Source organism: Lentzea chajnantorensis, from assembly GCF_054300775.1.
The window spans coordinates 5,429,457-5,544,799 of record NZ_JBSDZT010000002.1; the positions used below are offsets into that span (position 1 = coordinate 5,429,457).

The 115,343-nt window shown below is 71.7% G+C and carries 71 protein-coding genes and 5 pseudogenes (2 of these 76 cut by a window edge); 31 read left to right on the plus strand and 45 right to left on the minus strand.

The window, feature by feature from the left end; all coding sequences use genetic code 11:
• A pseudogene (locus tag ACVDFE_RS26930) lies at positions 1 to 3,307 on the minus strand (SDR family NAD(P)-dependent oxidoreductase); its annotated part reaches 1,829 nt to the left of the window's first position; the annotation flags it as partial.
• A 383-nt stretch (positions 3,308 to 3,690) separates the two neighbouring features.
• On the opposite strand from ACVDFE_RS26930, the pseudogene ACVDFE_RS26935 reads away from it, so the two are divergent.
• The 3 pseudogenes from ACVDFE_RS26935 to ACVDFE_RS26945 all read left to right on the plus strand — a co-directional run.
• Positions 3,691 to 6,240, plus strand: a pseudogene (locus tag ACVDFE_RS26935) (type I polyketide synthase); the annotation flags it as partial.
• 192 nt (positions 6,241 to 6,432) lie between these two features.
• Positions 6,433 to 9,283, plus strand: a pseudogene (locus tag ACVDFE_RS26940) (type I polyketide synthase); the annotation flags it as partial.
• A gap of 672 nt (positions 9,284 to 9,955) precedes the next feature.
• A pseudogene (locus ACVDFE_RS26945) lies at positions 9,956 to 11,242 on the plus strand (beta-ketoacyl reductase); the annotation flags it as partial.
• Positions 11,243 to 11,404: 162 nt separating this feature from the next.
• Here ACVDFE_RS26945 and ACVDFE_RS26950 read toward each other — a convergent pair.
• On the minus strand, positions 11,405 to 13,735 hold the full coding sequence (locus ACVDFE_RS26950) for an ATP-binding protein (protein ID WP_458432328.1): 2,331 nt from the start codon (positions 13,733 to 13,735) through the stop codon (positions 11,405 to 11,407).
• A 718-nt stretch (positions 13,736 to 14,453) separates the two neighbouring features.
• Here ACVDFE_RS26950 and ACVDFE_RS26955 point away from each other — a divergent pair.
• Positions 14,454 to 17,522: a BTAD domain-containing putative transcriptional regulator gene (locus tag ACVDFE_RS26955; protein ID WP_458432329.1), complete on the plus strand. Its 3,069-nt coding sequence runs from the start codon at positions 14,454 to 14,456 to the stop codon at positions 17,520 to 17,522.
• Here the strand turns inward: ACVDFE_RS26955 and ACVDFE_RS26960 are convergent.
• Complete coding sequence (locus ACVDFE_RS26960) at positions 17,483 to 19,255, minus strand: condensation domain-containing protein (protein WP_458432330.1); 1,773 nt, start codon at positions 19,253 to 19,255, stop codon at positions 17,483 to 17,485. The genes ACVDFE_RS26955 and ACVDFE_RS26960 overlap by 40 nt on opposite strands.
• A 222-nt stretch (positions 19,256 to 19,477) precedes the next feature.
• Here ACVDFE_RS26960 and ACVDFE_RS26965 point away from each other — a divergent pair, with 222 nt between their 5' ends.
• The 14 genes from ACVDFE_RS26965 to ACVDFE_RS27030 all read left to right on the plus strand — a co-directional run bounded on the left by ACVDFE_RS26965 (position 19,478) and on the right by ACVDFE_RS27030 (position 35,202).
• Positions 19,478 to 20,752: an MFS transporter gene (locus ACVDFE_RS26965; protein ID WP_360383501.1), complete on the plus strand. Its 1,275-nt coding sequence runs from the start codon at positions 19,478 to 19,480 to the stop codon at positions 20,750 to 20,752.
• Positions 20,753 to 20,897: 145 nt separating this feature from the next.
• Positions 20,898 to 21,617 (plus strand): O-methyltransferase, encoded by a 720-nt coding sequence (locus ACVDFE_RS26970; protein WP_458432331.1) that lies wholly within the window; start codon positions 20,898 to 20,900, stop codon positions 21,615 to 21,617.
• A 66-nt stretch (positions 21,618 to 21,683) separates the two neighbouring features.
• Positions 21,684 to 22,373 carry an O-methyltransferase gene (locus ACVDFE_RS26975; RefSeq protein WP_458432332.1) on the plus strand — a complete coding sequence of 230 codons (690 nt, stop codon included), beginning with the start codon at positions 21,684 to 21,686 and terminating at the stop codon, positions 22,371 to 22,373.
• Positions 22,370 to 23,413 (plus strand): hypothetical protein, encoded by a 1,044-nt coding sequence (locus ACVDFE_RS26980; protein ID WP_458432333.1) that lies wholly within the window; start codon positions 22,370 to 22,372, stop codon positions 23,411 to 23,413. Before ACVDFE_RS26975 ends, ACVDFE_RS26980 begins: the two co-directional genes overlap by 4 nt.
• 29 nt (positions 23,414 to 23,442) lie before the next feature.
• The gene (locus ACVDFE_RS26985) at positions 23,443 to 23,664 is read left to right on the plus strand and encodes a phosphopantetheine-binding protein (RefSeq protein WP_360383513.1); all 222 of its coding nucleotides are present in this window, start codon (positions 23,443 to 23,445) and stop codon (positions 23,662 to 23,664) included.
• Positions 23,665 to 23,680: 16 nt separating this feature from the next.
• Entirely contained in the window at positions 23,681 to 26,779 is a 3,099-nt protein-coding gene (locus ACVDFE_RS26990; protein ID WP_458432334.1) for an AMP-binding protein, read from the plus strand.
• A gap of 88 nt (positions 26,780 to 26,867) precedes the next feature.
• Positions 26,868 to 27,119, plus strand: a complete 252-nt coding sequence (locus ACVDFE_RS26995) for an acyl carrier protein (RefSeq protein WP_360383519.1) — start codon at positions 26,868 to 26,870, stop codon at positions 27,117 to 27,119.
• Between the two features lies 1 nt (position 27,120).
• Positions 27,121 to 28,359, plus strand: a complete 1,239-nt coding sequence (locus ACVDFE_RS27000) for a hypothetical protein (protein ID WP_458432335.1) — start codon at positions 27,121 to 27,123, stop codon at positions 28,357 to 28,359.
• The gene (locus ACVDFE_RS27005) at positions 28,277 to 29,206 is read left to right on the plus strand and encodes a TauD/TfdA family dioxygenase (protein WP_458432336.1); all 930 of its coding nucleotides are present in this window, start codon (positions 28,277 to 28,279) and stop codon (positions 29,204 to 29,206) included. Before ACVDFE_RS27000 ends, ACVDFE_RS27005 begins: the two co-directional genes overlap by 83 nt.
• A complete protein-coding gene (locus ACVDFE_RS27010) occupies positions 29,203 to 30,666 on the plus strand; it encodes an AMP-binding protein (RefSeq protein WP_458432337.1) in 1,464 nt (487 codons plus the stop codon). The genes ACVDFE_RS27005 and ACVDFE_RS27010 overlap by 4 nt, the downstream gene beginning before the upstream one ends.
• A gap of 8 nt (positions 30,667 to 30,674) precedes the next feature.
• A complete protein-coding gene (locus ACVDFE_RS27015) occupies positions 30,675 to 31,586 on the plus strand; it encodes a TauD/TfdA family dioxygenase (protein WP_360383531.1) in 912 nt (303 codons plus the stop codon).
• A gap of 84 nt (positions 31,587 to 31,670) precedes the next feature.
• On the plus strand, positions 31,671 to 33,434 hold the full coding sequence (locus ACVDFE_RS27020; RefSeq protein WP_458432338.1) for a carbamoyltransferase family protein: 1,764 nt from the start codon (positions 31,671 to 31,673) through the stop codon (positions 33,432 to 33,434).
• Positions 33,435 to 33,496: 62 nt separating this feature from the next.
• On the plus strand, positions 33,497 to 33,739 hold the full coding sequence (locus ACVDFE_RS27025; protein ID WP_360383537.1) for a phosphopantetheine-binding protein: 243 nt from the start codon (positions 33,497 to 33,499) through the stop codon (positions 33,737 to 33,739).
• Positions 33,736 to 35,202: a condensation domain-containing protein gene (locus ACVDFE_RS27030; RefSeq protein WP_458432339.1), complete on the plus strand. Its 1,467-nt coding sequence runs from the start codon at positions 33,736 to 33,738 to the stop codon at positions 35,200 to 35,202. Before ACVDFE_RS27025 ends, ACVDFE_RS27030 begins: the two co-directional genes overlap by 4 nt.
• 1 nt (position 35,203) lies before the next feature.
• Here the strand turns inward: ACVDFE_RS27030 and ACVDFE_RS27035 are convergent, their stop codons facing one another.
• Together ACVDFE_RS27035 and ACVDFE_RS27040 are read right to left on the minus strand one after the other, a co-directional pair.
• The gene (locus ACVDFE_RS27035) at positions 35,204 to 35,914 is read right to left on the minus strand and encodes an LmbU family transcriptional regulator (protein ID WP_458432340.1); all 711 of its coding nucleotides are present in this window, start codon (positions 35,912 to 35,914) and stop codon (positions 35,204 to 35,206) included.
• Positions 35,911 to 36,246, minus strand: a complete 336-nt coding sequence (locus ACVDFE_RS27040) for a hydroxyisourate hydrolase (RefSeq protein ID WP_360383546.1) — start codon at positions 36,244 to 36,246, stop codon at positions 35,911 to 35,913. The genes ACVDFE_RS27035 and ACVDFE_RS27040 overlap by 4 nt, the downstream gene beginning before the upstream one ends.
• Before the next feature lie 452 nt (positions 36,247 to 36,698).
• On the opposite strand from ACVDFE_RS27040, the gene ACVDFE_RS27045 reads away from it, so the two are divergent.
• A complete protein-coding gene (locus ACVDFE_RS27045; RefSeq protein ID WP_458432341.1) occupies positions 36,699 to 38,279 on the plus strand; it encodes an HAL/PAL/TAL family ammonia-lyase in 1,581 nt (526 codons plus the stop codon).
• 76 nt (positions 38,280 to 38,355) lie between these two features.
• On the opposite strand, the gene ACVDFE_RS27050 is transcribed toward ACVDFE_RS27045, so the two are convergent.
• The 11 genes and pseudogenes from ACVDFE_RS27050 to ACVDFE_RS27100 all read right to left on the minus strand — a co-directional run bounded on the left by ACVDFE_RS27050 (position 38,356) and on the right by ACVDFE_RS27100 (position 50,261).
• Positions 38,356 to 39,060 carry a cold shock domain-containing protein gene (locus ACVDFE_RS27050; RefSeq protein ID WP_458434401.1) on the minus strand — a complete coding sequence of 235 codons (705 nt, stop codon included), beginning with the start codon at positions 39,058 to 39,060 and terminating at the stop codon, positions 38,356 to 38,358.
• Positions 39,061 to 39,090: 30 nt separating this feature from the next.
• Positions 39,091 to 39,294: pseudogene (locus tag ACVDFE_RS27055) on the minus strand (cold-shock protein); the annotation flags it as partial.
• Between the two features lie 94 nt (positions 39,295 to 39,388).
• Positions 39,389 to 41,611: an MMPL family transporter gene (locus tag ACVDFE_RS27060; protein ID WP_458432342.1), complete on the minus strand. Its 2,223-nt coding sequence runs from the start codon at positions 41,609 to 41,611 to the stop codon at positions 39,389 to 39,391.
• Positions 41,612 to 41,789: 178 nt separating this feature from the next.
• Entirely contained in the window at positions 41,790 to 44,060 is a 2,271-nt protein-coding gene (locus tag ACVDFE_RS27065) for a methyltransferase (RefSeq protein WP_458432343.1), read from the minus strand.
• Positions 44,057 to 44,530, minus strand: coding sequence for a hypothetical protein (locus tag ACVDFE_RS27070; protein ID WP_458432344.1), 474 nt, complete (start codon positions 44,528 to 44,530; stop codon positions 44,057 to 44,059). The genes ACVDFE_RS27065 and ACVDFE_RS27070 overlap by 4 nt, the downstream gene beginning before the upstream one ends.
• A 477-nt stretch (positions 44,531 to 45,007) precedes the next feature.
• Positions 45,008 to 45,229 carry a hypothetical protein gene (locus ACVDFE_RS27075; RefSeq protein ID WP_360383559.1) on the minus strand — a complete coding sequence of 74 codons (222 nt, stop codon included), beginning with the start codon at positions 45,227 to 45,229 and terminating at the stop codon, positions 45,008 to 45,010.
• 222 nt (positions 45,230 to 45,451) lie between these two features.
• The gene (locus ACVDFE_RS27080) at positions 45,452 to 46,333 is read right to left on the minus strand and encodes a TauD/TfdA family dioxygenase (protein WP_458432345.1); all 882 of its coding nucleotides are present in this window, start codon (positions 46,331 to 46,333) and stop codon (positions 45,452 to 45,454) included.
• 7 nt (positions 46,334 to 46,340) lie between these two features.
• On the minus strand, positions 46,341 to 47,603 hold the full coding sequence (locus ACVDFE_RS27085; protein ID WP_458432346.1) for an ATP-binding protein: 1,263 nt from the start codon (positions 47,601 to 47,603) through the stop codon (positions 46,341 to 46,343).
• A complete protein-coding gene (aepY, locus tag ACVDFE_RS27090) occupies positions 47,600 to 48,718 on the minus strand; it encodes a phosphonopyruvate decarboxylase (protein WP_458432347.1) in 1,119 nt (372 codons plus the stop codon). The genes ACVDFE_RS27085 and aepY overlap by 4 nt, the downstream gene beginning before the upstream one ends.
• Positions 48,715 to 49,569, minus strand: a complete 855-nt coding sequence (locus ACVDFE_RS27095) for an isocitrate lyase/phosphoenolpyruvate mutase family protein (protein ID WP_360383570.1) — start codon at positions 49,567 to 49,569, stop codon at positions 48,715 to 48,717. Before ACVDFE_RS27095 ends, aepY begins: the two co-directional genes overlap by 4 nt.
• Positions 49,566 to 50,261: a class I SAM-dependent methyltransferase gene (locus ACVDFE_RS27100; RefSeq protein WP_458432348.1), complete on the minus strand. Its 696-nt coding sequence runs from the start codon at positions 50,259 to 50,261 to the stop codon at positions 49,566 to 49,568. Before ACVDFE_RS27100 ends, ACVDFE_RS27095 begins: the two co-directional genes overlap by 4 nt.
• Positions 50,262 to 50,597: 336 nt before the next feature.
• On the opposite strand from ACVDFE_RS27100, the gene ACVDFE_RS27105 reads away from it, so the two are divergent.
• Positions 50,598 to 51,347, plus strand: a complete 750-nt coding sequence (locus tag ACVDFE_RS27105; protein ID WP_360383575.1) for a dTMP kinase — start codon at positions 50,598 to 50,600, stop codon at positions 51,345 to 51,347.
• Positions 51,348 to 51,384: 37 nt separating this feature from the next.
• Here the strand turns inward: ACVDFE_RS27105 and ACVDFE_RS27110 are convergent, their stop codons facing one another.
• The 8 genes from ACVDFE_RS27110 to ACVDFE_RS27145 form a co-directional block, all read right to left on the minus strand.
• Positions 51,385 to 54,027: a DEAD/DEAH box helicase gene (locus ACVDFE_RS27110; protein ID WP_458432349.1), complete on the minus strand. Its 2,643-nt coding sequence runs from the start codon at positions 54,025 to 54,027 to the stop codon at positions 51,385 to 51,387.
• Positions 54,028 to 54,106: 79 nt separating this feature from the next.
• Positions 54,107 to 57,502 carry a helicase-related protein gene (locus ACVDFE_RS27115; RefSeq protein WP_458432350.1) on the minus strand — a complete coding sequence of 1,132 codons (3,396 nt, stop codon included), beginning with the start codon at positions 57,500 to 57,502 and terminating at the stop codon, positions 54,107 to 54,109.
• Positions 57,503 to 57,648: 146 nt separating this feature from the next.
• The gene (locus ACVDFE_RS27120; protein ID WP_458432351.1) at positions 57,649 to 58,860 is read right to left on the minus strand and encodes a sensor histidine kinase; all 1,212 of its coding nucleotides are present in this window, start codon (positions 58,858 to 58,860) and stop codon (positions 57,649 to 57,651) included.
• A complete protein-coding gene (locus tag ACVDFE_RS27125; protein ID WP_458432352.1) occupies positions 58,850 to 60,346 on the minus strand; it encodes a glycosyltransferase family 2 protein in 1,497 nt (498 codons plus the stop codon). Before ACVDFE_RS27125 ends, ACVDFE_RS27120 begins: the two co-directional genes overlap by 11 nt.
• The gene (locus ACVDFE_RS27130) at positions 60,343 to 61,431 is read right to left on the minus strand and encodes a HEAT repeat domain-containing protein (RefSeq protein WP_360383590.1); all 1,089 of its coding nucleotides are present in this window, start codon (positions 61,429 to 61,431) and stop codon (positions 60,343 to 60,345) included. Before ACVDFE_RS27130 ends, ACVDFE_RS27125 begins: the two co-directional genes overlap by 4 nt.
• Positions 61,428 to 61,802, minus strand: coding sequence for a response regulator transcription factor (locus ACVDFE_RS27135; protein ID WP_360383593.1), 375 nt, complete (start codon positions 61,800 to 61,802; stop codon positions 61,428 to 61,430). The genes ACVDFE_RS27130 and ACVDFE_RS27135 overlap by 4 nt, the downstream gene beginning before the upstream one ends.
• 195 nt (positions 61,803 to 61,997) lie before the next feature.
• Positions 61,998 to 62,366, minus strand: a complete 369-nt coding sequence (locus ACVDFE_RS27140) for a MaoC/PaaZ C-terminal domain-containing protein (protein ID WP_458432353.1) — start codon at positions 62,364 to 62,366, stop codon at positions 61,998 to 62,000.
• Between the two features lie 34 nt (positions 62,367 to 62,400).
• Positions 62,401 to 63,414 carry a beta-ketoacyl-ACP synthase III gene (locus ACVDFE_RS27145; RefSeq protein WP_360383599.1) on the minus strand — a complete coding sequence of 338 codons (1,014 nt, stop codon included), beginning with the start codon at positions 63,412 to 63,414 and terminating at the stop codon, positions 62,401 to 62,403.
• Positions 63,415 to 63,757: 343 nt separating this feature from the next.
• Between ACVDFE_RS27145 and ACVDFE_RS27150 the strand changes: the two genes are divergently transcribed.
• The 5 genes from ACVDFE_RS27150 (at position 63,758) to ACVDFE_RS27170 (ending at position 71,913) form a co-directional block, all read left to right on the plus strand.
• Positions 63,758 to 63,985: an acyl carrier protein gene (locus tag ACVDFE_RS27150; RefSeq protein WP_458434402.1), complete on the plus strand. Its 228-nt coding sequence runs from the start codon at positions 63,758 to 63,760 to the stop codon at positions 63,983 to 63,985.
• Entirely contained in the window at positions 63,982 to 65,202 is a 1,221-nt protein-coding gene (locus tag ACVDFE_RS27155; protein ID WP_458432354.1) for a beta-ketoacyl-[acyl-carrier-protein] synthase family protein, read from the plus strand. Before ACVDFE_RS27150 ends, ACVDFE_RS27155 begins: the two co-directional genes overlap by 4 nt.
• Before the next feature lie 29 nt (positions 65,203 to 65,231).
• The gene (locus ACVDFE_RS27160) at positions 65,232 to 67,073 is read left to right on the plus strand and encodes an acyl-CoA dehydrogenase family protein (protein WP_458432355.1); all 1,842 of its coding nucleotides are present in this window, start codon (positions 65,232 to 65,234) and stop codon (positions 67,071 to 67,073) included.
• A gap of 27 nt (positions 67,074 to 67,100) precedes the next feature.
• Complete coding sequence (locus ACVDFE_RS27165; protein ID WP_458432356.1) at positions 67,101 to 68,567, plus strand: acyl-CoA carboxylase subunit beta; 1,467 nt, start codon at positions 67,101 to 67,103, stop codon at positions 68,565 to 68,567.
• A 451-nt stretch (positions 68,568 to 69,018) separates the two neighbouring features.
• Positions 69,019 to 71,913 carry an ATP-binding protein gene (locus ACVDFE_RS27170; RefSeq protein ID WP_458432357.1) on the plus strand — a complete coding sequence of 965 codons (2,895 nt, stop codon included), beginning with the start codon at positions 69,019 to 69,021 and terminating at the stop codon, positions 71,911 to 71,913.
• A 22-nt stretch (positions 71,914 to 71,935) separates the two neighbouring features.
• Here ACVDFE_RS27170 and ACVDFE_RS27175 read toward each other — a convergent pair whose 3' ends face one another.
• Both ACVDFE_RS27175 and ACVDFE_RS27180 read right to left on the minus strand, forming a co-directional pair.
• Entirely contained in the window at positions 71,936 to 72,757 is an 822-nt protein-coding gene (locus tag ACVDFE_RS27175; protein WP_360383612.1) for a hypothetical protein, read from the minus strand.
• A gap of 249 nt (positions 72,758 to 73,006) precedes the next feature.
• The gene (locus ACVDFE_RS27180) at positions 73,007 to 73,576 is read right to left on the minus strand and encodes a hypothetical protein (RefSeq protein ID WP_458432358.1); all 570 of its coding nucleotides are present in this window, start codon (positions 73,574 to 73,576) and stop codon (positions 73,007 to 73,009) included.
• A gap of 122 nt (positions 73,577 to 73,698) precedes the next feature.
• Between ACVDFE_RS27180 and ACVDFE_RS27185 the strand changes: the two genes are divergently transcribed.
• Positions 73,699 to 74,253, plus strand: a complete 555-nt coding sequence (locus tag ACVDFE_RS27185) for a fumarylacetoacetate hydrolase family protein (RefSeq protein ID WP_458432359.1) — start codon at positions 73,699 to 73,701, stop codon at positions 74,251 to 74,253.
• Here the strand turns inward: ACVDFE_RS27185 and ACVDFE_RS27190 are convergent.
• Positions 74,180 to 75,415, minus strand: coding sequence for an MFS transporter (locus ACVDFE_RS27190; RefSeq protein ID WP_458434403.1), 1,236 nt, complete (start codon positions 75,413 to 75,415; stop codon positions 74,180 to 74,182). The genes ACVDFE_RS27185 and ACVDFE_RS27190 overlap by 74 nt on opposite strands.
• Positions 75,416 to 75,480: 65 nt before the next feature.
• Here ACVDFE_RS27190 and ACVDFE_RS27195 point away from each other — a divergent pair, with 65 nt between their 5' ends.
• Positions 75,481 to 76,527 (plus strand): ArsR/SmtB family transcription factor, encoded by a 1,047-nt coding sequence (locus ACVDFE_RS27195; RefSeq protein ID WP_458432360.1) that lies wholly within the window; start codon positions 75,481 to 75,483, stop codon positions 76,525 to 76,527.
• Here the strand turns inward: ACVDFE_RS27195 and ACVDFE_RS27200 are convergent.
• The 12 genes from ACVDFE_RS27200 to ACVDFE_RS27255 all read right to left on the minus strand — a co-directional run bounded on the left by ACVDFE_RS27200 (position 76,524) and on the right by ACVDFE_RS27255 (position 98,578).
• Entirely contained in the window at positions 76,524 to 80,441 is a 3,918-nt protein-coding gene (locus ACVDFE_RS27200) for an amino acid adenylation domain-containing protein (protein WP_458432361.1), read from the minus strand. The two genes, ACVDFE_RS27195 and ACVDFE_RS27200, sit on opposite strands and share 4 nt — an antisense overlap.
• Positions 80,442 to 80,556: 115 nt before the next feature.
• Positions 80,557 to 85,740, minus strand: coding sequence for an amino acid adenylation domain-containing protein (locus tag ACVDFE_RS27205; protein ID WP_458432362.1), 5,184 nt, complete (start codon positions 85,738 to 85,740; stop codon positions 80,557 to 80,559).
• The gene (locus ACVDFE_RS27210) at positions 85,727 to 87,766 is read right to left on the minus strand and encodes a condensation domain-containing protein (protein WP_458432363.1); all 2,040 of its coding nucleotides are present in this window, start codon (positions 87,764 to 87,766) and stop codon (positions 85,727 to 85,729) included. Before ACVDFE_RS27210 ends, ACVDFE_RS27205 begins: the two co-directional genes overlap by 14 nt.
• Before the next feature lie 116 nt (positions 87,767 to 87,882).
• Complete coding sequence (locus ACVDFE_RS27215; RefSeq protein WP_360383630.1) at positions 87,883 to 88,587, minus strand: thioesterase II family protein; 705 nt, start codon at positions 88,585 to 88,587, stop codon at positions 87,883 to 87,885.
• Entirely contained in the window at positions 88,587 to 91,991 is a 3,405-nt protein-coding gene (locus tag ACVDFE_RS27220) for a non-ribosomal peptide synthetase (protein WP_458432364.1), read from the minus strand. Before ACVDFE_RS27220 ends, ACVDFE_RS27215 begins: the two co-directional genes overlap by 1 nt.
• Before the next feature lie 62 nt (positions 91,992 to 92,053).
• Positions 92,054 to 93,076, minus strand: a complete 1,023-nt coding sequence (locus ACVDFE_RS27225) for a BtrH N-terminal domain-containing protein (protein WP_458432365.1) — start codon at positions 93,074 to 93,076, stop codon at positions 92,054 to 92,056.
• Positions 93,073 to 93,618, minus strand: a complete 546-nt coding sequence (locus ACVDFE_RS27230) for a hypothetical protein (RefSeq protein ID WP_458432366.1) — start codon at positions 93,616 to 93,618, stop codon at positions 93,073 to 93,075. The genes ACVDFE_RS27225 and ACVDFE_RS27230 overlap by 4 nt, the downstream gene beginning before the upstream one ends.
• Positions 93,615 to 93,899 carry a hypothetical protein gene (locus tag ACVDFE_RS27235; RefSeq protein WP_360383638.1) on the minus strand — a complete coding sequence of 95 codons (285 nt, stop codon included), beginning with the start codon at positions 93,897 to 93,899 and terminating at the stop codon, positions 93,615 to 93,617. The genes ACVDFE_RS27230 and ACVDFE_RS27235 overlap by 4 nt, the downstream gene beginning before the upstream one ends.
• On the minus strand, positions 93,896 to 94,624 hold the full coding sequence (locus tag ACVDFE_RS27240; RefSeq protein ID WP_458432367.1) for a 2OG-Fe dioxygenase family protein: 729 nt from the start codon (positions 94,622 to 94,624) through the stop codon (positions 93,896 to 93,898). The genes ACVDFE_RS27235 and ACVDFE_RS27240 overlap by 4 nt, the downstream gene beginning before the upstream one ends.
• 95 nt (positions 94,625 to 94,719) lie before the next feature.
• Entirely contained in the window at positions 94,720 to 95,463 is a 744-nt protein-coding gene (locus ACVDFE_RS27245) for a thioesterase II family protein (protein WP_360383643.1), read from the minus strand.
• Positions 95,464 to 95,526: 63 nt separating this feature from the next.
• Positions 95,527 to 95,952 carry a VOC family protein gene (locus ACVDFE_RS27250; RefSeq protein WP_360383646.1) on the minus strand — a complete coding sequence of 142 codons (426 nt, stop codon included), beginning with the start codon at positions 95,950 to 95,952 and terminating at the stop codon, positions 95,527 to 95,529.
• A 55-nt stretch (positions 95,953 to 96,007) separates the two neighbouring features.
• Complete coding sequence (locus ACVDFE_RS27255; protein ID WP_458432368.1) at positions 96,008 to 98,578, minus strand: penicillin acylase family protein; 2,571 nt, start codon at positions 98,576 to 98,578, stop codon at positions 96,008 to 96,010.
• Between the two features lie 88 nt (positions 98,579 to 98,666).
• Here ACVDFE_RS27255 and ACVDFE_RS27260 point away from each other — a divergent pair, with 88 nt between their 5' ends.
• Entirely contained in the window at positions 98,667 to 99,899 is a 1,233-nt protein-coding gene (locus ACVDFE_RS27260; RefSeq protein ID WP_360383650.1) for an MFS transporter, read from the plus strand.
• A gap of 42 nt (positions 99,900 to 99,941) precedes the next feature.
• Here ACVDFE_RS27260 and ACVDFE_RS27265 read toward each other — a convergent pair whose 3' ends face one another.
• The 6 genes from ACVDFE_RS27265 to ACVDFE_RS27290 are packed head-to-tail and all read right to left on the minus strand — an operon-like array spanning position 99,942 to position 110,150.
• Entirely contained in the window at positions 99,942 to 101,276 is a 1,335-nt protein-coding gene (locus tag ACVDFE_RS27265; RefSeq protein WP_458432369.1) for a M20/M25/M40 family metallo-hydrolase, read from the minus strand.
• Positions 101,277 to 101,296: 20 nt separating this feature from the next.
• Positions 101,297 to 103,099: an adenylyl-sulfate kinase gene (gene cysC / locus ACVDFE_RS27270; protein WP_458432370.1), complete on the minus strand. Its 1,803-nt coding sequence runs from the start codon at positions 103,097 to 103,099 to the stop codon at positions 101,297 to 101,299.
• The gene (cysD, locus tag ACVDFE_RS27275; protein ID WP_360383657.1) at positions 103,099 to 104,007 is read right to left on the minus strand and encodes a sulfate adenylyltransferase subunit CysD; all 909 of its coding nucleotides are present in this window, start codon (positions 104,005 to 104,007) and stop codon (positions 103,099 to 103,101) included. Before cysD ends, cysC begins: the two co-directional genes overlap by 1 nt.
• Positions 104,007 to 104,213, minus strand: coding sequence for an MbtH family protein (locus tag ACVDFE_RS27280; protein WP_360383660.1), 207 nt, complete (start codon positions 104,211 to 104,213; stop codon positions 104,007 to 104,009). The genes cysD and ACVDFE_RS27280 overlap by 1 nt, the downstream gene beginning before the upstream one ends.
• Positions 104,206 to 109,287, minus strand: coding sequence for a MupA/Atu3671 family FMN-dependent luciferase-like monooxygenase (locus ACVDFE_RS27285; RefSeq protein WP_458434404.1), 5,082 nt, complete (start codon positions 109,285 to 109,287; stop codon positions 104,206 to 104,208). The genes ACVDFE_RS27280 and ACVDFE_RS27285 overlap by 8 nt, the downstream gene beginning before the upstream one ends.
• The gene (locus tag ACVDFE_RS27290) at positions 109,284 to 110,150 is read right to left on the minus strand and encodes a GNAT family N-acetyltransferase (protein ID WP_458432371.1); all 867 of its coding nucleotides are present in this window, start codon (positions 110,148 to 110,150) and stop codon (positions 109,284 to 109,286) included. The genes ACVDFE_RS27285 and ACVDFE_RS27290 overlap by 4 nt, the downstream gene beginning before the upstream one ends.
• A gap of 144 nt (positions 110,151 to 110,294) precedes the next feature.
• Here ACVDFE_RS27290 and ACVDFE_RS27295 point away from each other — a divergent pair, with 144 nt between their 5' ends.
• The 3 genes in view from ACVDFE_RS27295 to ACVDFE_RS27305 are tightly spaced (each overlapping or abutting the next) and all read left to right on the plus strand, a layout consistent with a single transcriptional unit that may run on beyond the window.
• Positions 110,295 to 113,573, plus strand: coding sequence for a non-ribosomal peptide synthetase (locus ACVDFE_RS27295; protein WP_458432372.1), 3,279 nt, complete (start codon positions 110,295 to 110,297; stop codon positions 113,571 to 113,573).
• Complete coding sequence (locus tag ACVDFE_RS27300) at positions 113,570 to 114,682, plus strand: acyl-CoA dehydrogenase family protein (RefSeq protein ID WP_458432373.1); 1,113 nt, start codon at positions 113,570 to 113,572, stop codon at positions 114,680 to 114,682. The genes ACVDFE_RS27295 and ACVDFE_RS27300 overlap by 4 nt, the downstream gene beginning before the upstream one ends.
• Positions 114,682 to 115,343, plus strand: partial view of an acyl-CoA dehydrogenase family protein gene (locus tag ACVDFE_RS27305; protein WP_458432374.1) — the 5' portion only. 274 nt of this gene lie beyond the right edge of the window; the window shows 662 of its 936 coding nt (coding positions 1-662); it begins with the start codon at positions 114,682 to 114,684; its stop codon lies off the right edge, out of view. The genes ACVDFE_RS27300 and ACVDFE_RS27305 overlap by 1 nt, the downstream gene beginning before the upstream one ends.

Below are 115,343 nucleotides of genomic sequence, written 5' to 3' on the forward strand. Positions count from 1 at the left end.
CGCTGCCCGGCTCCGAGCCGACGGCGGCGAGCTGCAGCGTGGCGTCGAGCAACGCCGGGTGGATCCCGTAGGTGCTCAGGTCCGCGCCTTCGTGCAGGGAGACCTCGGCGTACCGGACGCCGTCGCCCTGCCAGCCGGCCCGGATGCCGGTGAAGTAGGGCCCGTAGCCGAGTCCGGCGTCGGCGAGCCGCTCGTAGAAACCCTCGATCGGGATGACCTCGGCGTCAGCCGGCGGCCACTGGACCTCGAACGGCCTCGGGGTCGCGGCGTCGGCCGCGAGCGCGCCGGTGGCGTGGTGGATCCACTCGCCGTGCGCCTCATCGGTGAACCGGGAGTGCACGGTGAAGGCGCGCAGACCGGCCTCGTCGGCGGCCTCGACCACCAGTCGCAGCTGGCGGACGCGGCCCGGCTCGCCCGAGACGAACACGTGGTGGTTGATCTCGTCGATGCGGTTGCAGCCGAGCTGACGGCCGGCCCACAGGGTCATGTCGACGAACGTGGTGCCGGGCAGGATCGGCTTGCCGTGCACGCAGTGGTCCGGCAGCCAGCTGGGGATGTCGACGGCCAGCACACCGGTGAACACGGTCGTGCCGTCCGGCAGCTCGACGATGCTGCGCACCAGCGGGTGGTCGGACGCGTCCTGACCGAAGGTGGCGGCGGCACCGAGGGGCGCCTGCGCGGCAGGCCAGAAGCGCTGGTGCCGGAAGGGGTAGACCGGCAAGCCCTGCGGCACGGTCGAACGCGCCGGGAAGAACCGGTCCCAGGCCACGTCGTGCCCGTGCCCGTGGATCCGGGCCAGCGCCTCGATCACGCCGACGTCCTCGGTGCGCGCCCGCATGCCGGTGGCGATGACCGTGCCACCCGTGGCTCGGGCGGCGAGCGGCATCAGCACCGCGGTCGGCCCGACCTCCACGAAGGTGGTGACGCCGTTGGCGGCGAGCCAGCGAACACCGTCGTCGAACCGCACTGCACCGCGGGCGTGCCGGACCCAGTAGCGCGGGTCCGCCAGTTCTTCGGCGGTGACGGGACGGCCGGTGACGTTGGAGACGAACGGAATGACCGGAGCGGAGTGCTCGATGGTGCGCACGGCGTCCGCGAACTCGTCGAGCACGGGGTCCATCAGCGGCGAGTGGAAGGCGTGGCTGACCTTCAACCGGGTCGTCCGGCGGCCGTCGGCGCGGTACCTCTCCTCCAGGCGAGCGACCGCGTCCTCGGCGCCGGCGAGCACGATCGCGCGCTCACCGTTGACCGCGGCGATCGAGACCTGGTCCTCCAGACCGGTCAGGTCGATCTCGTCCTCGGCGGCCTGCACGGCGAGCATCGCACCGCCGGCGGGCAGGGACTGCATGAGCCGCGCACGAGCGGAGACGAGCCTGCAGGCGTCGGTCAGCGACAGCACGCCCGACACGTGGGCGGCCGTGATCTCGCCGATCGAGTGGCCCATGACGTGGTCGGGGACCACGCCGAGGTCCTCGAACAGCCGGTGCAGAGCCGTCTCGAACGCGAACAGCGCGGGCTGGGTGAAGCCCGTCTGGTTCAGCAGGTCGGCGTCGTCGCCGAACATCACGGCCTTGACGTCGACGTCGAGCAGCGCGCAGACCTCGTCGAGCGCCTTGGCGAAGACGGGGAAGGTGTCGTAGAGGCCGGCGCCCATGCCCAGGCGCTGGGAACCTTGTCCGGAGAACAGGAACGCCAGCTTCCCGTCACGGCCGGACGGCACGAGGCGGGTCAGGTTGTCCACGGCCTCCTCCGCGGTGGCGGCCGCGAAGCCGGCTCGGCGGGCGAAGTGCGTGCGCGTGGTGGCCAGCGCGGCGGCGACGTCGGCGAGCCCGGCTTCAGGATGGCCGGTCAGGAACGCGCGGAGCTGGTCGGCCTGCGCCTGCACCGCGTCGTCGGTCTTGGCCGACAGGACGAACGGCACGGCGGGAAGTGTCGTCTCCGCGGTGGGCCGGGTCTGCTCGGGTGCCTCTTCGAGGATCAGGTGGGCGTTGGTGCCGCTGATGCCGAACGACGAGACAGCGGCACGACGCGGCCGTTCGAGCTTCGGCCACGCCACGTTGCCGGTGAGCAGCGACATCCCGGACCAGTCGACGTCCGGCGTCGGCCGGTCGACGTGCAGCGTGCGGGGAAGCTCGCTGTTGCGCAGCGCCTGCACCATCTTGATGACACCACCGACGCCCGCGGCTGCCTGGGAGTGGCCGATGTTGGACTTGAGCGAACCCAGCCACAACGGCTGCTCGCGGCGCTTGCCGTAGGTGGCCGCCAGTGCGCGTGCCTCGATGGGGTCACCGAGCGTCGTGCCGGTGCCGTGTGCCTCCACGACGTCCACGTCCGCCGTGGTCAGCCTGGCGTTCGCGCACGCCTGGCGGATGACCGCCTCCTGGGCGGGACCGCTGGGCGCGGTGAGACCGTTGCTGGCGCCGTCGGAGTTGATCGCGGAACCGCGGATGACCGCGTGCACGAAGTGGCCGTTGGCGATGGCGTCGCTGAGCCGTTCCAGCACGACGACGCCGGCGCCCTCGCTCCACCCGGTGCCATCGGCCCCCGCGGCGAAGGACTTGCAGCGGCCGTCGGCGGCGAGGCCGCGCTGCCTGCTGAACTCGACGAAGGTGCCCGGCGTGGAGATCACCGTGGCACCGCCCGCCAGCGCGAGTCCGCACTCACCCGAGCGCAGGGAGTTCGTGGCCTCGTGGATGGCGACGAGGGACGAGGAGCAGGCGGTGTCGATGGTCATGGCCGGGCCGCGCAGGCCGAGCGTGTAGGAGATGCGACCGGACGCGACACTGCCGGCGTTGCCGGTGAGCAGGTACCCCTCGGTCTCCTGCACACCGCGGAGCAGGGACTCGTAGTCGTTGTGGACCGCGCCCACGAACACACCGGTCTCGCTGCCCCGCAGCTTCTGGGGGACGAGCCCCGCGCGTTCGAGCGCCTCCCAGGCGACCTCGACCAGCAGCCTCTGCTGGGGGTCCATCCCGAGGGCCTCGCGGGGGCTGATGCCGAAGAAGTCGGCGTCGAAGCCGGCCGCGTCGGCCAGGAAGCCGCCGCGGCGGGTGCTGGTCGTGCCGGGCGTCTCGCCGTCGGGGTCGTAGCCGACGTCCCACCCGCGGTCGGCGGGGAACTCGCTGATCGCGTCACGGCCCTCGCGCACGAGCTCCCACAACGCCTCCGGCGTGGTGACGTCACCGGGGTAGCGGCAGGCCATGCCGATGATCGCGATCGGCTCGTGGTTGCGGTTCTCGGCGGCCTTGAGCTGCTCGCGCGCCTGCTGGAGGTTCGTGGTCGCCCGCTTGAGGTAGTCGCGGAGCTTGTTCTCGTCGGTAATCGGATATCACCCTTCTTCTGCTCGAACTGCGCTTCGTGAAACCCGAACGGGTCCGAGAGGACGAGGTCCGCGGTCCCGACGTCACTGCGAATCTGCGAGCCGGGGCGCGTTCACTCGACTCGAGCGGCGGCGCGTTTCGCAGCGACTGCAGGGTGTGCCTCACCGAAGTTAGAGGCCGAGCGGACTCCACCCGAGGGCGCGTTCCGTTTTCCGGTACGCCTGCGATGAGACGCCCGACACAGTGGAATCCCTGCTCAGCGACCCGTCGACGAGGAGTTCCGAAAACCGGAACAGTCATTCGCATTGGTGGCCCGCGGTGGTCTTTCATCGATTCACACCGCTGCCGATCGATCCACGGGGGTCAATTGATGAACGCCGGTCAGCTCCACCCGCGCGACGCCATCGCCGTTGTGGGAATGGCGTGCCGAGCACCCGGCGCTCGTGATCTCCAGGATTTCTGGCGACTGCTCCATTCCGGTGAGAGCGCCATCTCCGCCGTGCCGTCCGACCGCTGGGACGCCACGACCGCACCGCAGGACGCGCGGTTCGGCGGTTTCGTGGACGACGTCGCGGGTTTCGACGCCGAGTTCTTCGGGATCTCTCCGCGCGAGGCCGCCGCGATGGACCCCCAGCAGCGCCTCGTCCTCGAACTGTCCTGGACGGCGCTGGAGGACGCGGGCATCGTGCCCGCGACGCTGAGCGGCAGGAACGTCGGTGTGTTCGTCGGCGCGCTGCGCGACGACTACGCGATCCTGAGCCACGCGGACGAGGACACCATCTCCGGCACCACCATGACCGGGACCCAGCGGGCCGTCATCGCCAACCGCGTCTCCTACGCCCTGGGCCTGCGCGGTCCGAGCATGACCGTCGACACCGCCCAGTCGTCCTCCCTGGTCGCGACGCACCTGGCCGCGACCAGCGTGCGCTCCGGCGAGTCCGAGCTGGCGATCGTCGCCGGTGTGAACCTGAACCTGCTGCGCGCCGGTGCCGTCACCGCGTCGCGCTTCGGCGGGCTGTCCGACGACGGCCGGTGCTTCACCTTCGACGAGCGGGCCAACGGCTTCGTCCGCGGGGAGGGTGCCGGGGTGGTCGTGCTCAAGCCGCTGGAGCGTGCGCTCGCGGACGGCGACCCGGTGCACTGCGTGCTCCTGGGTGGTGCGGTCAACAACGACGGGTCCACCGACGGCCTCACCGTGCCGAGTGCCGAGGCTCAAGCCGAGGTCGTGCGAGCCGCCTGCGCCGACGCCGGCGTGGCGCCCGGCGACCTCCAGTACGTCGAGCTGCACGGTTCCGGCACTCCGGTCGGTGACCCGCTGGAGGCGGCGGCGCTGGGCGCGGTCCGCGCGGGAGCCGAGCCCCTGCCCGTCGGTTCGGTCAAGACCAACATCGGTCACCTCGAAGGCGCCGGAGGGATCCTCGGTCTCATCAAGACCGCCCTGAGCGTGGAACACGGCGTGATCCCGCGCAGCCTGAACCACGACCGGCCCAACCCGGACATCCCGCTCACCGAACTGGGCCTGCGGGTGGTCACCTCCACCGAACCCTGGCCGGAGAGCGACACCCGCCTGGCCGGCGTCAGCTCGTTCGGCATGGGCGGGACGAACTGCCACGTCGTGCTCGCCTCAGCGCCTGCGGCCGTTTCGCCGCAGCCCTCCGCCGAGCAGGTCAGCGCCGAGCAGGTCAGCGCCGTGCCGGTCAGCGCCGAGCAGCCCTCCGCCGAGCAGGTCGGCGCCGTGCCGGTTCTGCTGTCGGGCCGCACCGAGCAGGCTCTGCACGCCCAGGCCGCCCAGCTCGCCGCCCACCTCGACGCCGCGCCGGACGTCGACCTCGTCGGCCTCGCCCACGCGACCGTCACCACCCGGACGCCCTTCCGGCACCGCGCCGTCACGGTCGCCGCCACCCGCGAGGACCTGCTGCGGTCGCTGCACGCGGTCGCGGACGGACTGCCCGACGGGCGCACCGTCCAGGGCCAGGCCCGCACACCCGGCAAGACCGTCTTCGTCTTCCCCGGCCAGGGTTCTCAATGGATCGGCATGGCGGCCGCACTCTTGGAGTCCTCCCCCGTCTTCCGTGACCGGATCGACGAGTGCGCGCGGGTGCTGGCCCCCTTCACCGACTGGTCGCTGCACGACGTGCTGAAGGACGGTGAAGGGCTCGACCGCGTCGACGTGGTCCAGCCCGCTCTCTTCGCGGTCATGGTGTCGCTGGCCGCCCTGTGGCAGTCCCTCGGTGTGCGTCCCGACGCGGTCGTCGGCCACTCCCAGGGTGAGATCGCGGCTGCCTGCGTGGCGGGTGCGCTCACCCTCGAGGACGCGGCCAAGGTCGTGGCCCTGCGGTCCCGCGCTCTCCAGGTGCTCGCCGGTACCGGCACGATGGCCGTGGTGGCGCTGTCCGAGGCGGAGGTCCGCTCCCGGCTGACGGAACGGCTCGAGGTCGCCGCGATCAACAGCCCGACCTCCACCGTCGTGTGCGGCCCCATCGAGGACGTCGAGTCGTTCGTGGCCCTGTGCCAGAACGAGGGTGGCCGGGCGCGTCGCATCGCCGTCGACTACGCCTCCCACTGCGCCGCCGTCGAAGCCGTGCGCGAGCAACTGCTGACCGACCTGAGCGACATCACCGCCAGGGAACCGGACATCGCGTTCTACTCCACCGTCACCGGCGAACCGGTCTCGCGGCCGCTCGACCCCGGCTACTGGTATGACAACCTGCGTCAGGCCGTTCTCCTGGCCCCCACCGTCGCGACCCTGCTCGACGAAGGCCACTCCGTCTTCGTGGAGATCAGCCCGCACCCGGTCCTCACCGGCGCGGTCGCGGAAACCGCCGAAGCGGCCGGCGCCGACCCGGTCGTCGTCGAGACCCTGCGGCGCGACGACGGTGACTGGGCGCGCGTGCTGAGCTCCGCGGCTTCGTTGCACACCAGCGGAGTCGCCGTCGACTGGCACCAGGCCCTCTCCCCCAGGACCTGCGCGCGACTGCGGCTGCCCACGTACCCGTTCCAGCGGCGGCCGTTCTGGCTTCCGGCCACCGGTGCCCGTCCGGCACCGGCAGTTCCCGCGGCGGTCGTCGTCGAGCAGGAGGAGATCGTCGCGCAGACGCCCTCGGCGAACGGGCGGCAACTGCTCCGGCTCGTCCTGGCGCACACCGCGATCGTGCTCGGACACGCCGACGCCGCCGCCGTCGACCCGGACCTCACCTTCAAGGAGATGGGTCTGGACTCGCGCATGGCCGTCGAGCTGCGCGGCCGGCTCAACGACGCCACCGGCGCGAAGCTGCCCTCCGGGGCGGTCTACGACCACCCCAGCCCGTCCCGGCTGGCCGAGGCGCTGCGCGTCCGGCTCGGCGGTGACACCGCTCCCGCCGCCATCACGGCTCCCGACGCCGGCAACGCCCAGGACGACGACCCGATCGCGATCGTCGCGATGGCGTGCAGGCTGCCCGGCGCCGACTCCCCGGAACAGCTGTGGCAGCTGCTCGTCGAGGGAGCCGACCTGACGAGCGAGCTCCCCCGGCAACCGCGGCTGGGACCTGGACCACCCGGTGCGGATCGCCACCGCACGCGGCGGCTTCCTGCACGGCGCCGGCGACTTCGACGCCGACCTGTTCGGCATCTCACCGCGTGAAGCGGCCGCGATGGACCCCCAGCAGCGCCTGCTGCTGGAACTGGCCTGGGAGGTCTTCGAACGCGCGGGCCTCGACGCGTCATCGTTGCGCGGCAGCCGGACCGGTGTCTTCGCCGGAATGATGGCGCAGGACTACGGGCCCCGCATGCACGCGCCGTCCGAGGAACTCGCCGGTCACCTGCTGACGGGCGGGGCCGCGAGCGTGGCCTCTGGCCGCATCTCCTACGCGTTCGGGCTGCGCGGGCCCGCCATCACGCTGGACACCGCGTGCTCCTCGTCGCTGGTGGCGGTGCACACGGCCGCGCGGTCGATCCAGGCAGGCGAGTGCACGCTCGCCCTCGCCGGTGGCGCAACGGTCATGGCCACCCCCGGCATGTTCGTGGAGTTCGAGAAGCAGGGCGGGCTCGCGCCGGACGGCCGCTGCAAGCCCTTCTCCGCGAACGCCGACGGCACCGCCTGGGGTGAGGGCGCCGGCCTGGTGCTGCTGGAGCGGCTGTCCGACGCCCGGCGCAACGGGCACCCGGTGCTCGCGGTGCTGCGTGGCAGCGCCATCAACTCCGACGGCGCCAGCAACGGTCTCACCGCGCCCAACGGCCGCGCGCAGGTCGAGGTCGTGCAGGAGGCGTTGCTCTCCGCCGGGCTCACCGCGCGCGACGTCGACGTTGTCGAGGCCCACGGCACCGGCACGGTGCTGGGTGATCCCATCGAGGCGCAGGCGCTGCTGGAGACCTACGGCAGCGCCCGGTCCTCCGAGAACCCGGTGTGGCTGGGCTCGCTGAAGTCCAACATCGGCCACGCCCAGGCGGCGGCCGGCGTCGCCGGCATGATCAAGATGGTGCTGGCCCTGCGCAACGGGACGCTCCCGCGCACGCTGCACGCAGCCGAACCGACCACGCACGTCGACTGGTCGGCCGGATCGCTGCGGCTCCTCGACGAGACGACGGCATGGCCCGCCGGTGGATCACCGCGTCGTGCGGCTGTCTCGGCGTTCGGCATCAGTGGCACCAATGCCCACGTCATCATCGAGGAAGCAGGCGCCACACCCGCGTTGTCCGAAGTGGACGTCCCGGCGGTGACCGCCTGGCCGTTGTCCGGCGCGACCGCCGCCGCCCTGCGAGCCCAGGCGACGCAGCTGCACGAGTTCGCGAGCAGTCGTGCCGACGTCTCCCCCGCACTCATCGGCGCGGCACTGGACCACAGCAGGACGGCGCTGCGGGAACGCGCCGTCGTTCTGGGCGAGGACCGCACCGAGGTGCTGTCGGCCCTCTCGGCACTCGGCGCCGGCCGGTCGGCGGAAGGCGTCGTGCGCGGTCACACCACGACCGGCGGCACCGCGTTCCTGTTCTCCGGGCAGGGAAGCCAGCGGATCGGCATGGGGGTCGCGCTGGCGCAGGCGTACCCGGTGTTCGCCGAGCCCCTGACGGAGTGCTTCACCCACCTCGACCCGGAGCTGCCGCGGATCATCGCGGAGGACCCGGACCGGCTGAGCCACACGGAGTTCGCGCAGCCCGCGCTGTTCGCCGTCGAGGTGGCGTTGCACCGCCTGCTGGCCGACTGGGGAGTGACCCCCGACTTCCTCGCCGGCCACTCGATCGGCGAGATCGCCGCGGCGCACGTCGCCGGAGTGCTGTCCCTGCCGGACGCCTGCCGGCTGGTGACCGCACGCGGCCGCCTCATGCAGGCACTGCCCGCCGGTGGCGTCATGGTCGCGGTCCGTGCCGCGGAGGCCGACGTCGCTCCACTGCTCGACGGCGACGTGGCGATCGCGGCGATCAACGGCCCTGAGTCGCTGGTGCTGTCCGGCGCCGAGGACGCGGTTCTGGCCGTGGCGCGGCACTTCGGTTCGCCCAAGCGCCTGGCCGTGAGCCACGCGTTCCACTCCCCGCTGATGCAGCCGATGCTCGACGAGTTCCGGCGCGTGGCGGAGGAGCTGACCTACTCCCCCGCACGCGTCGCGGTGGTGTCGACGGTGACCGGTCAGCTGATCACCGGAGACGACCTGCGCTCGGCGGAGTACTGGGTGCGGCACGCCGCGAACGCGGTGCGCTTCCACGACGCCGTCACGACCCTCGCCGCCGAAGGCGTTCGCACGTTCCTGGAACTGGGTCCTGACGCGGTGCTCACCGCGCTCGGTTCCGCGGGTCTGGCTTCGGCGGACGACTGCCTGTTCGCGCCGTTGCTGCGCCGCGACCGCCCGGAAGCCCGCACGGCCGTCACGGCGGTCGCCTCCGCTCACGTCCGCGGCCTCGCGGTGGACTGGGCACGCGTGGGTGGCGTCGCGCGGACACCGATGATCGACCTGCCGACGTACCCGTTCCAGCGCGAGCGCTACTGGGCGGAGGCGGTGCGGCAGAACGCCGCCGCACCCGCAACGAACGACTGGCGCTACCGGGTGGCCTGGAACCCCGTCCCGGCCGTCTCCGCCGCCCGGCCCGCCGGCACCTGGCTGGTCGTGGCCCACCCCGAGCACGGCCAGGCCTGGGTGCGCGCACTGACCTCCGGTCTGATCGACTCCGGCGCGCGGGTGCACCAGCTGCTGGCCGACGACCACCACGACCTCGCCGCACGACTGTCCGCGGTCGGTCGCGTCAACGGGATCGTCTCCCTGCTCGGCCTGGCCGAACACCAGGAGTCGGGCGTCTCCACCGGGCTCAGCTCGACGCTGGCGCTCCTCACCGCGACCGGCGACCTGGGCATTCCCGTCTGGCTGCTCACCGAGCAGGCGGTGGGCACCTCCGCCGGCGACCCGGTGCGCAACCCCGTGCAGGCGCAGGTGTGGGGCCTCGGCCAGGTGGCGGCACTGGAACAACCCGGGTCGTGGGGCGGTCTCGCCGACCTGCCCTCCACCCCCGGTGCCCGTGCGGTCGACCGCCTGCTCGGCGTGCTGGCCGATCCGGCCGGCGAGGACCAGTTCGCGGTGCGCGACGAGAACGTGCTGGTGCGACGGGTCGTTCCCGCGCCTGCGGCACGCCGGAACCCCGCCCGCCGCTGGCGCCCCGAGGGCACCGTCCTCATCACCGGCGGCACCGGCGCGCTGGGTGCGCACCTGACCCGCTGGCTGGCGGCCGAAGGTGCCGAGCACGTCGTGCTGGCCAGCAGGCGAGGTGCGGCGCAGGAAGAACTGCACGCGGACCTCGCCGCGCAGGGCGTCCGCCTGACGTCCGCGGCGTGCGACGTCACGGACAGCACCGCCGTCGAGGAGCTGGTCTCCTCACTCGCGGCTCAGGGCCAGCCGGTGCACACCGTGGTGCACGCGGCCGGGGTCAACGTGACCCGGCCGTTGACCGAGACGTCCGGCCAGGACCTCGCCACCGTGCTCGCGGCCAAGGTCACCGGCGCCCAGGTGGTGGAGGACCTGCTCGTCACCGGTCAGGTCGAGGAAGCGGTCTTGTTCTCCTCCGCAGCCGGAGTGTGGGGCGGCAACGGCCAGGGTGCGTACGCCGCGGCCAACGCCTGCCTCGACGCGCTGGCGGATCGCCTGCGCGCCGACGGCCACCGCGTGACATCCGTCGCGTGGGGCATGTGGGCCGGCGACGGCATGGGCGCGGACGACACGCTCGCGACCAAGCTCAGCCGTTCCGGAATGCGCGCGCTGGCACCGGAACTGGCTCTGCGGGCCCTGCACGAGGCCCTCTCCGCCGGTGAGTCGGCGCTCACCGTGGCGGACCTCGACCGCGACAAGTTCGCGTCGCTGTTCTCCTCGGCCCGCGAGCGCCACCTCTTCGACGAGTTCGTGGTCGTGTCCGAAGTGGACGGCTCGGGTGACGTGACCCTGCGCGACGAGTTGGCGGCCCTGCCCGCGGACAAGCGCCGCAGTCGCCTGCTGGACCTGGTGAAGAGCGAGGCCGCGGCCGTCCGGGGCCAGAGCGACCCGGAGTCGATCCCGTCCGACCAGGCGTTGCGGGACCTCGGTTTCGACTCCCTCATGTCCGTCGAGCTGCGCACCAGGCTCGCGGCCGCGACCGGCCTGACCCTGTCCAGGACGCTCGTGTTCGAACATCCGGACGCCGAGGCGCTCGCCCGCCACCTGCACGACGAGCTGCGCGACGAGGACGAGGACGTCCTGGCGGTGCTGGACCGGCTCGAGCCGGCGATGACCGCTGATCCAGACCTCGTGCCGGACGTCATCAAGCACCTGCAGGAACTGCTCGTCCGTCTCGGCGGGCGGGAGGCCACGTCGCCCGGCCTCGAACTCGACGTCGCCACCGACGAGGAGCTCTTCGACCTCATCGACGGTGAACTGCGGTTCGACCCCCCGACGACCGGCCGGACGTCCGACGAGGACACCGGCGGCCTCTGATCTCACCCGCGCGGGGCTGAACGTCCCCGGATCAGACAGGAGACCGGGCGGGAAGGCCATCTGCACAACGGCCTTCCCGCCCCTTTTCACCGCCGTGGGTCCGACTACCGCACGCCGACACCCGTGAGTGCGTCAGTCGCCACGGGCGTACATGGCTACACCTCACCCCTCACCGGACGCGGCCGGAGGGCACACCGTGGAGTGTCGCGACGTGGATCCGACGCCATGGGCGGCGACTTTGGCCTTGACGTTGTCGGCGCTGGGGTGATCGAGGCCGGTGAGCAGTTCGAGGGCCTTGTGCCACGACCGGAAGGCCTGGCTGCTGTCGCCCATGTAGTGCTGGACGTCGCCGAGGTGCTCGAGTGCTTCCGCTTCGCCGAACTGGTCGCCCAGCTCCCGGTGCACCTCCAGCGCCTGCTCGTAGCAGACGACGGCCTGGGCGTGCTGGCCGAGGTGGTGGTGGATGTGGCCGAGGCTGTCCAGTGCCAGGCCCTGACCGGCCCGGTCGTTGTGCTCTCGCAGGAGGACGAGGGCTCTTTCGCAGTAGGCCAGGGCCAGGTCGTGGTCGCGGAGCAGCGTGAGGTGCCAGCCGATCGCGTTGTAGCACCTGGCCTGTCCGAGCCGGTGGCCGGTTTCGCGGTACAGGTCAAGGGCTTGGTGGTCGTGTCGGAGAGCCTGCTTCGGGTCGCCCCACCGCTCCCACATGATGGACAAGGTGTTGTGGATGTGCGCCTGTTCGGTGCGGTCACCGGCTTGGACGGCGAGGTCCAGGCCACGGTGGAGCTGGCTGTCGGCGTCGTCGAACCGGTACAACCGCGTGTACGCGCGGCCGAGCTGGCAGTGGGCGCGCGCCTCCATGACCCGATCGGCCAATCGAGCCGCGGCCGCGATCGCGGTCCGCCAGATCACCAACCCGTCGTGCCAGTGCCCCCGGCGGTCCAGGAAGACCGCGATCGCCTGGGCGAGTTGTCCGACCTGTGCCTCCCGGCCGGTGGTGGCGTGTTCGATGATGTTGAGCAGGACGGCGCGTTCGCTGGTGAACCAGTCGAGTGCGCGCTGGTAGTCGGTGAACTGCTCCGGCACGGTTCCCCCGGCCGGTGGGGCCGGTTCGGTGTGGTCCGTGGCGGGGTCCAGCACCTGGTTGGCGTTGCACGCCGTGTGCAGGTAGTGGTCGAAGATCCGGCCGACGGCGGCCCGGCGGTCCGGTTCGGGTTCGGTGGACCGGGCCAGGTGTGCGGCGTAGTCACGCATCAGGTCGTGCCAGGTGTGCCGGTCGGGATGACGCTTGGCGATGAGGCTCGCCGAGGTCAGTTCGAGCAGCGACGCCCGCGCTTCCGGGAGGGAGACGGCGGCGAGGCTGGCTGCGGCCGCGACGGTGACGTCCGGGCCGGGGTGGAGGCTGAGGAGCCGGAACAGCCGGGCCGCCGGTGGGGTCAGTGCCTGGTAGGACCAGGAGAACGCTGCCCGGACGTCGGCCTGTGGGTCGCCGTCCTCGAAGACGTCCGACCGGCCCGGTGCGCCGGCCAGTTCCCAGACCACGGCCGCCAGCGGCAGCTCCGGGTCCATCGCCGCGCGGGCGGCGACCACGGCCAGTGCCAGTGGCAGCCGCGCGCAGCGGCCGACGATCTCGTCGACCGCTGCGGGCTCGGCGGTGACCCGGTCGAGGCCGAGCCGATCGGTCAGCGCGTCCTGGGCCTCCGAGGTGGTGAACAGGTCGAGCGTGAGCGGGTGGGCTCCCTCGGCGGCAACCAGACTGGAGAGCCGGTTGCGACTGGTGATCAGGACCAGACAGCCGGGTGCGGCCGGCAGCAGCGGACGTACCTGGACGGCGTCGCGGGCGTTGTCCAGCACGATCAACATGCGCTTGTCGGCGAGCAGACTGCGGTACAGCGCTGTCTGGGCATCCAGATCGGCGGGAATGCGGCTTGGCGGCACCTCCAGGGCGTCGAGGAAACGGCGGACCGCCTCGGCCGGGTCCACCGCCCGGCCGCCGGGGTCGAAGCCACGCAGGTCCACGTACAACTGCCCGTCACGGAACCGGCCGGCCACCCGGTGCGCCCAGCACACGGCCAACGTGGTCTTGCCGACCCCCGCCGTGCCACTGATGGCGACGATCACCACCGTGCCCGCGCGGGCAGTCGTCTCGGCCAGGGCGTCCAGCGTCGTCAGCTCGCGGGCGCGACCCGTGAAGTGGCGCACCGCCAACGGAAGCTGTCGGGGAACCGGCATCCTACCCAGGTGGTCGGCACCGCCGCCGTCGGGAATCGCCGGTGCGGCGGACTTCTCGCCGAAGGCGTACTCCAGCAGGGTGTACCGGGGGCGCCAGTGCTCTTCGATGCCGGTTGCCACCGACAGCCGGTCCAGTCGGCCGTTCTCGTCGGCGTACCGGTGGCAGTTGGTGACCAAGCCCTTGACCAGTTCCCAGTCTGGAAGTCGCCGAACCTGGCCGTTCAGCACCGTCGCGAGCTGGCTCCTGCCCCGGCCGAGCTGCACCTCCAGGACCCGCAGACTCGGTCCGCCTGCCTGCGTCCGCAGACGCCGAAGATCATCACACAATCGCCGCAGGAGCTGCGGGGCGAAGTCAGTGGCCAACTCGGGGCCTCCGGTGTGTCCGCCGCCGTCCGCCCTTTCCCGCGGACAGCGCGCATTCACCTGCGCCGCACTGTTCGAGTGCCCGTAGCTGTCCGACATTCACGAAAGTGAGCGTACCGACGGATGATGATAATTCACTGATGTTGCGCCGATGAGAGGAACGCGATCATGCCGCCGACCTACTGCATCGCTATCGGCCACTCCCGTTTTCGTTCGGCCTGCGAACCGCGTCCGGGTATCCCGTGAACCATTCAGAGTGAACGCGGCACGCCGAACGGCGTAACCCGGGTGTTGGCCGGAATTTGCGGTGAGAAGGAGCAGCCTATGCGGTTCCGCATTCTTGGCCCACCGGAGGTCATCGGCGCGGTCGACCGACCGTCGTTCGCGCCTCGACAGAGGATGATCCTCTCCGGGTCGTCACTCGAACCCGACCGCGTGGTGTCCGTCGAACGTCCGGTGGACGCCGTCTGGGTACCGCGTCGGCGATGGTCCCCGTGCTCCACCGCCCGCTGACGGACCACGACCAACGGGGCCTCGCGCCTGTCGAGCGACCACGGGATCGTCCGCCACGACGCGGACCCTCCACCTCGCGTCCATCACGTCGAAATGGCTTCGTGTCATGCATTTCAGGATCCTCGGTTCGCTCGACGTCTCCCTCGGCCAAATTTCTTTGCAGTTTCCGAACGGCCGCCAGCGAACCGTGTTGGCGATGCTCCTCATGCAGGAAGGAAGCCTCGTATCGCTCGACCGGATCACCGAGGGGATATGGGGAGAGGATCCACCCGTCACCGCCAAGGGACAGATCCACACCTGCATCTCCGCTTTGCGGCGTGAGCTGCGAAAATTCGGTGACGACCATGCGATCGCCACCAGCCTGATGGGCTACACGATCCATCTTCCCGCCGGTTCGCTCGACTCCACCGCGTTCCGCCGGATGGTCAGTTCCGGCCGAGAACTGGCTGCCGCCGGGAAGATCAGGGACGCGGCAGCTGAGCTGCGTGCCGCGCTCGCGCTCTGGCGCGGCCCGGCGGTGGCCGCGGACGTCGAGAGCGCGGTGGTCAGAACAATGGCGATCCGGCTTGAAGAAGAACAGATCAGGACCACCGAGGAGTGCATCGAGCTGGAGTTCGAACTCGACAGGCATCACGAGCTCGTCGCCGAGTTGAGTGAGCTCGTCCGGGCTCACCCGCTGCGCGAGTCACTGAGAGCGCTTCACATGGTCGCCCTGCACCGGTCTGACCGGCAAGCGGACGCCCTTGAGTCGTTCCAAGAAATCAGGGACACCCTCAGGGAAGAACTCGGACTGGAGCCATCCGACCGGCTGCACAGGCTGCACAAGTCCTTCCTGAGACGGGTCGATCCGCTGTCGGTCACACCCCGGACTGCTTCTGGACCGAAAACCACCGGCAACTTTCACGCCATCGTCCCCCGGCAGCTCCCGCCGACTGTCGCCGACTTCACCGGCCGGGAGGAAGTGGTCGACGCCATCGTCGCGAAGCTTTCCGGATCGGGTTCCGCGGAAGGCAGGCGATACATGCCTGTCGTGTGCCTCAACGGCAACGGAGGCGTCGGCAAGACGACCCTGGCCCTTCACGTGGCGCACGCCGTCCACCACCTGTACGACGAAGGCGCGATCTTCGTTCAGCTCCCCGGCGGCGACGGCCATCGCAGCGACCCGCTGGACGTGCTGGCCAAGCTGCTCGGCTCACTCGGCTTCCACCCCGCGGCACTTCCTGAGGACCTCGAACACCGGAAGGCCGTCTACCGCAGTTGGCTCGGCGACCGCAAGGTCCTGCTCCTGCTCGACGACGCCGACAGCGCGGCCATCGTCACGACGCTGATGCCGGGAAACGCCAACTGCTGTGTGATCGTCACGAGTCGCTACCCCCTCACCAGCCTGCCCGGCGCCGTGCACGTTCACGTCGAGAACCTGGATGAGGCGGCCTGCGTCGAACTGCTCGGCAAGATGGTCCGCCCCGAGCGCGTGGCCGCCGAGTCCGACATGGCACTCGAACTGGTCAGGCTGTGCGAGTGCCTGCCACTTGCCGTCCGGATCGTGGCCGCCAAGCTCGTGAAGTGGCCGCACTGGAGCATCAGGCAGATGGTCTCCCGTCTGAAGGACGAAACCCGGCGACTTGACGAGCTGACCCTCGGCGACATGAGCGTCCGGGCGACGATCGCTTCCTCCTGCAGCGGCCTCAGCCGGGGTGCGCGGCAGCTGTTCACCAGGCTCGGGCTCCTCGGCCCGGTGGACTTCGCGTCCTGGGTGTGCGCTCCGTTGCTCGATGCCGACGGTGATTCCGCGGCCGACCTCCTCGACGAGCTCGCCGCGGCTCGCCTCGTCGAGGTGAAGGCGGACGACACGGGCCGATACCGGTTCCGGCTGCACGCCCTGGTGCGCATCTTCTCCCTGGAGCGGCTGGCCGTGGACGAGGTGCCGAGCGAGCGCCGTGCCGCACTGTCCCGGCTGTCGCACTGCTGGCTCTCTCTGGCCGTCGACGCTCACCGCCGCGTCCACGGCAGTGACGGGCCACGCTGTGCCGCGCGGTCGTGGACGCTGCCGGCGGGTGTGCGCGATCAACTCCTGGTGGATCCGCTCGGCTGGCTCCGGCTGGAGAGCGCGGCACTGGTTCTCGCCGTGTCGCAAGCAGCTCATCTCGGGCTGGACGAGGTGTGCTGGGGGCTGGCTGTCGCCCTGGTCGCGCTGTTCGAGTCCGATCACCGGGTCGAGGACTGGCTGTACACGCACGAGACAGCGCTCGACGCCGTCAGACGGACCGGCAACGAGCGCGGTGAGGCCGCGTTGCTGTACTCGCTGGGGATGATGACCCTCAACGGCGGCGTGAAGGACGCGACGTCCACTTTGGAGTCCGCCCTCCGCCTCTACGAGGGACTCGGCGATGTGCCCGGCCGAGCACGGGCTCTCGGTGCGCTCGCGTTCGCTGACCGAATGGCCGGTCGGTTCGACCGGGCGCTGCTGGGCTACCGGCGGGCTCTGGCCGACCACCGGTCTGCCGGTGACCAGGTGGGTGAGGTCGACGTGCTGGGCGACATGGCGCAGATCCACATGGACAGGGGACTCTGGGACGACGCCAGGCTGTTCCTCGACCAGGCGGTTGCCAAGAGCACCACGCAGGCGCCGCGCACAGCCGCACGGGTCGAGCACCGGCTCGGCACCTTCCACCTCCGCACGGGGAACTGGCGGGACGCCGAGGAGTCGTTCGTCAGGGTGCTGGCACGGGCGCGGGAATGCGGTGACACGGTGGGCGAGGCGCACGCGTCGGCCGCTCTCGGCTCACTCATGACTCGCCGTGGGCACCACGAGTCCGCGCAGGCCGCCCTGTCTGCCGCGCTCACGCTGTCGCGTGGCACGGCCGGCGGTCTCGACAGTGCACGGGTCCTGCTGTCATTCGTCGAGTTCTGCGTTGTCGTCGGGGACTGGGACCGCGCCGCCTCCCTGATCGGCGAAGCGCTGACGACCTTCGGTGAGACCGGTCCGGCTCCGGTGCTCCGTGCCAGGTTCCTCGAGTTCAAGGCCCACGTGGAGACGGGTCTGGGACATCCACGGGCCGCGGAGGCAGCCCGTGGCGAGGCCTTTGACATCACCCAGCGGTACGGCTCCGGCATCGCGCCGGACCTTCAGGGCGGCTATCGACTGTGCAGCGGCGCCTCGTGGGACTGGCTTTGAGCGTCCGGCAGCCCGCTCCTCCCGGACCCCGCGCTGATCGCCGGCCAGCCGACGGGGTTGTCGACGCCGGCCGGAACCGCCGCGCAGACGACGTAACGGCGCGGCGTCGTCGCTGACGGGTGTGCCGGTAGCACGGCCATGCACCGCGCGTGAGCTTGCTCCGGCGTCCGGACGGAGTCAGCGGCCTCGACGTACGCCACCAGCGGTTCATCGGCCACCTGCGCGAAAATACGCGCCCCGGCCGGCGCGAACGCGTCATCGAGGAGTCGCTGGACCTCAGCCAGGTCGACCCACTGGACATCGGTCTTGACCCAGGTCGAGTCCCGGCGGACCGGCTCCAGCCGAAGGGCGTCGACGATGCCCTCGTGATCGAGGTCGCCACCGGATGCCGCCACCAGGAGACGCTCGACTGCCTGCAGCAACGACGTCAGGTGTTCCACCGGCACCCGGCCGAGGTCGGAACTCCAGCCACACAGCTCCACCTCGTCGTCCAACTTGGAGACGTCGAACCGGACGGGTGTCGCCAGGCGGAATGGCATGGGGTGGTGACGCAGCCGGGTCCGGCTCAGCAAGGCGGTCAGGTGCTCCGGTGACGGCGGACGTTCCTCCACAGCCACACCGCTTTCGACGACACTGCAGTTGTAGATGGCGTCGAAGCAGAAGAAAACACCGCGTTCGTGCGCTATCCCATCGCCGATCTCTGCGAGCTCATAGGCATCGTAAACGCCGTGCATGCACCCCTTCAGCATGCCACCCCACGCGTTTCTCACCACTTGGTCGAAGCTCGCGAAGCCGACGTCGATGGCGGCGATTCCTGTTTGGGCGAGCGTGCCGACGTAGTCGTAGAGGTGGCGCTCAAAACGGTTCGAGGGCATCACCGGGAACACTATCTCGCGATAGCCGGTGCGCACGGAAAGCACGGCGCACACCGCGGCAAGCAGAACACTGGACCGGCTGGTTCGCGTGCGTGCGCTCACGCTCCGCGCGGCCAGTGCGGCGGCCGGTGACGACATGGAGACGCCCACCGTGTCGTCAGCGTTCGCCTGCGCGAGTTCGGGCCGCGCGGAAGGCGTCAGGTAGAGAGGTGAGGGCATCACGGCGAGCTTGCCGCTCCAGTACTCCAGCGTTCTGCGACGTTTCGCGCGTTCACGCTCGGAGCGTTCGAGTTCCGCCTGGTCCAGCGGATGATGGCGAGGCGGTCCCACGACCCGGGCCGCGGGATCGCTGATGAGTTCAGCCAGCTCACGCTGGAGGATCTGCGCGCCGGCCCTGTCCACCGCCATGTGCGAGAACTCGACGAGGACCGCCCGCACCACGTCAGCGCTGGTGGCCAGGGCGACTCGCAGCTGGTGGCCGGCCAGCCGCTCCCCCGCGGGCCGGTGCGGAGTTGTGCTCGCCAAGTGCTCGGCGAGCTCGGCCTCGACGTCAGACTGGTCGGCTCGGTCGTCGTCCAGCGAACAGATGTCGACCATCACCGTGCCGGCGGAGGAGACGCGCTGACATGGCGGCGGTCCGGTGACGAAGGACGTCCGCAGCACCTCATGGCGGGCGATCAGGAGCGCAAGACCGTCGGTGACGTCTTCCACGCTCGCCGTCTCACTCAAGCTGACCGCACACGTCACGACAGGGTACGGCTGGCCCTCTCGCGACTCGAAATCTTTGATCCACTTCAGAATGTTGATCTGGCCTGTGGTCAGCGGCCCCTGCCGGGTGGTCTCGGCGGAGAAATGCACGGGCACCGACGATCGCAGGGTGAGTTTGACGGCTGACATATCACTTCCCAGGCGCGTTCACGAAGTGCAAGAATTGATGGTTTTGCCATCTGGTTCAACCAGTTCTAGCGCAGGCGTCTGCCGTGGTCAACAAAGGAGAGACATACCTTGACGTCATGCCCAGGGCACGATTACGTCTTCGCGTATGGCTGATGTGGCCACCCTTCCGAGAGGAGCGGCCCAGTGCCCGTCAACAAGGGGGTCGAACCGCTCGGGTTCCTGATGAGGAATCCCCAGTTCGGGATGTTGCTGGTCGTCAACCTGGTCTCGTCGTTGGTGGGAGCGGGCGTGGGCATCGCCTTGAGCGTCCACCTCTACCAACTCACCGGCTCGCCGATCTGGACGGCCTTGCTCGCGGCCACCCCGACCGTGGCCGGGGTGGCCTTCGGGCACCTGGCCGGGACGGTCACAGATCGCTGGGGCACACCCCTGCGGATCATGCGGATCGCGCTCTTCCTGCGGGTGCTGGTACTGCTGACCGTCTTCGCGGTCGCCGACTCGCCGATCGGCCTCCTCTGCGCGGTGTTCGCCCAGGCTGCCATCCAGCAGCTCTACATTCCGGCCGAGCAGGTCCTCATCGCCGACTACGTCACCGCCGAGGACCTGGTCGAGGCCAACGGCCTGAACTCGTTCGCCTCCAACGCCACCAGGCTGGTGGGGCCCGCACTCGGCGGGTTCACGATGGGATGGGCCGGCTTCCGCTGGACGGTCATCGGGGTGACGGCGCTGATGCTGCTGTCCACACTGCTCAGCCTGCTCCTGCGGGGATCAGGGCGGAAGACGCCGACCGCCGGCGACGCGCCGGAGGAAGGCACGGGAAGCACGGAAGGCGACGGCGACGGGTACCTGGCGATCGTCCGGCGCAGCCGTCGCGTCCGGGGCCTGGTGCTCCTGCAAGTCCTCGACGCGATCAGGGAGGCGCCGCTGTCCTCCCTGTTCCCCGTGCTCATGCTGGGCGTGATCGGTGCCACCTCCGGGCAGATGGGCCTGGTCAACAGCTTGTTCGCGGTCTCGGCCCTGATCGCGGGCCCGATGATCGGCACGGTGGTCCGCCGGCTGGGGTACCGCCTTCCCGTCCTGCTCGGCGCCGCCGTCTCCAACGCCGCGATCGTGGTGCTGATGATCTGGCCGTCGCTCCCGCTGGCGTTGATCGTCTTCGTCGTCTCCGGCCTTCCCTTCACCATCTCGTGGGTGGGCGGGCAGACCTGGCTGCTGCTCAGCACGCCGCTCTCGCTGCGCGGCCGGATCGTGGGCACGACCGGGGCCATCTACGCCGGGGTGTCGCTCGTCGCCATGCTCGCGAGCGGCGTGCTGGCGGAGTGGTTCGGCCCGCGGTGGGTCATCGGCGTGGGAGCCTCCATCGCGCTGATAGGCCTGATCGCCATCGCGGCACTGCTCGCCGAACGCCGGCAGCCGACCGGCACCGACCAGTCGGCACAGGCCACCTCCGTGATGTGACCAGCCTCTGCCTGCCGGCGCACGTGCCGGCAGGCGGCCGCGGGCTCGATCGGCAACCCGTCACCCGGGTACCGCGGTTCGCGGTCCTGCCAGCAGGACAACAAACTCACCGCGACGTTCCGCACCTCGCACCACGGCGTTGACAGTGGCGGATTTCGGCGGACAGCATTGCGCCATGGATATGTCGATTCCTGCGGCAGGACTCAAGTCCGCCTTGTTCTCCGATTCCGGAGTCAGCGATCAATCCCGCATCCGGTCGCTCATGGAAGACGTATTCCGACGCGCAGAAGACCCCCCGAACACCTTGGACGACCGGGTCAGCAACCTGTCCCAGCTCCTGTACCTGATGTACCTGGCGAGAGCCCGGAAGGCCACCCGCATAGCCGAGATAGGTTTCAGCATCGGCTTTTCGAGCATCGCCTTCCTGGAGAGCTCACCCGCCGCACAGGTCACGTCCTTCGAAATTCACGACGAGACACCGGCCAAGTCGGCGAAGGAGTTCATCGACTCCCGTTACCCAGATCGCCACCAGCTGATCTACGGAGACTCCACGCAGACGGTACCGGCCTTCCAAGCTCCCCCGACATCAGATGGTTTCGACCTCGTCTTCATCGACGGCGCCCACGAGTACCCGTCGGTGAAGGCGGACATCGCGAACGCCCGCCGGCTGGCCAAGCCGGGCGCGACGATCGTGGTCAACAGCATGACCCCCTGGTTCAAGTGGGGAATCGGCCCGACGACCGCGTGGGACGAGGCGGTCCAAGACGACGTCGTCACCCCGCTCGAGCACGTGTCCAACGCGGTCGCCGTCAGCCGGATTCGCGGGCCGATCGCACGTGCGTGGGCAGTCGGACAATTCCGGTAAGCGCACACCCGGCACGTCGAAGCCGAAGTGTTGACAGCAAAAGATCGAGAAAGACAACATTGCCACATGGACATGTCGATGCCTTCAGCAGGACTCAAGTCCGCCCTTTTTCCCGATTCGGGAGCCAGCGACCGAGCACGCATCAACGCGCTCATGGAGGAAGTCTTCCAGTGCGCACAGGGGCCGGGAAACGCACTGGACGACGGAATCAGCTGCTTGGCCCAGGTCCTGTACCTCATGTACCTGGCGAGAGCCCGGAAGGCCACCTCCATAGCCGAGGTGGGTTTCAACATCGGCTATTCGAGCATCGCCTTCCTCGAAAGCTCCCCCCAGGCGAAGGTCACCTCCTTCGAAATCAACACCGAGGCCACCGTCAAATCGGCGAAGGAGTTCATCGACTCCCGTTACCCGGATCGCCACCAGCTCGTCTACGGCGACTCCACGCAGACGGTCCCGGCCTTCCAGATGCCCCCGTCCTCGGAGGGTTTCGACCTCGTCTTCATCGACGGGGGCCACGACTACCCGTGCGCGAAGGCGGACATCGCGAACGCCCGCCGGCTGGCCAAACCGGGCGCCACGATCGTGGTCGACGACCTGACCCCTTGGTTCAAGTGGGGAATCGGCCCGACGACCGCGTGGGACGAGGCGGTCCGCAACGACGTCGTCACCCCGCTCGAGTACATGTCCGACTCGGTCGCCGTCAGCCGAGTCGAGGGACCGGCCGAGCGCGCGTGGGCGGTTGGGCAATACCGGTGAGCAGCGCAGCGGCCGACCACGTCGAGGGTGTACGGCGTCAACGCGCGATTTTGCCGGTGACGACGAACCCCAGCATCCGGGCGTACCAGCCGTATGCGTACCCGGTCTCCATCGTCGAGGCGCATGTCCCCGAGAACCGTGACTGGATTCTCTCGAACTTCATACACCTGGCCTACGACGAACACCCGATGGAGTCCCCATCGCTGTGCTTCTACTCCTGCGATTTCGCAGCCAATCCGCACCTGCGCACGATCAGAGCCGACCGTGAGTGGATGCAGCGGTGGATCGGCCGCAGCTTCGCGCAGTTCGTGCACGCACAGCTCCTCGACGGTTGGTACGTGTACGCGTTCGTCGACGAGTTCTTCGTTCCGCGGCGACCGGCGCACGGGCGAAGTGCTCGTCATCACGACGTTCTCGTCCACGGATCAGACAGTGATGCGGAGATCGCGCACCTACTGGGTTACGACGAGGCGATTCGGTTCGACACGACCCAGATTTCCTGGACAGAGCTCGACGCCGCCTACGAGTCCTGTGCGAACGCGGACCACCCGTGGTCGCGAGCGTTCATCCTCTTCAAGTTCGACCCGCTGGCGTCCTACCGGTTCGATCCGCAGTTCGTGATCGCCGAACTCGAGCTCTTCCTCGCTTCCGGGAACCCTGGCCGGGCCGCGCAGGGCCTGGTCATGCCAGACGACCGCCTGTACGGCGTGGCGGCGTTGGAGGCGTACCGGGACGAGCTCTTGGGCACGCCGCCCGATGACCCGGGGCTCGATCTGCACGCCCCGCGGGCGCTGTTCGAGCACAGCAGACTGATGTCCGAGCGGTTGCGCGCGTTGCTCGGCGATGACTTGTGGCAACGCCACGTCGCCGAGCGGTACAGCACGGTCCTCCGTTTCTATTCCGCTCTGCCCGTGGCGATGTTCGGCGCGAAGCACGAGAAAGACCATTCGGCACTAAGACGGCTGATGGCCGACTATCCCGAAATCATCGAGCGACAGATCAGCACGGTGACGGACGCACTGGACCGCAGAGCACGCTGACCCCGGGCATGCGACAAAGGAGGCTGACGATGCAGGCACGCAAAGTTCTTGAACAGGAGTTCCGCGTGGTGACCGGTCGCGAGCTGACGGACATGGCCGTGGACGTGTTCGGTCTCGGTCTCGACTCGCTGGGGATTCTTTCCTTGCTGGGAGGACTGCGAGAGGCCGGATACGACGTTTCCCTGGACGACCTCCTGTCCGCGGCCAGCATGAACGAGTTCGTGCTGACGATGACGGACGCCGCCGCGTGACCGGGGAGAAGCGATCATGATCAGCTCTGGTGCGGACGGACGGGCAGCCCTGGCGACGGTCTTGGCAGACCGCGTCCGTCGTGGAGCGGCCGAGACGGCTTTGGTGGACAGCACCGGAACCGTCCTGTCCTACGCCGATCTCGGTGCCCTCGCCTGCACGTGCGATGAGTTCTTCGGTCAACGGCACGCGGAACGGGTCGCCATCGTCGGCGCGGCGTCGATCGAGGTCAGCGCGTTGATCGCGGCGTGCTTCTGGACGGGGCGGACCTTCATGGTCGTCGACGAGCAGGAAAGCGACGCCGTGCGGCGGCAGCTCATCGACCAGTTCGGCGCCGACGTGGTCCTCCTGACCGGCTCATCCGCCCGCACCACACCCGCGAACCCGACGAACGAACCGGTCACCGTCACCGGGCGGGACCTGAGTGAGCTCGCCCGGCAATGGGACGACCACGCCGTGCTCGAACACAGCGAACGCATGGCGATGCGGACACCTCGGGCGGCCGCGTACTGCGTCCGGACTTCCGGCACGACGGCGGAACCGAAGCTGATCGAGATGAGCCGGGCGGCGATCGAGCAGTACTGCGTGGAGTTCATCGCCAGGTACGGCCTCGCGCCCGGCCACCGCCTGGCGGTGTGGGCGGCCCCCACCTACGACGCCCACTACTGCGAGCTGATCCCGGCCCTGGCCAGTGGTGCGGTGGGCGTTGTCGCGCCGATGTCCATCCGCGGTGACGGGGACGCGGTGCTGCGGTGGCTGAGCGAGGAACGCATCACCCACTTCGAGACCACGCCGTCGATCCTGAGGCGGGTGGCGTCCGCCGCGGTGCGGCCCGAGGCGTCGTGGCCGCCGTCCCTGACGGAGGTGATGTGCGCCGGCGAGCGGTTGGACCCGCGAGTGGCACGGCAGGTCTTCGACGCCGCGGAGCTCAGCGGGACCACGGTCAGGCTGCACAACGAGTACGGCCCTTCGGAGTGCATTCTGCTGACCTGGCACCAGGTCACGGCGGAGGACGCCGACTCGGGCGACATCCCGGTCGGTGCCGCGATCGCGGGACGGACGCTGTCCATCGAGCCGTTGGACGACCACACCGGCTCCTCGGCCCGACACCCCGGCGAGATCGTGGTGGAGTCTCCGTACCTGTGTCGCGGATACGGGTCGGAAGAGGCCGGCTCGCTCGTCGCCTTTCCGTCACCTCGCGGCGTCCCGCTCTTCCGGACGGGGGATCTCGGCCATCTGGACGACCGCGGTCGTCTGCGGTTGTCGGGACGGCGTGACCGGACCGTGAAACGACGCGGTGTGCGGATCAACCTCGACCAGGTGGAGGCGGTGCTCCACGCGCTCCCCGCCGTGGGGCAGGCGGCCGCTCGAGCCGACGAGGCGGACGGCCAGGTGCTGATCCACGTCTGGGTCGTGCCCTCCGACGGCAGCCTCGACCGTGACGCGGTCCTGACGCAGATCGCCGAGACGATGGAGGTCCGCCTCGTTCCCGACCGGGTGATGATCTGCCCGCAGCTGCCGCGCCTGCACTCGGGGAAGGTCGACTACCGGTCTCTGGAGGTGACCGGCCCCGGCGACGGACAGGCGGAGGTGACGGCGGACGAGACGACGGTGAAGGCGGTCGCCGAGGCGTTCGAGCGGGTACTGCCCCGCGTGCCCGCGACACCCTCGACCGACTTCTTCGCCAGCGGCGGGCACTCCCTCCTGGCACTCGAGCTGAGCGCCCACCTGGAGCGCGAGCTGGGAGTCAGGCTGACGATCCGCGACTACCTGGCCCACCCCACGGTCGCCGGGATCGCCGGTGTGGTGGACCGCACCCGTCGTCAGGCTCCGCGCTCCGCGCCGACCGCTCCCCTCCTGGCCCCCGATGACGAGCTGACCTCCACCGAACGGCCGATCTGGGTGTGGAGTCAGCTCTTTCCCGGCGACGGTGCGCTGAACGTCGTCGGGGGGTTCACCACACGTGCGGCCGTCACCGAGCAGCGCCTCCGGCACGCGCTGTCGGCCTTGCTGGAGGACGTGGCCCAGCTGAGGGTCCAGTACGTCCCCGGCCGCGACCGCCCACGACGGGTCGTGCGCGCGGCAGGCGTCGCGCGGGTCGACGTGCTCCAGATCTCCGCATCCGCTGACACCTTTCCCCAGCCGGAGGTGGACGGCATCGTCTACCAGCCGTTCGACGTCGGGGCGGATCAGCTGGTCAGGGCCGTGCTGGTCCGCTCGCGCACGGAGCCCGCACCGGTGGGCGTCCACCTGATCGCCCACCACCTGGTGTGCGACGGAGTGAGCATGGGTCTGCTGGTGGCGGAGTTGCAGCACCGCCTCGGCACACCGGAACACCGGACATCGCTGTCCTCGCAGTGCGTGCTGCCCCCCGCGAGACCGGATGCCCGTCTCCTCCAGGCCGCGGCCGGGCACTGGTCCACCGTCAGGCGTGAGGTGGCGGCGCAGCCGTACGACGAGCGGCTTCGCCCGAACGATGCCGCCGCGGGAACGTCGAGCGTCCAGTGGCGACTGCCGACGCAGCCGGTCAGGGAACTCGCGGACGAGCTGTCGGTGAGCCGGGCGGCCGTTCTCATCACGGTGATCGCCACCGCGGTCGGCCGGGTGCTGGACCGGGACCAGGTCGTCGTCGAGACGCCGGTCTCGACGCGGACGCCGGACCAGGTGCGCTCGATCGGCAACTACGCGGTCGACGTGCCCCTGCTGGTCGACGCCTCCTGCCAGGGCGTCACCCGCGTCGTCGACGCGGTCAACCGCGACCTGCTGGCAGCCGTCGACTTCGCGGCGCTGGTGCCGGGGTTCGGCAGCGTACGGCCGGGACAGGCGTGGGCACCCGTCGGCGACGTCGTCGTCGTTCTGGAGGACCAGGTACCCGCGCCGGCCGTCGAGATCGACGGCGTGACGAGCTCGGCCACGCCGCCCGTCGGCTCGCCCCCGCGCCACGCCCTCGCGTGCTACTTCCGGACCGGCGCTCTGGCCGAGGACATCACCTGCGTCATCACGGGCCGCTCCGACGGTGGACTGGCACGTGCTGTGCGTGCCGAGGCCGACGCCGCTCTCACCGCCATGACCACAGCAGTTCTCAACGAGGAGGCTCGGCGATGGCCGACGTCGTGATTCGGCCCGGTGAACGCCGGGAGATCGAGCACCCGCAAGCCGGGCTCTTCCTCTCCCCCGCCGCCGGTGCTCGGGACGAGGCGGATCGATGAGGGCGATCGACTACCCGAAGGTGCTGGAAGAGGTCGAGGCCTGCTGGCGCGACGTCGCGCCGGCCTCCGCGAAGACGCTGGCACCACACGACAACCTCTTCGAAAGCGGTGCCGACTCGTTCACCTTCATCCGGCTGGTGCGATCAGTCGAAGCCACGTGCGAGGTCACGCTGCCGCTGCTCGAGGTCTTCGAGGAACCGCGGCTGGCCACCATCACGCGCTGCGTCATCGAAGCGAGGAGACGCTGAGATGGCAACGGTTCTGCCCGCCACCGCAGCCGAGTTCGGCCTGTGGTACCAGGAACAGGCGGCGGCACTGCCGGGGCGCCACCTGTGCCTCGCAGCCGCGGAGCCGCGCACGGGGACGCGGGTGGGCCTTCGCCACGCGGCGGACGCCATGACCGCCGTCCTGGCCGGTCACCCCGAGGCACTGGCACGGTTCGCGGTCGACGAGCACGGCCTGCTGCACAAGGTGCTCGAGTCGCCCGCGGCAACGCCACCCGCGAAGTTCCTCACGTTCCCGGCGGAATGGTCGCGCACGGACGTCATCGCCCACTTGACCGGGCTGCCGACCCCCCTCGCGACCGGGCCGCTGGTCCACCTGGCCGCGCAGACCGATGACAGGGGAAACGCCGCGCGGCTGTTCGTGCTGGCCCACCACATCGTGTGGGACACGCGTTCGGAGGAGGTCTTCTGGACCGAGGTCGACCGCAGGCTCACCGGGCCGGGGGAAGGCGGCGTCAGCCCTTCGGTGCACCACGTCGCCACGCAGGACCACGCCCTGCTCGTGACCGACCCACAACTGCACCTGACCATCCCGAACGAGGACCGCGTGTGGGAGCGGCTCGCGGCCGCGGCGCGGCGAGCCGGGGTCACCCCGTTCGCCTGGACGGTCGGGCACCTGGCGGCCGCGGCGGCGGTGTGGTCGGAGCCGGCGACGATCAGGGCGTACATCGACGTGGACCTCCGCCCGCTGGCCGGCACGTCCCCCGACACGATGGGATTCCACCTGTCCCAACTGGACATCGCCACCGTCGACCGCGGTACGTCCGGTGCGGCCGCGGCCGCCACCGTCCACACGGCCGTGCTGCACCGGCTGGACGCCGCCGCGCGGCGGGGAATCCGTCCGGACAGCGAGACCACCGGCCACGACGGTCACCCCGTCAAGTTCTACTTCCGCCACATCCGGTACCAGAACCGCCTGCACAACCTGCGGCCCGTCGCCATCCGCCTGCCGGTGGCACGCAACCAGCTGTCGGTGGGCGTGACCGTCACCGACACCGGCCTCGACCTGACGGTCACCGCACGACGCGGCACCGCCGACAGCACCGATGTCGAGCGGTTGGCGCGGCTGGCACGTCAGCACCTCATCTCGGCGGCGGCACACGGCGAAAGGATGGCCGACGATGCGGCATCTCAGGCTCGACGGTCCACCGGAAGTGTGGTGGCACGACAACTCCGCGGCGCTCACGGAGCACCTCCGCCGTGACGGCGCTGTCGTCATCGACGGCGACGGGCTGTGCCAGGACGTGGCGACCTTCCAGCGACTCGCCGCCGCGGCGTGCGGACCGCTCACCAGGGACAACCCGGAGCACACCGGCGTCGATGACGACCCCACGGGCACGGTCAACAGTCCGACCCCGTTCTCCCGCACCAGAAAGCTGCTGTGGCACAACGAGAACACGTTCGCACGCCGGTGGCCCCGGCGGATCGTCTTCGGATGCCAGGAGATCGGGGACGGTGGACAGACACCGACCGCGGACATGACAGCCGTCTACACGCGACTCAGCCGCGCGACCAGGAACGTGCTCGCCACCGGGGTCACCTACGTCCGCAGGCTGGGCATGGACCTCGGGCTCGACTGGCGTCAGGTCTACCGCACCACTGATCCCGCCGCCGTCGAGCGCGCCTGCGAACGGGAGGACACCACCTGGAGGTGGGACGAGCGCGGCGGCGTCCTCACCACCGAGCAGCGGCGACCGGCTGTCATCCTCGACCCGGCCACCGGCCGGCCCTCGCTGACAGCACAGCTCCTGCATTGGCATCCTCGCGCGCTGGACGAGGACCTCTACGATTCGCTCCGCCTGCTGTACGAGCCTCACGAGTTCCCCAAGGGATGCCGGCGTGGGGACGGCGGGCCGATTCCCGACGCCGTCGTCGACGAGGTCATGGGAATCTGCTCCGACCTGGAGGAAGTCGTGCCCTGGCAACCGGACCGCACGATCGTCGTCGACAACCTGCGCCGCAGCCACGCGCGCAACCCCTACTCGGGTGTGCGTCGCCTGCTGGTCGCCGCCGGCGATCCCGTCGACTGCATGGAACTGGCGCGGCCATGACCACGTTCGCGCACAACCTCGTCGGAGGCCTGGCCGGTTCCACTGCCGCCGCGGTCGTGGAACAGGGCGTGGTCACCACCCACGCACAACTGCTGTCGCAGGCACGCGAGGTCGCCGTCCACCTGCGCCGGCGCGGGGCCGAGCCGGGGGCCGTCGTGCCCATCCAGGCGGCGCCGAGCACGACCGCTCTCGTCCAGGTCGTGGCGATCCTGATGACCGGAGCCGCCTTCGCTCCGATCGATCTCCGCATGCCGCCCCGCACCGCCGCCAGGATCGCCCGTCTGTGCGGTGCCGACTTCATCCTCGGGGCCGCCGGCGGGACGACCGACGGCGTCGTCCGGCTCAGCCCGCGGGACCTGGCCGGCGACCCAGGCCCGCACCGCCTCATCCCCACGGTCCCGAGGGACACCTCGTACGTGATCTTCACCTCGGGCACCAGCGGCGAGCCGAAGGGAGTCGTCGTACCCGAGTCCGCCGTGACGGCCTACCTGGGCTGGTCGATGCGCGAGTACGACTGCACCCGAGGGTGGGGGGCGCCGCTGTTCACCTCGCTGGGCTTCGACCTGACGATCACCAGCCTCCTCGGACCGCTGCTGAACGGCAGACGGGTGGAGGTCCTCGATCCGTTGCGCTGGCCGCTGCACGTCGCCAACGACCCCGGCATCCTGCAGGGCGCCAGTTTCGTGAAGATGACGCCGAGCCAGGTCACCGTGCTGTGCGAGCTGCTGGAGGCGCGTGGGGCCCGGTACTCGATACCGGTCCTGGTGGTCGGAGGTGAGGCCCTGTACGGGCCCGGTGTCGCCCGCTGGCGCGAGAGCCTCCCCGACACGCTGGTGGTCAACGAGTACGGCCCTTCCGAGGCGACCGTGGGCTGCTGCCGCTACACCGTGCCCGCCGACTGCACCAGTCACGAGATTCCCATCGGGACCGCTCCCCCTGGCGTCGAGCTGAGCATCGAGGGACCGCCTTCCCCGGCTGGAGACGAGTTCGAGGAGGGCGAGCTGGTGATCACCGGGGTGCAGGTCGCGACGGGTTACCTCACCGCCTCGGAATCGGAATCGGGCGACGTCACGGCTCGCGGGCGGTTGCGACCGTTCCCCGGTCCGCCCGGCAAGCGCAGCTACCGCAGCGGAGATCGCGTGCGGCGCGACCACGACGGGACCTACACCTACCTCGGCAGACTGGGACGGGAGGCGAAGGTCGCGGGCTTCCGGATCAACCTGGCCGCTCTCGAGTCGCGCCTCAACGCCTTCCCGGGGGTGGTGAGCGCCGCCGTCCAGGCGGACGAGGTGCACGGCCTCCGCTCGGCCGTGGTGACCCGGGACGGCGGGACGACCCAGGAAGACCTCCTCGCACACCTGCGCGAGACGTTCCCGTCCTACGCACTGCCGAGCTCCATCCGGATCAGCACCCAGGTCAGCACCACAGAACGTGGGAAGTCGAGCGTGTCATGGGAATAACGGGAAAGATGCCGGCCACCCCGATCACACCGTCCGATCTGGACAGCGACCTGACCACCGGGCTGAGCGAGGAGCAGTCCCGGTACGTCGACGAGCGGCTGAGGTCAGCCGGCCGTGTCCTGTTCCGAGGATTTCCCCTCAATACCACGGCCGACTTCGCGAAGGCGGTTCAGGCGCTCGGCGGCGAACCGCTGCCCTACACGGAACGCTCCACACCGCGGAAGCAGCTCGAGTCCGGGATCTACACGTCGACCGAGTACACCCGTGAGGAGGAGATCTTCTTCCACAACGAGAACTCCTACCAGGCGACCTGGCCGAGCAGGCTCTTCTTCTTCTGTCAGCAGCCTCCCGCCTCGGGTGGGGCGACGCCGCTGGCCGACGTCCGCCAGGTCACCGCCTCGCTCGACGCGGGCGTCGTCGAGGAGTTCCGCCGGCGTGGCTGGCGGCACATCCGCAACTACCATCCGCAGATCGGCCTGCCGTGGAGCGAGGTGTTCGGCACCACGAGCCGCGAAGCCGTGGATCGCTACTGCGGAGAGAACGGCATCCGGACGCACTGGAACAACGACGGGACCCTCCGCACCGTCGCTGATCGGGTGGCCCTTCACCGCCATCCGGCAAGCGGCGACGAACTGTGGTTCAACCACATAGCCTTCTTCCACTGGACGACCCTTCCCGAGCGGGTCGTCGGAGTCCTCGAACAGCTCTTCGGCAGGGACGGCCTCCCCAACAACACCGTCTACGGCGACGGGGAGGAGATCCCCGCGGAGGTGTGCGCGCACGTCCGCGAGAAGTACCGCGAGGCGGCGACGCGGTTCGACTACCGGCAAGGCGACCTGCTGATGATCGACAACATGCTGACGGCTCACGGACGCGAACCGTACGAGGGGCAACGACAGATCGCGGTGGCGATGACCTGACGCCGGCGAAACCTCTGCTCAAGGCTCATCGAGAGCGAAGAAACCGATGTCAACCCGCGATGTCGACGAAGAGGAGCTGCAATCGTGCCATATGTCCTGGGAGTCAGTGGGCTGGGCCAGAGCCAGCCGTACATGCGGCAGTCGTTTCCGGGGCTGGGCGAGCGCGTGTACCGGCTCGCCCAGGGGGCGGACTCGGCAGCGGCTCTCGTCACCGAGGACGGCATCGTGGCCGCCGCGGCCGAGGAGCGCTTCGTGCGGCGCAAGGGAACCGGGGAGTTCCCACGGGCCGCGATCGAGTACGTGCTCGACGCGGCGGGCATCTCTCCGCGTGACGTGAGCGCGGTCGCGCACAACTTCGACTTCGGCCGGTACCAGACGTACTTCGAATCCGAAGGCGCGATCGAGGAATACCAGAACGTGTACGCGCCGGAGGTCATCCAGCGCGACCTGTTCGCGGCATTTCCCAGGGACCTCTGGAGCGACGACCTGAAGGTCATCCCGGTCTTGCACCACCAGGCCCACGCCGCCAGCGCGTTGCACTGTTCCGGCTTCGACTCCGCCGATGTCCTCGTCGCCGACGGGGTGGGCGAGTTCGAGAGCACCTCGCTGTACACCGGCGGACCGCGGGGACTGCGGCTGCGCGGCCAGGTGGGCGGGCTGCACTCCATCGGACTCGTCTATGGGCTGGTCACCATGCACCTGGGCTTCTGGATGAACTTCGACGAGTACAAGGTCATGGGACTGGCGCCCTACGGGGACCGGCGGCGACTCCGTTCGGCGTTCGACACCCTCGTGCTCCGCCACGACGACGGCCGTTACAGCACGCCACTGACGTACCTGAACGAAACACCGCAGGAGCGCTTCACCTACCAGAAGTCACGGGACCACCTCGCCTCGGTCCTCGGCCCGCCACGGGAACCGGGAGCGAGCCTCGATCAGCACCACCTCGACATCGCCGCCGCGCTGCAGGCCGTGACGGAGGAGACCGTCGTCGGTTTCCTCGCGGCGCACCAGGACGAGCAGTCGAGCGAGAACCTGTGCCTGGCCGGCGGCGTGGCCCTGAACTGCGTCGTCAACCAGGCCATTCGCAAGAGCGGGAGGTACCGGCGGCAGTTCGTCCAACCGGCGGCCGGCGACGACGGAACGGCGCTGGGTGCGGCGCTGGCGGTGGTCGAGGAGGGCACCGAGGCGCCCCGCAGGCGAGTTCGCCCGCGCATCGGGCTGCCCTACCTCGGTCCGGCTTTCACCTCGGAGCGCATCCAGACCGCGGTGGAACGCGCCGGCCTGCGCTGGCGACGGCTCGAAGTCGACGACCTCGTCGGTGAGGCCGCCGCGCTCCTGAACGACGGAAAGGTCGTCGCGCTCTTCCAGGGCCGGATGGAGTACGGCCCGCGCGCGCTGGGCAACCGCAGCATCCTCGCCGATCCGCGAACCGTCGAGATGAGGGACCGGATCAACTCGATGGTCAAGCAACGGGAGGAGTTCCGGCCGCTCGCCCCGGCGGTCCTGGTCGAGTACGCGAAGCAGTGCTTCGAGATCGACGATCCCGAGGAGTACCTGTGGATGATCGAGACAGTCGATGTCCGCGAGGAGTGGCGTTCAAGCCTCGGGGCGGTGACGCACGTCGACGGCACCGCCCGGGTCCAGGTGGTGCGACACGAGGACAACGAGCTCTACTGGCGGTTGATCGACGCCTTCCGTGCGGTCACCGGCATCCCGGTCCTGCTCAACACCTCGTTCAACTCGCGGGGGGAGCCGATCGTCTGCTCACCCGAGGACGCGGTCGCGACGTTCTCCCGGATCGACATCGACGCGATGGTCATGGGCGACCTCCTGGTGTCGCGGTAGGAGGGCGGGCGGATCCGTGGATCCCCGTGGCCAAGGCACATCTCGGACCTCAGGAGGCACCCGTGCGAACCATCGATGAAACCCAGGAGCTGATCTCGAGCATCTGGGTCGAGCTCCTCGGCCTTGACGCACCGCCTGACCGCTCGGCGCACTTCTTCACCATCGGCGGCGACTCGATCCTGTGCGTGCGCTTCGTGGCCATCGCGTGCACCCGGGGTGTCGAACTCACCATCCGCGACGTGCTGGAAGACGACGAACTCGAGTCCCTCGCGGCACGAGCACGTCCGGCGAAGGAGCGATCGTGAACAGCCGGGGTCGCGACACCATCTCCGAGTCCGTCCGCGCGACGCTCTGCGCGGCAGCCGAGGCCAGCGAGGCGTTCGAGGTTCCGGACCACCGATGGGCGCGGATACCCGCGCTGGGCCTGGTCTCTCCGGCGGATCGCCGACGGCTGCCGGCCGGCGCCGAGGACGCCTTCCCGATGAGCGAACAACAGGCCGCGATGGCCACCCGGATGCTCATGGCCGCAGCACTTCGAGACCGCGGCGCAGTCGGTGTCCCGGCCTACCACAACGTCGCGACCTCACATCTGACCGTGCCTCGCGTGGACCCCGCGGCCTTCGAGGAGGCCGGGCGCGGCCTGGTGCGGGAGCACGAGATGTTCCGGTCGCTGCTGGACCTGGACCGCTACTCACGCCCGATGCAGGTCGTGCTGGACCACGTCGACCGGCCACTGGTGACGGTGCACGACCTTCGCGGGCTCCCCCACGGTGAGCAGCAACACCGGTTGGCCGAGTTCGCCGATGCCGAGAACGCGCGGACCATCGACCTGACGGATCCGCCCCTCGTCACGCTCACGGTCCACCTCCTGAGCGATACGGCGATCACCCTGACCCTGACCGAGCCGCACGCGATCGCCGACGGGTGGAGCACCCACCTGAACCTGGTGGAGTTCCTGGACCGCTACGTCGCGGAGCTCACCGGGCGGCCACCCGAGCGGCCGGCGTCGTCCGGCGCGAACGACTCGCCCCGCTTCAGGCTCCGCGAGCACAGCGCGCAGCAGCTCTTCCAGTCACTCACGGTCGCCGACTCGCAGTGGTGGAGCCAGTACCTCTGCGGACTGGAACCACGGCCGAGTGCCGAGTCCACTCGCGACTGCCACACGTGGCAGGACTCGGTGGAGATCGTGGGCAGGGAGAACCGGATGCTGAGCCGGCTCGCGGCGAGCTCTTCCGGGGTGAAGGCCGTGCTCCTCGCCATCCACCTGGAGGCGCTGGCACGACTGGCCGGCGAGCGGAGGATTCTCACCGGCGTCCCCGTCAACACCCGGCTCGCGGTACCGAACGGCGTGGACGCGCGGGGGATGTTCCTCAACGTCGCCCCGCTGCGAGTCGACGTCCCGGCACCGGGCAGGGAGGCCGTCGCCCTGGCGCACCGGCAGCTGATGCAGGTCACCATGCGCGGCCGGACTCCGCTGGCCCAGCTGGCCCGCACCATCGGCCGGGCGGTGGTTCCCGCTTCCCTGTTCGGTTTCAACAGCTTCCACAGCATCGCCGGTGTCGCGCAACGGCTCGACCTGGACACGCTGGAGGCGTTCGACGACTGGTCCCACACGGACTTCCCGTTCGAGGCCAGCTTCAACCGGAGCGAAGAGGTAGGTGAGCACATCCGCGTTCTGCTCTACTCCGAAGCCTCTTCACACACGCGCGCCGACGCGACAGCGGCGTACCGCGACGCCATTGCGCGGTTCGCCCGGATCGAGGAGTGAGTCAGCCGGCTCCGGCGGCTCGCGTCGCCGGAGCCGGTTCTCGCGAAGCGAACGCCAAGGTCGCGCGAGCTGCCTGCTCAAGCATCTGTTGTGCCCACGTGCCAACGGACAGCTGGGACCTGCTGGCCGCCTCCGTGATCATGGCAAGCTGATCGTCGGTGACATCCAGCTGCAGTTTCGGTGCCACGCCGACGTCTTCACGCCCGGCGTCCGTGGTCACCCCGGCCGCGACACCTCGGTCAGCGAGGTCCTCGCCGCGCGTGGAGAGGCTGGCGCGCACCTCGCGCCGCAGGTCGTTCCTCGACCAGCCGAACAACTCCGCCTTCCGAAGCCAGTAGTCCTGCTCCGGCCCGGGGAGACCGGCGACCGCGGCGTGGTGCTCGAAGCTCAACCCGGCCCTCCGTCTCGCGTGCGCGAACTTCCTGGCGACCCACGCGTAGTTGCGCAACGTCTTGTAGTCGAGCGCGGTCTGCTCGACGGCACTGCGGTAACGCCCGGTGAAGCGGGTTTCGCCGTAGATCAGCCAGTCACCCAGGCACCACGCCGAGTTGCTCGCGACCTCGGCCAGCCTCTGGCCGATCCCCAGCCAGTTGTCGAAGGGCATTCCGCTTTCGAGGCGCAGTCCCGGCGAAGGCAGCGTGGCGGCGCCGGCCGTAGTGGTGTCCGCGGGCAGGGGCGGGAACTGCGATGGCACTCCTGACTTGACTTTCATTGCCCATCCTCGCTGAATATGAAGCAGTTAGCGGGAGTCACCAGCAGCGTGATCCGGTGAACACGGTCACGGTTGGTCGTGAAGCTCACCCCGATCGCCGAGTTGCGGGGCGCGTACCCGAGCGTGTTGAAGTATTCGCCGAGGTCGAATTCCAGCCGATACGCTCCCCGCGGCAGTGAAAGCTCCCGCAAGCTCAGGACCTGCCCGCTTTCGTCCGCTCGACCAGTCCACCGCCGCACTGACCCACCATCGGACTGTCGGCTGAGGCTGACCGCGAGTCCGGCGGCCGGCCTTCCGTAGATGCCGTCGATGACCCGGACAGAGACGCTCATGACAAGACTCGACCCTCCTCGTGACCACAAGTCGAGAGCCGGCCCTCGCGGACATCCGACTCACACGTCCGACCATGGAAGGCGCCGGTCCTGCTCCGCTCTCACGGCGCTCCTGCCGGGCCCCTCCCGGATCAGTACGCGGAGACCGCGCCAGTAGTGGCGTGAGAGCGACGTCCGACAACGTGGCCGCATGCCCAACCGCCCACAGCTGTCCGTGGTGATCCCCACGACCGCCTGGCGATCCGCTACTGCTACCAGGAGGACCAGGGGTACCGGCCGGCCAAGGCGCGGAACACGGGCGCGGCACCGCGGACCTTCCGGCCGGGGCACGCGTGGCGGTCTTCGGCAGCGGTGCGAGCGTGCCCGGCCCGCCAACAGCTTCGACCGCGAAGCCCGCACAACCGTTTCGTCGTAGTACCCCAATTCGGCGTGGCATGCACGAAAGGCTGACAATGATTACCATCACCGGGCACAGTCTCACCATCCACGACGTGGCACGGGTGGCGATCAACCGGGAGACGGTCGAACTCGACGAGCAGGCACTTCAGAGGGCACGTGAGGCGCACGAGCGAATCACCGAGTGGGGCATGGACCAGCGCCCGATGTACGGCGTGAACACCGGTTTCGGCGAGATGGCGCACGTGACGGTGCCCGCCCGCTACATGAGTGAGCTGCAGGTCAACCTGCTCCGCGGGTGCGCTGCCGGCGGCAGCGAGGTGTTCGACGAGCCCGAGGCCCGCGCGATCCTGCTCGCCCGGCTCAACTGCCTCGCACGGGGCTACTCGGGCGTCTCGACGGAGACCCTGTCGCTGATGGCGGATCTGCTCAACCACGGCATCACCCCGGTGATCCCCAAACAGGGCTCCCTCGGCGCCAGCGGCGACCTCTCCCCCTTGAGCCACATGGGACTCCCGCTGATCGGCGAGGGAGAGGTCTTCTTCGGCGGAGAACGCGTGCCCAGCATGGACGCGTTGCAGGCCAACGGTCTCAAGCCCGTGGTGCTGGGATACAAGGAAGGTCTCGCGCTCAACAACGGGACCTCGGCCATGACCGGGGTCGCGTCGATCGCGCTCCTGGAAGCCCAGGAGCTGCTGGAGAGCGCCGTGCTCCTCGCCAGCGTCGTGATCCAGTGCCTGCGCGGCTCCGCGGCGGCCTACGACGCGCTCGGGCACGAGCTGAAAGGCCATCCCGGTCAGATCCAGGTCGCCGATCGGCTGCGGTCGCTGCTGGCCGGCAGCAGGCTCACCCACAGGCACGCAGAGCTGATGACGGCCATCGAGCAGCAGACCGGTGACAACGACGCGGTCACCGACACCGGGATCTACATCCAGAACGCCTACTCGCTGCGCTGCGTGCCGCAGATCCTCGGCCCGGTCGTGGAGACCATCGCGTTCTGCCGCGGCATCGTCGAACGCGAGCTCAACTCGTGCAACGACAACCCGCTCGTGTTCGCAAGCGCGGACACCTCGTTCCACGGCGGCAACTTCCACGGCCAGTACGTGGCGATGGCGTGTGACTACCTCGCCATCGCGCTGACGGAGATCGGCGTGCTGGCCGAGCGCCAGATCAACCGCCTCGTCGACCCGGCGACCAGTGGCACGCTGCCGGACTTCCTCGCGCTGACCGACAGCGGACTGTCGTTCGGCCTGATGGGCGCCCAGTTCCTCGCCACCAGCGTCGCCTCGGAGAACCTCGACCTCGCGGCCCCGTCGTCGGTGAAGACCATCCCGTCGAACGGCCAGAACCAGGACGTGGTCAGCATGGGCCTCAACGCCGCGCGCCGGTGCCTGCAGCTGTCCGCCAACGTCTCGACGATCCTCGGGGTGCTGGGCGCGGCGTGTTACCAGTCGGCGCACATCCTCGGCGCGGAGCAGCTCAGCGAGCCGGGCCGGCTGTGGTTCGCGCACACCTCGCAGACCGTCAGGCCGCACGACGAGACGATCCCGGTGAGCACGATGCTGTCCGGCGCGCGCAGCAGCCTCCTCAGCCAGGAGGGCGCCGAGCTGGCGCACAAGTACGTCAACCTCGCGTGACGAGACACCGTGCCGGGACGCCGTGCAGCGCCGCTACATCGCCCGCTTCGAGACCTGTTAGGACCGTCCCGGACGGTCAGGCGCGCTCGACGGCGTCGGCCTGCGGGCCCCGGTCGCTCTGCCGGATGCGGAAGCGCACCCGCTCGCCGGCCACCAGGGGCTCGCCGGAGACCACCGACACGTGCACGAACAGGTCGGGGCCGCCCGCGTCGGGGGTGATGAAGCCGAAGCCGCGGTCGCCGTCGTAGCGGGCCACCGTGCCGTCGCCGGCGCGGGCTGCGGGCCGGGCGGCCGGACGGGCCTGGCTGGGGGTCGCGGCGGTGTCCACCGGCTCGCCTGCGGCCACGAACCGCACCTCGCGCGCCTGACGACCCTGGTCCACGGTGACCGTGGTGAACGAGACCCGGTCGCCCTCCACCGGCAGGTACCGGTCGTCGACCAAGGCGCGCTCGTGCAGGAAGACGTCGCCCGCCCCGTCGTCGGCGGCCACGAAGCCGAACGACTTCTCCTCGTCGAACCACAGCACGGAGCCGTCGGCGCCGTCGCCGGGGGCGACCAGAGGGGCGCGGTGGACGCCGGCGTCGAAGCTCAGCGGCACCACGTGCTGGGCCTGCGGACCCTTCTCCCCCGCCGTGACGACGAAGGCCACCCGCTGCCCGGCCGCGAGCACGCCCCCGGTGACGATGGCGGAGGAGTGCACGAACACCTCCGCACCCCCGCCGTCCGGCGCGGCGAACCCGTAGCCCTTGGCCGGCTCGTACCAGGAGACGGTGGCGAGCACGCCCAGGGTCGCGTCGGGCGAGGCGTCCCCGGTGACGGCGACGTGCAGCGCCTGCGGACCGCGAGGTCCCTCACCGGTCTCGAACTCCACGGTCTGGCCCTCGCGCAGCGCCCGTGCCGCACCCTCGCCCTGCACCTGCGAGACGTGCACGAAGATGTCGGGGCCGCCGTCATCGGGGGCGAGGAAGCCGAAGCCGCGCTCGAGGTCGTACCAGCGGACGGTTCCCTGCTGCACTGTGCACTCCTGGTCTAGCGGGTGGTTGAGGGTCCAGTGTCCCAGGCGCATGAGATCCCGGTTGACCCACCAGCGGTGTTGGAGTGTGCGCGCACTACCGGGCGGCTTCAGGTAGAGGGTGACGTGTGGGAGCCACACGGGTGGGCGTGTCCGGTGTTTCGCGGAGGCCCACGCGTCGGTGCAGGTGGCGCATCGGTGCGGGAGCCCACCACGCGTGGCGTCCGAGCAGTCGCATGCCGACCGGCATCAGCACGCCGCGGATGAGGGTGGCGTCCAGCAGGACGGCCAGTCCTGCTCCGATGCCGAACATCTGGACGAAGCTCACTCCGCTGAGGGCGAACGCGAAGAGGCTGACCGCGATCAGTGCCGCGGCGGTGGAGACGAGCCGGCCGGTGCGGGACATTCCGGTGATCACCGCCGAGTGGTGGTCGGCGCCCTGGTCGTGGGCCTCCTTGATGCGGCTCACCACGAACAGCTCGTAGTCCATCGACAGTCCGAGGATGATGGTGACCATCAGCACCAGCATGCAGATGTTGAGCGGTGACGGGGTGAAGCCGAGGACCGGTGCCAGCCACCCCTCCTGGAAGACCAGCACCAGCACACCGAGGGTGGCCGACAGGCCGAGCACGTTGAACGCCACCGCCCGCAGCGGTTGCAGGAGGCTGCCGGTGAACAGGAACAGCAGGGCGAACGTGGTGATCGCGATCAACGCGAGCGCCAGTGGCAGCCGGCTTCCGATGGCGTCCTGGCTGTCCGCCAGGAGCGCTGCCTCGCCGCCGACCACGACCGAGGTGCCGGGCGGTGCCGGCAGCGCGCGGATCGCGCTGATCAGCTCGCGCGCCCGCGCCGAGCTGGGTTCGAGTTGGGCTGCGACGAGGAGGCGCTGGCTGTCGGCCCGGACGAGCGTGGCTCCGGCGGGGACCGGTCCGCTGTCGTGACCGCGGACGAACGCTCCCGCGCTGGAGGTCACCTGTGCCACACCGGGGAGCTCGGAGATCCGGCGTGCGTGGCCGGCCACCGCGGCCGGTGTGGCAGTGCCCTGCACGACGACCTGGATCGCCCTGCCGTCCTCGGTGCGGAAGTGCCCGCGCACCACCTCGCCCACCACCCGGCTGTGTGCGGAGCTCGGGAGCACCCGGTCGTCGGGCATGCCGATCTCCGCCCGTGCCAGCGGCATGGCTGCCAGCAGCAGCAGGACGATCACCGGCACCCCGGTGAGCAGCGGCCGCCGCATGGCCGTGTCGGCGAGCCTTCCCCACAGGGCCGACCCGGAGCCGAGGGGGTAGCGGTGCGCCCACGGCAGGCGGCCGGCGTTGACCTTCGGTCCGAGCACGGTCAGCACCGCGGGCAGCACGAGCACCGCGCTGATCATGGACGCGGTGACCACGCCGATCCCGGCATAGGCGAAGGAACGCAGGAAGTACATGGGGAACAACAGCAGCACGGAGAGCACGACGGCCACCGTGACGGCGCTGAACACGATCGTCCGGCCGGCGGTCTGCACGGTGCGGATCACCGCGGCGGAGGGGTCGAGCCCGGCGGCCAGCTCCTCGCGGAACCGGCTCGTCATCAGCAGCGCGTAGTCCACGGCCAGCCCGAGGCCCAGCCCGACGGCCATGTTGACCGAGTAGATCGACACGTCGGTCACCGACCCGATGACCGACAACCCGGCGATGGTGCACACGATCGCGGCACCACCCATGAGCAACGGCAGCGTCGCGGCCACGACCGTGCGGAAGGCGAGCACGAGCAGGAGCAGGATCACCGGAACGGCGATCAGCTCGGCCAGCAGCAGATCGGCGGCCAACTGCTGGTCGGCGTCCAGCTCGGCCGCCGCCGAGCCGCCGATGTGGACGGTGATCGGGCCCCGGTCGCCGGCATAGCGCTCACGCAGCCGCTCGACGGTGTTCTGGTTGTCCGCGAAGTCACCGGAGAACTGGCCGAGGGCGAGCGCGTGCCGGCCGTCGTCCGAACGCAGCTGCGGCGTCGCGGTGGCGAAGTAGGAGGTCACGTCGGACAGCACCGGGTCGGTCTTCAGGCGCGCGGTCAGCTCGCCGCCGGCTTGCCTGACCGCCGCGTCGTCGACCGTGCCGGTGCGGGCGGTGATCAGGACCAGGGCGTTGACGTGCCCGCCGAACCGCTCCTCGATGAGGGTCTGCGCCCGCCAGGACTCCGAATCCGGATCACCGAAACCGGAGGTCGTCAACGCACCGGAGGCGGTGAGACCGAGTGCCCCGGCGCAGATCACCACCGACACACCTGCCACGAGGACGGCGCGTGCGTGCCTGGTGACGAACCGGCCGATACCTCTGAACACGCAAGGACTCCCTCTGCGTCGGATGCCGGTGGACCGCTTGGCTGTCGCATCGGGAAGCTATTGCCACCGGGTTCCGCGCGCTCTTCGTGCCGCCCGATCGAGCGTCCCTCCAGAGGGTGCGAACGCAGAAGATCAACCGAGAGCGTGACCGTGTCACGGTCGGCGTGGACTGTGGTGCTCAGACGAACCACGTGCCGCCGCGGCCGGCCGGTGACACATCGGCCAGGGCGACCTCGCCCGAACCGGTCGACACCTGGAGGAAGTAGGCGCTCAGATGAGTCGCGCGCTGGCTCTCGACCAGCCGGGCGTAGGACTCGCGGACCCGGTCCGGCTGGGTGTGCGTGGCGGCGGCGACCGCCGTGATGAGCCGTTCGCAGGTGTCCGTGCCGGTGGTCAGCGGCGAGTGGGAGACCACCGTGCAGCGGATGTCCAGGTCGTGCTCGCGTGCTGCCGCGGACAGCCAGTCACCGAAGCGCCCCGGTCCGCCGTCGGTCAGCGTCATCCCGACCAGGTGCGCCCGGCCGCGACCGGTCAGGGCGTCCGGGAGGCCGGCGAGCACCCGTGAGGTCACCAGCAGGCCGTCCTCACCGCCGTGGCCGACACGGGGCGCCGGCAGGTCCGCCACCGGGTAGGGCAGGGTCGGCGGGTTGGCGACCACCAGGTCGAAGCGCCGCCCGGCGACGGGCTGGTACAGGTCGCCGGAGAGGACTTCGACGCGGTCGGTCAGCCCGTTCAGCGCGGCGTTGAGCCGGGTCACGCGGGCGACTCGGGGGTCGAGCTCCACCGCGGTCACCTGCGGTGCGAAGCGGGCGCAGTGCAGCGCGTGCAGCCCAGGGCCGGCGCAGAGGTCGAGGCACGCTCGGGTTCCCTGCGGCGTCAGCCGGCTCAGCAGTGCCAGGGAGTCGTCACCGAGGTAGCACAGCGGGTCCGGCTGCGGACGGTGGCAGATCAACCAGCTGCCGGCGACGAGCAGGACGGCGAGGCCGTCGGTGTCGACGCACCCGTCCGGCCGCTCGACGAGCACTCCCGCCGCCACCAAGCCCGCCACCGACGCGGCGAGGTCCGGCGGCAGCGCGTCCGGGTGCACAGCGCGGCCCAGCAGCAACAGGTCCACGACGGCACGCAGACCCGGTGCCGCGTGGTCGCGTGCGGCCCGCCACGCCCGCGGGTCGAGGACGGACGGGGTGAAGCAGGTCAGGAACTCGCCGTACCCGGTTCCGGTGAGCACCTCGCTCAACCGCTCCACCGCTGCGATGGCGGCGTCCTCCGACGGGGAGGTGCCTGCCTGGGCCGGTGTGCGCAGGACGAGGCCGCGGTCGGTGATCCGCTGGACCAGGCTCTCGACGCCCGGCGCCGCCTCGCCGTCCCGCTGTCCGACGGCCGCCCGTGCCGCGGCGGCCGTGGTCCTGCCGTCGCACAGCAACAGGTGCGCGAACTCCTGTTCCGACAGCTGCAGCGAGGCCGCGAACTCGTTGAGCCGGGCGACGGCGATCCCCTGGCCGGAGAAGAAGAAGTCGACGTCGAACTCCAGGGCGGGCAGCACAGGGCCGGTGGCGCGGTCGTCGTCGCGCACCGGGACCAGCGGCACCCTCGCGGGTGCGGGGCGTCCGATGAGGTGGTGCTCCGCCCAGGCGAACACCGCCCGCGCGAAGGCGACGCAGCGGGTGGCGTGGGCCGCGGCCGACCGTGGTTCGGGTCTGGCCGGCGCCCGGTGGAGGTCCCAGAAGAGGCGGTCGGCGGGCAGACCGGTGCTGCGCGTCCACAGAGGACGGTCCCAGTCGCCGGGCAGCCGGGCCAGCAGCCGGGTGCGCCACTTGGGGTTCGGGTTGGTGAGGTGGTGGGCCGCGAGCAGGCCGTCGACGGCGTGGCCGAGGAGGTCTTGCGCCGCCAGCACGCACGTGGCGTCGTCACCCTGGCCGCGGTAGCCGACCAGGTCGACCTGGACGGTGCGCGCGAGGTGGCGCGCGACCTGGAGTTTCAGCCTCGCCACCGAGGCGCGGTCCGGCCGCCAGGACCACGGCGCCGGACCGGGGCCGGGCGGGTGGACCACGAGCCCTTCGAGCAGGCGGTGCAGCAGCAACCGCTCGCCGTCGTCGAACGGGGCCAGCTCGACCAGGTTCCACGGCAGGCACGCCCAGTCGCGCAGGCGGTGGATCAACGACTCGACTCCGGCCCGGTGGAGGATCCGCAGGTCGACCATGCTGTGCCCGACGGCCCAGCACAGCTCGTCCTCCGCGCGGTCGGTGTCACCTTCGCCGGGGACGAGGATCAGGTCGAGGTCGGACTTGTCGTTGCCCAGCCCTTCCACCAGGGAGCCGACGGCGAGGACCAGGTCGCCGGGGCGCAGGCCGACGACGTCGTCGATGCCGGCCAACAGGGCCGTCTGGTCGGTGCCGCACCGGGCCAGGCACGCCGTGAGCGCCGGTGACGTCTCCGTGGCGCTGCTCACGAGCGGCCGATCCCGATCTGGTGCAGGACGGGTTCCGGGTCGCCCGCTCTCGCGCGGCAGGTCGGCCGGCGGGCGCAGCACGCGACCGAGCAGTCGAACACGTTCCCGCCCAGCTCCTCGGTGGTGATGGTGTTGAAGTCGTGCAGCCGCTTGCGGAACAGCGCCGCGAACCGGCCGGGGTCGGCGTTCCGGCCGATCTCCTCGACGAGCACGGCGGTGTAGGCGATGTGGCTGAGCTCGTCGGTCAGCAGCGCGTCGTGCAGCCTGGTGATCTTGTCCTGGTTCTCGGGCGGGCAGTGGACGGCCAGGACCGGGCGCTGCATGGCGTGGTGGACCGTCGTGCGGATCTCGGCGATGTTCATCTGGAGGAAGTCGTCGATCGTGGGCACCCTGGCGTACGGGGACCCCGGGACCGGGAACAGCTCCCGCCGCATGGTGAACCCCGGTGACAGCTGCCGGAAGCTCGGCACGGAACTCCGGCGACACCGCCCCGGGGAAGGTCAGGTCGAGCAGCGACAGGTAGATCAGGGAGTGCCTGGACTCGTCGCAGGCGTGGCGCTTGAGCAGGCGCTGGTGGCGCGGGTCGACCGCGCAGGCCGCGAGGGACCACAGCCGCCGGGAGCCGTCGCCCTCCCGCTCCGCGTTGGTGATCAGTGAGATGCCCATCCACCTCGGTTCGACCGACAGGCTGCGGTAGATGAGGCCGTACTCCGCCGTGCCGAACGGTGGCGGTTCGTCCCGCAGGGCTTGGTCCAGCGCCTCGAAGTAGCGCGGGCACCCGGCATCCGGGTAGTGGGTTCGAACCGCCACCTCGGCGATGGACCGGATGAGGTCCGTGGAGGGTTCACGCCCGAGCAGAGTGTGCGCGAGAACAACGTCCTGGGACATCCGAACCTCACATCCTCGCGATCGGTGCTGGGGCCACGTTCGGCCAGACGGTGTGGCGGTCAGACGGCCTGGGGCTCGGCGTCGAACGGTGAGTTCATCGCGACGAACGCCATGTCGGCGTCCGGGTACTTCTCGCGGATCTGGTCGAGCGTCGACTGGTCGAGCTGGAGCTCACCGTTCTTGATCCGACCGGTGAGGACCAAACCGGTGCGGTTCTCCTGAATGGTGCTCGCCGCGCTCGCGAGTTGTTCCACATCGGCCGCGCGTTCCTGGTTAGCCATCGGGATCGCCTTTCATCAACAGAACGTCGAAATGTGAATTGCCCGGTTTTCCGAGCGTACTGCGGTCAATCCGGGCCGACAAGGGCGCGTGGCCCATTATTCGCAGCCGGGCGTTTTTACATCCGATTCGGTGATTTCGAAGTACTATTTCGGCGGATGGCACCCAGGTGGTGGGGAGTGGCGTCACCGCCGGTGATGTCGCCGGCACCACCCGGGGGTAACTCACAGAGGTGGCCGCTGGACAGCGGGCCGGGCACCGATCCACGTCCGCAACATCAGCCGACCCGCACCCGCGCCGGGCCGGTCCTGGAACGCGGTCCTGCCGTGCACGACCGCCCTGTTGTTGACGACGACCACCTGGCCGGGTTCCAGGCGGTGACAGGTGCGCAGGTCCGGGCGGGACAGCAACGCGTCCAACCGGTTCATGGCCCGCGTCTGGGGCTCGGACAGCGGGGGGACCCCCGGTCGGCGGTGCGCGCTTTCGATGTACTCGCGCAGGTAGGCGATCCGCGCTTCCCCGCGGTCGAGCTCCAGGACGGGGCGCGGCACGGTCACCGGGTGGCCGGGGCGGTCGTCCCGCGTGTCGAAGTGCACCGGCTGCCGCAACGCGGCCACCGACTCCGGCTCCGACGCGAGCAGTTCGCGGACCAGGTCGGCCACGTGCACCAGGACCAGGGCCCCGCCTGCCGCCGCCTGCCGGACGCAGTGCAGCGCGAAGTAGGCGGGCACCTCGCCGGGCCGGTGGATGCCGTCGGTGTGCAGGTGCCCGCCCTGCCGGGTGTCGGAGTAGCGGACGGTGGGTCCGCTCTCCAGCCGAACACCCCGGTCGCGCACCTCGCGGACCACCTCGCCGTCGAAGGTCTGCGGCAGTGGCCTGCCCAGCGCCACCGACAGCGCGAGCAGGAAGCGGCGTGCCGCGGACTCGTCGAGATGACCGAGGCCGGACAGCAGGAAGTAGCCGGGCCCGGTCACCAGGTGCCGTTCCTCGCAGTCGCGCACCGCCCTCGCCAAGGCGGCGCGGGAGGAGGGGTCGTCCGTGACCACCCCGTCCACCAGCCGCTGGTCGAGGTGGTGGATCGGGGTGGTCTGTTCGCTGTCGTCCATGTCGTCGTCACACCTCCGTGAGCGCTCGGGATCGCCGGAGGCACCACTGCGCGATGTCCGCGCCGTGGTGCCGGACACCGGCGAGGTGCAGATCGCCGACTGCGCGCGCCACGCGGTCGTACGCCTGGGCGCGGCTGGTGCCGGTGGCCAGCACCTGCGCCGCGATGGTGTCGAGCACGACCGGCTGCCCCACGTCGAGCGTGCAGTCGACGACCACCCCCGGCCGCTCGGCGGGCAGGCTCACCCGCCTGAGCACCCGGTTTGCGGGCGCCCCTGGGCGGAGGAACAGGTGGCCTTGCACGGCGTGCGTGCCGGCGGGCGGGTCGACGGGGAACGACCGCGCCCCGGCGGCCAGCCCGAGCTGCAGGGCGATCACGTCGATCCCGGTCACCGCTTCGGCGATCCGGTAGGCGCCGGTGAGGCGCGGGTTGACCTCCTGGAACGTGTAGCCGCCCGCGTGGACGAGGAACTCGACCGTCACCACGTTGAGCAGGCCGAACGCGCACGCCACCCGCTGGGCGTCGGCTCGCATCGCCGCCAGGAGCACGTCGGGCACGCCGTGGACGGGCGCGGCCTCCAGCAGCTTGCGGTTGCCCGCCACCAGCAGCGATTCCCGCTCGCACAGGTGTGCGGCGTTGCCCTGGTCGTCGACCGCCACCACCACGCCGACCACGCGCGCGGGTTCCACGTACCGCTCGGCGTACCAGTCCGGGTGGTCGGCCAGCGCGGCGGACAGTTCCGCTGGACACCGGACCACGCGGACACCCTCGCCCTGCCGGCAGCGCGACCGCTTGAGCACGACGGGCAGGCCGTGGCGGGCGACGAGCGCGCGGATCATCCGCCTGCCGACGGCGTGGGGCAGCACGGGCACGCCGGCGCGCTCGGCCGTCTCGACCGCCCAGGCCGTGTCACCGGCCACCGCGAGCGCCGCCTCCGGTGAGCCGACGAACCGGATGCCCCGCTCCGCGAGCCCGCGGGCCAGCGCGGGGTCCTCCGCGACGGCTCCCCAGCCGGGGTGCACGGCGTCCACCCCGGCCGCGACCGCCGCGCGGACGACGCAGTCGGCGCAGTCGTAACCGCCGCAGCCGACACCGGCGCGGGTGGTGGCGGCGCAGCCGGCTGCGTCGAGCACCACGTGACCGGCGAGGACGTGCCGCCGTTGCGGGTCCGACCGCGTCACGACGGTCACCGGGGCGATGCCGAGGGCGCGGCACACCGCGGCCGCGCGCACCGCCGGTGCTCCACGCGCGGCGACCAGCACCGATCTCACCGGTCCACCCCGAGCCCGGTGGTGGCACACGCGGCGAACCGGAACCTCTCCCGGATGCCGGGGTTGTCGAGGACGGACGTGACGCGTGGCGGGGTCACCCCGGCGCCGGCCGCGATCCGCACCGCGACCAGGTGCGGGCCCGGTGCGCCCGCGACGTGCTCCAGGCAGGCGTGCACCTGTTCGACGGTCCGGCAGACCGCGGCGGTGCGGTAGCCGACGGAGAGCGCGAGGCGGTCCCAGGCGACCGGGTGGGCGCGGGTCCGCTGTCCACCCGTGGAGTCGTAGGCACCGTTGTCCAGCACCAGGTGGGTCAGGTTGGGCGGCTTCCTGTCACCCACCAGCGCCAGGCCACCGAGGTGCATCAACGCGGAGCCGTCACCGTCCACCACGACGACCCGCCGGTCGGGCCGGGCGACCGCCGTGCCCAGGCCCAGGCCGATCGCGTGGCCCATGCTGCCCTGCACGTAGAAGTTGCCGGGGCGGTCGTCCAGCCCGAACAGCTCGCGGCTGATCATGCCGGTGGTGCTGTAGACCAGCGCGTCACCCAGGTGCGCGCAGATCGCGGCGACCGCGTCCGCGCGACGCATCACCGCGTCCGCGGCCGTGTCCGGGACGGGGCACGAGGCCAGCACCGCCTTCGGCACGAGCAGGGCGAAGCAGCGGTCGTGCCGGTACTCCCGCTTCGCCCGGTCGAGCGCGGCGTCGAGGGAGTCCACCGACGGTCCGAGCACCGCGTGCGCAACCCCCACGGCGTCCAGCAGCGCGGCCGTGGCGCGACCCATGACCTCGTGGTGCGGCTCGTCGTCGCGTGCGTCCGGCCACCCGCGCAGGCTCATCACGACCAGCAGCGGGATGTCGTAGGACATCAGCAGGGAGGTCAGCGGGTCGAGCAGGTTGCCCAGCCCGGAGTTCTGCACCAGCAGCGCGGCGCGGCGGCCGGCGAGCTGCGCGCCGGCCGCCATCGCCATCGCCACCCCCTCGTTGGGCGCGGGGACGTAGGCGCCGCGGCGTTCCAGGACGGCGAACGCGCCCTGCAGGTAGGAGCAGGGAACACCGGTGAAGAAGTCGAACCCGCGCGTCTCCAGCGCGCCGCAGAACACCTCCGCCTCGATCACGCTCCCCACTCCTCCCACTCGGCGGTCCTGGTCAGGGCGAAGACCTCCTTCACCGGCGCGATCGAGTCCTCGGCGGTGGCCGCGTCGCCGCGCAGGTGGATCTCGCTCAGCACCGTGCGCACGGCCAGCACGGAGGCCCTCAGGGCCTGGTTGGCGTAGATGACCAGCGAGACCCCGGCGTCCTGCGCCTCGGCCAGGCTCCACCGGTAGTAGGTCGTCGGCACCACGACCACCGGCGCGCGGCGGCGCCACCGGTGGAGGAACTCGACGATCTCGTCGGGTTCGCGCCGCTTCGAGTGGACCAGCACGGCGTCCGCGCCGGCGTCGACGTAGTGGTGCGCCCTGCGCACCGCCTCGTCCATGCCCGCGCCGGCGATCAGGGCCTCGCAGCGGGCCACCACGGTGAAGTCCTGGTCACGCCTGCTGCGCACGGCCGCCTCGACGCGCTGGGCGAACGCGTCCGGGTCCTCCAGGACCTGTCCTCCGTCGAGATAGCTGTTGCGCTTGGGGAACACCTTGTCCTCGACGCAGATCCCGGCGATGCCCGCCGCCTCGCACAGCCGCACCACGCGGACGAGGTTGATCGCGGTGCCGAACCCGGTGTCGCAGTCGACCAGCGAGGGCAGGACCGTCGCACCGTCGATGAGCGCGGCGGCGTCGAGGCACTCGGTCATCGTCAGCAGGCCGAGGTCGGGCAGCGCACGGGTGGCCGACAGCTCGAAGCTGGACACCCACACGCCGTCGAAGCCCGCCTCCTCGACCATCCGCGCGGTGAGCGGGTCCCTCGCCCCGACGATGCGCGAGACAGCCGGTCGCGTCAGCAGTTCGCGCAGCTCAGCGGCCTTGGTCATGCGTGCCGCCCCCCGACGTGCCCGGGGCCGCGGTGCTGCGGCGTCGCGCGCTCCACCTCGAACAGGCAGTGCCAGTGGTACGAGCCGGGCGTCCCGTGCTCGGCGTCGAAGGCGTCGAGCAGTCTGAACCCCCGGTGCAGCCGCACCAGGTCGGCCTCGTCGGCGTAGAGGTGCGGATGGACCTTGTCGTCGGTCGCACGGGGCTGGACGAACGTGTTCGGCGCGACCTCGACGCCCCGGCCGTACTGCGCGTTGCGCTTGGACAGCATCGTGGCCTGGTAGAGGCCACCGGGGCGGAGGACGCGGCGCACCTCCCCCAGCACCCGCGCCAGAACGTCCTCGTCGGCGTGGTAGACCACGTTGAAGGCCAGCACGAAGTCGAAGGCGCCGGCCGGACAGGGCAGGGACGTGATGTCGGCGACGTCCGCCGTCAGAAGCATTCGCCGGTCGGCCGCCTCACCGCGGACGAACTCCACCGCGGCGGCACTGCGGTCGATCGCGTGGACGGTGAAGCCCTCCCCCGCCAGCAGGAACGTGTGCCGTCCGATGCCGCAGCCGAGGTCCAGCACGTCGCGCACGCCGCGCTCGCGCAAGCGGTGGACGGTGTCCGTCACCCAGGGGTGCGGCGCGACCCAGCCGCTGCGGCCCTGCCGGGTGCGCCACATCCGGTCCCAGTAGAGGTGCGCGGTCATCTCGCCGCCCCACCGGGTTCTCGACCGGAGATTGCGACATCCGATCGAACAACGCGCGTTCGGGGCACGAGATCACCTACCTGACCGAGTGACGAGAATTGCGCACGGTGACGCACATCGATTCCGTCATCCATTCGGACAACGTGAGAAACTTTGAACATGAAATCCTCCCGGCCTGTCCGAGGTGACTGTACCGACATCGACTCCGCCCGGCGTGTCGAAATCCGACCCGACACTCATGTGGTGGGAATATCACCTTGACTCGAATGCAACGTGAAAGGCCTACGCAATTCCTGGAGAGGGATCGCCGTTCGGGCCGGGGAGGACGATCGAACAATGATCATCGCTTTGGACGGGCCCGATGGCGCGGGCAAGAGCACTCAAGTCCGCGACCTGGTCGCATGGGCACGGGCGGAGGGCCACTCCGCCGCCGTCGTCGGCAAATGGGACGTCTTCCGCCACGACGTGGTGCCGCACGCGCGGTTCCTGCGGGGCACGGACCAGGTGGACCTGCGCACCTGCATCGCGGAGATGCCCACCCCGGCACGGATGCTGTTCCTGGGGTGGATGAACGCCACCGCGGCCACACTCGCACTCGAACGCACCGAGGACCTCGTGGTCCTGGACGGTTACTGGGCGAAGCACGCGGCAGCCGAACTGCTCGCCGACTGCCCACCCGACCTCGTGCACACGATCAACGCCGCGATGGCGCCCGTCGACTCGGTCGTCTACCTCGACGTCACGCCGGAGGAGGCCCTGCGCCGCAAGGGCACCGACCTCGCCCCCTACGAGTGCGGCCGGGACGCCGGGTGCTCCCCCGCGCGCTTCCTGACCCACCAGACGGCCGTCCGCCGGGTCCTGCTCGACTGGGCGCGCACGCGGGGATGGACGGTGATCCCCAGCGACTCCCGGCAGAACGTCCAACGCGCCCTGCGCGACCACGTCGCCGCACTGCTCCCCACCCCGCACCGCGGTACGACGGCGGTGACCGACTGGTCAACCGGATCACGCCCGCTCCGCGCAGCCACCACGGCCTCGGCGGACATCAGCCCGACCGCGACCGGGAGTCCGATCCGAAGCCGGTGATCCGGCGGCCGGCCGAGTGGCGCGGGGCGCTCGGGGTCTACGAGGCCGGGCCGCCGAGCAGTCGTTTCCGTTCGGCGGCCACGATCTCGCGGGCGATCTCGGCGTCGGAGATGTCGAACGCCTCTGGCGCGCTGTCCGCCGTCGCCGAGGTGCGTGCGAACTCGTCGAAGAGCTCGCGCTTGCGCCCGAGGATGTCGGTGATCCGGCGGTCGACGCCCTCCTCGGACAGCAGCCGGTGGACCTGGACCGTCTCGAGCTGGCCCATCCGGCGCGCCCGTGCGATCGCCTGCCACTCCGTGGTGGGCTTGAGCTGCGGCTCGCAGATGACGACCACCGAAGCGGACTGGATGTTGAGACCGACACCGCCGGCCACGATCTGGGCGACCAGGACCGCGCCACCGGCTGCCTCGGAGAACTCGTCGACCATCGCCTGGCGCCGGGCAGCGGGGACCGATCCGGTGAGCGGCCCGAACACCTTGCCGGGCAGGATGCGGGCGACGTCGTCCAAGACGCCCCGGAAGTGGGAGAAGACCAGCACCTTGCGCTGGTTCTCCTCGGCCTCCTCCACGATGTCGAGGAGCCTGCGGACCTTCTCGGACCTGTGGCCCGCCCGCAGCGCGGCCTGGCGCATCGCCATGAAGTTCGACTCGGCCACGGACGCGCGGTAGGCCCGCTGGTCCTCGTCCGAGAGCGGCAGCCACTCCTCCACCTCGACCAGCTCCGGCAGCTCGGTGAGCACGTCCTCCTGGTTGCGCCGCAGGTAGACGGGGGCGACCTGCTTGCGGAACTGGCGCGGGGCGTGCTCCCCCGCGTCGACCGCGAGGTCGGGGCGCAGGTAGTCGACGAGGTTGCGGAACTCCTCGATCCGGTTCTCCAGGGGCGTGCCGGTCAGCAGGACCGCGCGCGGGGCGCCGCCGATGAGCGCCCGCGACCTCGCCGTCCGCTTGGCCTCGGGGTTCTTGATGTAGTGCGCCTCGTCGAACACCAGGCAGGCGGGGGCGGCCTTCGCGGGAACCCGTCCCTCCAGCCACGCCAGGCTGTCGTACGTCGTGACGGCGACGCCGCCGTCTCTGACCCACTGCCTGAGCGCGTCGTCGCGGCCCTGGCCGTGCAGCCGGAACGCCCCCAGGTCCGACTTCGACCGGACTTCGCGGACCCAGTTCGTCACCACGGCCGCGGGGCAGACGACCAGGAAGTGGTGGGAGCCCTTGGCGCGCAGGTGCGTGAGCACGGCGATCGCCTCGACGGTCTTCCCGAGGCCCATCTCGTCGCCGATGATGACCTTGCGCTGCACGATCGCGAACCGCGCGCCGAACGACTGGTAGCCGCGCAGCGAGGCGCGCAGGTGGGACGTCTCCAGCTTGAGGTCGCGGATCGCGTCGAGGATCTCGTCCGGGAGGTCGCCGCCGGTGCCTTCCTCGTCACCGCTGAGGAAACCCAGCTCGGAGAGCATCGCGTAGTAGTCGGCGGGACGCGCGAAGAAGTCCTCCCACGGGTCGGCCGCGCCGCGGGACGTGCCGCCGCCGTCGTGGTGCCCGAGCGCCCCCGCCCAGTTCGTGACCCTGTCGCAGACCGCGCGAAGGTCCGCGACCTGCCGTTCGGCGGGGATCACCACCAGGTGGGTGGCGCCGTTGGCGACGGTGTTCGCGATGGCGCGCAGCTCTTCCACGGCCGCCAGCTCGGCGGCGGCCGCGCCGATGGACCGGACCGCGGACCAGGCGCGCAGGGCGCGGAGCAGCTCGGTGGCCGCGGGCGTCCGCTTGGCGATGTCGATGCGGACCGGCATCTCGTCCAGGGTGGTCTGCCAGATGGTGCGCGCGGCCCCGATCATCCGCTTGCCGGTCACCTCGCCCACGCCGGGAAGCGCGGGGATCGCGTGTTCGTGCCGCAGCACCGCGCCGACGGTGGTGATCCCGGCTTCGCGGAGCGCGCCGAGCCGGAGCTGTCCGCTCGTGGCCTCCCGCAGGCGTTCGACCGGCATCTCGGCGACCATCGCCATGGTCTCGTCCTGGCGCAGCGCTTCGGCGGCGGTGGCGACGACGGCCTGGACCTGGTGCACCTCGCGCAGCGACCGGTCGATCGCCGCCAGGGCCGCCCGTGCCGGTGCCAGGAACCGCACGTCGACCACCTGGGAACCGGCCGGGAGCCGGTGGGCGAAGCCGACCTCGGGCGCCAGCAGCATGTTCTCGGGGACGTCACGCGTCAGCGCCGGGTCCCACCGCTCCAGCTGCGCCAGTGCGGTCAGGGCACCCGAGCCGGTCAGCCGGCCGTCGAGCTCGGCGAGGTGCTGCACGCTGCCCGCTGCCTTCTCCTTGCGGGCCTTGGAGGCGAACAGGCGCCGGGCGCCGAACGCCGATCTGCTGTCGGCCAGCGCCGTGCGGACGCGGTCGTTCAGGAGACCGGTCAGAGCCTCGTGCGCCTGCTCGGAGACCTGCGGCAGCTCGTGCGCCCGCCGCAGCGCGGTGACGCGGGCTCGGTCGTCGGGGCGCAGGCTGATGGTCTGCCACAGAACGGTTTGGCCGACCCCGCACCGGTGGACGCGGCGCTCGATCTCACTGGCGGCGGCCGCGGCTTCGTCCGCGACGGCCTTCCTGGTCGCGCGCACAGTCCCCGCCCGGTGGGACCACTGCTGGAGGCTGGCCGCGATCTCCTTGGCGCGCTCGCGTTCGACCTTGTCCATCGTTCTCTCTCGTCACCCTGCCTGCCGGCGTCGACCGGCGGGAGCTGCGGTCTGCTGTCCCCTCGCGAGCGTGTCCTGGTCAGAAGGGCGCTGTCCCCTTCGACCACGACTGGGCCCAGTCCCCGCGGACGCCCGTCGCCGCGAAGCCTCCCAGGTCGGTGGTCCTGAAGGGATCGGCGAGGTAGCGCACCTGGTCGTGCTCGGGACCGCGCGGGTCGACTGAGACGAGGGCGAGTCGGTAGTGGGGTGCGGCGTTCTTGCCCGTCATGACCTCGTTGTGGGTCACGAAGAAGTCCTCGGCACCCGCTGTGCGCGCCTTCACCTCGATCCGGATGGCGGTGCCGTCCGGGGCGGCGGAGAGCACGTCGAAGCCGGGGTTGGTGAAGGCCTGCTCCTCGGGTGCGCGGCCGAGCTTCCGCTCGGTCGCCAGGACGAGGTCGATCCCGCGCCGCTCGACCTCCTTGGTCTCCTTGGCGTGCAGGGGCGCGTTCCGGTCGATCTCGTCGGCGACCAGTGAGAGCGGGAGGACCAGTGTGGCGGTGACGAACCGCGGTGGCTGCGTCGACATGTGGCTCTGCCGGTCCAGCAGCTCCATGCGCCTGGCGAGCCGGACGTCGAGCTCGGCGGCCTTGCCGGCGAGGCTGGTGGCCGTCTCCTTCACCTTCTCCCCGCGCCGCTGCTTCTCCTGGGCGGTGGAGGCGTCCCGGAGCAGGCGCTCCCGCTCGGCGACCAGGCGTTCCCGGACCTGGTGGCGCGTCCGTTCCAGCTCGGCGGCACGGGCCGGGCGGACCTCGTCGAGGTACTCGCGGAGCCGGTGGGCGCTGATCCAGCTGAGCGCCTTGGTCTCGGCGTCGGCGAGCCACGCGGCGGTCTTGGCCTGGTCCACCCCGTGGCCGCGAGGAGCGGCCACGCAGTCCAGGTACGGCGCCGGGCCGGCGGAGGTGACGGTGCCGTGCTCGTCCACGAACACGTACCCGAAGCGGCGTGCCACGGACGCGCCGGTGGCGTCGTTCACGGTCTCCTCGACGCCGACCAGCAGATGGGGTTTCTCCAGCGTCGCCGACACCAGGACCGTGCCGGCGGCGAGGGAACCGGAGAACCGCTCGACCGCCAGGTCCACCACCGCGTCGTGCAGCGGGTGGCCCGGCGCGAGCAGGTCGGCCCGGACGGCTTCCTCGTCCCCGATGTGGTGGAGCGCGAAGCACACCCGCTCGTACCGCGACGCGACCGGGGCGTGCGCCTGGGCGCGGACCGCCGGCGGGACGTGGGGGATCTCGAAGCGCCCCTTCTCCCGCCGGACGACCTTGCCGCCCAGCCGGGCGAACGCGACCTTGAACGCCATCTCGACGTAGTGCGGCTGCAGGCGCTTCGCCCTGGCTTCGTCCATCGCCGCCCGCATCGTCTGGAGGTCGTCGTCCGAGAAGCCGGTCGCGGCCAGCGCCCGCTCGGTGAGCAGGTGCCGCACCCTCTTCCCGGCTGCCTCGTCGATGACCTCGTGCATGCGCGCCCGTACTTCGGGCTGCTCGCCGTATTGGACGGCGCGCAGCAACAGATCGCGCAGGGGTGTCTCCGCGAACGCCTCGCCGAGGACGTCGAAGACCTTCCCGCCGTAGGACTCGCTCATCTGCTCCAGCTTCCGGAGCAGGGTGGCGAAGACCTCGCCCTCACGGGTGTCGGTGGCCACCAGGTTCCACAGCCGGCACACCTCGGTCTGGCCGATGCGGTGCACGCGCCCGAACCGCTGCTCGATGCGGTTCGGGTTCCACGGCAGGTCGTAGTTGACCACCAGGTGCGCGGCCTGGAGGTTCAGGCCCTCGCCCGCGGCGTCCGTGGCCAGCAGCACCTGGCACCCCGGGTTCTGGGTGAACTCCTCGGTGGTCCTGCGCCGGTCCAGTCGCCGCACCCCGCCGTGGATCGCCACGACCGCCTCGGGCCGCCCCAGCAGCGTGGTGATGCGTCCGCGCAGGTAGTCCAGCGTGTCCCTGTGTTCGGTGAAGACGATCAGCTTGCGCGGCACGCCCCTGGCATCGGTCGTGAGCGTGTGGTCGTGGAGGATGCGGGACAGCTCCGACCACTTGCGGTCCGTGCCGGACGCGCGGACCCGGGACGCGGCCGCGATGAGCACGCCGAGCTCCTTCAGCTCGGCGCTGAGCTCGGCGACGGTCTGGGCGGCCGTCGCGGCGTCCACGACCTCCTCTTCGAGGGACTCCAGCTCCTCGGCGCTCAGCTCGTCGTCGTCGAGGACAGCGAGGTCGGCGTTCGGAAAGGACTCGGCGAACGAGCCCGCCTCGATCTCGCGCTTCTTGCGTTCGAGCCGTTCGGCGCGGCGGCCCAGTGACCGGTGGATCGCCTCGGGGCTCGAAGCCAGCCGCCGCTGGAGAACGGTCATCGCGAACCCGACGGTGTTCCGCCGCTTCCCGTCCAGGCGCTCGGCCCGGTTCATCCCGGTGCGCACGTACTCGGTGACGTCCTCGTACAGCTCCTGCTCCAGCGGGGTCAGCTGGTACGGGACCGTCTCGGCGACGCGTTCGGGGAACAGCCGCTTCCCCTCGAAGGTGAGCAGGTCCTCCTTGACCACGCGGCGCATGAGCCCCGCGGTGTCGACCGTGGTCTTCTTCCTGCCCGCGAACCGGTCCCGGTCGAGCAGGGTGAGGAAGGCCTGGAAGTCCTCCTCCTTGCCCGAGTGCGGGGTGGCGGTCATCAGCAGCAGGTGCCGGGCGATCTCACCGAGCTTCTCCCCCAGCAGGAACCGCTTCGTCTTGCGCAGCTCGCCACCGAACCAGTTGGCGCCCATGCGGTGCGCCTCGTCGACGACGACGAGGTCCCACCGGCTCTCCAGCAGCTTGCGCTGGAGCTCCTCGTTGCGGGCGAGCTGGTCCATCCGCGCGATCACGAGGTTCTTCGCCTCGAAGACGTTGACGTTGACGTTCGCGTCGATCAGCTGGTTGGTGAGCAGGTCGAAGCTGAGGCCGAACTTGAAGAAGAGCTCGTCCTGCCACTGCTCGACCAGCCCACCGGGAGCCACGACGAGACACCGCTGCACGTCGTCGCGGAGCACGAGCTCCTTGACGTAGAGACCCGCCATGATCGTCTTGCCCGCGCCGGGGTCGTCCGCCAGGAGGAACCGCAGCGGTGTGCGCGGCAACAGCTCCCGGTACACGGCGGAGATCTGGTGCGGCAACGGGCGGACGTTGCTGGTCGCCACCGCGAGCATGGGGTCGAAGAGGCCGGCCAGCTGGATCCGCTTGGCCTCGGCGGCCAGCTTGAAGTCCTCCGCGGGAGCGTCGAACGCACGCGCCCCGCTGTCGGCGACGGTGAGCGAGTCCTCGTCGTCGCGGTAGACGAGGCGCTGCCCCAAGGAGCCGTTGACGCGCTTGTAGGTCAGCTCGACGGTGTCGGCACCGTGCGGCTGAGCGAAGAGGACGGTGACCGTCTCGCCCGGCTCCACCCCGTTCAACCGGACACTGGACGTCAACGACTCCAACCGCACGCGCAAAGCTCCTGTCGACCGCACCACGACGTTCCCCACGGCATGTCGTGGCCCCGGCACGCGGTGTTACCGGCCAGCGTGCCATCACGTCACGGCTTGGCGAACGTCTCCGCAAGATCGCTTCAGCTCGATCAGGCGGCGGGCAGGGTGAACCAGACGGTCAAGCCGCCGTCGATGCCGTCGGCCATTCCGATCGTGCCGCCGTGGGCGGTGACGACGCGTCGGCAGGTGGCCAGTCCGATGCCCGTGCCGCCTTCGACCGTGCCGTGCTGGTGCACCTGGCTCAGCAGCGCGAAGGCCTCTTCGCGGCGTGCGGGTGGGATGCCCCTGCCGTTGTCGGCGATCTCGACGCGCACGAACTCGCCACTGTGCTTCGCCCGGATCCGCACGCGGAGCCGCCGGTCGGGGCGTGCGAAGCGGACCGCGTTGCTGATGACGTTCTGCAGCAGCGCTCGCAGGTGTGTCTCGTCGCCGCGGACTGCCGGCAGCGGTTCGAGGTCCAGCTCCACCGGCTCGGTTCCCGCGCCGGTGGAGCGGTCGTCGACGAGGTCGGCGAGGAGGGTGCCGAGGTCCACGGACCGGCACCTCAGCTGTCCGCCGAGCTTCGCGTACTCCAGCAGTTCGTCGACCAGGGCGTGCATGCGGTTCGCGGCGCCCCTGCCGCGTTCGACCAGTCGCCCGGCGGTCGGGGCGGCCACGACGGCAGGGTGGTCCGACAGCAGTTCGAGGAATCCCGTGATGCCCGCGAGCGGGTTGCGCAGGTCGTGGCTGACCCGTCCGGCGAAGTCGGCGAGCTCGCTGTTGGAGCGCAGCAGCTCGGCGCGGGCCGCGGACAGTTCCGCGACGGTGCGGGTGAGCGCCAGGCCGGACCGTCGCAGCTCCAGCACGTCGACGGCCTGGTGGGCGAGCAGGTCCAGGCTGCGCCGCTGTCGCGGGTCCAGCCGGCGGGGGACGTCGTCGAAGACGCACAGGGTGCCGAGCACGGCGCCGGAGGGCGCCTGCAGCCTGCTGGCGGCGTAGAACCGGACCGATGCGATCCGGCCCGTGACGAAGGGGTTGGCGGCGAAGCGGGGGTCCTCCCGTGCGTCGAACACCTCGACCGGCTCCGGGGTGACGATCGAGACCGCGCACATCGAGTCCTCCCGCGAGCAGACCGAGGGTGAGATCCCCACCGCCGCGACCTGGTGCTGCAGGTGCTCGCTGATCAGGTTGACCGCGCCGTGGGGTGCCCCGCAGACCTGCGCGGCCAGCTCCGCGAGAGCTTCCAGGTCGGGGTGGCGCCCCAGGTCCTCGATGCCGTACTCGGCCAGCACGGAGTCGCGGTCATGCAGGTCAACGGGCATCGGGCACCGCCTCTCCCGGATGTGCCACCGGTCCGGACGCGGGCACGGGACCGCCCGCGGGCTCGGCGCTGGCGAACCCCACCCGCGTCATCCGGCCCCACTCGGCCTTCCCGCCCCGCAGGGCGTCCACCAGGCCGCGCAGCCGCCACACCGCCGTCAGCTGCCGGTAGCCGACGTTCTCGACGACCGCCACCACGAGGGCCACCGCCAGGTCACGCCAGCCGCGGTAGCGGTGGAACGAGTACTCCTCCACCACGAGGGCGACGAGGGAGAGCGCGACGCCGTAGCCGAACGCCACCAGGAAGAACAGCACGGCGAAGGCCCAGTCGACGGCCCCCATCAGCAGTCCGGCGGCGAGTGCGACGAGCCCGAACAGCTCGACCACCGGCGCGAGCAGCTCGAACAGCGCGTAGAACGGCAGTGCCAGCGTGCCGACCGCGCCGTACGCCGGGTTCCCGAGCATCCTGCGGTGCTTCCACAGGACCTCCGCAAGGCCGCGGGACCAGCGGCGCCGCTGGCGGCCGAGCACCCGCAGCGACTCCGGCACCTCGGTCCAGGCCACCGGCTCGGGGACGAACACGACCCTGGCGCGCCGCCGGTGCTCGCGCATCCAGCGGTGCAGGCGGACGACCAGTTCGGCGTCCTCCCCGATCGTGTCGACGTCCAGCCCACCGACCTCCACCAGGACGTCGCGCCGGAACAGGCCGAACGCCCCGGAGACGACGACGAGCGCGTTGAGGGCCGACCAGCCGGAGCGTCCCAGCAGGAACGCACGCAGGTACTCCACGACCTGCGTGCGCGCCAACCAGGTCCTCGGCATGCGCAGCTCGGTCACGCGTCCGGCCGTGACGGTGCTGTCGTTGACCGCGCGCACGACGCCGCCGGTGGCGACCACGTGTTCAGGGTCGTCGCCGAAGGGCCTGGCCACGACGAGCAGGGCGTCCGGGTCGAGGAGCGAGTCGGCGTCGACCATGCACACCAGCGGTTGGACCGAGACGTTGATGCCGGTGTTGTTCGCCGAGGCCTTGCCGCCGTTCTCCTTGCGGACCACGACCAGCGGCACCGCTCCCGGCGGGGCGTGCACCGAGGTGATGGCGCCGCGGGTGAGGACGTCCTCCGGCACCACCCGCGGGACCTCCACCAGACCGAAGTGGGAGCGCAGCACGTCGAAGGTGCCGTCGGTGGAGCCGTCGTCGACGACCACGACCTCGAAGAGCGGGTGCCGCAGGGCCAGCATGGCGTTGACGCTCTCGACGATCGTCGCTTCCTCGTTGTGCGCCGGCATCACGACCGAGACCCCGAGCGCCAACGGGTCGGTGTACGTCTCTTCGAAGCCCGCGTACGGGCGGCGCCGGAGGTGGCGGCGGAACTCGCGCACCGCGAGCAGGATCAGGCCGAGGTAGCTCGTGTTCAGCAGCAGGAAGTAGGCCAGCACGAACCAGTTGGCCAGAACGACGACGTCGCTGACGACGTCCAGCGCGGTCATGGCCGCACCGTCGCCGGCGGCCTCCTGGCGTTCGCCGCCGCCAGAGCCTCGCGGGCATGCCCCGAACGGTCAGCCACCCGCGCGAGAGCGGCCACTCCGTCAGGGCGAATCGCGGCGAGAGACGCGGCGGCCGTGTGCGCGACCCAATGCACGGGATCGTCGACCAGCTCGGTCAGCACCGGGACCGCGCGCCGCGCGCCCAGCACGCCCAGGGCCTCGGCCGCCGTCACCCGCAGCACGAGCGGCTCGCGGGCGGAGGTGGCGGCGATGACGTCGTCGACCGGGGTGGGAGCGCCGATCAGGCCGAGAGCACGGACCGCACGCAGGCGGACCTCGGTGGAGCGGTCGGTGCGCAGCATCGCCACGAGCACGGGTGCCGCCGCCACCGCGCCGATCAGGCCGAGGGCTTCGGCGACCTGGGCGCGAACGAGGTCGTCGGCGTGGTCCGCCGCGGCGAGCAACGGTGGGACCGCCGCCGGGCCGATCTGCCGCAGCGCGGTCATGACCAGGTGGTGCGGTAGCGGGGGTGTGCGCCGCAGGCCGTGCACGAGTGCGACCGCCGCGCTCGGGTCGGCCAGCCGGCCGAGGGCCCGCACGGCCACGGCCCGCACTTCCAGGTCTCGGTCCCCCAGGAGTCGTGCGAGCTGCGCCGTCGCCCCCGGTCCGCCCACCGCGCCGAGCAGGTGGGCCGACCGGGCACGCACCACGGCGCTGCGCCGATGTGCGCCGCGCATCGCCCGCTCCACCGAACCTCGCCGTTCGAGCAGGCCGACCACGGCGGTTCGCGCCTCGCCGCGCACCTTGCCGAGCATGGCGACCGCGACCGGCTCCAGTGCGCGCCACGTGCGCGCATCCACCGCGGCGAGCCGTTCCACGGACACGGCATCGTCGTCTTCTCCTGCGACCAGCCGGACCAGCCACGGGCGAGCGGAAGCCACCAGGCCCGCGCGGCGTGCGTCGGTGACCCGCAGCCACCACCGGCCGGCCAACACCGCCAGGGAGAGGGCGACGAGCAGCACGGCGAGGCATCCCACCGCGACGACCAGCACGTCGCGGTCGATCGACGGGGACACCGGTGAGGTCATCGCCGGCTGCGGGCCAGGACGGCGCGGACCCGGCTGGCCAGCTCACGGGGGCTGAACGGTTTGGTGAGGTAGTCGTCCGCTCCCCAGTCGAAGCCGCCTTCGACGTCGCTCTCCCGGGCACGGGCGGTCAGCAGGATCACCGGGATGCCGGCGGTGGCCTCGGCCGCGCGCAGTTCCCGGCAGACGTCCAGGCCGGTCATCCGGGGCATCATCACATCCAGGACGGCGATGTCCGGCAGGGCGTCGCGGGCCAGGGTCAACGCCGTGGCGCCGTCTTCGGCGACGAGCACGTCGTAGCCCGACTGCTCGAGCTTGAACACCACGACGTCCCGGACGTCAGCATCGTCATCGGCGACGAGCACGGTGGTCATGGGAACTCCCGAACTCTCGGTCTCCCGTTCGAGGTACCCCTGATTAGACCATTCAGTCCTTCACGTCATCTGGATGGCGCAACCGCCGCCGGAAGAACGCCGTCTCACCGGTAGAGCATGACCAGGTCGGCCTTGCAGGCGGGACGGGGCTTCCCCTCGACCTCGACGACGACCGACACCACGGCCTCCACGAAGTCACGCGCCCGCGACTTCGCCGACGTGCAGCTCGGCGGTCAGCCGGATGCGTCCTCCGGCCGGAACCGGTGTGGTGAAGCGCAGCGCGTCGACGCCCCTGTTGACGACCGACGAGGCCCCGTCGACGCGGAGCACCTCGTCGAGCATCGGGACCACCAGCGACAGGGTGAGGAAGCCGTGCGCCACCGGTCCTCCGAACGGACCCGCGTCGGCCGCGGGACCCGCACGGTGGATCCACTGGTGGTCGCCGGTGACGTCGGCGAAGCCGTCCACCGTGCGCTGGTCGACGGTGCGCCACGAGCTCGTGCCGAGCCGGTCGCCGACGGCGTCGAGCAGGTCGGCCGGTGTGGCGAAGATCCGGGCCGTCATGATGCGGTGGTGGTGAGCGGTTCCGGGGAGGCGGTCACTCGATGACCAGTTCCGGCCAGGTCAGCACGGTGGAACCCCAGCTGAGGCCCGCGCCGAACGAGGTGACCAGTACGCGGTTGCCTGCGACCAGCTCCCCTGCGGCGGCGGCATCGCCGAGGACCAGCGGGATGGAGGCGGCGACCGTGTTGCCCACGCGGTCGACGTTCAGGAGGAAGCGCTCTTCCGGCACCCGGAGGTTGCGTGCCACCGCGCTGATGATCCGGGCGTTCGCCTGGTGGCACGCGAACCGGTCCACGTCCTCGAGGCGCCACCCTGCGTTGTCGAGCACCTTGCCCGCCGACTCGCTCATGCGCGCCACGGCGTGGCGGTACACCGGCTGGCCGTCCATCCGGAAGTGGACGTCGGCGGGGTCGAGCGGCTCTCCGGAACCGCGCTGCTCGGAACCACCGGCGGGCACGATCAACAGGTCCGAGCCGGTGCCGTCCGATCCCAGGTCGAACGGGCCGAAGGCGCCCGGTTCGTCCGCGGTGCCCGCGCGGAGCACCACCGCGCCGGCGCCGTCGCCGAAGATGGCCGCGGTGGTGCGGTCCTGCGGGTTCAGCACCGTGGTGAAGGTGTCGGCGCCGATCACCAGCACGCGTTCGGCGATGCCCGCGGCGATGTGGCCCGCGGCCGTCGCGAGCGCGTACACGAAGCCCGCGCACACGGCGTTGAGGTCGAAGGCGGGCACCCCGCTCAGCCCGAGCCTGCTGGCGACCTCGGGCGCGGTGGACGGGCAGGGGTGGTCCGGTGTCGTCGTGGCCACGATCACCAGGTCGACGTCCGCGCCACCGGCCGACTTCAGCGCACGGGCACCCGCCTCCACCGCGAGGACCGAGGTCGACATGCCGGGTTCGAGCACCCGGCGTTCCCGGATGCCGGTCCGCTTCCGGATCCACTCGTCCGAGGTGTCCAGCTGACGAGCGAGCTCGTCGTTCGTCACCACCCTCGACGGCAACCACGTGCCGATCCCGCACAGCACCGCGGCACGGCGTTGATCCGCTGTCATACGTTCTCCCGTTGATCTCGCGTGGCGCGTCGACGCCGGTACGACGTCATCGACGCTAACCAGCGCGAGCCGGAATCGACTGTGGAAGTCCACAGCGGCGCGTTCCCGGCCGCATCGTCGCCAAGCCGAACCGCACCGATGTCATCGGCACACCAGCGGGTCCGTCGTCCTCGGGTCCTAAGTGGACGGGATGGCGAGGTGGCCGCACGGTCCGATCAGGTCACACAACCGACTGTGGTTCTCCACAGCACGGACCTCCCCCACCTGTCGCAGAGTTGGTGCTGCCAACGGTTGCCGACGCGCCGCCGAGCCGCCCATCGCAGGAGGAAACGTCTTGTCCAGCGTGTACAACACGATCGCCGAGGTCCTGACGACCAAGTTCGCGGTTCCGGCCGACACGATCACCGCGGACACCGCGCTCGAAGAGGTGCTGACCGACTCCCTGGACGTGGTCGAGTTCGGCGTCGTCATGGGTGAGCACTACAACGTCCTGATCTCCGACGAGGAGCTCGAGACGGTCACCACGATCGCCGACGTCGCCGGGCTGCTGAGCGGCAAGGTCGCGGCATGACCTCGCGTCCCGAGGTCGTCATCACCGGCCGGGGGATGGTGACCTCGGCGGGCGTCGGCGTCGACGAGAACTGGAAGCGCGTCAGCGCCGGCGAACCGACGGCCGTGCTCGGTCCCGACCTCGGTGTGCTGGGGACCCAGGTCGTGTGCCCCGTCACGGACTTCGACGCGCGGATGCTGCTCGGTCACGGCGCTCGGCGGCTCGACCGCTACAGCCAGCTCGGCATCGTCGCCGCCGGCGAGGCGGTCCAGGACGCGGGACTGCGCACCAGCGACTGGGACGGCGCCCGCGTCGCGATCGTCGTCGGGGTGTCGGTCGGCGGCATGGAGACGCTGACCACGCAGCACGTGGCGATGCTGAACCGCGGCCCGGCCGCGACCTCACCGCTCACGATGCCGATGTCGCTGGTGAACATGGTGGCCGGTCAGCTCGCCATCCACCTGTCGGCGACCGGTCCCAACCTGACGGTGTCGACCGCGTGCGCCTCCGGTGCCACCGCGATCGGCACGGCGCGGATGCTGCTGCAGTCCGGTGCGTGCGACGTCGCGGTCGCGGGTGCCGCCGATGCCTCGCTCGTGCCGCTCGTGCTCTCCGCGTTCGCCAGGATGGGGGCGCTCACCAAGCGGTCAGCGGACCCGAGCAGGGCCTCTCGCCCGTTCGACCGCGACCGGGACGGGTTCGTGGCGGCGGAGGGCGCGGCCATCGTCGTCCTCGAACGGGAGGCGGACGCCCGTGCCCGCGGCGCGACGGTCCGGGGCCGGGTGCTCGGCTACGGCGCCTCCGCCGACGCCCACCACGTGACCAGCCCGCACCCCGACGGCGTGGGCGCACGCGCGGCGATCACCGCGGCACTGCTGGACGCGGGCCTCACCGGTGCGGACGTCGACCACCTCAACGCGCACGGCACGTCGACCAAGCTCAACGACCAGGCAGAGGCGAAAGCGGTGCGCGAGGTCTTCGGCGACGGGATCTCGGTGGCCTCGACCAAGGGCGTCACCGGCCACCTGCTCGCGGCGGCCGGGGCGGCCGAGACCGTCTACGCCTCCCTCAGCATCGAACACGGGCTGGTCCCGCCCACGGCCAACCTCGAGAACCTCGACCCGGAGATCGACCTCGACCTCGCCCCGGTGGCGAGGCGGCAGGCGATCGAGATCGCCATGAGCACCTCGTTCGGGTTCGGCGGGCAGAACGCCGCGCTGCTCGTCGGCGCGCCCTGACCGGCACCCAGAGAAGAAGGAGCAAGCAAGTGGTTGCGCACGACGCTCGATCGGAGGCGCTCGCGCGTCTCACCGCGGACCAGGTGGCGGAGTTGCGCGGACTGCTGCGGTACGGCGCCGACGAGGAGCACGACCGGTACGCCAAGCTCTTCTCCACCGCGGCTTTCGACCAGGTGGAAGGCCGCTCGCCCGTCGAGAACGCCGCTCTCGCCTACCGCCGGCTGCGGCAGGTCAACGCCGAGCTCGGACCCGTTCGCGAGTTCGTCAGCGGTGACCTGGAGCGCTTCCTCGTCCTGCACGAGTGGGCCGGTGTGCTCGACCCGACCCTGGTGTCGGTGCTGACCATCCACTACAACCTGTGCCTCGGCGCCGTCCTGGAGCTCGGCGGTGACCGGCCGGAGCTGGCCGCCGTGGTCGACGAGCTGGCCAGGATGGACTCGGTCGGCGTCTTCCTCGCGACCGAGCTGGGTTATGGCAACAACGTCGCCGAACTGCGCACACGGGCGGTCTACGACCGTTCGACCGACGAGTTCGTGCTCACCACGCCGAGCCACGAGGCGCGCAAGTTCATGCCCAACACCGGCCTGGACGGCGTGCCGAAGATCGCCGTGGTGCTGGCCCGGCTGGAGGTCGACGGTGCCGACGAGGGCGTGTTCCCCTTCGTGGTGCGCATCCGCGACGAGAACGGCCCGTGCCGGGGAGTCGACGTCAAGCCGCTGGGCGACAAGCCGGGGCTGGCGCTCGACAACGCCGTCACCACCTTCCGGGGTGTGCGCGTTCCGCGTGCGTTGCTGCTGGACGCCGCAGAGCCGGTCATCGCTGCGGACGGGAGCCGCACGGGTGCGGTCAGGTCGTTGCGCCGCAGGTTCACCAGGGCGATGACCAGGGTGCAGACCGGCAAGCTCTGCCTCACCTCCGCGACCGCGGCCGCCGCCCGCGCCAGCGTCTTCATCGCCGTCCGGCACGCGCACGGCCGGCACGTCACCGTCTCCGGTGGCCGGTCCGTTCCCGTCATGACCTTCCGGACCCACCAGGCCCAGCTGCTCGACGCCCTGGCCAGGACGTGCGCCGTCAGCGTGCTGCTGAACGGGACCAGGCGGCAGGCGGCGCGGAGCTCTCTCGCCTCGGTCGAGGTCAAACGCGCGCTCGCCGTGACCAAGGCGCTGGTCACGTGGACGGCGCAGGACGTGGTGACCACCTGCATCGAACGGTGCGGAGCGCGGGGCATGTTCGCGCACAACAGGATCTCGCCCTACGTGGCACTGGTCCAGGGATCGATCACCGCCGAGGGCGACAACCAGGTCGTGCTCCTGGACGCCGCCAACGAGATGCTGCTCGGCCGCGGCTACGAGCCACCGGTCTCGGCACCCGGTCACGGCGCGCTGGACGACCCGGAGTTCCTGCTCCGCCTGTTCTCGCACCGCGAGAACAGGGTCTACGAGGAAGCACGCGCGGCACGCAGGACCGGTGACGACCCGTTCGAGCGGGCCAACGGCGCCGCGTTGCCGGCCTCGGAGCTCGGCAGGGTGCACGGCGTGCGGCGTGCCCTCGAAGAACTCCACGCACTGGCGCAGCGAGCCACCTCCGCCGAGGTCGGTGAGGTCCTCCGGGCGCTGTTCCTGCGGTTCGCCCTCGCCGAACTGGGCCGGGACGCGGCCTGGCACCTGTGCGACGGCACCCTCGAACCCGCTCAGGCCCGAGAGCTGCCCTCCCTGGTCGCAGCGGTCGACGAACGGCTCCTGCCCCGGGTCGAGGACGTCGTCGACGCCTTCGGCATCTCCAACGACGTGCTGCGCGCTCCCATCGCCTCCGCGGACTACGTCGAGGCCTACGCCGAACTGCTGCCCGTGCCCGATCTGCCGCTGGTCTGACCACGAGAGCCGACGGAGACAGAACCCGTGACCACGACGATGAACCCGACCGCGACCCCCGCGCCGGTGAAGCCGGCCAAGCCCGGTGCCCGTGACGCGCTGAACGCGCTCGTCGACGCCGGCAGCCTGGTGGAGTTCGGCGCGGAGGCGAAGCACCAGTGCACCGCCTTCGGCATGCAGGCCAAGACGCCTGCGGGAGATGCGGTGATCACGGGCACGGCCGAGATCGACGCGCGGCCCGCCGCCGTGTTCGCCCAGGACGTCTCCGTGCTGGGCGGGACCCTGGGCGCCACCCACGCGCAGAAGATCGCGCAGGTCCTCGACCAGGCGGAGCGGGCGCGGTGCCCGGTGGTGGGCGTGCTGGACTCCGGCGGAGCGCGCATCCAGGAGGGGGTCTCCGCTCTCGACGGGTACGCGTCGATCTTCCGCCGCAACGTGGCCCTGTCCGGGCGGGTGCCGCAGATCAGCGTGATCCTCGGTGCCTGCGCGGGCGGTGCCGCCTACTCCCCCGCGCTGACCGACCTGATCGTGATGGACCGCCAGGCGCACATGTTCCTGACCGGTCCCAAGGTCGTGCGCAGCGTGACCGGTGAGGACGTCACCGCCGCGGACCTCGGCGGTGCGCCCGTCCACTCCGCCATGTCCGGCCTCGCACACCTCGTGACCGAACGCCCCGAGGACGCGTTCCCGCTGGTGCGCCGGATCTTGTCCTACCTGCCCAGCTCGTGCTGGGACGAGCTGCCGCTGCACCTGGCCCGCGAGCCGGAGACCGACCCCGAGGTGCCGTCCGAACAGCGCAAGACCTACGACGTGCGGCGAGTCGTGCGCGGGCTGGTCGACGGGGACAGCTTCCTCGAGCTCCAGCCGCACTACGCCGCGAACATCGTCATCGGCTTCGCGCGGGTGGACGGCATGCCGGTGGGGGTCGTGGCGAACCAGCCGAACACGCTGGCGGGCACGCTCAACGCCCAGGCGGCCGAGAAGGGCGCACGGTTCGTGCGGATGTGCGACGCCTTCGGCCTCCCCCTGGTCACGCTCGTCGACACCCCGGGTTTCCTGCCCGGCCGGTCCCAGGAAACCGACGGCGTCATCCGCCGTGGCGCCAAGTTGTTGTACGCCTTCGCGGAAGCGACCGTGCCCAGGGCGACCGTGATCCTGCGCAAGGCCTACGGCGGCGCGTACATCGTGATGAACTCCAAGCAGCTCGGCGCCGACCGCGTGTTCGCCTGGCCCACGGCGGAGATCGGCGTCATGGGAGCCGAGGGCGCGGTGGAGGTCGTGTTCCGCCGCGAGCTCGCCGCGAACCCCGGCAAGCGCCAGGAGCTGCTGGAGAACTACCGCGCGGAAGCACTGTCGCCGGCACTGGCGACCGCACGCCAAGCCGTCGACGCGCTCATCACGCCGACGCAGACCCGCGACGCGATCATCAAGGTCATCCGTCCGTTGATGCGTGCCCGGCGCCCGGAGCACCGGCACGGCAACATGCCGCAGTGACGACAGCTCAGGACTCCATCTCCGCCTCACCCAGGATGCCGCCTTCCGCTACCGCGAGGGCGGCATTCTGCTGCGCGCGGTGCGGTGCCTGAGCTGATCTCGCGGAGCCGTCAGCCGGAGGGGCTCGTCCTGTGCCAGGGACTGGAACACCGGTTTGCCCTGCCAGTCACGACTGCCTTCAATCGAGAGGCGACTTCGATCAAGTGGCAGCGCACACGGCGGAGGTGTGACCGAATTCATTTTTCTCTTTTTTCCTTATCGCCCCAAACGACATCCTCGTGCGGATGTGATAAATCTCGTCGCACCCCAGGAGAAGCGTCCCCCGAATGCCTCATTTACGCCCGTGACCAGCAGGGTACCCTCGCGTGGAATTGAAAGAGCACATTTAACACCCGTGGACTAATACGATTATTACCCGAACGGACCAGCTGCTGACTACGGAGCGTTCACGATGAAAGCCGACGCAAGTCGACGCCGGAATCTCAACAGCCGGACCGCCCTCGTCGGCCGCGGGGCCGAGTTGCAACGCATCACGGAGGCCCTGGACGCAGCGGAGGCCGCCATGCCCTCCACACTCCTGTTCGAAGGAGCGACCGGCATCGGCAAGACGGCACTGCTGGACGCCGCGTGCTCGATGGCACGTGAACGCGGATTCGTCATCTGCAGGGCCGTGGCGTCGCCGATGGAGCGGGAGATGCCGTTCGCCGTGGTCCAGCAGCTCTTCGAGCACCTGCGCCTGGAGCGGACCAGCGGTTGGGACGAGGAAGCCGCACCGCACGGGCACGCGGTCATCGCCGGGCACCCCGCGGGCGACCTGGGCGACTTCGAGGAGGTCCACGTCCACCGGGCGATCCGCGACCTCTACCGCATCACGACCGGTCTCGCGCAGCACGCGCCCCTCTGCCTCGTCATCGACGACGTGCAGTGGACGGACGTGCCGTCCCTGCGCTGGCTGAACTACCTGGTCCACCGGGTGGCCCGGCTCCCGGTCACGATCCTGCTGGGCCGCACGTCCGGCATCCGGCCGACCGATCCGATCCTCCTCGCCGAGCTCGAGATCTACTCGGAGCGGCTGCGGCTGGGCGTTCTCACCGCACCGGACGTCGCGGCCCTCACCGAGCAGGTGCTCGGACGCGCACCGCACGAGAAGTTCACCGCCTCCCTCCTGCGGGCCACCAACGGCTGCCCCATGGTGTCCACCCAGATCCTCTCCCTGATGAGGGAGCAGTCGGTGGCACCGGACGAGCAGGCCGCGGCCAACCTGATCACCCCGCAGCCAGAGGAACTGGGGCGGTCCGTGCTCGCGCGGCTCAACCGGCAGTCACGCGAGCTGGTCGAGGTCGCCAAGGCGATCGCCGTCGTGGTGCCACCTCACCTGGAGCTCCTGGCCGCGGTCACCGGCATGAGCAGCGGCGCGGCCGCGGACCAGGTGCGCCAGCTCGAGGGGATGGGGGTGCTCGCTCCGGAGGGCGAGCTCACCTTCGCCCACTCGGCGCTCAGGAGCGGGATCGAGGAGGCCGTCGCCTACGGTGACCAGGAGGAGCTGCACGCCAGAGCCGCGCGGTTCCTGCACCGGACGCGCGCGTCCTCCCTCCTCATCGCACGGCACGTCCTGCGGACGTCCTCCCGTCTGGGTTCCTGGGCCGTGGACGCGCTCCGGGCCGCCGCCGAGACGCTGATCACCGAGGGCGATCCCCAGTCCGGTGCGAAACTGCTGAACAGGGCCCTGCAGGAGGACGTCTCCGCCGCCCAGAGGCGAGACCTGGTGCTGCGGCTGGGGTTCGCCGAGACCTACGTCGACCCGCGGATGGCGGTCGTGCACCTCGAGGAGGGCATCGGCGAGCTGGACGACCCGGAGAGGACCCTCGCGGTCGTCTGCCGGCTCGCCCAGGTCCTGTACCTCGACGGTGCCTACGACAAGGCGGACGAGGTGCTGAGCCGCGCCGTGGACGAGATCGGGCCCAAGATCCCCGCGGCGGTCGACATGCTGCAGCTGCTGAGAAAGCTCACGGTGCCGTCGCGGGACCCCTCGACCGGCCAGGTGGACCTCACCCGCTTCGACGAGCGGGAGTGGCGCAGTCGCGACGCACGTGGTCGCAGGCTCGCGGCGCTGATCGCCGAGGACGCCGGCAACCGGGGAACCGACCTGCACCTGTGCCGCGAGGCGGCCGTCGCGGCGATGCAGAACGGCGCGGCCGCCATGCTGCAGCACCCGCAGCGGCTCCTCGGCGTGCTCAACGCCTTCATCCGCACCGATGACCTCGAACTGGTGATGCGCTACTGCAACGACGTCCTGCTCGAAGCGCACCGGGAGGGGTTGTCGCTGATCGAGCTGCTCGGCCACACCGTCCGTTCCCGGGCGCACTACCACTGCGGGTCCTTCACCGAAGCGGTCGCGGACGCCAGGCTCGCGTTGTCCGCGGCGAGGAAGGCGGAGCTGCCCCCCGACCACTTCGGGAACGTCTACGCCGTCGAAGCGCTGATGCGCGCACACATGGAACTCGGCGCCCTCGACGACGCGGAGGAGGCCCTCCTGCTCCTCGGCAGGACGCGGACGCTGCCGCAGACCTGGCCGCACACCGCGCTCCTGCACGCGAGGGGTGCGTTGCGCATGGAGCGCGGTGACGCCGCGGGAGCGCTCGCCGACCAGCTCGAATGCGGTGAGCGCCTGGTGTCCTGGGGCATGGGCAGTCCGGCCGTGCGCCCCTGGCGCTCCTACGCGGCGCTGGCCAGGCTCCGACTGGGGCAGCGCAGGCAGGCACTGGACCTGGCGCTCGAAGAGCTGACGCTGGCACGGAAGTGGGGCGCGCCGACCGTCGTGGCCCGCGCGTTGCTGACCGTGGGCATCGTGACCGGCGGTGCCGCCGCCGCGCCCTGGCTGTCCGAGGCCGACGCGCTGCTGAGGGGGTCGCCCGCGCGGATGCTGCACGCCAGGGTGCTGCTCGAGCTCGCCGTCACCCAGTGGGAGAAGGGCCACCGCGACGCGGCACGGCGCCACCTCGCGGAGGCGCGGATGCTGGGCGAGCAGTGCGGCGTCGTCGTGGAGCCGGGACAGCGGCTCGCGGGTCTGGGGGTCGGCGCCGCGGGGAGTGAGCTGGTGCGGCCTCGTGCCGAGCCGGCGAGCGTGCCGCCACCGGGCCCCTCATCCACCGCGCTGCTGACGCCGCACGAGTACCGCGTGGCGAGCCTGGTGCTGGAGGGGAGGTCGAACGACGAGGTCGCGCACAAGCTCAACGTCACCCGGCGCACCGTCGAGTTCCACCTCACGAGCATCTACCGCAAGCTCGGTGTGCGCCGCCGGACCCAGCTGTCCTCCGCACTCGGCGGCTTCGTCTCACGGAGGTGACGTCGCCGGAACGCGCCGGGCGCTACCGCTGGTCCAGCGAGGAGATCGTGTGCTTCGCCGGCGCACGGCCGGCGGGCGCTGTGCCTTCCTTCTGCTGGGTGTTCGCCGAGTAGTGGGCGACGGCGATGGCCCCGGCGAACGCCAGCACGAACCCGATGGTCGCGGCGGTCAGGTACCCGTCGCGGACGGTGTCACCGAGGTAGACCAGGCCGACGAACGACGAGAGCGCCGTGTTCGTGGTGAACATGATCGCGGTGACACCGGTCGGGCCGCCCTTCTGCAGGGCCATCGCGAACAGCACCGCCGCGACGAGGCCGTTGAGGACGATGGCCCAGGCCGCCGGTTCGAGGACCAGTCGCCACGCGGTGTCGGGGAGGTGGAGGGTCCTGGCCGAGATGCCGACGACGCTGTAGGCGATGCCGGAGCCGAAGGCCAGTGCGACGGTGGCCCAGACGTGGTTGTGGCGGCGGGCGTAGACGGCGATCGCCGCCACCGGGAGTGCCACGGCCACGAGGACCCACCGCCACTGCGGCGGCAGGGCCTGGGCCCTGCCCGGCTCCGCGGAGACGCCCAGCAGGACCAGGCCGATCGCGCCGACGGCCAGTGCCACCCACCCCGACCTGCGCAGGCGGGTGCCCATGAAGGCGCTGATCATGGCGGTCACGCCGACGCTGAACGCGAGCATCGACTGGACGAGGAACAGCGGCAGGCGGTGCAGGGCCGCGGACGCGCACGCGAACCCCAGCAGGTTCACGCCGAGACCGAGGAAGTACCGCCACTGGCGCCAGAGAGCGATGAGATCGCGAGACGATCCGCCGTGCGCGGCGACACGCCGGACACCCATCGACTCCAAGATCGAACCACTGCCTGACGCCAGGGTCGCCAACACAGCGAGGACGTAACCCAGAGCCATTCGTCCATTGTGTCAGCCGGTGTGCGCGGTGCTTTCAACCTCCCCGGGCCAGTGCGGTCCCGACCCAGTCCCCCGGGGCACGGGTCAGGGGGTCCGGTGCGGCGGTGAACAGCGCAGCGGCCACCTGGCCGGTCAGCGATGCGGTACAACAGTCGCAGCGCCACACCCGCGATCACGCCGTCACGACGGCAGAGACCCGGCCACCGCAGCAGGAAGGGTTCCCATGGGGATCTCGCTCACCGCAGCCGACGTCCTCCCCGGCGACGCAGCGGACGCCACGCTGGCCGGGAGGGTCTTCGACCCGTCCGTGAGCGGCCCTTCGGTCGTGGCGGTCCGCGGTGAGGAGGTCGTCGACCTGTCGCCGGTGGCGCCGACCGTGTCGGCGCTGCTCGAACGGCCGGACGCGGTGGAGGTCGTCAGGACGCACCCCGGTGGCACGTCGTGGCCGCTCGCGGAGGTGCTGGCGGCGACGGCGAGCCGGGCCGCCGGTGCCGTCCCCCGGTTCCTGGCGCCGGTCGACCTGCAGGTGCTCAAGGCCGCCGGCGTGACGTTCGTGCGCAGCATGCTCGAACGGGTCATCGAGGAGCGCGCCGACGGGGACCCGGCGCGGGCCGAGGAGGTGCGCGCGAAGGTGGGTGCGGCCGTGCGGGGCCACATCTCCCACCTGCGGCCGGGGTCCGCCCAGGCCGCGGAGGTGAAGGGGGTGCTGCAGGCGGAGGGGCTGTGGTCGCAGTACCTGGAGGTCGGCATCGGGCCCGACCCCGAGATCTTCACCAAGGCGCCGGTGCTCTCGGCGGTGGGGCTGGGCGCCGACGTCGGCGTTCTCGCCCGCTCGGAGTGGAACAACCCCGAGCCCGAGCTTCGTCCTGGTCGTGGACTCGCGCGGGAAGCCGGTCGGCGCGACGCTCGGCAACGACGTCAACCTGCGCGACTTCGAGGGCCGCAGCGCCCTGCTGCTCACCGAGGCGAAGGACAACAACGGCTCCTGCGCCGTCGGGCCGTTCCTCCGGCTGTTCGACGACGGGTTCACGCTCGCGGACGCCAAGGCCACCGAGATCGCCCTGGACATCACCGGGCCCGACGGGTTCGAGCTGCACGGCGTGAACCCGGTCTCCGAGATCAGCCGGGAGCTGGAGGACCTCGTGTCCCACGCCTATGGCGCCCACCACCGCTACCCCGACGGGTTCGTGCTGTTCACCGGCACGATGTTCGCCCCGACCGAGGACCGGGACCAGCCCGGTGAGGGGTTCACGCACAAGGTCGGGGACGTCGTGCGCATCTCCTCGCCGCGGCTGGGGGCGTTGACGAACGTCGTGAACACGGCCGAGGACGCGGAGGACTGGGCGTTCGGCATCACCGCGCTGATGGAGAACCTCGCCGGCCGCGGTCTGCTGGGGTCGCGCGCAGGTCGCGGACCGACCGGCTGAGCAGGGGAACGAGCGCCGCGGCCACGAACGCGACCCCGCCGGCGAGCGCCACCATCCGCGCACCCCACTCGGCCGCTGCTCGTCCCACCACGAGCAGCCCGATCGGAATCGCGCCGAAGGACAGCAGGTCGTCGTAGGAAGACACCCTGGAGAGGACTTCGGGGCGCACGTTCTGCTGCAACGCGGTGTCCCAGGTGACCCCGGACACCGTGAACCCCATCGCGCCGACGAAGACGCAGACCAGCAGCACCGGCAGACCGGCGTCCGCGCCCAGCGCGAACAGCGGGAGCGCGCCGAAGGCCGCCGCGACCATTCCGGCGCGCAACGGCCTGCGCAGCACGAGGCGGTACATCAGCAGGCTCATGGCGACGAGGCCGGCCGCGCGCACGCTCAGCACCAGACCCCACGCCGCGTCGCCGCCGTCCTCCCTGGTGAGCGTCGGGCCGAGCACCTGCCAGGGGCCGACGTTCGCGAGGTTGACGACGAAGAACGCCAGCGACGTGACCCACACCCAGGTGATCGATCTGAACTCCCGCCAGCCCGCCCGGATGTCGGGCAGCAGGCTGCCGCGCGCGCCGCTGACCCGTCCGGACCTCGGCAACCGGGACAGCAGCGCGGCCGCGATGAGGAAGCTCAGCGCGTCGGCGGCCACGGCCCAGCCGCCGCCGGCGACGGCCGTGATGACGCCGGCGAGGGCGGGGCCCGCGACCCGGCTGACGTTGCGGCTCAGGGACAGGGCGGAGTTGGCGCGGTGCAGGTCCTCCGGTGCGACGAGCTCGGGGACGATGCCGCGCAGGGCGGGCGACGCGAACGCCTCGAGTGCGCCGTGCGCCACCGCGAGCAGGGACACGGGGAGCAGGTCGAACGTGCCGGACAGCAGGATCGCGGCGACGCCCGCCTGCGTCAGTCCGGCCCCGAGGTTGGCGTGGACCAGCAGGGTCCTGCGCGAGAACCGGTCGGCCACGGCACCGCCGACGAGCAGGAGCACGAGCTGAGGACCGATCCCGGCCGCCAGCACGATGCCGAGGTCGGTGGCGCGTCCGGTGGCCCCGAGAACGCCGAGCGCCAGCGCGACGGACGACATCGAGGAGCCCAGGAGGGAGACGGTGCGGGCGGCGAGGAACCCCCTGAACGGTGGCCGGAGGACGGTAGAGTCGATCATCTTCACCGGGCGAGGCTCGCAGTGCCGGTTCCGGGATCTCCAGCTCTGCGACGAAAGGCGCAACGTTGACGCTCCTGCGCCTCAGCGCCACCGGCTTGGCGCGCTCGCACTTCGCCGTGTCGCCGCTCGCGGAGACCGTGGGGTCGCTGATCGCGCTGCACCAGCCCTGCGCCTGGCCGTGGCTCGCGCGGTGGCACTCGGAGAACCTGCCCGCCTACCGCTCGTGGCTCGCGGGCAACGCGGTCGCCGCGGGACTCCTGGGCCTGGTCTCCGCCACGAAGTGGTTCCCCGACGTGGTCTCGGTCCCGCCGTCCGGCGGTGTGGACACCCGCCTGGCCGACGAGCTCGCCGAGGTGGCCGCTCAGTCCGACGCCGAGGTGCTGGCCACGATCGAGGACGCCGCGGCCTCCACGGGCTGCTCCACGACCGGCGCGTGGCTGCCGGCCGGTGGTGCCGGGTCCCGGATCGCCGCGGTGCTGGAGGAGGGCTGGCACCGGTTCGTCGAACGCGACTGGCCGCGCAGGCACGCGGTGATCGAACGGGAGATCACCTACCGCGCAGAGCTCGTCGCCGCGCACGGCTGGCAGCGCGCGGTGAAGGGCATGACCCGGCGTTCGGTGTGGGTCGAGCCCGACGCGATCCGGTTCAGCAACCAGAGCTGGAGCGATCGGGACATCGGCGACCACGGCCTGGTCTTCGTCCCGTACACGGCCCGGCAGGGCTCGTGGACCTGTGAGCGTCCCGGCCGGTACGCGCTGGTGTACCCCGCGCGCAGGGCCGCTGTCCAGCCCGAGCGCGCCCACTCGAACCCGGTGTCCGTGCTGCTGGGAGCCGGTCGGGCACGGGTGGCCGTGGAGCTCAGGACGCCCGCGACGAGCACTCAGCTGGCGGCGGTGCTGGACCTCTCGCTCGGCACCGTGAGCGCGCATCTGGCGGTGCTGCGCCAGGCGGGCGTGGTGAGCCGGACGCGGTCCGGGCGGCACGTCGTCTACCGGCTGACCGAGCGGGGCAGCGGACTGCTGGACCTCCTCGGGGACCGCGACGCGCAGAACACCGCTGGAACGGGAGAACGGCGGTGGCCGCTCCCCCGTTCCAGCGGCGGGACGGGCTAGGACGAGACCGGCACGACCGGGCGCAGCGGTGTCGCGTCCCGTGCGGAGAGGAACTCCGGCCGGGTCTGGTCCTGCGGGCGCGGGGCGTTGCGGACCGAGTTGAACGTGATGATCAGCAGCCTGCGGTCGGTCGCGGACATGTTGGGCGGCGAGCCGTGCAGCAGCTGCCCGTGGAAGAACAGGACAGAGCCCATGTCGCCGAGCGGGGCGACGATGCCGTTGTCGTTCATGCTCTTGCCGAGGGCCGCCGGGTCGATCTGGTACTTCAGCGACGCCGACAGCGTGGACGCCCAGTCCTCCTCCTCGTCGAAGGTGACCGGCAGGAGGCCCTGGTGCGAGCCGGGAACGAGGTAGAGGGGGCCGTTGAACTCCGTCACGGGGTCGAGGAACACCACGGCGCTGAGCGCGTCGGGGCGAGGCATGCCGTCCTCGCGCTGCCAGAACATGAAGTCCTGGTGCCACTCCCAGATGCCGCCGCCGAGGCCGTGTTTCGCGTTGATCTTGAACTGGTGGACGTAGACGTCGTCGCCGAGCAGCTCGCTCGCCGGGCCGAGCAGGCGGGGGTCGCGGACGAGGTCGTGGAACACCTCGTTCGTCAGGTGCACGCCGTGCACCGCGCGGACCCTTCCGGAGGCCTCCTCCATCGTCCGGTGCGGGCCGGGGCGGCCGAACTCCGCCTCGGCCTGGTCGCGCAGCACCGCGAGTTCGTCCACCGTGAAGAGGCGTTCGCGCAGGAAGTACCCGTCCTCGGCGTACTGCCTGGACACCTCGGTTGACAGGGTCACGGACACGCCTCCTTGTCGTTGGCTCGCAGCGGCTGTCTCCACCACCTCGGCGAACTCGGCGGTGGTGGGGTGTTCGAAGAGCGCGTGCAGCGGGATGTCGACGGCGAACGACGAGCACACCTGCGCGAGCACCTGCGCGGCGAGCAGGGAGTGGCCGCCGAGGTCGAAGAAGTCCTCGTCGGCGCCGATCTCCGCCACGCCGAGCGCGGCCGACCAGATCTCGGCCACCCGTCGCTGGGTCGGGGTGCTCAGCGGTGCGCGCGCGGGGCGTTGCGGTGCGTCCCAGTCGGGGTCGGGCAGGGCGCGGCGGTCGACCTTGCCGTTCGCCGTGAGCGGCAGCCGTTCCAGCACCACCACGCTGGAGGGCACCATGTAGTCCGGGACCTTGGTCGCGGCGTGGGTCCGCAGCAGCCGGGCGAGGTCCGGGGTGCCGGGGCCGACGCGGCTCACGTAGCCGACCAGGCGGGCGTCACCGGCCGGGGCGGTGCGCACCAGCACCACCGCCTCACCGACCTGGGGATGGGCCTCCAGGGCGCTCTCGACCTCGGCGAGCTCCACGCGGAAGCCGCGGACCTTGACCTGGAAGTCGGCCCTGCCGAGGAACTCCAGCTCGCCGCCCGGCCGCCAGCGGCCCAGGTCGCCGGTGCGGTACATGCGGCGGCCGGGTTCACGGGCGAACGGGTCGGGCACGAACTTCTCGGCCGTGACGCCGGGCTTGCCGACGTAGCCGCGGGCCAGGCCGGCGCCGCCGATGTGGATCTCGCCGATCACGCCGTCCGGGACGACCTCGCCGTGCTCGTCGAGGAGGTACACGCTCGCGTTGGCGATCGGTGTGCCGACCGGTACGGGCGTGGGCCACTGCTCGTGGTCCCGCGGCAGGTCGTAACAGGTGACGACGTGGGTCTCGGACGGCCCGTACTCGTTGTGCAGGGACATGCCGGGGACGGTGCTCAGCTGCCGGACGTCCGGGGTGGCCATGAACTGCTCCGACCCGGAGATGACGGTGCGCAGCGCGGCCGGTGTCGTGCCGGCCTCCCGGTAGCCCGCCGCCACCTGGTGCAGGGCGGGTGCCGGGATGAACAGGCGCCGGACGTCCTGGGCGTCCAGGACGCCGTGCAGCCGTGCGAGGTCGAGCCGTTCGTCGTCGGTGATCAGGACGACCTCGCCGCCCACCAGCCAGGTCGAGAACATGTCCTGCACCGAGACGTCGAAGGCCAGTGACGCGAACTGCAGCGTCCGCGGCGGGTCGTCCGTGGTCATCCGGTAGTGGCCGGCCTGCCAGGCCAGCAGGTTGACCACGGCCCGGTGGGGCATGGCGATCCCCTTCGGCCCCCCGGTCGAGCCCGACGTGTACGTCACGTAGGCCACGTCCTGCGGGTCGAGGCCGCTGCCGGGGCCGGTCGGCTTGCCCGCCTCGGCGTGGATGCCGTCCAACGGCCAGACCTCGGCGGTGGTCGCGGGCAGCCGGTGTTGCGACCGCAGCGTCGTCAGCACGACCGGGGCGGCCACCTCGGACAGCACGGTGCCGATCCGGTCCGCCGGGTTGCGCTGGTCGATGGCCACGTAGGCGCCGCCGGCCTTGAGCACCCCCAGCACGGCCACGACCATCTCCAGGCCGCGTTCCAGGTACAGGGCGACGCGGACGTCGGGCCGCACGCCCGCCGCGCGCAGGCGGTGGGCCAGCAGGTTGGCGCTCGCGTCGAGCCCGGCGTAGGTCAGGGCGGTCTCACCGAGGCGCACCGCGACCCGGTCCGGTGCGGCCACCACCTGCGCCTCGAACAGGTCGAGCAGCGTGGTGCCCGGCTCCGGCTGGACGGGTCCGGCGCTGCGGCCGGCGATCAGCGCGGCGCGCTCCTCGCCGGTCAGCAACGGGATGCGCGTCACCGGCACCTCCGCGCCCGCCGCGATCTCCGCGAGCAGCCGGTCGAGGTGCCTCGCCATCGCCGTGATCGTGCCGGCGGAGAACTCCCCCGCCGCGTAGTCGAACGTCAGCCGCCACACGTCGCCCTCGCGGCGGGCGGTCAGTGCCAGCGGGTACCTGACGGCGGCCGGGTCGAGCGCGAGCCGCTCGGCCCGCACCCCCGGCAGTGCCAGGGCCGAGTCCTCGCCGGTGGCCTCGAACCACACCTCGAACAGCGAGTCGCGGCGGCCGCGGCGGCTCGGCCTGGCCACCTTGACCACCTCGTCGAACCCGAGCGCGCGGTGGGCGGCGGCCTCGCCCAGCGTGCCGTGCACCCGCTCGGCCAGGTCGCGGAACACCGGGTCGCCGGTGACGTCGAGGCGCAGCGCGAGGACGTGCTGGTGGCAGCCGATGTCGTCGGTGCCGTCGCGGTCCGGTGAGCTCGTGCCGACCATGATGTCGGTCTGCCTGCTGTAGCGGCGCAGCAACAACGCCCACACGGCCAGGAGTGCGCTGCTCGCCGGGCATCCGGCCTGGCGGGCCACCGCGGCCACGACCTCGGCGGGGACGTCGATGCCGTGGGTGGCCGCGCGGTCGCCGCTCTCCTGGCTCAGCCGCGGCAGGTCGAGTCCCACGGGGCACTCGGCCAGCCGGTCCTCCCAGTACCGCCGCGCCTCCTCGTGGTCACCGGGCTCCTCGTGCCCGCGTTCCGCGATCGGTGGCAGCGCCGGTGCCGCACCGGTCACCTCCGCCGCGTACAGCGCGGCGAGGTCGCGGGTCAGCAGGTGCTCGGACCACTGGTCGAAGGCGATCCGGTGGACCACGACAGCGAGGAGGTGGGTGTCCGGACCGCACCGCACCACGGCGGCCCGCAGGACCGGGCCGTCGGCGAGGTCGACCGGCTGCCGGGCGAACGCCCGCAGCACCTCGGCGGCCTCGTTCTCCGAGTCCACCACCTCGTGCGTGAGCGCGAAGTCCGCGGCGGGTTCGTCGACGACCTGCATCGGCGCACCGGCCACCTCGGCGAACCGCGTGCGCAGCGCCCGGTGCCGCGACCGCAGCGCGGAAAACGCTTTCCGCAGCGCCTCGACGTCGAGGGCCCCGTTCAGCCGCCAGCCGGCCGAGAAGCTGTGGGCGGGACTGCCCGGGTCCATCCGCGCGAGGAACCACAGTCCACGTTGGAACGTCGTGGCGGGTTCGGCCGCCACCTCAAGTGATCGCCCGGTCATCGCTCACCCCAGACAGGCCGGTCCGATGTGCTCACGGCATCGTCATCGCGCCCGGAGGCACCCCACAAGTCCGGCACGCTCCCGACACCACCGTCCACCCGCCACCGTCCGGGGCTCATCCGACGCTCCCCTGCTCCTCGGCCAGCCGCGCGGCCACTTCCTCGTCCGACAGCGTGGCGACCATGGCGAGGACCTCGCGCAGGTCGTCCCTGGACGCCTGCTGCACCCGGCGTTCGCGGATGCGGTCGGCGAGGCGCTCCACCGTGGGGTCGGTCGTGAGCAGGTCCGCCAGCGGCAGCTCCACCCGCAGGGCCGACCTGATCCGGGTGACGACCCTGGTCGCGAGCAGCGAGTGCCCGCCGAGGTCGAAGAAGCTGTCCCGCACGCCGATGCGCGGGACGCCCAGGACCTCCGCCCAGATCTCGGCCAGCTGGCCCTCCAGGGCGTCTCTCGGCTCGACGTAGGCGGTCTCGGCGCTGCGTTCCAGGCTGACCGGCGGCAGCGCGGCCCGGTCGACCTTCTCGTTGGGCGACAACGGGATCGCGTCCAGCCACGTGAACACGGCCGGCACCATGTGCTTGGGCAGGGTCTCACCGAGGACCGCGCGCAGCTGCTCGGTGGCAGGGCGTTCGGCCTTCGCGACGAGGTAGGCCGCGAGGAACCGGTCGCCGTACTGGTCGGGCACCGCGACGACGACGGCGTCGGCGACGCCCTCGCACTCCCGCAGCACCACCTCGATCTCGCCCAGCTCCACCCGCTGGCCGTGCACCTTCACCTGGAAGTCGTTGCGCCCCCAGTACTCCAGCAGCCCGCCGTCGGTCCACCGCGCGCGGTCGCCCGTCGCGTACAGCCGCTCGCCGTCGCCGAACGGGCTCGGCACGTACCGCGCCGCCGTCAGGTCCGGCCGGCCCTCGTAGCCGTGCCCGACCTGCACGCCGCCGACGTACAGCTCGCCCACCATGCCCTGCGGCACCGGTGACATCGACCGGTCGAGCACGAACAGCGTGACGCCTGCCAGCGGACGGCCCAGCGGCACGCGCGCGCCGAACGGTCCGGTGGCCTCGTGCGTGATCACCTCGACCGCGGCCTCGGCGGGCCCGTAGGTGTTCAGGAGCCGCACACCGGGGAACGTGCGGAGGAAGTCGGTGGCCAGCGCGGTGGGCAGCTCCTCGCCGCAGGACACCACCAGCCGCAGCGCCGGGTGCCCGCCGGGGTGCTCGTGCTCCAGGAACGGCCGCAGCATCGACGGGACGAAGTTGGACATCGTCACGCCGTGGCGGTCGAAGACCTCGTGCAGGTGCGCCGCGTCGCGGTGCCCGCCCGGCTGGACCAGCACCAGCCGCGCCCCGTGCAGCAGCGGCCACACCAGCTCGGGCACCGAGACGTCGAACCCGATCGGGGTCTTGGTCGCCAGCACCTGGCTGGAGTCCAGTCCGAGCCGGTGCCGGTAGGACTCCAGCCGGTTCACCAGTGCGCCGTGGGTGTTGGTGGCGCCCTTGGGCTTCCCGGTCGAGCCGGACGTGAACAGCACGTACGCCACGTCGAGCGGGCCGATCACCACCCCGGGCGGGGTGGTGGGCCGTGCGGCCACCTCGGCACTCACCGCCGGGTCGTCCAGGCACACCGAGCGGATGTCCGGCGGCACCACCTTCCGCGCCGCCGAGGAGGTCAGCACGACGGCCGGGCGGGCGTCGGCGATCATGCCCGCCAGCCGCTCGGCCGGGCTGTCCGGGTCCAGGGGCAGGTAGACGCCCCCGGCCTTCCAGATGGCCCACACCCCGATCACGAGGTGCTGCCCGCGTTCGAGGCAGACGCCGACGCGGGAACCGCGCCCGACGCCGTGGTCGCCCAGCCACCGGGCCAGCTGGTTCGCGCGCCGCTCCACGTCCAGGAACGACAGCTGGTCACCGCCGTCCTCGACGACGGCGATCCCGTCGCCCCACCGGTCCACCACCGCCTCGAACCAGCTGACGGCCGTGTCGAACTCGGGCCGCAACGGACCGCCGTCGCCCAGCGAGGTGGTGCGGGACAACGCCGCAGCCGACATGACCGGCAGTCGTGACACGGGCTGCCCGGCGTCGGCGGTCCCGGCGCGCAGCAGCTCCACCAGCGCCTCTCCGAGGCCGGTCGCGGTCAGCTCGCCCAGCACGTCGGTGGAGTACTCCAGCCGGCCGCTCAGGTCACCGCCGGGGGCCGCCGCCAGCTCGATCCGCACGTCGAACTGCGCCGTCCCGGTGTGCAGCTGGGAGATCCGGCCCGCCGGGACCACCGGCGGCAGCTCCTCCCGCAGCACGAGCATGGTGCGCACGATCGACAGCCGGTCGGAGAAGTCCTGGTCCTGGCGGGCAGCGCGGACGATCTGGTCGAACGGCAGGTCCTGGTGCGCGTAGGCGGCCAGGCACGTCTCGCGGACGCGGCCGAGCAGCTCCCGGAACGTCGGCTCGCCGCCCAGGTCCACGCGCAACGGCACGGTGTTGGCGAAGAAACCGACGACCCCGGCCAGTTCGGGGCGTGAGCGACCGACGGTGACCGTGCCGATGACCACGTCCTTCTGGTCAGCCCACCGCGACAGCACCGCCGCCCAGGCCGCGGCGAGCACCATGAACGGCGTCACCTGCTCGGCGGCGGCCAGCTGCCGCACCTGTGCCATCAGCCCGGCGGGAACGGTGAGGGGCAGCGCCCTGCCCTCGAACGAGCGGTCGGCACCCGCCGCGGCGTCGGACGGCAGCTCCAGCGGCACGGCACCGGCCAGTCGTTCCCGCCAGTGCGCCACCTGCCCGGCCACCGCGTCACCTGAGACCTGGTCCCGTTGCCAGGCCGCGAAGTCCGCGTACCGGACCGGCAGCTCCGGCAACGCCGACGGGCCGGCGGCGAGGAGGGTGTTCAGCTCGCGCGCCAGAACACCGGCCGACTCGCCGTCGGCGACCGTGTGGTGCACGCAGAGCACGAGCACCCACCGCCCGTTCGCGGTGACCTGGACCACCGTCGCCCGCACCAACGGGGGTGCGGCGAGGTCGAACTCCTCCTCGGCAACGCGCCGGCACTCCTCGTCGAGCGCCGTCTCGTCCGGCACCTGCCGGACCGCCACGTCGAACTCGACGTCGGCGTGCACGACCTGTTCCAGGCGGCCTTCCGACGTCAGGCGGAACCCGGTGCGCAGGGCGTCGTGCCGGGCCACGAGTGCACGCAGCGCGGAACGCACGGCCTCGACATCGGGTTCGTCGTCCCAGTCGACCCGGCCGGCGATGTGGTACGCGGCCCCGGCGCCGATCTGGTCGAGCAGCCACAGGCGCTCCTGCCCGAACGACGCCGGTGCCACCACGCCGTCGGCGAGCCGGGGAACGGGGACGTTCTCCCGCAGGCCGCGGGACGCGGAGGCGACCGCCGCGGGGGTCGCCTCGCTCAGCAGCCACTCCAGCTCGACATCGGTGTCGTGGCCGGACAACAGCGCGGACCGCAGCCGGATCGCGCGCAGGGAGTCCAGGCCCTGGCCGACGAGCGGGCGGTCGGGGTCCAGCGCCGCGTGGTCGAGCTGGAGCGCCTCGGCGACGAGCCGGGTGATCGGGTCCGCGGCGCCGGACGCGGGCTCGCTCGGCTGGGCCGGTCCGGCGGGTTCCGCGGCGAGGGCCGCCAGCGTCCCGGTGAGGTACTGCTCGCGGCACGCGGTCCGGCGGACCTTGCCGCTGGAGGTCCTGGGCACCGAGCCCGGTCGCACCAGCACCACGTCGGCCAGGTCGAGCAGGTGGTCGCGGGTGACGGCCTCGCGCACCGCGCGGATCAGCGCCGCCACCTCGGCCGGCTGGTCGGTCGTGAACCCCCTGGCCACCTCGTGCACCAGGACGACGCGTTCGGTCTCGCCGTCGTCCACGGCGAACGCGGCGGCCCGGCCTGCGGCCAGACCGGAACCGGCGGTGGCGGCGGACTGCTCGATGTCGGCCGGGTAGTGGTTGGCGCCCCGGATGACGATCAGCTCCTTGAGCCGCCCGGTCACGAACAGCTCGCCGTCGCGCCGGAACCCGAGGTCGCCGGTGCGCAGCCAGTCCCGGTCGGACCCGTCGAGGCGGGCGCGGAAGACGCGCTGCGTCTCGTCCTCGTTCGCCCAGTAGCCCGCGCCGACCGTGGGACCGCTGACCCAGATCTCACCGACCTCACCGGCCGCGCGTTCCCGGCCGGTGGCCGGGTCCACCACGGCGACGAGGTCCGTGCCCCTGGCGGTGCCGCAGCCCACCAGCGTCGCCCCGGACCCGGCCGGCATGACGCTGCCCCTGGCCAGTTCGGCGCGGTCCACGGTGAGCTCCACCGGCAGCGCCGACGCGGCGGCACCGGCCACGAACAGCGTCGCCTCCGCGAGGCCGTAGCAGGGCAGGAACGCCTCCGCGCGGAAGCCGGCCGGCCCGAAGCGCTCGGCGAACGCGCGCAACGTCGGGGCGCGCACGGGTTCCGCGCCGACCAGGGCCAGCCGCCAGGCGCTCAGGTCGAGCCCGGCCAGGTCCTCGTCGCTGACCCGGCGCACGCACTCCGCGTACGCGAAGTCCGGTGCGGCACTGGCCGAGGCGCCGAACTCGCTGATGGCGCGCAGCCACCGGACGGGGTGGTGCAGGAAGGCCATGGGGGACATGAGCATGCCCGGGAACCCGCTGTGGAGCGGCTGCAGGATTCCGCCGATCAGGCCCATGTCGTGGTAGGGCGGCAACCAGCTGACGCTGCGGGTGTGCTCGTCCGGTTCGAGCACGCCGGAGATCACCGCCGAGTTGTGCAGCAGGTTGCCGTGGCTCAGCAGCACGCCCTTCGGCGTCGCCGTGGAGCCCGAGGTGTACTGGAGGAAGGCGACGGTGTCCGGGGTGAGCGCGGGCCTGGACCAGCCCGCCGGCTCGCCGGTGGGCACCAGCCAGCGCAGCGGCAGGTCGCCCAGGCGCTCCCGCACGGCGGGCAGGATCGCCTCGTCGGTCGTGGCGACGGTCGCGGCGCAGTCCTCGGCCACGGCGAGCACCCGCGCGATGCCCGCGCGGTTCGTCGGCGGGTACACGGGGACCGCCACTGCCCCGGCGTACAGGCAGCCGAAGAAGGCGGTGACGTAGCTCGCGCCGGGCGGGTGCAGCAGCATCACCCGGTCGCCGGGTGCCACCCCGGCGGACTGCAGCGCGGCGGCGGCGCCCCGCGCGGCGGCGTCCAGTTCGCGGTAGGTCAGCGCGAGCTCGGAGCCGTCGCCGTCGGTGAACACGTAGCCGACGGCGTCCGGTCGCCCGGTCGCCCGCGCGAGCAGCAGCTCGACGAGATCTGCGGGGTCACTCAGCCCCATGGTCGCTCCTGTCGTCATCCGCCCGGAACCGCGCGCGGTCCAGCTTGGGAATGGATCTCGTGGGCCTGGCCGGGGTCGCCTTCTCCACCAGGGCCGCCACGTTCGCGACGGTGCCCGCTTCGAAGAAGTCGACGAGCTCCAGCTCCACGTGGCAGGCCGCGTGGATCCGGTGCAGGATCCGCACGGCGAGCAGCGAATGTCCGCCGAGGTCGAAGAAGTCGTCGTGCACGCCGAAGTCGTCGGCGTCCAGCAGCTCCGCCCAGATGCCCGCGACCACGCGCTCGGTCTCGGTGCGGGTGGCGACCTTCTCCTGACGCGGTTCGACCGGGTGTTCCACCGCCTGCCGCGGCTCGTCGTCCACGGCGGGTGCCAGGAACTCCAGTGCTCCCGCCGCGGTGCGCCGGGCCCGCAGCCCGGTCGCGTACAACCGGGTGCCCGACCCGGTCGGGTCCGGCACGAACCGCTCGGCCGTGCGGCCGGGACGTCCCGCGAACCCCTCGCCCGCCTCGGCCGCGCTGACGAACACCTGGCCGACCACACCCGCTGGCACCTCGGTCAGCGACCGGTCGAGCAGGTGCATGCGACCGGCCTGGGCGTGCCGTTCCACCGGGGCCAGCGGCAGTCTCCACACCGGACACCCGGCGTCGGCCACGCCGGCGCGCAGCACCTCGGTCAGCGCGCCCACCAGCCGCCGGACCGAGGACTCCGCCAGCACGTCCGCGGCGAACTCCACGAACCCGGTCAGCCCGCCGTCGGCCGCCGGGGACAGCTCGATCTCCAGCTCGAACTTGGCGGTGCCGGTGTGCACCGGGACCACGTCCATGCTGATCCCGGGCAGCTGCGCCGTGGCGGGCGGGGTGTTGTGCAGCACCAGCAGGTGCCGCACGACCGGCGAGCGGCCCGTGGCGTCCCTGTCCGGCCGGACCACCTTGACGAGCTGGTCGAACGGCAGGTCCTGGTGCGCGTAGGCGTCGAGGCACGTCCGGCGCACCCGGCCGAGCAGCTCCCGGAACGTCAGCGGGGCCCGCACGTCCACCCGCAGCGCCAGCGTGTTCACGAAGAACCCGACGAGCCCTTCGAGCTCCGTCCTGGTGCGCGCGGCGATGGCGGTGCCCCACACCACGTCCGAGCGGTCCGCCCACCGCGACAGCACGACCGCCCAGGCCGTGGCCAGCACCATGTAGAGCGTGGCGCCCTCGGCCTCACCGAGCCGCCGCATGCCGTCCACGAGGTCCGCGGGCAGCGAAATCGGCACGTCTCCGCCGGAGAACGGCCGTCCTGGGCCGGACGTGACGTCGGGCGGCAGTGCGAAGGGCCGCACACCGGCGAGCTGCTCGCGCCAGTACTCGACCTGCCCGGCGAGCGCGTCACCGGACACGTGGTCGCGGTGCCAGGCGGCGAAGTCGGCGTACCGGATCGGCAGCGGCCGCAGCACCGGGAGCTGTCCGCCGCGCAGCGCGCCGTACACGACGGCGAACTCCTCCGCGAGGACGCCGAGGGACCAGCCGTCCACGACGATGTGGTGCACGCACAGCACCAGGTACCACTCGGCCGGTCCTACCCGGAACAGCGCCGGCCGCAGCAGGCTCGGCCCGGCGAGGTCGAAGGGCCGGCGGCAGGTGTGGCCGACCTCGTCCCACAGCTCGTCCGCGGTCACCTCGCGGACCGGCAGCTCGACCGGGACTGCCTCCGGCGGGTGCACGACCTGGACGACAGCGCCGTCGGTGTCGACCTCAAGGCCCGTGCGCAGGGCCTCGTGCCGGTCGACCAGCCGGCGCACCGTCTCCCGCAGCACGGCGAGGTCGAGCTCGCCGTGCATCCTGAGCGCACCGGCCACGACGTAGAGCGGGCTGCCGGGGTTCATCCGCTCGAAGAAGAAAAGCCGTTCCTGGGCAGGGGATGCCGGGCTCCGCGTCTCCCCGGCGGGGCGGCGCGGGATCGGTGCGGGCGCCGCGCCGACACCCGCCTCGTCCAGTCGCCGCTGGAGCAGTCGCAGCTGGTCAGCCGAGAGTGGTCCTGGAGCCAAAACGCCGGCACCTCCCCTGTGGTGGCGACGAACGCCGCAGCCGAGCAGTCACGTCATCACGTTTGCCCTGCCCGGCACCGCCAACAAGTCGGTGAGTCCCCCGACAGTGCACGGCGTCACCGCCCGCCGAGCGACTCCTCGACCACACGCAGCACCCGGTCGGCGGAGGTCAGGAGGTACATGTGCTCACCGGGCAGCTCCCGCAGCGTGAACCCGCGGCTGGTCGCCTTTTCCCACTCGCTGGCCAGCTCGGCGGACACCAGGGCGTCGTGCTCGCCCCGCACCGCGGTGATCGGTGCCGCGAGCGGCACGTCGGTGCTGGGCCGGTAGTCCTCGTGCATCTCCACGTCCGCCCGCAACGTCGGCAGCACCATGCGGCGCACGTCGGGGTTGCCGAGCGCGTCGTCGCGGTGCCCGGCGAGCTCGGCGACCCGGTCGGCGAACTCGTCGTCGGGCAACCCGGTCGCCCGCCGCGTGCGCTGCGTCCACGGTCCCGGTGAGCCGCTGACGACCAGGCTCACGACCTCGGCGGGCGTGGTGTCCGCGAGCAGGTGGGCCAGCTCGTAGGCCAGGACGGCGCCCAGGCTGTGGCCGAAGAGCGCGACCGGGCCGCCGCCCCCGACGTCGGCCAGCACGTCGGGCAGCACACCGCGTGCCGCCACGTGGACGTCGCGGTACGGCTCCTGCCTGACCAGCCGCTCGCGGCCGGGCAGCCGCACCGGGACGATCTCCAGGCCGGCCGGGGCCACCGCGCGCCACTGCCGGAAGAACGCGCTGCCGCTGCCGGCGAACGGCAGGCACACCAGCGGAATGCTGCTCATCAGGTCCTCGTTCCGTTCTGCACCTCGGTGCGCGCCTGCTCGTCGGACAGGGCGCTCACCTCGACGACGAGCTCGGCGACCGCGTCCACGTCGATGCCCTCCGTCGCGCCGAGCTGGCGCATGTAGGCGGCGAGCGCGCGCACCGTCCGCGCCGCGAGGAAGCCGGGGATGTCCAGCTTGATGCGGAACAGCTCCCTGATCCGCGACACCGCCTGGGTGGCCAGCAGGGAGTGACCGCCCAGCTCGAAGAAGTCGTCCACCGCGCCGATCCGCGGTGCCGCGAGCAGTCCCGACCACAGGTCGGCGAGCACCTGCTCCAGGTTCCCCTCGGGCGGGATGTAGTCGCTCCGCGCGGCGCCCGCACCGGGCACCGGCAGCGCCGCGCGGTTCAGCTTCCCGCTGGGCAGCAGGGGAAGCCGGTCGAGCACGACGTAGGCCGACGGCACCATGTGGTCCGGCAGGCGTTCGGAGAGGTAGTCGCGCAACGCGTTCGCCTCCGGCCGCTCATCACCGCGCGGCGTCACGTAGGCCGCGAGCCTCCGCTCGCCGACGGAGTCGGTGTAGGCCAGCACCACCGGCTCGTTCACCTCGGGGTGGCCGGCGAGCGCGTTCTCGATCTCCCCCAGCTCGATCCGGAACCCGCGGATCTTCACCTGGAGGTCCAGCCGGCCGAGGAAGTCGAGGTCCCCGTTGGGGAGGAACCGCGCGTGGTCGCCGGTGCCGTACATCCGGCCGCCCGGCTCCGGGCTGAACGGGTCGGGCACGAACCGCTCGGCGGTCAGCCCCGGCCGCCGCCAGTACCCGCGGCCGGGACCGGCTCCGCCGACGAACAGCTCCCCCGCCACCCCGACCGGGACCGGTTCGCCGTGCTCGTCGAGGACGTAGAGCCGGTGGTTGGGCAACGGCCTGCCCCAGGGCACACCGGCCGGACTGCGCCCGGTCACCGGGTGGGACGTGCTGCAGTAGGACACCTCGGTCATGCCAGCGAGGTTGAGCAGGCGCACACCGGGGACGAGCTCGGCCAGCCGGGCGGGCAGCGCGGGCGGCATCCGGTCACCGCCCAGACCGACCGCCCGCAACACGACACCGGGCATGCCGCCGCGCCCGTAGGTGTGGTTGACCAGCATGTCCAGCAACGCCGGCGCCGAGCTCCACGCGGTCACCCGCTGCCGCTGCAACAGCTCCAGCAGCTGCTCCGGGTCGGTGGTCTCGATGTCACCGGGCACGACGATCGTCGCGCCCGCGGCCAGCGTGCCGAAGACCTCGTAGACGGACATGTCGTAGTTCAGCGAGGAGATCGCCAGCATCCGGTCAGCGGGCTGGAGCCCGTAGGCCCCGTTGACGCCGTGCAGGGTGTTGGCCACCCGGCCGTGCTCGTTCGCCGAACCCTTGGGGCGGCCGGTGGAGCCCGAGGTGTAGATGACGTAGGCGAGGTTCGCCTCGGTGACGACGGGCTCGGGTCGTTCCCGCGACAGCTCCTCGATGCGGGTGGCCTCGGTGTCGAGGCACACCAGCCGGGGTCCGGCGGTGTCGTCGCCGACCCGCATGCGGTCGGGGTCGGCCACCGAGGAGTGGGTGAGCACGAGCTCCGCCCGGGCGTCCTCGGCCATGTAGGCGACCCGCTGGCGGGGGTAGAACGGGTCGAGGGGCACGTAGCCCGCACCGGCCTTCAGGATGCCGAGCACCGCGACGATCATCAGCTCCGAGCGCGGCAGGGAGACGCCGACCAGCTGCTCCGGTCCGACGCCCTCGGCACGCAGGAACCGGGCGAGCTGGTTCGCCCGCTCGTCCAGCTCGCGGTAGGACAGCGTCCGGTCGCCGAAGACCACCGCCGGAGCGTCGGGCGCGCGGTCGGCCTGCTGCTCGAAGAGCCCGTGCAGGGTGCCCGCGGTCCGCGCCGGTGCCGCCGAGCCGCCACCGCTGAACTCCGCCACCACGCGGGCGCGTTCCTGCTCGGTGGCGATCGGCAACCGCGAGATCCGGGTGTCCGGAGCGCGCAGCCCGGCCGCCAGCAGCAGGTCGAACGCCGTCATCATGCGCCGCACGGTGCCGGCCTCGAACAGGTCGAGGCTGAACTCGGCGCGACCGGCGATGCCGCCGTCCGCGTCCGGCACGAGGTCGAGGGACAGGTCGAACTTGGTCGACTCGGTGTGCAGGTCCAGCACCTCCACCCGGACGCCGGGCAGCTCCAGCGCGGACATCGGCACGTTCCGCAGCACCAGCAGCGTCTGCACCAGGGGGACGGTGCCCGCGGACCGGTCGGCGACGGTCTCGGCGACCATCCGCTCGAACGGCAGGTCCTGGTTGGCGTACGCGGCGAGGCAGATCTCGCGGGCCGTGCGGACCAGTTCGCGGAAGGTCGGGTCCCCGGACGTGTCCACGCGCAGCGGCAGGGTGTTCACGAAGAACCCGACCAGCGGCTCGACGTCCACGTGCACGCGGTTGGCCACCGGGGAGCCGATGATCATCTCCGGCTGGCCGCTCCACCGCCGCAGCAGCAGGGCGTACGCGGCGAGCAGCACCATGTACTGGGTGGCCTGCTCGGTCTCGGCCAGCCGGTCCACGGCGCGGACGGTGTCCGCGGTCAGGTGCAGGGGGACCGAGGCGCCGTGCGAGGTCCGTTGTGCGGGACGGGGTTTGTCCGCGGGCAGCTCCAGGACGGGTGCCCCCGCGAGGAGGTCCCGCCAGTACTCCAGCTGACCGGCGCCGGGCCGGTTGCGCTGCCAGAGCGCGAAGTCCGCGTACTGCACGGCCAGCTCCGGCAGCGGCGACGGCTCGCCGGCCGCGAACGCCCGGTAGAGCGTCGTCAGCTCGTGCTGCAGGACGCCGAGCGACCAGCCGTCGGACACGATGTGGTGCAGGCTCAGCAGCAGCACGTGCTCGTCGTCGGCGACCCGCAGGACGCTGGCCCTGATCAGCGGTCCGCGCGCGAGGTCGAACGGCAGCCGGACCTCCTGCTGGTAGCGCTCGCGCACCTCGGCTTCCGCGGCCTCCCCGCCCAGCTCCACCAGGGGGATGCTCAGCGGTTCGGCGGGCAGCACCACCTGGTGCGGCAGGCCGTCCCGTTCGACGAACACCGTCCGCAGCACCTCGTGCCTGCGCACGATCTCGTCGAGCGAGCGGCGCAGTGCGCCGACGTCCAGCCGTCCGGTGAACCGCACCGCCGCCGGCACGACGTAGGCCACGGACCCGGGATCGGCCTGGTCGAGGTACCACAGCCGTTCCTGCGCGAACGAGCACGGCAGCGGGTCACCGGTCCGCGGGATAGCCGGGATGCCCGCCGCCGACGCGGCCCTGCGCGCCAGCTCCGCACCGACCAGCAACCGCTTCTCCGGTGACAGGCCGCGCAGCACCTCCTCCAGGTCGATGTCCGCCGCGTCGTACTCGCCCACCACATCTGCCATTCACGCAGGATCGGGTTCGCGCGACCCTTCCGGGAAGACGGGGATTCTCCCGACTGCCGGGGTCAGAGCGCCGCGGCGACGGCGGCCATCCGGTCCACTGTGGCCAGTTGGTCCGCCAGCAGCGCGGTCGTCCGCCCGGCCAGCGCCCTGCCCGCGGTGGCCGGGTCGTCGCGGCCGGTGGCGACCATGATCCGGACGGCGGACCAGTGGTGGGCGATCCGGTCGACCTCGCGGGCGAGCGTGAGCAGCGGTCGCTCACCGAGCCGGCGGCCGGCCGCGGCGAGGTAGTCGCCGTGCAGGCCGGTCACCGCGAGGGCGACACCGGCCACGACGAACACCTCGTCCACGACGGACGCGTCACCGCCGGACAGACGTGCGGCCGCCTCGCGCAGGAAGCGTTCCTGGCCGGGCAGACCGCGGTGGTCCGACGACCCGTCGTCCACGCCTCGCAGGCCCTCCAGGTTCGCCGTCATGATCTCGCGGAGGCGCTCGCGGGACGCGGGACCGGTGTGGCCGCTGACGGTCACGTCCAGCCAGCGGTTGCCGATCGGGTTGGCGGTGAAGAACATGTCGCGGCTGTGCCGGACCGGGTTGGCCGAGTCACGTGCCGCGGTCAGCTCCTCGATCCGGATCTCCCCCAGGAACCTGGGCGGCACCGGGTCGCACACCGACACCGTGCCGCGCTCCTCGTCGAAGCCGTGCACCACGAGCAGGTGGTTGGTGTGGACGTCCTGGTAGGCCGGGCGGAACGGGAGGAAGTAGTTGTCCGCGGCCACCGCGACCGGTGTGCCCGCCAGCACCCTGGCCCGCACCTCGTCCCAGCCCTGCTCGGGCGAGGACGGTGCGTGCCAGGTGGACGTCACGTCGTGGAACGGCGCGAGGCTCGCGAACAACGACCGCTGCCCGCAGGGGAAGTAGTACTCCTCGCGGCGCATGTCACCCGCGGTGTAGTCGAACCCCCAGGCCGCGCCCAGCAGGTCCAGCGGGTCCGCGCCGTGGAAGCCCAGCAGCACGCCCGCGGTGGCGTGCAGGCAATGACCGAGGTCGTGGCGCCAGTGCGCGATGCCCGGCAACGAGGCTTTCATCCGACCGCCTGCAGGGTGAGGGCGAAGACGTGCAACGCGGGGTTGTCCGGCAGGACGAGCGCGACGACGCCCGACGGGACCGTCAGCGGGACGCGCTGGGCCCAGATGGCGGGCGACGTCGTGCGCTGCACGTGCCGGGGGTAGTGCATGTGCCGGCAGCGGAACGCGAGCACCTCGCCGAAGCGGGGTTCGGTCTGCGGCCAGAAGTCCGACATCCGCAGCCACTGGCCGCGCACCGAGCCGTCCGCGTAGTGGACCTCGACGAGGTCCTCGGTCCGGCGTTCCGCGGCACCGAGCACGTGCACCCAGTCCCAGTCGCCGGCGGGGACGTCGACGCGCTGGCCGCGGCAGCGGACGTTGTCCGCACCCGCGACCGGGAACAGGAACGGCACCTCGCCGACCACCGCCGTGCCACCGGCGGGTGGGAGCTCGGCCGCGGGGAAGGTGTTGCCCCAGATGTTGAAGCCGCCGCCGTCGAGCCTGTCCTCGCCGGTCAGCCCGGTGTTGTTCAGGTGCGGTGCAAGGGAAAGCGGTCGCATCATGACAGGGCCGTCCCCAGCAGGCGGACGCCCGGCAGCACCGGCAGTTCCACGGCGAGCAGCTCGGCGCGCCGGGGCACCCCGATGCGGGCGACCGGCGTGCCGGGCAGCGAGCGCAGGAACTCGGGGTCGACGGCGTCGCGGTAGTGCAGCCACACCGCGGCCTCCCCGACCGGTGCCGACAGGTGGAGGTGCACCCAGTCGTACCGGCCGGGTCCGACCTCGACCAGCCTGCCGTCGAGCGGCAGGTCGCACGGGCTGAACGTGAGCTGTGCGGCGGTCATGCCGGGTTCACGTCGACGAGGAGCATGTCCCGCACGGTGCGCCCACCGGCCGGGTCGAGGATCGAGATCGGCGACGCCTCGTGCCAGATGGCCGTGTCGTCGACCAGCACCGACTCCAGCGGGTCGCGCAGGGTGAAGCGGACCTCCGGCAGGCCGTCCCGGTAGATCGTCGACTCCCCGCCCGCACTGTTCTCCCTGCGCACCAGGTGCATGCCGACGAACGAGTGCCCGTCGCGGTGCCGTCCCTCCGGCGTGGGCAGGCCGGGTTCACCCGGCACGGCCACGATCCGGATCATGTGCAGGCCCACCGTCCACTCCGGACAGGACCGGACCAGTGCCGCGAGGGCGAGGTCGGTCGAGATCAGGTCGTGCAGGCACGGGTTGGTGAGGAAAGCGGGCTCGATCGGGGCGAACAGGCGCTCGTTCGACCGCCACATCGGGATGCTGTCCTGGCGGAACGCCCGGTGCGGCAACGGGGTCAGCTCGAAGCCCTCGCCCACCGGCACTGCCGCGAGCCGGCCGTACCGGCGGTACCGGTAGCTGCCGCCGTCGACCAGCGCGTCGTCCCGGATCAGGTCCTCCCAGCCGGCGCGGAACTCGGCGAACTCGGCGCCGCCGGTGTCGACCGGGAAGTCCGTGCCGGACAGGCGGACGAAGCCCTCGGCGGCCAGGCCCGCGACGAGCTCCGCCGTGGCCGGCCCGGTTGTGCGAACGTTCTCGGGCACTGGCCCTCCTCAGTGGTCGACCCGGATGCGGGCGCGGTGGGACTCGTCGGACGGTGCTGCCGGGTACCTCGCTGCCGCCGGCGGCGCTGGGGACGTCACAGCGACGGCACCTCCACGGCAGCCAGCACGTCGGCGCGCAGCTGGGCGAGCACCACGTCGGGGAGGTCGCGGGGGAAGAAGTGGCCGCCGTCGAAGGTGTGGACGCGCGCGTCGCCCTCGGTCTCCGCCAGCCACGCGTCCGCTTCGTCGTCGCCCACCAGCGGGTCCGCCGCGCCGCGGTACACCCGCAGCGGGCAGCGCAGCGGTGGCAGCGGTTCCGGTTCGAAGGTGTTGACCAGCGTGAGGTCCGCGCGCAGCATCGGCAGGAAGTACTCGAGGAACAGCGGGTCGAGCGCGGTCTGCGCCGGAAGGCCCTCGGAGCGGGTGATCAGCTCGTGCAGGCCCTCATCCGTGGTCTCGCTGTACCACCGCGGTGAACGCAGGCGGGTCGGCGCCGCGGCCGCTGCCACGACCAGGCCCCGCGGTTCCCGCGGCAGCCTGCGGCAGAGCTCCCAGCCGACGATGCCGCCCATGCTGTGGCCGAACACCACCAGCGGCAGGTCGTCGAGCCGCCCGAGCTCGGCGACCAGGACCGGTACCAGGGCGCCCATGTCCGTCAGCGGTGGCTGCAGGCTCCGCGCGCCGCGGCCGGGCAGCTCCACCGCGACGACCTCGACCTCGGGGCCCAGGACCGCGGGCCACCGGTGGTAGAGCTGAGCGGACCCGCCACCGGGCGGTAAGCACACCAACCTCGCCTTTGCCCGCCCAGGTGGCGAGAAGCGCTGCAGCCATTCCGTCACGTGTCGAGGTTCATCCGGTCCGGATGTCCGGACAAGTCGGTGACGTTCCCGACAGGCCCGGTGCTACAGGTCGAACTCCCCCGGCGCGAGGCTGCGGGCCAGGCAGAACTCGTTGCCCTCCGGGTCGGCCAGCACGACCCAGGAGCGGCCGTCGCCCTGCCCGACGTCCACAGTGGACGCACCGAGCGCGAGCAGCCGGTCCAGCTCGGTCCGCTGGTCGCTGTCGATCGGGGTGATCTCGAAGTGCACCCTGTTCTTGCCGCCGTCCTTGCCCTCGGGCACCTGGACGAAGGACATGCTCGGCACGGCGGGCGCGCGGCGCAGGTCAGCGAGCCGTTCCGCGTCCGGCGCCTCGGGGTCGGGGCCGATCTCGACCACGGTGCCGTTCTTGTCCTCGTAGACGACGTAACCCAGGACGCCGCACCAGAACTCGGCCAGCCGCCGCGGGTCCACGCTGTCGATCGTCGTCCATTCCAGCCTGCTCGTCATGTACAACGCCCTTGTCCGTCGATGTCCTTTGAGCTCGAACACTGTCCCACAGGGCTCAGGCCGGCTTCAGGGTGAGGTGCTGCCGTGCCGCCGCCGTCACGGCGTCGCGGCTGAACGGCCACGCGGTGGTCTCCCCGCGCTGCCACAGCGGCAGCTGGTCGTCGTAGTGGTCGTCGAACGCGTGGCCGGAGGCGCCGGTGAGGTTGACCCACCGGGAGGCGTCCAGGTCGGCCCAGTCCACGACCATCCGCATGGACGGCACCCAGTTCACCTGGTAGGTCTTCTTCGCGTTCCAGCCGGTCGCGTTCACGGTGGCGGGTCCGCCCGCGACACCGCCCGGTTCGCGGTTGAGCAGCCACTGGACCGGCGCGGGGCCGGTGCCCAGCGTCTGGTTGCGCACCGTCAGCTGGTGCAGGTCGCCCCACCTCCACGCGGCCGGGTCGGCGCCGAGCCGGTCGCGCAGCTCGGCGTTCGCGTCGTCCATGGCCGCGCGCAGCACGGCGTCCCGGCCGGTGAGGGCGCGCTTGGTGTTGTGCCAGAAGTCGTCGTCGGGGCGGTTCAGCAGGTCGCGGACGACCTCGAACCACTGGCCGCCGCCGTCCACGTCGACCTTGGGCGCGCCGTTGGTGAGCTTGTCCACGAACATCAGCTGCAGCAGGTTGCGCCAGACGGCGTTGAAGTAGGCGGCCGCGGCGGAGTCGGCGGGCTGGGTGAAGTCCCAGCCGCGCAACAGGTCCCGCGCCTTCGCCGTGTCACCCTCGACGGGCACCCGCAACAGGTGCGGGGTCAGGTTCGCGGCATTGGCGTTGCGGGTGTCGAGCTGGATCCGCTGCATCGCGGCCGCGTCCAGCTTGCCGCCCTGCTTGATCAGGTCGGTGATCCGCTGGCTGCGGTTGCCGTCACCCCAGTCCTTGGTGATCAGGTGCGGGTAGGACGGGTCGGTCACGGCGTTGTTGGCGTTCACGAAGTACCCGCCCGCGGGGTCGAGCGCGCTGGGCAGCTGCTCGAACGGCAGGTACCCGGCCCACTCGGTGGCGCTGGTCCAGCCGGGCACCGGGAACCGCCCGTCGCCCTGCTTGCGAACCGGGATGAGCCCGGGCACCTGGTAGCCGATGTGGCCCTCACGGTCGGCGTAGAGCATGTTCTGCGCCGGTGCCGCGAACAGCGACGCGGCCTCGCGGAACGAGGTCCAGTCGCGGGCGAGCGCCAGCTGGAACACCGCGTCCAGGGTCCTGGCCGGTTGCAGCGCGGTCCACTTGATCGCGACGGCGTGCTCACCGGCCTCGACGCCGGGCACCCTGCCCTGCGCGCCGGCGTTCTTCAGCCGGTCCACCACGTCGGACAGCAGCGGGCCGTGCCCGGTGGACCGGACCGTGATCGTCCGGGGTTGGGCCCCCGCGACCTTGATGACCTCCTGCCTGGTCTCCAGGGGCTTCTGCACGCCGTCGTACTCGTAGGTCGAGCCGGTGACGCGTTCCAGGTACAGGTCCGTGACCGCGGGGTCGAGGTTCGTCAGGCCCCACGAGACGTCCCGGTTGTGGCCGATGACCACACCGGGCATGCCGGAGAACGTGAAGCCGCTGACGTCGAACGGGCACTCCTGACCGACCGAACGGCAGTGCAGGCCCATCTGGTACCAGATGCTCGGCATCGCCGGTCCGAGGTGGGGGTCGTTGGCCAGCAGCGGTTTGCCGGACTTGGTGAGCTTGCCCGACACCACCCAGGCGTTGGACCCGATGCCCTGGCCGCGCGGCCCGAGGACGCCGTCGAGCGAGCTCGCGGCGTCGGCCGCGTTGTCCAGTGCCGCCGTGAAGGCCGCCTTCTCGGCACGTCCGGCACTCTGCGGCACGGTCGCGTCGGAGGCGGCGGGCACGCTGGGTTCCCAACGGCTGTAGTCGTACTCGGGGAACAGCCGCGCCACGGTGTCCGCCGGCAGGCTCGCGGACAGCATCGCGCGCCTGGTCTGATAGGTGACCGTGCCGCTGAGGTCCCAGGCCATGGCCTTGAGCCAGGCCACCGAGTCCACCGGGGTCCACTGCTCCGGCACGTACCCCGGCGTGATCACCCCGAGGACCGCGTACTCCACGCTCAGCTCGGACCCGGAGTGCTCGGCGAGGTAGGCGTTCACGCCGTCGGCGTAGGCCTGCAGGTGCTCGCGCGTGCTCGCCGAGAGCATGCCGTACTCCTGCTCGGCGACCCGGCGCCAGCCCATCGTCCGCACGGTCGCGTCCACGGTCACCTGGTCGGCGCCGAACAGCTCGGAGAGCCGCCCCGCGGTGATGTGGCGGCGGACGTCCATCTCCCAGAACCGGTCCTGCGCGTGCGTGTAGCCCTGCGCGAGGAACAGGTCGTGGGGGTTGTCCGCGTAGACCTGCGGCACGCCGTACTGGTCGCGCAGCACCTCGACCGGTGCGCGCAGACCGGGCACGGCCAGCTCGCCGTCCGTCGTCGGGAACGAGTTCCGCACGGTCCAGGTGACGAAGAGGCCCGCCGCGGACGCCACCACGACCAGGACCACCACGAGGCACCAGGCGGTGATCCGCAGCCGTCGCAGCCACGTCGATCTCGGTCGCGCCGGCGGGACGGTCTCGGCCGCGGTGTCCGGGGTGCTCGCCACATCTACCACCCGTGGAGCATCGCCGCGCCCGCGTGCGGGGCAAAGTGAGGGGTTCTCCTGACTTAACCGGTGTCCGCGCGGGTGGAAGGCTCGCGGCGTGGCTACCGACACCGCCGTGCGCACCGGACCCGGCCGCGACTTCCGGCGGTTCTGGGCCGGTGACGTGGTCTCCCAGTTCGGTTCCCGGATCACCGAGTTCGTGCTGCCGCTGCTCGTCGTGACCACCCTGGACGGATCGGGCACGCAGGTCGGCCTGTTGCAGGGCCTGTACCTGTGCCCGTTCTTCCTGCTGCCGCTGCTGGCGGGGGTGTGGCTGGAACGGCGGGCGAAGCGGCCGGTCATGATCGCCGCGGACCTCGTCCGGTTCGTGGTCGTGCTGTCCGTGCCGGTGCTGGCCCTGCTCGGCCTGCTGACGCTGCCGCTGCTGTACGTGATCGCGGTGGTCGGCGGCACGATGACGGTGCTCTACGACATCGCGGCGACCAGCTACCTGCCCCTGCTCGTGCAGGGCGGTGCGCTCGCGTCGGCCAACAGCAGGGTCCTGGCAGGCCAGGCCGCCGGTGCGACCGGCGGACCCGGTCTGGCGGGCTGGCTCAGCGCCCTGTTCGGCCCGGCAGCGACCCTCGTGTTCGACGCGTTGTCGTACCTGACCTCGGCGAACGCGTTGCTGCTGATCCGCCACCGCGAGCAGGTCCCGCCGCCGTCCCCGCGCAACCTCCGGCGTGAGGTGGCCGAAGGGCTCCGCGCGGTGCTGCACAACCCGCCGGTCCGGGCGTTCGCCGTCCACGCCGGGATCTACAACGCCGCCACCGCGATGACGACCGTGGCGTTCCTGATCTACTTCGTGCGCGAGCTCGGGCACAGCTCCGCCGCGTACGGGCTGATCATGCTGTGCGGCGGGCTCGGCGGCATCTGCGGCGCGCTGACCACGCCCGCGTTGATCAGGCGGCTCGGCTACGGGCGTTCGATGCTGGTCGTGCTCGTGTTCTCCACGTCGTCGTACTTCCTGCTGCCGCTGGCCGACGGTGGCCGTCTGGACTCGGTGCTGTGCGGCCTGGCCTACTTCCTCGGCTCGGCCGGTGCCGCGGGCGGGACCGTGGTCGCGTTGACCGTGCGGCAGAAGACCACGCCGCCCGAGCTGCTCGCGCGGATGAACGCCAGCTACCGGCTGTTCGCGTTCGGCATGCTGTCGCTGGGTTCGGTGGTCGCGGGTTTCCTGGTCGACGGGGTTGGCGCGCGCACCACTCTGGTCATCGCGCCGATCCTGCTGCTGTTGTCCGCCATCCCCGCGGCCAGCCGCCCGATCCGCACGATCCGCCACCTGGACTGACGTGGGGGCGGCCCGGCACGCCGGGCCGCCCCCACGTCACGGTCAGCGGTAGGAGCGCAGCAGCTCGGTGAGGCAGGTCGTGCCGAACTCCAGTGCGTCCACGGGAACGCGTTCGTCGACCGTGTGCAGCAGGCCGCGGTAGTCGGTGCCCGCCGGGAGCCGCAACGGGAGCCAGCCGTAGCAGCGGATGCCGAGCTGGGCGAACAGGCGGGCGTCGGTCGAGGCCGGCGAGACCATGGGCAACGGCACGGCGTCCGGGTCGGCCTTGGCGAGGATCTCGGCCATCGTGTCGTAGAAGCCGCCGAACTCGGGTTGCCGGATCCGTTCCGGCCGGACCATCGAACCCTCCAGCAGCAGCTCGTGCTCGAAGTCCTCGCCGGCGAGCTCGCGCAGCTCACCGACGAAGTCCTCGACGGTGAAGTTGCCGGGCAGGATCCGGCCGTCCAGGTCGACGGTGATCTCGCTGGGCACGACGTTGATCTTCTCGGTCGTGCGGACGATCGTGGGGTTCGCGGTGTGCCGCAGCACCGAGTCCAGCCGCAGCGCCTCCCGCAACGGCAGGCCCTCCGGGCGGGGGTCGCCGGTCTGGTCCGCGCGGTACCGGGCCACCTGCTCCGACAGCGGTGACGGCAGCGCGCCCGCGAGCACCTCCAGCATGCGGTCCGCGGCCGAGGTCTGGTGCCGCGGCATCCGGGTCCCGGTCAGCGTGGCGAGCAGCCGGCCCAGGCGTGCCATCGGCGAGTCCGGCGGTGCCAGCCGGGAACCGTGCCCGCCCGGACCGCGCAACGTCAGGCGCAGCCAGCAGGCCCGCTTCTCGGCCACCACGATCGGGTGGAACCGGTGGCCGGGGAGGTCGATGCCGGCACCGCCCTCCTCGCCGATCGCGTACTCCACGCCGTCGAACAGCTCCGGGTGCTCGTTGACGAGGTAGCGGGCGCCGACCGCGCTGCCCGCCTCCTCGTCGGCCACCACGGCCAGCAGGACGTCACCGGCGGGGCGCTCGCCCGCGGCCGCCAGGCGGGACAGGGCGGACAGCATCATCGCCAGGCCGCCCTTCATGTCGATCGCGCCCCGGCCCCAGACGTGCCCGTCGACGATCCGCGCCTCGAACGGCGGGTGCGTCCACTGCTGGCCGTCCACCGGCACGACGTCGGAGTGCGCGTGCAGCAGCAACGGCGGTGCCTCGCCGCGGCCGGGGAACCGCGCGACGAGGTTCAGCCGCTCCGGGTCCGGGCCGAGCACCTTCAGGTCCACGTCCACGCCGGCGAGCAGCCGCCGCAGGTGGTCGACGACGGCGGTCTCCCTGCCGGGCGGGTTGGTGGTGTCGATCCTGATCAGGTCCCGCAGCAGCGGCACCGGTTCGTCGGCGAACGACATGGGAGGTCCGTCCTTCTTCGTCAGGTGAGCAGGGCGACCACGCGTGCGGCCAGTTCCTGGACGTCGCCGTCGTCGGGCCGCAGCACCAGCTCGGGGTGCTCCGGCGGTTCGTACGGGTCGTCCACGCCGGTGAACCCCGTGATCTCGCCACGGCGAGCGCGCGCGTACATGCCCTTGGGGTCGCGGGACTCGCACACCTCGACGGGGGTGTCGACGTGCACCTCCTGGAACGCCAGCCCGGTGTCGGCGTGCCGGGACCGCACCTGGTCGCGGTCGGCCCGGTACGGGCTGATCAGCGCGACGATCGCGACCACGCCCGCGTCGGCGAACAACCGGGCGACCTCGCCGACCCGGCGGACGTTCTCCGCGCGGTCCTGCGCGCTGAAGCCCAGGTCCGAGTTCAGGCCGTGGCGCAGGTTGTCGCCGTCGAGCAGGTAGGCGGGCCGGCCGGCCGCGACCAGCAGGCGTTCGACCTCCGCGGCGATCGTGGACTTGCCCGCGGCCGACAGACCGGTCAGCCACACCGTGCACCCCGGCGTCGTGCGGGCCACGTCGGTGCGGTGCCAGACGACGGTGGGTGCGGCGGGCCGCAGGACCATGCCGGCGCCGACGGTGTCGTTGGTGGCCTCGTCGATGAGCACGAAGCTGCCGGTCGCCCGGTTGCGCCGGTACACGTCGTAGGCCAGCGGGGCGTGCGTGTGCAGCGTGACGCGGCCGATCTCGTTGAGCGACAACGACTCCGCGGACTCGTCGCGGTGCAGGGTGGTGATGTCGAGCCGGTAGCGCAGGGCCTGCACCGTGGCGCGGACCTCCTGCGTGGTGTGCTGGACGAGCAGCCGCGAACCGGGTGAGAGCGCGGACCGGTCGCCGAGCCAGCAGACCATGGCCTCGACGTCCCTGCCGACCTCGGGCCGGTTGCCGGGCTTGCAGATCATGTCGCCGCGCCGCACGTCCACGTCGTCGGCCAGCCGCACGGTGACCGCCTGGGGCGCGAACGCGTACGGCAGCGCTCCACCGCCGGGCCGGTGGATGGCCGAGATCGTCGAGGTCACGCCGGAGGGCAGCACGACGACCTCGTCACCCTCGCGGAACGTGCCGCCGCCGACGGTGCCCGCGTAACCGCGGAAGTCGCCGTGGCGCACCACGTACTGCACGGGCAGCCGGGCGTCGACGAGGTTGCGGTCGGACGCGATGTGCACGTTCTCCAGGTGGTGCAGCAGCGGGGTGCCCTCGTACCAGGGCATCTGCGTGCTCCGCTGCACCACGTTGTCGCCGTGCAGCGCCGAGACCGGGATGAACGTGACGTCCGCGACGTCGAGCCGGGACGCGAACTGCTCGAACTCCGCGCGGATCTCGGCGAACCGGGCGGCGGAGAAGTCCACCAGGTCCATCTTGTTCACGCACACGACCAGGTGCGGGATGCCCAGCAGGCTCGCGACGAACGCGTGCCTGCGGGACTGGTCCAGCAGCCCCTTGCGGGCGTCCACCAGGACCAGCGCGAGGTCCGCCGTGGACGCGCCCGTGACCATGTTGCGGGTGTACTGCAGGTGACCCGGGGTGTCGGCGATGATGAACCGGCGCCGGGGCGTGGCGAAGTGCCGGTAGGCGACGTCGATGGTGATGCCCTGCTCGCGTTCGGCGCGCAGGCCGTCGGTGAGCAGTGCCAGGTCCATCGCCATGCCGCGGGCCTCGCTGGCGCGCTCGATCGACGCCAGCTGGTCGGTGAAGATCGCCTTCACGTCGTAGAGCAGCCGCCCGATGAGGGTCGACTTGCCGTCGTCCACGCTGCCTGCCGTGGCCAGGCGCAACAGCTGGGGGTCCATCAGAAGTACCCCTCCCGTTTGCGATCCTCCATGCCGGCTTCGGAGATCCGGTCGTCGGCGCGGGTCGCGCCGCGTTCGGTCACGCGGGTGACCTCGGTCTCCGCGACCACCGCGGCCGGTGTGTCCGCTGTGGACTCCACGCAGCCGGTGCAGGTGGCGTCGCCGACCGTGCGGAACCGGACCGTGGCCTCGTACGGCCGCTCCCCCGCCTCCAGCCGCAGGAACCGGGTGTGCGCCAGCAGCATCCCGTCGCGTTCGACCACCTCGCGGCGGTGGGAGTAGTACAGCGACGGCAGGTCGATGCCCTCGCGGGCGATGTAGGACCAGATGTCGAGCTCGGTCCAGTTCGACAGCGGGAACACCCGCAGGTGCTCGCCCCTGCGGTGGCGGGCGTTGTAGAGGTTCCACAGCTCGGGCCGCTGGTTGCGGGGGTCCCACTGGCCGTGGTCGTCGCGCAGGCTGAAGACGCGTTCCTTGGCGCGGGCCTTCTCCTCGTCACGGCGGGCACCGCCGAACAACGCGCCGAACCGGTGTTCGGCGGTGGTCCGCAGCAGGGTCGTGGTCTGCAGGCGGTTGCGCCCGCCGGAGCCCTCCACCACCCGGCCCGCGTCGATGTCGTCCTGCACGCGGCCCACCACCAGCCGCACGCCGGTCCGGCGCACCACCTCGTCGCGGAACTCGACCACCTCGTCGAAGTTGTGCCCGGTGTCGATGTGGACCAGGGGGAACGGTGGCGGCGCCGGCCAGAACGCCTTGACCGCCACGTGCAGCATCACCATGGAGTCCTTGCCGCCGGAGAACAGCAGCGCAGGCCGCTCGACGGTCGCGACCACCTCGCGCAGCACGTGCACCGCCTCGGCCTCGACCGCGTCCAGGTGCGACAGCACGTAGTCCTCCGCGACGGCCACTACACCCCCATCGCGCGGCGCAGGCTCAGCGGCCGCATGTCCGTCCAGACGGTCTCGACGTGCGCGAGGCACTCGCTCTTGGTGCCGGTGACGCCGACCTCGCGCCACCCGGACGGCACCTCGCGGTACGTCGGCCAGATCGAGTACTGCTCCTCGTGGTTGACCACCACGGTGAAGCGGGTGCCGTCCTCGTCCTCGTCACGCATGTCCATCCTCCATCTCGGTTTCCCGCTGGTCAGCCAGCGACCGCAGGACCGCCGCCAGCTCGGCGGCGTGAGCGGTCTGCATCATGCTGAAGTGGTCGCCCCGCACGGCCGTGGTCCGGACCTCGCCGTCCACAACGGACTCCCAGCCCGCCGCGGTGGTGCCGGAGCCGTGCGGCACCAGGAGGTCCACGACGCCGCGGTGGCGTTCCGGCCGCCACACCGACACGGCCGTGGTCAGGTCGGTGAAGGTCTTCGCCCTGGCCAGCATCTCGGCGCGCTGCCCGTCCGGCAACAACCCGGCCTCCGCCAGGGCGTCCAACGCCTTGGCGTACTGGGCATCGGGTTCGAGTGCGCTGAGCTCGGCGACGTCCAGGGTCACCTCGGCGCCCGAGGCCGCCGCCACGCTGCGCACGAACCCGTCGACCGCGAACGGCAGCGGGACGGCGACACCGGTGTCCGCGGGGGCGACCGTGTCGAGCAGGGCCAGCAGTCCGACGTCGCCGAGCTCGGCCGCCACGGCCACCGCGAGGCTGCCGCCCAGCGACCAGCCGACGAGGTGGTACGGGCCCTCCGGCCACCGCTGCCGGATCGCCGACGCGTAGCCGCGGGCCAGCTCCGCCACGTCGGGCGAGGCGCCCTCGGGCAGCTCGATCGCGTAGCACGGCCGGTCGCCCAGGTGCTTGCTCACCGGCACGTACGGCAGGGACGACCCGGTGCTCGCGTGCAGGCAGATCAACGGCCTGCGGGTGCCGGACTCGTTCAGGGGCACGATCGCGCCACCGTCCTCGGCGGTGCCCGCGGCGACGCCGGCGAGCTCGCGGACGGTCTGGTGCTGGAACAGCTGGCGCGCGGTGATCGGCACGCCGCGCCGGTTCGCCTTGTCCACCACCAGCACCACGGAGATCGAGTTGCCGCCGAGGTCGAAGAAGCCCGTCAGGACACCGACCGGTCCCCCGCCGAGCACCTCCTGCCAGATCTCGGCGAGCACCCGCTCCGTCGCGGTGGCGGGCGGCTCGTAGGTCACGTCCGGTCCGGCCGCGCCGGGGTCGGGCAGCCGCTTGCGGTCGACCTTCCCGTTGGGCGTCAGGGGGAACGCGTCGAGCCAGGTGAACCGGGCCGGGACCATGTGCTCGGGCAGCAGGTCCCTCAGGTGGCGCCGCACCTGGGCGTCCGCCGGCCGCGTGCCGTTCTCGGGCACCAGGTAGGCCGCGAGGTACTGGCGTCCTGCCTCGCCCCTGACGGCGACGGCGGCCGAGCGGACCGCGGGGTGGTCGAGCAGCGCGGCCTCGACCTCGCCGAGCTCCAGCCGGTGGCCGCGGATCTTGACCTGGTCGTCGGCCCGGCCGAGGAACTCCAGCTTGCCGTCGGCACGGCGGCGGGCCAGGTCACCCGTGCGGTAGAGGCGCCGGCCGCCCCCGGCGAAGGGGTCGGGGACGAACCGCTCGGCGGTGAGGCCGGGCCTGCGGTGGTACCCGGCCGTGACGCCGTCGCCGCCGAGGAACAGCTCCCCCGCCACGCCGATGGGCTGCGGCTGCAACCGGTGGTCCAGCACGTAGGCGGCCTCGTTCGCCAGCGGCGTCCCGATGGTCACCTCGTCGACGACGCGGTCCGCGGTCGACCACACGGTCGTCTCCGTCGGACCGTACATGTTGTGCAGCTCGGCGGGGGTGATCTCGCGCAGCCTGCGGGCCAGGTCGGCGGTCAGCGCCTCACCGCCGACGAACAGCACCTTCAGCGACGCCAGGGCCTCGGCCGCGTCCTGCGCACCGGCGAGCAGCCCCGCCAGCGTCGGCGTGCACTGCAGGTGGGTCACGTCGTGCGCGCGGATCAGCGAGGCGAGGCTGTCGTCGCGCCGGGCACCGGTGAAGGCGCGGCGGACGGTGTCGACGTGCGGCAGGGCCGCGAGGACGTCGTCGGTCGCGATGCCGAAGTCGACCAGGCACGCGATCTCGTCGACGCCCAGCTCCGCGAGCCGCTCGGCGAACCGCACGCACTCCTCCGGGGTGCCGAACAGGCCACCGGACTCCATGTACCGGTCGGCGGCGTGCTCCAGCAACGCCAGCCGGTCGTCCTCGCTGAGCGTGTCGAACTCCAGCCCCATCTGCTTGGCCAGACCGCGCAGCAGGTCCAGCGAGGTGCTCAGGTACCGGGTGAACGGGCCGCGGGCCACGTCCAGCGCGCGGTCTCGGTCCGGGTCGATGAACGTGTGCAGCATCAGCGCCACGTGCCCGCCGTCGGTGCCGTGGCGTTCCCGCCAGGCTTCGCGGTAGACGGCGATCTTCCCGGCGAGCGCGTCGAGGTCCTGGCCGAGCATGTGGGTGAGCAGGCCGAGTCCGGCGTGCCCCGCCGCGCGGAACGTCTCCGGGCTGCCCGCGGCGCTCAGCCACATCGGCAGCTCGGCCTGCACGGGCGCGGGCCGGATGCGGACGTCGACCTCGGCACCCTCGCCGGCGGGCATGCGCACGCTCTCCCCGCGCCACAGCGACCGCACGGTCTCGACGCCGTCGAGCATGATCTTCTTGCGTTCGCCGTAGTTCTCCGGCGCGAACACGAAGTCGTTGCGGTGCCAGCCGGACGCCACCGAGATGCCCACGCGGCCGTCGGACAGGTTGTCGACGACGGACCACTCCTCGGCCACCCGCACCGGGTTGTGCAGCGGCAGCACCACGCTGCCCGCGCGGATCGAGATCCGGTCGGTCGCCACGGCCAGCGCCGCCGCCATGACCGACGGTGCCGGGTAGAGCCCGCCGAAGGCGTGGAAGTGCCGTTCGGGCGTCCAGACCGAGCTGAACCCGTTGCGGTCCGCGTACTTCGCGCCTTCCAGCAGCAGCCGGTAGCGCTCGCTGCCGGGCGTGCTGGAGTCGTCGCTCGCGAAGTAGAACAGGCCGAAGTCGAGTTTGCGCGTGGGCCGCGCGGTGCGCCCGCCCAGCATGGTGTCGGTGTTCGCCTCGGCGACCACGACGGTGTAGCCCCTGGCCAGCGTCCACAGCAGCTCGACCACGGAGATGTCGAACGAGATGCTGCTGACCGCGAGCCACACGCCCGGATCGCGGGTGCCCAGCCGCCGGTCCAGCTCCCCGTACAGGGTCATGACCTCGCGGTGGTCGACCATCACGCCCTTGGGCTGACCGGTCGAGCCCGAGGTGTAGCAGACGTACGCCAGCATCTCCGGCGCCACCGCGGTCTCCGGCGCCGTGTCGGGTTCGCCGCTGACCTCGGCCACGTCGACCAGCGGGACGCCGTGCTCGGACATCGCGGTCTTGCTCTGCTCGTCGACGAGGACGGCGACGGGGGCCGCGTCCTGGAGGACGAACCCGAGCCGGGCGGCCGGGTACCTCGGGTCCAGCGGCACGTACGCCGCACCGGCCTTGAGCACGCCGAGCAGCGCGGCGGTGGTGTCGACCGACCGGCCCACGGCGACCCCGACCAGGCTGCCCGGTCCGGCGCCGGCGGCGAGCAGCCGGTGCGCGACCTGGTTCGCCCGGCACCGCAGCTGCGCGTAGGTCAGCGAGTCCTCCCCGCTCACCACGGCGGTCGCGTCCGGGGTGCGCTCGGCTTGGGCGTCGAAGGCCTCGTGCACGGTGCCCGCGGGGACGGGTGCGCTCGTGTCGTTCCAGTGCACGGTCAGCCGGACGCGTTCCGACAGCGGCAGGAGCTCCAGCTCGGACAGCCGGGCGTCCGGGCGGGAGACCGCGGACTCCAGGAGCTGGCGGGTGTGCTGCAGGAACCGGTCCATCCGGTCGCGGTCGAACAGCTCGGTGGCGTACTCCAGGCCCAGCTCGACGCCGCCCGCGGACCGCTCGGCGACGCTGAGGGTGAGGTCGAAGCGCGCGGTGCCGGTGTGCAGGGCGACGCCCTCGACCTCGACGTCGCCCATCCGCACGGACTTGAGGTGCTCGTCGACCTGCAGCAACGCCACCTGGAACAGCGGGTTGGCGCCCGCGTCGCGGTCCGGCCGCAGCTCGTTGACCAGCTGGTCGAACGGCATGTCCTGGTGCGGGTGCGCGGAGTAGACGGTCTCCTGGGCGCGCGCCAGCAGCTCGCGGAAGTTCGGGTCGCCCGCGGTGGACACCCGCAGCACCACCGTGTTCGCGAAGTAGCCGATCAGCCGCTCCAGCTCCGGCCTGGTGCGACCGGAGAACGCGGTTCCGGCGACGATGTCGTGCTGGCCGGTGTACCGGGAGGACACCGCCGCCAGCGCGGCGAGCATCAGCGGCAGCACCCTGGTCGGTTCGGGGCCGCCCAGGGCTTGCAGCTCGCGGTGCAGCCGTGCGGGCAGGACGTGGTGGACGGTGTCGCCCGCCCAGGTCGGGGCCGCCGGTCGCGACCGGTCGGCCGGGAACCGCAGGGTGTCCAGGTCCGCCAGGGCCGTGCGCCAGTACTCCAGCGACGCGGCGCGCCGCGCAGTGGCCTCCTGGCCGTGCTGCCAGGCGGCGAAGTCGGCGTACTGGATCGGCAGCTCCGCCAGCACGGCGGGCCGGCCCGCGCGGGCGGCGCTGTAGAGCTCGATCAGCTCCCTGGTGAGGATCTCGGTGGACCACGCGTCGGTGGCGATGTGGTGCAGGGCGAGGACGAGCAGGTGGTCGTCGGCCGCCAGCCGCACGAGGTCGGCACGCAGCAGCGGGTCGCGCTCCAGGTCGAACCGGCGGCGCCCGGCCGCGGCCAGCAGGTCGGCCGCCCGGCGTTCGCGGTCCTCGAACTCCCGCAGGTCCGTCGCGGTGAACAGGCCGGTTCCGGGTGGGCCGACGAGCTGGCGCGGGCCGTCGGGCGTGTTGACGTACCGGGTGCGCAGGCTCTCGTGCCGGGCGACCAGCTCGGCGACCGCGTTCCGCAGCAGCGGCACGTCGAGCTCGCCGCGCAGGCGCATGGCCAGCGGCGTGTTGTAGATCGGCTTCCCGTCCGCCCACTGGTGCAGGAACCACAGCCGCTGCTGCGCGAACGACAGCGGCAGCGGCTCGTCCCGTCCGACGGCGGGAATCCGGTCGGCCTCGCGGGCGGCGGCGCGCTGGGCGCGGAGGCTCGGCCACGAGTGCGGCGCGCTGCTGGGCCGTGAGGTTTCCCAGCCGCTCTTCAGTGCTCTCGTGCATCGCGCTCCTCACAGCTCGGCCGCCCTGCCCAGGCAGACTGTCCTGCGGGCGGACACCCCGGCCAGTCCGGGGATTCCCCTACCCGCCACCAGGCCAGGAACTCCGGCCGGTCCAGCCTGGGCTGGGCGAACGAGCCGATCACCGCGGCGGGCTCCGACCAGCTCCGCCGCACCGGCGCGACGTCGGCGAGCGGGGCCCAGTCAGCGCCCCGCAGCACCCCCAGGTGGCGGTTCCTGTCCACCTCGACGGAGATCCCGTCGGGCGCCGGCGCCGTGACGCACACCGTGCCGCCGGCCACCGACCACCAGGACCGGACGGTTCCGGGCGTGTGGTCGGGTTCCGGGTAGTCCTGCGCCCTCACCGGTTCGCCGAGCAGCAGCTCCATGTGCACTTCGGACAACGGCTTGTCGTCTGCGGGGAAGTGGTGGACCGTCCGGTAGCCCGCGCGGGCGTAGAACGCCGGGTTGCCGCGTTCGACCACGGCGTCGAGCACCACTCGCGCCGCCCCCTCGGCGCGCGCACCGGCTTCGAGCGCCCGCAGCAGCCGCCTGCCCACGCCGAGCCCGCGGGCTTCGGGTGACACGGCGAGCCGGCGCACGCACCAGTCCCGGCTGTGCGCCCGCACCGCGCCGACGACCCGGCCACCGGCCGTCGCGGTCCACAGGTGGTACCCGGCGGCCAGGTCGGCGCGCACGTCGTCCGCCGTCTCCCGGGCGCCGTCCGCGACCGGCAGGCCCGGCACCAGGTCTCCCGCCCGGTAGGCGGCCCTGGTCACGGCGGCGACCTCATCGGCCAGCCGGTCGGCCGGTCGCAGGGCCTCCGCGACGGTCAGAGTGTCTGATGTGGACACACGGCACCTCCCCCGCCGCAGAGTGGCACGCCGGGGCCGTGCCGGACCTGTAGGGGTATTGCCGGACTCGTCCGGCTCCCGCGGTCTGGACAGGGTGGAGGCTCGCCCACGGGCAGCCGAGGACGCGCAGTCGAGGAGCCGAGCATGCCGAACCCGCCATCCCGACCGGCCGCGAGTGGACTCGCCGAAGCGCGCAAGGCGGTACTGGCGCTGCGCACCCGGCAGCACACCGCGAGCCACGGCGGCGGCACCCGGATCGAACCCGCCGCGCGGGACCGGCGGCTGCCGTTGTCGTTCGCCCAGCAACGGTTGTGGTTCCTCGACCAGTGGTCGCAGGGCCAGCCGGTCTACAACGCGCCGATGGTGCTGCGGCTCAAGGCCGACCTCGACGTGGACGCGTTGCAACGCGCGCTCACCGAGGTCCTCACGAGGCACGAGGTCCTGCGCACGCGCTACCCGAGCGAGAACGGCGTGCCGTACCAGCAGGTCGAGCCCGCACCGGACCGGGTTCCGCTGCCGGTCACCGACATCGCCGCCGGGGACGTGGACGCGTTCGTCGGCGACCTCGTGCGGGAGCCGTTCGACCTGGGCACCGGCCCGGTGTTCCGGCCGGCGCTGGGCCGGGTGAGCGCCACGGAGTACGTCCTGGTGCTCGCCATGCACCACATCGCCACCGACGGCTGGTCCGTCGAGATCATGCTGCGCGAGCTGATCACGAGCTACCAGCGCGCGATCGGCGCGCCCGTCGACGCCGTGCCGCTGGCCGTGCAGTTCGCCGACTACGCGGTGTGGCAACGGGACTGGCTCGCCGGCGAGGCACCCCAGGACCAGCTGCGGTACTGGCGGGAGCAGCTGCGCGACCTGCCGACCCTCGACCTGCCGACGGACCGGCCGCGGCCCGCGCACCGCACGCAGGCGGGGTCGATCGAGGAGGTCATGCTGCCGGGCCCGCTCGCGGAGAAGCTGTCCGCGTTCGCCATCGCCGAACGGGCCACCGTGCTCACGGTCGCGCTGGCCGCGTTCAACGTCGTGATGTCGCGCTACAGCGGCCAGGACGACATCGTGGTGGGGTCGATCTTCTCCGGCCGCACCCGGCCCGAGATCGAGCCGCTGATCGGCTTCTTCGCCAACACCCTGGTGCTGCGCACCTCCACCGCGGGCAACCCGACGTTCCGGGAGCTGGTGGCGCGCACCGGCAAGACCGTGATCGACGCGCACCTCAACCAGGACCTGCCGTTCGGCCGGCTGGTCGACGAGCTGAGCCCCGAGCGCGACCCGAGCCGCAACCCGCTGTTCCAGGTGTCGTTCACCCTGCAGCACGCGTCGGTGGAGTCCGCGACCGTCGGTGACCTGACCGCCGAGGTGTACTCGCCCGACATCGGGACCGCCCGCTTCGACCTCGCGTTCCAGGTCACCCAGGTGGCCGGGAGCGGGCTGCGGCTGTGGGCGGAGTACTCCACGGAGCTGTTCGACGCCGACCGGATCCGGCGGCTGTTCGCGCACTACCGGCGCGTGCTCGAACTCGTGCTCGACGCCCCCGAGACGCCTCTGGGCCGGGTGCGGCTGCTCACCGGCGACGAGTACGACTCGGTGGTGGTCGAGGCCAACCGGACGGAGCGGTCGTACGGCCCGCAGGAGCGCTGCCTGCACCACCTGTTCGAGTCCGTTGTGGACACGGCGCCGGACGCGGTCGCCAGCCGGTTCGCGGGCGCGTCGCTGACCTACCGGGAGCTCGACGAGCGGGCCAACCAACTGGCCCGGCACCTGTCCTCGCTCGGGGTGGGGCCGGAGTCGGTGGTCGGCGTCCTGCTGGAGCGCGGCCCCGCGCTGCCGACGGCGTTCCTGGGTGTGCTGAAGGCGGGCGGCGCGTACCTGCCGCTGGACCCCGACCACCCCGTGGCCCGGCGGGAGCTGGTGCTCGGCGACGCGGGCGCGGCCGTGGTCGTGACGACCACCGACCTGGCCGGGGGCGTTCCCGAGGGCGTGCGGGCGGTGTGCCTGGACGACCCGGCGGTCGCGGCGCAGGACACCGCGCGGCCCAACCTCCCCGTGCACCAGGACAACCTGGCGTACGTGATCTTCACCTCCGGCTCGACCGGGCGGCCGAAGGGCGTGCAGGTCTCCCACCGGTCGATCGCGGGCTTCACCCCGGCGGTGATCGAGCTGTTCGGACTGGAGGTCGGCGACCGCGTGCTCCAGTTCGCCAACCCGGCGTTCGACGTGAGCCTCTTCGACTTCTTCGGCGCGCTGTGCAGCGGCGCGACCCTCGTGCAGGCACCCCGCGCGGACCTGCTGGACCCGGTGCGGCTGACCGAGCTGATGCGGTCCGAGCGGGTCACCGTCACCGACCTGCCACCGGCGGTGCTGCGGCTGCTCGACCCGGCGGCCCTGCCGGACCTGCGGGCGTTGTTCGTCGGCCTGGAGTCGTTCCCCGGTGAGCTGGTCAACGCCTGGAACACCGGGAACCGGATGTTCCACAACGGCTACGGCCCCACCGAGGCGACGGTGGCGTGCGTCGACTACCTCTGCCCGCACGAGCACCACGACGCGATGCCGCCGATCGGCGTGCCGATGGCCAACTACCAGGCCTATGTCGTCGACCGGTTCGGCGAGCCGGTGCCGGTGGGCGTGCCGGGTGAGCTGCTGATCGGCGGGGTGGGCGTGGCGCGCGGGTACGCGGGGCGGCCGGACCTGACCGCGGAGAAGTTCGTGCCGGACCCGTTCGGCGCACCCGGCGGCCGGCTGTACCGCACGGGCGACCTGGTGCGCCGGCGCGCGGACGGCAACCTGGAGTTCGTCGGTCGGATCGACAACCAGGTCAAGATCCGCGGCCTGCGGGTGGAGCCCGCCGAGATCGAGCACGCCGTGATGGCGTTGCGCCAGGTCGAGGACGCGGCCGTGGTGGTGTCCGGCAGTGGCGGTGACGCCCAGCTCGTGGCGTACGTCGCGCCCGCGGCCGGTGCGACCGTGGACACGGCGGTGTTGCGGTCCGAGCTGAGCGAGTCGCTGCCGGTCTACCTGGTGCCGTCGACCTTCGTCGTGCTGCCGTCGCTGCCCCGTGCGGCGAGCGGCAAGCTCGACCGCGCCCAGCTGCCCAGGCCGGGCGCGGCGCACGTGCCGGAGACCTCCCCGCCCACGACGGCGACCGAGGTGGCGCTCGCCGAGATCTGGCAGGAGCTGCTCGGTACCGAGTCGATCTCGGTGCAGGACAACTTCTTCGCCATCGGCGGCACGTCGTTGAAGATCACCCAGGTGGCCACCAGGGTCCAGGAGCGCTTCGGGGTCCGGCTGGAGCTGCGGGACCTCTTCCTGCACGCCACCCTCGGCGGGCTCGCGGCGCTCGTGGAGGAACGGGAGCTGGCGGACGTCTCCCCCGACGAGCTGGCCGCGTTGCTGGACGCCGTCGACGGGCGGTCGTCGTGAACTTCCGCGAGGAGATCCGCGCGTTCTTCGCCTCCCGGCGCGTTCAGGACGAGGTCGCCGCGATCCGCGCCCTGCCACCGGAGGCGGAGACAGGGCGGCTCGCCGTCTACTCGTGGCTGGGTGAACGCGGCTGGCTCGCCCCGCACTGGCCGGAGCGCTACGGCGGCCTCGGCCTCGGTGTGGCGGAGGCGGCGGCGCTCACCGAGGAGATGCTGTACGCGGGCGTGCCGGACGACCTGCACACGTTGAGCATCGGCATCGTGGGCACGTTCCTGCTGCACAGCGGGACGGAGGCGCAGAAGCAGGAGCACCTGCCCGCGCTGGCGCGCGGTGACCGGATGGCCACCGTGCTGTTCACCGAACCGTCGTGCGGCTCCGACCTGGCCGCCCTGCGCACCGAGGCACGCCCCGACGGGGCCGGCTGGCGCCTGCACGGCACGAAGATCTACAACCAGAAGTCGCAGTTCGCCGAGATGGCCCTGTGCGCGGCCCGCACCAGGGACAGCGGTGTCGGCATGGACGGCATCACGCTGTTCCTCGTGCCCCTCGACTCCGCGGGCGTGCACGTGTCCACCGTCGCGTCGATGGGCAACGACCGGTTCACCCAGGTCGTCATCGACGGGCTGCTGCTCACCGAGGACGCCGTCGTCGGCTCGGTGCACGACGGCTGGACGTTGATGAACTCGTTGCTGCTGCTGGAACGCACCGGCATCGACTTCCACGCCAAGGCGCGGGTCCTGCTGGACACCGTCCTCGACCGCGCCCGCGCCACCGGCCGCCTGTCACCGGAGCTGGCCGAGCTGGACGCACGGCTGGCCGCGGCGCACGCGCTGGCGTGGCAGCAGGTGCACAACCTCGCGGCGGACCGGCCGTCACCGGGCGGGTCGGCCATGGCCAAGTGGTACGCCTCCGAGCACTTCCGGCCGATCCTGCGGGCCGCGGCGGAGGTCGACGGCCTGGACTCCGTGCTCACCTCGTGGGACGGCGGCGCACCCGCGCACGGGAGCGTCGAGTCGGCCTACCGGACCGGGCCGAGCCTGCGCCTGGCCTCCGGCACCTCCGAAGTCATGCTGTACCTCATCGCGACCGGGGAACTGGGACTGCTGTGATGCTGACCGACCTGTTCGACGACGACACCACCCCGCTGCTGCGCAGGCTGGGCGAACGGCCGCGGGGCGGCGGTGCGCCGCAGGACGAGGAGACGCGCCGGCAGGTGCTGGCCGCGCTCGCGGACTCCGAGCAGTCCCCGGCGGAGGTGCTGCGGGCCGCCGAGCTGATGGGCGCCGCGCTGTACCAGAGCCCGTTCCTGGACACCGTCGCGGCCGCGGAGCTGTTCCCGCTCTCCCCCGGCCGCACCGTCGCGCTGGCGTTGCGGGAGAACGGCACCGACAACCCCGCCACGCCCGCGCCGTTCGTGCTGCGGGACGGCAAGGTCACGGCCGTGCGGCGGTTCGTGGCATTCGCGTCCGATGTGGACGACCTGCTCGTCGTCGGTGGCACCACGGCCGCGCTGGTTCCCGTCGAGCAGCCCGGTGTGCGGACCCGCCGGCAGGACGACGTCGGCCGTGGCGACCTGCACACCGTCGAGCTCCAGGACGCGGTGGCACAGGTGCGGGACGTGACGGCCGACTACCCGGCGGTGCTGGCCAGGGCCCGGCTGCGGCACGCCGCGTACCTGGTCGGCGCGGCGCAGGCGGCGATCCGGCTGACCGCGGACCACCTGCGGGAGCGCAAGGTCTTCGGTCAGCCGCTGGCCAAGTCCACGGCCCT

What these genes read in the sequence shown, in the direction of transcription:
- ACVDFE_RS27155 (WP_458432354.1), top strand. Translation starts at nt 63,982, where the DNA reads ATGACCTCGCGTCCCGAGGTCGTCATCACCGGCCGGGGGATGGTGACC.
- ACVDFE_RS27000 (WP_458432335.1), top strand. Translation starts at nt 27,121, where the DNA reads ATGGCAACGGTTCTGCCCGCCACCGCAGCCGAGTTCGGCCTGTGGTAC.
- ACVDFE_RS27225 (WP_458432365.1), bottom strand. Translation starts at nt 93,076, where the DNA reads ATGAAAGCCTCGTTGCCGGGCATCGCGCACTGGCGCCACGACCTCGGT.
- ACVDFE_RS26990 (WP_458432334.1), top strand. Translation starts at nt 23,681, where the DNA reads ATGATCAGCTCTGGTGCGGACGGACGGGCAGCCCTGGCGACGGTCTTG.
- ACVDFE_RS27010 (WP_458432337.1), top strand. Translation starts at nt 29,203, where the DNA reads ATGACCACGTTCGCGCACAACCTCGTCGGAGGCCTGGCCGGTTCCACT.
- ACVDFE_RS27080 (WP_458432345.1), bottom strand. Translation starts at nt 46,333, where the DNA reads ATGGACGACAGCGAACAGACCACCCCGATCCACCACCTCGACCAGCGG.
- ACVDFE_RS27135 (WP_360383593.1), bottom strand. Translation starts at nt 61,802, where the DNA reads ATGACCACCGTGCTCGTCGCCGATGACGATGCTGACGTCCGGGACGTC.
- cysC (WP_458432370.1), bottom strand. Translation starts at nt 103,099, where the DNA reads ATGGACCCCCAGCTGTTGCGCCTGGCCACGGCAGGCAGCGTGGACGAC.
- ACVDFE_RS27205 (WP_458432362.1), bottom strand. Translation starts at nt 85,740, where the DNA reads ATGGGGCTGAGTGACCCCGCAGATCTCGTCGAGCTGCTGCTCGCGCGG.
- ACVDFE_RS27200 (WP_458432361.1), bottom strand. Translation starts at nt 80,441, where the DNA reads ATGACCGGGCGATCACTTGAGGTGGCGGCCGAACCCGCCACGACGTTC.
- ACVDFE_RS27075 (WP_360383559.1), bottom strand. Translation starts at nt 45,229, where the DNA reads ATGGCTAACCAGGAACGCGCGGCCGATGTGGAACAACTCGCGAGCGCG.
- ACVDFE_RS27250 (WP_360383646.1), bottom strand. Translation starts at nt 95,952, where the DNA reads ATGACGAGCAGGCTGGAATGGACGACGATCGACAGCGTGGACCCGCGG.
- ACVDFE_RS27105 (WP_360383575.1), top strand. Translation starts at nt 50,598, where the DNA reads ATGATCATCGCTTTGGACGGGCCCGATGGCGCGGGCAAGAGCACTCAA.
- ACVDFE_RS27125 (WP_458432352.1), bottom strand. Translation starts at nt 60,346, where the DNA reads ATGACCGCGCTGGACGTCGTCAGCGACGTCGTCGTTCTGGCCAACTGG.
- ACVDFE_RS27045 (WP_458432341.1), top strand. Translation starts at nt 36,699, where the DNA reads ATGATTACCATCACCGGGCACAGTCTCACCATCCACGACGTGGCACGG.
- ACVDFE_RS27180 (WP_458432358.1), bottom strand. Translation starts at nt 73,576, where the DNA reads ATGCCGACCTCCAGGTACTGCGACCACAGCCCCTCCGCCTGCAGCACC.
- ACVDFE_RS26955 (WP_458432329.1), top strand. Translation starts at nt 14,454, where the DNA reads ATGCATTTCAGGATCCTCGGTTCGCTCGACGTCTCCCTCGGCCAAATT.
- ACVDFE_RS27110 (WP_458432349.1), bottom strand. Translation starts at nt 54,027, where the DNA reads ATGGACAAGGTCGAACGCGAGCGCGCCAAGGAGATCGCGGCCAGCCTC.
- ACVDFE_RS27100 (WP_458432348.1), bottom strand. Translation starts at nt 50,261, where the DNA reads ATGACCGCGCACCTCTACTGGGACCGGATGTGGCGCACCCGGCAGGGC.
- ACVDFE_RS26975 (WP_458432332.1), top strand. Translation starts at nt 21,684, where the DNA reads ATGGACATGTCGATGCCTTCAGCAGGACTCAAGTCCGCCCTTTTTCCC.
- ACVDFE_RS26995 (WP_360383519.1), top strand. Translation starts at nt 26,868, where the DNA reads ATGAGGGCGATCGACTACCCGAAGGTGCTGGAAGAGGTCGAGGCCTGC.
- ACVDFE_RS26985 (WP_360383513.1), top strand. Translation starts at nt 23,443, where the DNA reads ATGCAGGCACGCAAAGTTCTTGAACAGGAGTTCCGCGTGGTGACCGGT.
- ACVDFE_RS27175 (WP_360383612.1), bottom strand. Translation starts at nt 72,757, where the DNA reads ATGGGTGTCCGGCGTGTCGCCGCGCACGGCGGATCGTCTCGCGATCTC.
- ACVDFE_RS27190 (WP_458434403.1), bottom strand. Translation starts at nt 75,415, where the DNA reads ATGATCGACTCTACCGTCCTCCGGCCACCGTTCAGGGGGTTCCTCGCC.
- ACVDFE_RS27120 (WP_458432351.1), bottom strand. Translation starts at nt 58,860, where the DNA reads ATGCCCGTTGACCTGCATGACCGCGACTCCGTGCTGGCCGAGTACGGC.
- ACVDFE_RS27040 (WP_360383546.1), bottom strand. Translation starts at nt 36,246, where the DNA reads ATGAGCGTCTCTGTCCGGGTCATCGACGGCATCTACGGAAGGCCGGCC.
- ACVDFE_RS27295 (WP_458432372.1), top strand. Translation starts at nt 110,295, where the DNA reads ATGCCGAACCCGCCATCCCGACCGGCCGCGAGTGGACTCGCCGAAGCG.
- ACVDFE_RS27095 (WP_360383570.1), bottom strand. Translation starts at nt 49,569, where the DNA reads ATGACCAAGGCCGCTGAGCTGCGCGAACTGCTGACGCGACCGGCTGTC.
- ACVDFE_RS27215 (WP_360383630.1), bottom strand. Translation starts at nt 88,587, where the DNA reads ATGAGCAGCATTCCGCTGGTGTGCCTGCCGTTCGCCGGCAGCGGCAGC.
- ACVDFE_RS27170 (WP_458432357.1), top strand. Translation starts at nt 69,019, where the DNA reads ATGAAAGCCGACGCAAGTCGACGCCGGAATCTCAACAGCCGGACCGCC.
- ACVDFE_RS27145 (WP_360383599.1), bottom strand. Translation starts at nt 63,414, where the DNA reads ATGACAGCGGATCAACGCCGTGCCGCGGTGCTGTGCGGGATCGGCACG.
- ACVDFE_RS27005 (WP_458432336.1), top strand. Translation starts at nt 28,277, where the DNA reads ATGCGGCATCTCAGGCTCGACGGTCCACCGGAAGTGTGGTGGCACGAC.
- ACVDFE_RS27220 (WP_458432364.1), bottom strand. Translation starts at nt 91,991, where the DNA reads ATGGCAGATGTGGTGGGCGAGTACGACGCGGCGGACATCGACCTGGAG.
- ACVDFE_RS27035 (WP_458432340.1), bottom strand. Translation starts at nt 35,914, where the DNA reads ATGAAAGTCAAGTCAGGAGTGCCATCGCAGTTCCCGCCCCTGCCCGCG.
- ACVDFE_RS27280 (WP_360383660.1), bottom strand. Translation starts at nt 104,213, where the DNA reads ATGCGTGACGAGGACGAGGACGGCACCCGCTTCACCGTGGTGGTCAAC.
- ACVDFE_RS27140 (WP_458432353.1), bottom strand. Translation starts at nt 62,366, where the DNA reads ATGACGGCCCGGATCTTCGCCACACCGGCCGACCTGCTCGACGCCGTC.
- ACVDFE_RS27130 (WP_360383590.1), bottom strand. Translation starts at nt 61,431, where the DNA reads ATGACCTCACCGGTGTCCCCGTCGATCGACCGCGACGTGCTGGTCGTC.
- ACVDFE_RS27265 (WP_458432369.1), bottom strand. Translation starts at nt 101,276, where the DNA reads ATGTCGTTCGCCGACGAACCGGTGCCGCTGCTGCGGGACCTGATCAGG.
- ACVDFE_RS27230 (WP_458432366.1), bottom strand. Translation starts at nt 93,618, where the DNA reads ATGATGCGACCGCTTTCCCTTGCACCGCACCTGAACAACACCGGGCTG.
- ACVDFE_RS27235 (WP_360383638.1), bottom strand. Translation starts at nt 93,899, where the DNA reads ATGACCGCCGCACAGCTCACGTTCAGCCCGTGCGACCTGCCGCTCGAC.
- ACVDFE_RS27015 (WP_360383531.1), top strand. Translation starts at nt 30,675, where the DNA reads ATGCCGGCCACCCCGATCACACCGTCCGATCTGGACAGCGACCTGACC.